Origin of the sequence: Reyranella sp. (assembly GCF_965279465.1) — a bacterium.
Classification (GTDB): domain Bacteria; phylum Pseudomonadota; class Alphaproteobacteria; order Reyranellales; family Reyranellaceae; genus Reyranella.
The window spans coordinates 7,711,523-7,826,865 of sequence record NZ_OZ257242.1 but is presented as its reverse complement, the minus strand read 5'-3'; the positions used below and the strand labels follow the sequence as shown (position 1 = coordinate 7,826,865).

Genomic DNA, 115,343 nt, shown 5'->3' with positions numbered 1-115,343 from the left:
TCGCGCAGCATCAGGCCGAGGTTCTTGCGCGCACGCCGCCACGGCGCGTCGGCCGGCTTGTAGATGATGTGGCGCAAGTCGTTGAGGCGGCCCGGGTTGGCTGGCTTGCCGGCGCCTAGCCACTGCTCGCGGCTTTGGCCGCCCTTCCAGGCGCGGGTGGTGAAGCCCAGGATCTCGACCTTGACGCCGCAGCGCTCGAGTGTGCGGGCCAGGATGTCGGCACTCATCGCCGCCACCGTGATCGGCCGGCCGCGCATCGAGCCCGAATTGTCGATCAGCAGCGACACGACCGTGTCGCGGAAGTTGGTGTCCTTCTCCTTCTTGAAGGACAGCGCATGCATCGGATTGGTGATGATGCGGGTGAGGCGCGCCGCATCGAGCGTGCCCTCGTCGAGGTCGAAGTCCCAGGAACGGTTCTGCTGCGCCATCAGGCGGCGCTGCAGGCGATTGGCGAGCTTGCCGATCACGCCCGACAGATGGCTCAGCTGCTGGTCGAGATGGTTGCGCAGCCGGCCGAGCTCTTCGGCATCGCACAGCTGGTCGGCGTCGACGATCTCGTCGAACTTCACCGTATAGGCGTGATACTGCTGGCCCAGCGGCTCGTTGCTGAGCGCGCCCGGCGGGAGCCAGGGACGCTCGGCGCGGCCCGGCTCCTCCTCGTCGCCCGAGCCCATCTGCATCTCGGTCTGGGCCTGGTCGGCGGTGGTCTCCGAGGCGTCGTCCTGCTCGGAGGAGTCCTCGGTCTCCTCGCCCTGGGCGCCGTAGCCCTGGCTCTCGCTCGAATCGCTCTGGTCGTCGCCGGTCTCGTTCGATTGGCCGTCGGCGTTCTCCTGGTCCTGGCTCTCTTCCTGGTCGTCGTCCTGCAGGTCCGACGATTCGTCGCCGAGCTTCAGGTCGCGGATCAGCTGCCGGGCGGCGCGCGCGAAGGCGTCCTGGTTGCCGAGCGTGTCTTTCAGCTTCTGGAAGTCGCGGCCGGCGGCGGCTTCGACGTCGGCGCGCCACATGTCGACCATCGCCTTGGCCGACTCGGGCGGTGCGGTGCCGAGCAGCTGCTCGCGGGCGATCAGGCCGATCACGTCGGCGATCGGCGCGTCGTCCTTGTGCTTGATCCGGGCGTGGCCCTTCTGGTCCGAGCGCTGGCGATAGAGGGCCGTGAGATTGTCGGCGACGCCTGCCATGCGACGGGCGCCCAGCGCCTCGACCCTGACCTGTTCCACAGCCTCGAAGATCGCTCGGGCGCTCTCGCCGCGCGGCACCCGGCGCAGATGCGTCTTGCGGTCGTGGTGACGCATCTTCAGCGCCATCGAGTCCGCCTCGCCGCGCACGCGGCTCACGTCTTCCACCGGAAGGTCGCGGGCCGGCACGGTGATCCGCGCTTCCTGCCCGAGCAGCGAGCCACCGTCCGGCACGAAGGACACGTTGATGTCCTTCTTGGAGATCGCCCGCATCGTGGTCGCCGTGACCCGGCGGAACTCCTCGATCGGCGTAGTGTCCTTGGCCATCAGGCCCTCTTAATGCAGCTTGCCGCCCTTGCCGCTCGATGCCGGCAATTCCTTGCCGAAGCAGCGCTGATAGTACTCGGCGAGCGTGGAGCGCTCGACCTCGTCGCACTTGTTGAGGAACGTCAGCCGGAAGGCGAAGCCGATGTCGCCGCCGAAGATGCGGGCGTTCTCGGCCCAGGTGATCACGGTGCGCGGGGACATGACGGTCGAGATGTCGCCGGCGATGAAGCCCGCGCGCGTGAGGTCGGCCAGTGCCACCATCGCCGAGATGATCTTGCGACCGTCGTCGGTGTCGTACTGCGGCGTCTTGGCGGCGACGATGTTCACTTCCTGGTCGTGCGGCAGGTAGTTCAGGGTCGTCACGATCGACCAGCGGTCCATCTGGCCCTGGTTGATCTGCTGCGTGCCGTGGTAGAGGCCGGTCGTGTCGCCGAGGCCGACCGTGTTGGCGGTCGAGAACAGGCGGAACGACGGATGCGGATGGATGACCTTGTTCTGGTCGAGCAACGTGAGCTTGCCGTCGACCTCGAGCACGCGCTGGATCACGAACATGACGTCGGCGCGGCCTGCATCGTATTCGTCGAACACGAGCGCCGTCGGGTTCTGCAGCGCCCAGGGCAGGATGCCTTCACGGAACTCGGTGACCTGCTTTCCGTCGCGCAGCACGATCGCGTCCTTGCCGATCAGGTCGATACGGGAGATGTGGCTGTCGAGGTTGACGCGCAGGCAGGGCCAGTTGAGGCGCGCTGCAACCTGCTCGATGTGGGTCGACTTGCCGGTGCCGTGATAGCCCTGAACCATGACCCGTCGGTTGAAGGCGAAGCCGGCGAGGATCGCCATCGTCGTGTCGTGGTCGAAGAGATAAGCGTCATCCACCGGCGGCACATGCTCCGTCGTCGTGCTGAACGCCGGCACTTCCATGTCGGTGTCGATGCCAAACAGCTGGCGGGCGGAAACCTTGATATCCGGCATGCCTGAAACGTTCTGACGGGCAGCGGTCGTCGTGGAGGCCATCACGTGTCCTACAATACAAAGCCCGCCAAATTGCGGGCTGACTATCCATACTCGCAGGCAGAATTGTGTGCTGCAAGCGACCAATTGCCATGGCTGCCCTGAGGAAGGCTAATTACTCGCCGGGAAGATGTTCAGAGGCTCGCAGGGTGGAATAGGCGACGTTGATTTCCTTGAGCTTTTCTTCGGCTTCCCGCGCGCCGCCGTTGGCATCGGGATGGTGGATCTTGACCAACTCCTTGTAACGGGATTTCACATCCGCCAGCGTTGTCGGCCATGATAGTTCAAGAACGCCCATGGCGTTCCGCTCGGCCGGGGTCAGTTGCTCACTGCCATCCATTCGCGGCGGCGGTTTTTCGTCCAGGCCGGCCTCTTCCCGGAGGCCGAGCGGATCGTGGATTTGCGGTCCGCCGTTGCGCCGGCCGCCTAGTGGCCAGACCGGCCGGCGCCAGGTGGTATCGGCCCGAATGTGCCGCTCGATCTCACTGGCGTCGAGGCCGGCGAAATAGTCCCACTTCTTGTTGTAGTCGCGCACATGCTCAAGGCAGAACCAGCGGTGCTGGTCGAGCCGGTCGCGCGCGAACGGCGCGCGGTACTCGCCTTGCAGTCGACAGCCCGGCGCTTCGCATACCCGCTGGAATGCATGGGCGCCGTCGGTTGCTGCAAGAGGTTTGGCTCGCCGTCGGGACATTCGGCTAATATGTGTTCAACGCATTTGGCGGGCAAGAGAGGCTAGCGATGGGCGCGGTGGCGAACGCGATTGACAAAAAGCTCCGGACGCGATTCGCGCCGGCGCGCCTCACCATCGAGGATGAATCGTCGAAGCATCGCGGCCATGCGGGCCATCGCGAAGGCGGCGAATCGCACTTTCGAGTCGAGATCGTGTCGGCGGAGTTCGAAGGCAAGAACAGGGTTGCCCGTCAGCGCCTGGTCTACGAGACCTTGAAGGGCGAGTTCGACGCTGGCCTGCACGCGCTTGCACTTACGACGCTGACACCTGCAGAAGACCGATAGTCATGTTCCTCTTCCTCGCCAGGGAGGAGAGGCTGGGAGAGGGAGCGGAGGGAGAAGGTAGGCGTCAGCCGTCCATCTCGATTTCCTTGTTCTTCGCCGCCTCGCGCACCGCTTCGGCACCGGGGCCGGTATAGAACTGCGGCACCCAGCGCCTGGTGATCTCGCTGTCAGATGCCCAGGTGTGGCAGTTGTCGAGCATGTGGGGCTTGCGCTGCGGCTTGGACGGATCGTGCGGCTTCGGCGGCTTGCCGATCTTGATCCGATACGCCGTTTCGAGGTCGCGCGCCTTGCGCGAGCCCGCGGTCTGGAACGCCGTCGTGGCGACCGGTCCGAGCAGCTCGACGATGTGGGTGCAGCCCTCGGTGCCGCCCAGCCGCTCGCGGACGGCGCGCGTGAAGCCGCCGCCGATGCGCAGCCCGATCAGCTTCTTGAAGTTGGGCGTGATGTCGCCGCACATCCTGTACGGCGACTTGTCGGTCACCGCTTCGACGTCCACGATGGTGAACCGATGGTCGATCGTGAGGCGGATCGACATGTCATGCACGAAATCTCCGGGCTGCAGCGGCCCGCGCCATTCGTTGGCATGCTCGTAGGTCTTCTCGTCGGTGATCCGGCCCTCGATGTCGTAGAGGCCATCGTCGCGATAGAAGCCCTGGCAGGTAACCTTACGCGTATGCAGATGCTGTCGCCCAACCGGCGGCGAAAGCGGCATGGAATGACCCTTTCGGAAGGTGGTTTCGGCGGGGTCTGTTTGACAGACCCTTAGTTGGCGGCCTGTATGGCGGCCGGCGGTATGATGCGCAACTCGGCGATGCGCGTGCCCTCGCGCTTCAGAATTTCAAACCTGAAGCCATGGAATGCATAAACCTGGCCAACTTCGGGGATGCGCCGCGCTTCGTGCAGCACCAGCCCGGCGATCGTGATCGCGATGTCCTCCGGCAGGCTCCAGCCAAATTCACGGTTGAGGTCGTGGATCGGCACGTCGCCCTGGCTGATCAGGCTGCCGTCCTCGCGCGTGATGACGCCGCGCTTGATGGCGTCGTGCTCGTCCTCGATGTCGCCGACGATCTCCTCGATGATGTCCTCGAGGGTCACGATGCCGCGCAGCGCGCCGTATTCGTCGACCACGATGGCGAAGTGCTCGTGGCGTGCGCGAAATGCCTGGAGCTGGTTGAACAGGATGGTGGATTCGGGAATGAACCACGGCGGGGTCATGACATCGTCGACCTTGACGTCGGTTGGCCCGCCGGCCGCCCGCACCGCGCGGAACATGTCCTTGGCGTGCAGGACGCCGACGACGTTGTCGGGCTGGCCGCGATAGAGCGGGACGCGTGTGTAGGGCGCCGCCAGCATGTGGGCCACGATCTCATCGGGCGGGTCGTCGGCATCGATCAGCACGACGTTGCCGCGATGGGTCATGACGTCGCTCACGGTGCGGTCGCCGAGATCGAGAACCGAGCGCAGCATCGCCTTCTCGGTCGGCGCATCGTGGTCACTCTGCCCGATCCCGTGCAGCTCGATGGCGCCACGCAGGACGTCGGCCTGCTCTTCCGCGTCGTGCGCGAGCGTCGTGCGCACGCCGAGCAGACGGAGAAAGATCCGCGAGATCCAGGCGACGGCGCGCGCCATGGGCCCCAGGATCGCCAGGGTGACTACGATCGAGGGGGCGAGGGTCAGTGCGACCCGGTCGGCGCGCAGCAAGGCCCAGGTCTTCGGCATCACCTCGGCGAAGATCACCACCAGCACGCCGACGATGATCGTGGCGTAGACCACGCCGGCGGCGCCGAACAGCGAGGTCAGCACCGCCGTGGTGAGCGACGCCGAAAGGATGTTGACCACGCTGTTGCCGAGCAATACGGCCCCCACCGCCTCGTCCTTGCGGTCGAGCAGCTGGTTGACCACAGCCGCGCGCTTGCTGCCCTGCTGGGCCAGCCGATGCATACGCGGACGCGAGGTGCCGGTGATCGCCGTCTCGGCCGCCGACATGTAGGCACCCAGGGCGAGGCAGAGCACGACCGCCGGGACTGCGATATAGAGCGGCAAGTGAAGCGAGATTTCGGCGTCCATGGGCCGTCAGGCGGCGATCGCCGTGTCGAGCAGGCCGCGCAGCACGGCTTCGTCGACCTCACGGGTGACGAAGGCTTGGCCGATGCCGCGGGCGAGAATGAAAGTGAGCTTGCCGGCCTCGGCCTTCTTGTCGCCGCGCATATGCTCGATCAACCGGGCGGCGTCCCAACTACGGTGATTGTCGCCGCCGATCGTGCGCAGCCGGACCGGAAGTCCGACCGCGCCGAGGTGCCGGCGCACACGCACCGCGTCGGCCGCTGGGCAGAGTCCGATCTTCGCCGACAGGTCAAAGGCCATGACCATGCCGGCGCCGACCGCTTCGCCGTGCAGCAACTCCGGCCCGAAGCCTGTCTCGGCCTCGAGCGCATGGCCGAAGGTGTGGCCGAGATTGAGCAGCGCGCGCAGGTCGGTGGTCTCGCGCTCGTCGGCGGCCACGATGCGCGCCTTGGAGAGGCAGCTCTGCTCGATGGCGTAGGTGCGCTTGGCCGCGTCGCCGGCCAGCACCGCATCGCCGTTCGCCTCGCACCAGTCCCAGAACGCCGGATCGTCGATCAGCCCGTATTTCGCGACTTCGGCATAGCCCGCCAGCAGCTCGCGCCTGGGCAGGGTGTCGAGCACATCGGTGTCGGCCAGCACCAGCCGCGGCTGGTAAAAGGCACCGATCAGGTTCTTGCCGTGACGTGTGTTGATGCCGGTCTTGCCGCCGACGGACGAATCGACCTGGGCGAGCAGCGTGGTCGGCACCTGGATGAAGTCGACGCCGCGCAGCAGGCTTGCCGCGGCAAAGCCGGTGAGGTCGCCGACGACGCCGCCGCCCAGCGCCACCAGCGTCACCTTGCGGTCCGGCCGCTGGTCGAGCAACGCGTTCATCAGCCGGCCGAACGCCGCGAACTCCTTGCTGCTCTCACCCGCAGGCACCGTGACCGTTGTTGCCGCGATACCAGCCCTCTCGAACGAGCCGACAAGGCGCGCCCCGTAGAGCGGCGCCACCGTTTGGTCGGTCACAACGATGACTCGCCGCGACGCCAACAGGCCTGCGCTAAGTTCTCCCGCACGATCGATCAGGGCAGGGCCGATCAGGATGTCGTAGCTGCGGCCGGCGAGGCTGACGGGGACGGTGCGCGCGGTCATCCGGCTGCCCTGGTCGCCTGCGGCGCGAGGTGGCCGCGCAGCGCCTCGAGGACCTGCTCGGTCGTCATGTCGGCGGGCTGGGCCGTCGAATCGACCACGAGATCGGCTTCGGCATAGACGGGGTAACGCTGGTTCATCAGGCGCGCGAGAATTTCCCTGGGATCGCCCTGGCGCAGCAGCGGCCGGTGAGTGCGCTTGCGCACGCGGTCATACAGCACCTCGAGGTCGGCCCGCAGCCAGACGGTGATCGCATGTCTCCGCATCAGGGCGCGCGTCTCGGCATCCATATAGGCGCCGCCGCCGGTCGAGAGAACGTGCGGCGGACCCTCGAGCAGGCGCTGGATGACCCTCCGCTCGCCATTGCGGAACTCGGCTTCGCCGAACCGTTCGAAAAATTCCGAGATCGAGCACCCCGCCGCGCGTTCTACCTCGTCGTCGGCATCGACGAAGGGCAGACCGAGCCGGAGCGCCAGCCGTTTGCCGATCGCGCTTTTGCCGGCACCCATCAGCCCGACGAGGGCCACGGTGCGCGGCAGCGAAAGAGGAGAAGAGGCGTGCATGATCCGTTCGAGCCCTTGCATGTCGCCCATTCCGCCGCTTGATTCAAGCGAGGGAGCCGGCGGCCCGTCGCTGACCTGCGACCAACGGGCCGCCGTCATTGCCGCTTTGCGGGAGGACAGGTAGGTTGCGCCGCGTGCCCCTTTTCCGTTCCAAGAGCCGTTTGCAGCTCCCGGCCGTCCGGCTCGGACCGCTGGTGGTTATCGTCGTGTTGTGCCTCGTGTTGGGTGGTTTGGTCGCACTTGCGGTGTTCGAACCCGGTCCGCCGCTGAAACATTTCGAAGTGCCCGTGCCGAATGAACGTCTCGCTCGTTAGCCTGCTCCTTCTGACGGCTCTTGCGGTGGGCAGCCCCTCGGTCTTGGCGGACAGCATCGACGACGTGCCGACCGGCTTCCTGAAGCCCAGCACGGGAGGCCTGCCGACGAACGCCTGGGGCGGAACGAGCCTGGGCACGGCCAAGAGGCTGGTGGCGGCCCTTCCGGCTGCCCCGCGGAGCCGGGCGTTACGCGATCTGCAATTCCGCGTGATGGTGAGCGAGCTTACGCCGCCGGCGCGGGATGGCAGCCCCGAGCCGACGATGTTGCGGCGCAAGGTGGAGCGCCTGGCGGCGATGGGGGAGGGCGAGAGCCTGAACGAGATGGTGCGCTCGGCCGGCGCCTACGTCGATCCGGGCATCGCCACCATGACGTCGAATGCGCTGATGATGTCGGGCGAACCTGCGAGCGCTTGCGCCGTGGTGACTCGCCATGACCTGATCCAGACTTTTGCCGCCCGAGCCTTGGCCGCGTGCCAGGCCTTCGCCGGCGACAGCGCAGGCGCGCTGGCCGCGGCACCGGACTTGCGCGCCAGCGATCCGCAGCTTGCGGTGCTGCTGCAGAGCGCAGCCAGCGGGAAGCCGACGGCCGGGGTGCCGGCGGGGCCGCTCGACGGGCCCGCAATGGTGATGTTCGCTCTCGCCCGTGTCCGCCCGCCGGCCGCGGCGCTGCAGTCGAACGACCCGCCGATGATCCGCGCCGTGGTCGCCGACCGTTCGCTGCCGATCGTGACCCGGGTCGAGGCGGGTGAGCGCGGCGAGGCGTCGGCGATCATCGAGGCGACGCGACTGAGCGATCTCTACGTCCTGGCGGTGCGTGACGGTGCCGCCATGCCCGCGGCGATGGCGCGGCGTGCGCGGCTCGTGGCGGCGGCGCGCAACGCCAGCAATGCGGAAGAGATCATGCAGTCGCTGGTCGCGGTCTATGGGGAAGCGCGCGGCAGCCCGTTGTTTGCCACCATTGCGCGGGCAAGCGCGTCCAGTCTGCTCACCCTGCCGGCCAAACCGGAGTACGCCAACGTCGCCCAGGAAGCGATCCGTGGCCTGCTGCTGCTCGGCGACAGGAGCCTGACGCAGACTTGGGTGAAGCTCGCTTTGAGCTCCGTCGCCAACAACGCACGCGCCATCCTTGCGTTGGATCGCATGCTGCCCCTGATCGCCATCGCCGGTGTCGACAATGCGCGCCTCCCGTCGGTCGGCGAGGTCAACCGCTGGTATGATCTGATGCAGCAGGACGATCCCGCCCGCGCGCCGCGGCGCGGATATCTGCTGGTCGAGCTCCTGCGCGCGACCGGCGCCATGCCCGCGGGCGCCACGGCGCTGCCCGAAACGCCGCCCGGTGGCGTGCGGGGAATCCCCCCGCCGGCCGCGACCCTGCAGGCGCTGCAGGCCGCGGCGGCCGGGCACCGCCGCGCCGAGACCGCGCTGCTCGGCTCGATCGCGATCGGCGAGACGGCGCTGGCCGATCTCCACCCCGCCGCCGTCGGCACCATCGTACGCGCCGTGCGCGACGCGGGCGAGGACCAGGCGGCGCGCCTGTTCGCGATCGAAGTCGCGATCGCACAAGGCTTGTGAAGGCGCCTGTGAAGAAGAAGCCCGTGCCCGACCGGACGCGCGAGGTCGAGGCCTTTCTCGAGATGCTGCAGGCCGAGCGCGGCGCCTCGCGCAACACGTTGGCGGCCTACGGTGCCGATCTCGACAATCTCCAGACTTTTCTCGCACGGCGCCAGCAAAAGCCCGCCGGCGCCGATACCGAGGCGCTGCGCGCTTACCTCAAATCGCTCGATTATGTCGGCATGACACCGCGCACCGTGGCGCGCCGGCTGTCGGTAATCCGACAATTCTACCGCTTTTTGCTCGCGGAAAGGATGCGCGACGACGATCCGGCGAGCACGCTCGATTCGCCGAAGCTCGGTCGGCCCTTGCCCAAGGTCCTGTCGCGCGGCGAGGTCGACCGGTTGATCGAGGCGACTCGCGACAAGGAAGGCGATGGCGGGCGCATGGCGACCCTGTTGGAGATCCTCTACGGCACCGGCCTGCGCGTGTCGGAGCTGGTGACCCTGCCGCTGTCGGCGGTCGAGCGCGATCCGACCGTTCTGATCGTCCGCGGCAAGGGCGAGAAGGACCGCATGGTGCCGCTGTCCGATCCTGCCCGCGCCGCAATCGCATCATGGCTGCATGTCCGGGCGGCAACGCTCGATGACGACGAAACGTCGCGCTATCTCTTCCCTTCACGTGGGCGTACCGGCCATTTGACACGGCAGCGGTTTGCCCAACTCCTCAAGGAAGCGGCGCTGACGGCCGGCATCGATCCGGCGCGCGTTTCGCCGCACGTCCTGCGCCATGCTTTCGCCAGCCACTTGCTCGAAGGCGGAGCGGACTTGCGCAGCGTGCAGCTCATGCTTGGCCATGCCGATATCGCCACCACGCAAATCTACACGCATGTGCTGGACGATAAGTTGCGCGCCCTGGTGCAGGATAAGCATCCGCTGGCGCGGCGGCGCCGCCGGCCTGCCGGTTGACAGGTACAGGGAGCCGGGCGACATCTGATCTCATATGACGACGTATCTCGATTTCGAGAAGCCTGTCGCGGAGCTGGAAAGCAAGATTGCCGAGCTCCGGCACTTGCCCAACTCCGGCGATGTAGACATCGCCGACGAAGTCATGCGCCTGCAGGACAGGGTGCAGAGGCTGTTGCGGACGATCTACGCCAAGCTGACGCCCTGGCAGCGGGTGCAGGTGGCGCGCCATGTCGAACGTCCACATGCCCAGCGCTACATCGACCGACTGATCACCGACTACCAGCCGCTCGCCGGCGACCGCGCCTTCGGCGAGGACTTCGCCGTGGTCGGCGGAATCGGCCGCCTCAACGGCCGAAGCGTCGTGATCGTGGGCCAGGAGAAGGGCGACGACACCGACTCGCGCATCAAGCACAATTTCGGCATGCCGCGGCCGGAGGGTTACCGCAAGGCGCAGCGTCTGATGAGGCTCGCCGACCGCTTCAGGCTGCCGGTGGTGACCCTGGTCGACACGCCCGGCGCCTATCCCGGCCTCGATGCCGAGGCGCGCGGCCAGGCCGAGGCGATCGCCAGCTCGATAGATACCTGCCTCGGGATCGGCGTGCCGCTGGTCAGCGTGGTGATCGGCGAGGGCGGCTCGGGCGGCGCGCTCGCCATCGCCTCGGCCGACAAGGTCTTCATGCTGGAGAACGCGGTCTATTCGGTGATCACGCCGGAGGGCTGCGCCTCGATCCTGTGGCGCTCCAACGCCAATGCCCAGGACGCGGCCGAGGCGATGAAGGTCACCGCTCAGGACCTCAAGAAGCTCGAAGTGATCGACGACGTCATCCCCGAGCCGATGGGCGGCGCCCATCGCGCGCCCGACGAGGCGATCGACACCGTGGGCAAGGTCGTGTCCGAGGCGCTGGGCCAGCTCGCCGAGCTCGATCCCGACACGCTGCGCCGCCAGCGCCAGGACAAATTCCTCGCCATGGGCAAGAAGGGGCTTTAACGCTGCTCATGCTCTTCCGGACCGCGAGCCTCTGGCTCGCTCATGCGCCCGAGCGAGCGAGACGCTCGCGGTCCGGAAGACGATGACGCTCCGTCTCTCCGTCCTCGACCAGTCGCCGATCCGAAAGGGCGGCACGGCGGCCGATGCGGTGCGCGAGACGCTCGAGCTGGCGCAGCTCTGCGACCGGCTGGGCTATCACCGCTACTGGCTCGCCGAGCACCACAGCAGCCAGGCGCTGGCCGGCTCGACGCCCGAGGTGCTGATCGCCCGCGTCGCGAGCCTGACCGGGCGCATGAAGATCGGCTCGGGCGGTGTGATGCTGCCGCACTACAGCTCGTTCAAGGTGGCCGAGAACTTCCGCATGCTGGAGACGCTGTTCCCCGGCCGCATCGATGTCGGCATCGGCCGCGCGCCGGGCAGCGACCAGCGCACCATGCGCGTGCTGGCCGACGGCAAGCCCAAGTGGAGCGATCCCGCCGAGTATCCCCTGCAGGTGCGCGACCTGGTGGCCTGGCTGCACGATGCGCTGCCCGACACGCACAGTGCGCACGGCGTGATGGCCCAACCGGCCGGCGCGACGGCGCCCGATGTCTGGCTACTCGGCTCGAGCGAGGACAGTGCGTCGCTCGCGGCGTACTTCGGCCTGCCGTTCTGCTTTGCGCATTTCATCAATCCCGATGGCGGCGATGGCGTGACGCGCTCCTACATCGAGAACTTCCGGCCGTCCGCTCTCCATCCCGAGCCGAAGGCGATGATGGCGATGGGCGTTATGTGCGCCGAGACCGACGCGGAGGCTGACCTCCTGTCGAAGAGCCGCGAGCTGTGGGCGATGCGGCTGCGCACCCAGAATGAGCCCGGCCCGTTCCCGCCGGTCGAGGAGGCGCTGCAGGCCGAGAAGGATGCAAGAACGAGAGCCTTCATGGCGTCGATGCGCCGCCGCGGCGTCACCGGCTCGTCAAAGACGGTGCGCGCCGGCATCGAGGAGCATGCAGCGCGCTATGGCGTCGAGGAGATCATGCTGGTGACGATCAGCTTCGACTTCGAAAAGCGCAAACGCTCGTACAAGCTGATCGCGGAGGAGTTCGGGCTCAAGAGGTCATGATCTTCCGGACCGCGAGCCTCCGGCTCGCTCATGAGCATGAGCGAGCCAGCGGCTCGCGGTCCGGAAGAGCATGAGAGGCGCCTCGGCCTACAGACCCGCCAGCGGGAAGCCGCCGCTCCTTGCATTGTGCGGGCGGCGCGCTTCGATGTGGCGGCGGGCCTCGTCGCGCTGGCCGGTGTGCAGCTTGGCCGTCGTCACGACGTACTCCAGAAGGTCGCGCTGGGCGCGGCTGCCGCCGAGGCGCTCGTGGGTGGCGAGCAGCGGCTCGATCTCCTCGATAGCGGTCTTGTAGTCGCCCCGCGCGAAAGCCGTGAACCCGCGCGCCATCGGCGGCACCATGTCGCCGGCCGCGCCGCGTGGGCTGTCGCCGAAGGCCGCGAGCTTCTCGTCGTCACCGGCCATGGCGTAGGCCAGCACGGTGTGCATGTCGACGAAGCTGAGGCCGGGCCGGCCGAACCACCGGGCCGAGTATTCGGCGAGCTCGCGCCAGAGCTCGGGCTTGCGCTCCTGGCCCGCCATCTCGGCGCGCAGCAGGAAGGCCGGGCAATCGGTCGCGACATTGACCTGCGGGCCCCAGGCCGCGCCGGGCCGCAGCGCCTCGTCGTAGATGCGCCAGGCGTCGGCGTGGCGCCCGGTTTCCATCGACCACAGCGCCAAGTGCCAGTTGTTGTGGCAATGCATGAGGCCATCGCGCGGATAGTCCTTCATCCAGTCGGCGAGGAAGGCGAGGCCCGCCTCGCGCTCGCCCAGCTCGTAGAACAGATGACCACGGATATGGGCGCCATGCGCGCTCTGCGGAAAGGCCGCGAGCGCCGCGTCGATGTTGCGCGCGCCCTCGTCGAGCCGGCCGAGCTCGATCTGCGCGAAGGCGAGCTGGGTGCGGTACCACCAATCGTCGCCGTAATGCTGCTCGAACGGCTCCAGCAGGGCGAGCTGCTCGACCTCGCGGCCGACCTTGCCGGAGAAGCCGATCAGGCCGAACACGCTGGTCGCCGGCGCGAGCGCCATGGCGTCGCGCGGCCAGCTCCTGCAGTGCTCGCGGATCGCTTCGAGCGCGGCCTCGCCTTGCCCCGTCAGGATCTTGTCGAAGATGGCGATATGGCTCTGCTCGCGCGGCGTGGTGCCGGCAGCGAGCTCGAGCGCCCGCGCGCGCGGCGCCTTGGCCTCGTGACCGCGGCCCAGCAGCTGCTTGGCCCTGGCGAGCGAGATGTGGGCGAGGGCGAAGCCTTCGTCGGCCGCGATCGCGTCGGCGAACGCGGTGTCAGTGCCGGCGGTGGCGGCCATCAGGCTGTCGACGCCCCGGACATAGGCATCGCGCGCCGCCGTCGAGGCCGTACTCAGCTCGTTGCCGTAGCGATCCTTCAACATCATGCCTTCTCCTTGCCGGCCGTTGCGTCCCAAAGCGGCGAGGCCATCGTCTCCGTGAAGTTGCTGAACATCAAGTTGAAGGAGATGCTGATGCGCTCGCTCTGCCCGTCATTGGCCGGCACGGTGTGCTTCACCCAGGAGGGGAAGATCAGCAGCCGACCGTCCTTGCTCTGCGCGTCGGCGCCGTTGGCGGTCAGCCGCGTGTATTGCCGCGGCTTGGGCATGATCATCGACGGTCGCGGGTCCTGGAACTGGATGCGCGAGCCGACCGGCGGCACGGCGACATAGTAGACGCCGCTGAGATAATTGTTCGGATGGTGATGCGTCGGATGATAGGCGCCGGGCGGATTGACGTTGGCCCAGCAGCCGGTGATCGCCATCGGATACTGGTCGACCTGCAGGAAGCGCGCGACGCCTCGCGCCGCCGTCTCGACCAGCTTCACGAAGTCGGCGAAGGCCGGCCGCTTGTGCAGGTCCTGCGGCGTCTGCCAGTTGCTGCCGGCTGGCACCTTGGGCCGCGGTGCGATCAGCCGCTCGATCTCGGCTTTCAGCTTCGCATTGAGCATGGCGGCCTCGGCCGGGCTGAGGTCGACGATCCAGAGGGGGGTCGGAAAGAGTTCCTGGACTTCCTGCTTTTCGATCATGGCGGCGAGTATAAGACGGAATCGGTCGTCCGGCTTTCCTCTCCATAAGAATGGGGAGGAAAGAGTGAAGTGCTGCCTACTTTTGCAGAGAGCGCTGCAGCCGGTCGAGCTGGGCCGGAATCGCCGCTGCGTCGGTCACCGGCAGCGAGCAGAAACTGCGCGTGCAGGCGAAGGCCGCCGGACCCTCGGGATAATCCGGATAATCGACATCCGGATTGGTCAGCTTGCCTTCGGCCTTGTCCCACCATTCCGCGCGCTTGTAGGCGAGCGGATAAGCCAGCGCGCCGGCATAGAGCGCGGCGCTGCGGGGATCGCCCCTGGCGCCGACCACCGTTACATGCACCGGCTCGTTGCGCAGCTCCTCCTCCGCAAGCAACACGTCGGGCAGGAAGGCATAGGCCTCGAGCACGGCCGGGGAGCCGAGGTAGCCCATCCCGGCCTCGGCGATCTCGCGGTAGCGCACCTCGCCGGAATAGGAGGCGAGCAAGGTGAAGAAGCGCGTCGTCGTGACATTGTCCTCGCGCTGCTTGATCGGCTTGGGCAGGTGTTTCGCATCGGGCGAGGCCGAGGCGAAGAACCCACCGGTCTTCGGATCGATGAAGGTGGCGGCGACGAAGTTGCCCGCCGCCATCGCCATCACCAGCCACTTGCGCTCGCCGGTCGAGCGATGCAGCGCCAGCAGTGCGGCGCCCATCTCGACCGTGTCGGCGAGATAGGGGCCGCCTTTGTCATGGTCGCCGTGACGGAAGCCGCCGCCGGTCATGGCCCGCTCGCGCAGCGTCCAGTCCGCTGCCGCGATTGCAAGCGAGAGCGCGTCCTTGCTGCCCGTCGCGTCATGGTAGGCCGCGATGCCCTGGATCGCCTGGCCGGTCTCGCGCGCGTATTGCCGCTTGTCGACACCGGGTCGACCCTCGGCCATGCCCATCGAGGCGTAGAAGCCGCCGCCCGGCCCTTCGAGCTTCGATTCGAGGAAGCCGTAGATCCGGTCCGCCGCAGCGCGATAGGCAGGATCGTTGAACAGCACGGCGGCGCGCGCATAGGCCGTCAGAGCCGCCTGCTGCGCGAACATCGGGAACTCGAGCGAGGGCTTCGACCAGTCGGGCGCCAGGGTGACCTGGCTGATGCCGCCGGTGTCCCTGTCGATCAGCGCGGTCATCGACGTCAGCGTGCGCTTGATGCGCCCAGCCGCCTCCGCGTCGCCGGCCTTGGCGCGGTCGAGGAACCAGCCGAGAGTCGGCCCGTCGACCAGCTTGCTCTTGCTCCAGCCGCCGTTGGCCTGGTCGTAGGCCTTGTCCATGAAGGCGATGATGTCGTTGCGCTGTCCGTCCGTCAGACCGGTCGCGAAGATACGTTCACGCTCTGCGCCGCCTGGCTCGCCATAAACCACCGGCGAGGGGTCCCTCACGGTCTCCTTGAGCACCGGAAGGAAGAACTTCGGCGAATAGAAGCCTCGCAGCTTCACGATCTCGGTGCCGTCCGGCCCGAAGATGATGGTGGCGGGCCAGCCCCAGCGCTCGTAGCGCTGCGAGATGTCGGGTCGGCTGTCCTGGTCGACCTGGACCGGAATGAAATGATCCTTCAGCTCGGCTCGCACCTCGGGATCGGCCCAGGTCTCCTTGTTCATGGCCAGGCACCACGGGCACCACCAGCTCTGCAGCGATACGATCACGAACTTCTTCTCGTGCGCGGCGCGCTCGAACGTCGCCTCGCTCCAGTCGCTCCAGAAGCCGTCCTTGTTGTCGACCGGCGCGGGATGGGCGTTGCCGGCAGTGCCGAGCAGAAATGCGGCGAACAATCCGAGAATGCGTATCATGAAAGCCATTTGCGGTCGCGCGCCATCGGTGGTCCAATCACGCTCAAACACAGGATCGGGAGGAAACCTTGGCCATCGCCGTGCACGCTGTCACTCCGGATTTCGTCGCCGAAATCGGTGATGTCGATCTCGCGCGCCCGCTCGGCGCCGACGACCTCGGCGCGATCCGCGCTGCCTTCACGAAATATGCGGTTCTGGTCTTCCCGGATCAGGCCTTCACCGATGACAGCCAGCTCGACTTCGCCCGCCACTTCGGCCCGCTCGAGACCACGGTGTTCAAGGCCCGCAAGGATCACAAGCTGCGCCTGCATGAAAATCTCGCCGACGTGAGCAACCTCGACACCGAGAACCGGGTGCTCGAAACGAACGACCGCCAGCGGCTCTACAATCTCGGCAATCGGCTCTGGCATACCGACTCCTCGTTCAAGCGCCTGCCGGCCTATTGCTCGATGCTGCATGCCCGGTCGATCCCGCCGATCGGCGGCCAGACCGAGTTCGCCGACATGCGCGCCGCCTACGATGCGCTGCCGGAGGCGATGAAGCGCAAGCTCGACGGGCTGGTCGCCTATCACTCGCTGATGACCTCGCGCGCACGGCTGGGCTTCAGCGACTTCGACGAGAACGAGCGCAAGGCGTTCGAGCCGGTGCCGCAGGTGCTGGTGCGCCGCCTGCCGGACTCCGGCCGCATGAGCCTCTATGTCGCGAGCCACGCCGGCGCGATTCGCGGCATGCCCGACGCCGAGGCGCGTCAACTGATCGACGAGCTGATCGCGCATGGCTCGCAGCGGCAGTTCGTCCATAGCCATCGCTGGCGGGTCAACGACCTGGTGATCTGGGACGACCGCTGCACCATGCATCGCGGCATGGATTTCGACGACCAGCGCTACAAGCGCGACATGCGTCGCGCCACGGTGTCCGACGTGGCGCCGACCTGCGAGCAGATGGGCCTGGCTGTCGCTGCCGAATGACGCCCGCCGCGTTCGCGAAGCTGGCTCTCGGGTTCGACGGCGCGACGCAAGGCGCGCACGGCGGCCATCCCGACTTCCGCGCCGGCGGCAAGGTCTTCGCGTCGATGGGCTTCAAGGGCCCGGACTCGGCGACGGTCAAGCTGACGCCGGAGCAGCAGGAGATGCTGGTCGCCGCCGAGCCCGCGATCTTCACGCCAGTCACCGGCACATGGGGACAGCGCGGCTACACGATGATCCATCTGCCGGCCGCCGACGCCACGACGATGAAGAGCGCGCTGGCCATGGCATGGACGAACGTCACCGCGTCATCACCGCGCGCCGCCAAACCGGGTGGCCGTGCCGTACTTCCAAAAGCAGCACCCCGCGCAAGGTGCGGTCCAGCGCGCCGCGCGGCACCTCGGTGAATCCGCGGCGCTGGTAGAACGGCTTGTTCCAGGCGACGTCGCGATAGGTCGTCAGATAGAGCGGCTCATGGCCGAGCGCGCGTGCGGTCGCGGCGCACCGCTCGATCAGCGCGGTGCCGCGCTTGATCTCGATCAGCGCGAAGCCGACGACGTGGCCGCGCGGCTCGATCGCGACCCAGAGCAGGCCGTGGCGGCGGCCGTGTTCCAGCGCCGCGATCGAGTGCCCCGGCATATCGACCACGCGCTGCAGCCCGACCCGCGCGAAGCGTTGGTCGGCGGCGTTTTCGATCTGCGGCAGCAGGCGAATTTCATGAGGATGGGCCGCGCGGATCATCGCCGGACGATTGACGCTGAAATGACGTATGGCGGACGCCGTTCGACGCGGATCTCCTGGCCGGCGGCTACGGGCCGGCCGCCGGCGTAGACCGGGCCGATTTGCGGTCGACATGGACCCCGACGAAGTCGTTGACGTTGAGGCGCACCGGCCGCGTGGTGCCGTCGTCGTAGTAACGCTTGAAGTAGATGGTTTCCCGGTCCCGGATGATCTTGCGTGCCTCGTCGACCATGAAGCGATGCACCCGGAAATTGTTGGCCGACCAGGCGTTGAAGATGAGGCACTCGCCCTGGACGCAGTCGTCATAGGACAGTCCGCGCCGCCCTTCCACCCAGGCCTCGGCGTTCTCCCGGCTCACCAGGGCCCAGCCGGCGAAGCCCTGCACCGCCTTGCCGTCGACCGCGAAGCAGTAGTGCTTGCGATTGATCTGCCCGACAAGAATGCGCGCCCAATCGCCGAAAGCCTGACGCGCGAAGGCGGGCTTGGTCATCATGTGATTGACGGCCAGGCCGAGTGCGACGGCCGCGCTGTCCGGCCGAAACACCCGAAGGCCTGGAGTCTGCGGATTGGAGCCGGTGATCTCGTTCATGACGTCCGGATGTTGCCTGTGCAGGCGGAGGTTTGTCCACTCGCCTGCACAGGGCTGAATGCGGTCGCCAGCGATCAAGCCACCACGGTGAAGTTGGTGTTGCTGATGGCGGGTGTGCCGCTGAGAAGAGCGAACTGCACGGCGGCGTTCGCTCCGGTACCGTCGCTGTCGTAGGACAGGAAGCCGGTGGCCGAGTTGTAGATGATACGATCATCCGCATCGTGTGCACCCGCCCCCGCGAAGAACGCCGAGGCGGAGAGCGTGCCGAGCGTCGCGATGGCGCCGAAGATGCTCTGATCGAGCCGTATCGTGTCGTTCGCCACGCTGAAGTCCGCGACCGTGTCAATGGCGCCGCCCAGTGCGGAGTCGAACACGAACGTGTCCAGGCCGCTGCCGCCTGTCAGCACATCCGCACCAGCCCCGCCGTTCAGCACATCGTTGCCGGACCCGCCGTCCAGAGCATTGTTGCCCGAATTGCCGGTCAGGGCGTTGGCCAGCGAGTTGCCGGTGCCGTTGATGTTGCCGCTGCCGGTCAGGGTCAGATGCTCGATATACTGACCGGACAGGTTGTAGCTGATCGAGCTGAAGACCAGATCGGTCCCCCCACTGCTCGCCTCGATCACGGAGTCGCCGGCACCGTTGACATAGTAGGTGTCGTTGCCTGCGCCGCCCACCATCGTGTCCGCGCCAGTCCCGCCGTCCAGCACGTTCTTGCCCGAATTGCCGGTCAACGTGTTGGCTTGGCCGTTGCCGGTGGCGTTGATGTTGCCGCTGCCGGTCAGGGTCAGGTTCTCGACAAACTGGCCGGCCAAGCTGAAGCTGACCGAGCTCTGCACCAGGTCCGTGCCGCCACCCGAGGCCTCCACCACCGTGTCGCCGGCATTGTCCACCACGTAGGTGTCGTCGCCTGCGCCGCCCGTCATCGTGTCCGCGCCGGTCGATCCGTTCAGGACGTTGTTGCCCGAATTGCCGGTCAACGCGTTGGCCAGCGAGTTGCCGGTGCCGTTGATGTTGCCGCTACCGGTCAAGGTCAGGTTCTCGATATGCTGGCCCGACAGGCTGTAGTTGACCGAGCTGAAAACCAGATCGGTCCCCGAGTCGACCGCCTCGATCACGGAGTCGCTGGTGGCATTGACATAGTAGGTGTCGTCGCCCGCGCCGCCGGCCATCGTATCCGCGCCGGTCCCGCCGTTCAGGACATTGTTGCCCGAATTGCCGGTCAGCGTGTTGGCTAATGAGTTTCCGGTGGCGTTGATGTTCGCGCCGCCGGTCAAGGTCAGGTTCTCGGCATACTGGCCGGCCAGGCTGTACGTGAAGCCGGAATAGACGGTGTCTGTGCCAGCGCCCGAGGCTTCGACAACCGCATCGCCCGCATTGGCCAGATAATAGATATCGTCGCCGGTGCCGCCCGCGAGGGTCGACCCGCCGCCGACCGACGTCACGACCGCGCTGTTGAGCGAGACGTTGAGCGTATAGGTCGAGCCGATGGCCAGTGGCGTGGTGCTGGGATAGCTGTCGACGCGCAGGTAGTACACGCCTCCCGTGGCAAAAACATAGGTGAGGGACGAGTCGTGCCCGTCGTCGCTTCCGGGATCGAGCGCCGCGTCGTCGTTTACGGCCAGCTGCGTGCTTCCGTCCGTGCTGTAGAGCCTGATGATGGTATCGACGCCGCCGATCGTGTGGTCGATGTCGAAGGTCGCCGTGGCGCCGGATGCCACGGAAAAGCTGTAGTACTCGTAATTGCCGCTGGCGGTCGCCGTCACCGTGGCGTGCGGGATCGTCGTCGCATTCGCGATGATGGCGCTGTCCTGCAGCCCGAAGTGACCGTCGAGGTTCACCGCGGTTCCGATGCTCGAGTTGTTCTGGCCCTGCGGCTTGTTGATGGTGGCGTTGGTCGCTCCCGAATAGAGCGTGTCGTTACCGGCGCCGCCGTTGAGGTTGTCGGTGCCGCCGCCGCCCCGGATCACGTTGTCGCCCGAGTTGCCGGTCAGCGTGTCGTTGAAGTAGGAGCCGGTCAGGTTCTCGAAATTCGATACTTTGTCGGTACCGGAGCCCCCGGTGTTCTGGTTGCCGGTGGTGGCAAGGCTCACTGTGACGCCCAGATCCAGGGCATAGCTCAAGGTGTCGACGCCAGTGCCGCCATCCAACGTGTCGTTGCCCAGGAAGCCGTCGATGACGTCGTCGCTGGCGCCCCCGTTCAGGACATTGGCGAGGCTGTTGCCGATGATGGTTTCGCCGCCCTGGCTGCCCTCGACGTTTTCGAAGTTGTAAAGGGTCTCGGAGGTGCCGCCTGTCCAGGTGCTGCGGTTCTGCGACAGGTCGATGGTGACGGAGTTGGCACCAACAAAAAACACCGGGCTGAAGTCGATCCAATCGGTGCCAGAACCGGCATTGAAGATGTCGGAGCTGACGCCATCATCGTCAATGAAACGGTCGTCTCCGCTGGATCCGTAGACCGTATCGGCCCCGCTTCCGCCGTTCAGGACGGAACCGACCGTCGAGGTCGCCAGCGTCGCGCCGCCCAGCGAAACATTGAGGGTGAACTCCGCGCCGGCAGCAGGCCCGGCGCCTCCGGGGTAGCTGTCGACGCGAATATAGTAGGTGCCTGCCGTCGCGAACGTGTAGCTGAGATAGGAGTCGCGGGCGGATGTGCCGCCGGCGAGGGGCGCGCTGCCAGGGTCGAATACTCCGTCGTCCTGCGCCGCCAGCAGCGTGGTCCCGTCGGTGCCGAACAACTGGAGGTAAGTGTCGACACCCACCGTCTGGTCGATGTCGAATACAGCCTGGGCCCCCGCAGTCACGGTGAACTTGAAGTACTCGTACCCGCCACCGGCCGTGGCGACCACCGTGGCATGCGGCGTCGACGTCGAATTCTGGATGATGGACGAGTAGGTCTGGACGAAGTGGTTGTCCAGGGTGATCGCGGTGGCGACCGACGAGTTGTTCCGGGTCTGGGCCTCGACGTAATACTTGTTTGGCTCGCCAGCATAGATCGTGTCGTTGCCGCCGAGGCCGTTGATCGTGTCGCTGCCGCCGTTGCCCTGGATGACGTTGGCGTTGACATCGCCGGTGAGCGTATCGTCGAAGTACGAGCCGATCAGGTTCTCGAAGTTCGACACGGTGTCGGTTCCGGAACCACCGGTATCCTGGGCGGCCGTCGTGGCCAGGCTGACGGTCACCGCCCGGTCCAGGTCGTAGCTCAGCGTGTCGACGCCGTTGCCGCCGTTGAGCACGTCGTTGCCCAGGAAGCCCTGGATCAGGTCGTCGCCGTCGTTGCCGGTCAGGGTGTTGGCATCCGAGTTGCCGATCAGCGTATCGTTGCCGCTCGTGCCGAGCACGTTCTCGATGCTGTAATATGTATCGCCGGCAGCGTCGCCGCCAGAACCGACGCCTGTCGACAGGTTTGCGTTGATGGCCACCGTCGACCCGTCGTAGGTGGCGGTATCCGAGCCCGCCCCACCGTTGAGATAGTCGGCGCCGCCCACACCCTTCAGGGAGTCGTTGCCGTCGCCGCCGTACAGGGAGTCGTTGCCGTCGCCGCCGTTCAGCGAATCGTCGCCGGCATCGCCCGACAGGACGTCGGCGCCGCCCGCGCCCTTCAGGGTGTCGGCGCCGCCGTTGCCGTACAGAGTGTTGTTCGCGTCGTTGCCGAAGATGGTGTCGGCACCCGAGCCGCCGAACGCATTCTCGATGGTGGTCGTCAGGTAGATGCCGATATTGTTGGTTTCACCGCCGATCGAGGACCAGTTGCCCGGAGTCAGATCGATCGTCTGGCTGCTCGAATAGCCCGATGCATCGAGCGTATCGGTGCCGCCCGAGTCGTAGAGCGTGAAGGCCGGCGTGCCCGAATAGCTCGAGAAGTCGTAGAAGCTGCCGGCGTTGCTGTTGAAGCCATAGGTTGTGTTGCCCGTGCGCGTCGTCGTCCGGGCGCCGTAGATGCTCTGAATGGCGAATATGTCCGCCATCTGGGGCGTCAGGACATAGTCGTAGGTGTCGCTGCCGTAGTTGTTCTGCGCGAAGTACGACATCACGGACCAGCGCCATGTGTCGTTGGTCCAGAGAGCGTCGGTATTATAGACGGCGCTGCCGTTGTAGGGACCCTGGTGGCCGAGGCCGAGCGCGTGGCCCGTCTCATGGACATAGGTCTGGAAGAAATAGCTGTAGTTCCCGGTCGCTGCGCCGCCGCTCCAGTCCGAGCTGATATGGATCGTCGAGCTTGCGATCGTCGTGCCCGACACGCTGCTGTACGAGGTGACGGCCGAGCCGCTGCCGTCATTGATGTACGTGATGTCGGCGGCGCCGGTGGTGTACGAGAAGGTGACGTTGGCGACGTCCTGCCACGTCAGGAGGGCGGCTTGGGCAATCGTCCGCTCGGCCGTCGTCAGATCCTGGATATTGACCGTGATGGTGCTGTGATCGAAATGCCGCGGACCGGTGCCCCAGTATCCCGACCAAGCCCAGTAGCCGTTGATCAGGTGGTCGGCGAGCGTTGCAATCGAACCAAAGACCGTGGGCGCTCCCGGCGGGTCGCCCGCTCCGGCCGGCGCGCTGATTGCCGTCGAAGCAAAGCCGTCATCCGCATTCCACAATCCGTTGTTGAATGCGTCGTTTTCGCCGACGCCGCTGCCCGAGGAACGCACCGTGTCATCGTCGTCAAATGGGCCGTTATTGCGCGTATTCTTATTCGTCGTCGGCATATCGTGCTCTCCTGTATAATCGACAATTAATATTCCGAAAATTGACCATGAAGCTTCGGCAGCTGTCAAAATCCCATGTTATCTCGCGAAACATGAATTTTAACGCAGCATTTTCAATGGCCTTTCTCCAGAAGTCTGGATGCGGCGCGCGATGATGTTTCGTGCTCGATACTCAATACAGCCGGTGGGATATGTTCCTGACATTCTAACATCCTGTCGCTTGCGTGATCCGCATGGTCCCGGTGTTCGACGAAAAGCCCCTGGCGGACAGGTAGTAAGTCCCGCGCGACGTCGGCAAATATTTAATTCGCGACTCAGCACCGACGCCACCGTCGTCGTCAGAGGTGATTACGATACCCGCCGAATTGCGCAGGTCCAGAAACGTATCCGCGAGGGTGCCGTGGCCGGTGGGGCTGCCCTGCAAGTCGAACTCGTACCACTGCCCGGCTGTCAAGCTTGCTCGGAACCAGTCCCGATCTCCGCTGGCCTCGATATTGCCGGTTGTAGATCCGCCGACGCTGAGCGCGCCGGTTGTCGTCACATTGGAGGCATACTGGTCGATGGTGACGTGGACCGTATACGTGCCGGTATTCGAGCCGAAACCTCCGGCCGACAGGTAGTAGGTTCCCGATGACACCGGCGTAAAGAAGAACTGAGAATCGTGAACGAACGTCGGAGTGTCCGAGTTGACCGTGTAGGAGTCGTCGTTGGACGTCACCAGGGTTGTCGCTGAACTGTAGAGACGCAGCAGGGTGTCAGTCATGGTCCCGCCGCCGCTCGGCGAGCCGTTCTGGTTGAATCGGTAGTGCGTCCCGGCAGTGAGCGTTACGCGGAACCAGTCCTCTTCGCCGGCCGGATTGATCGTGCCGGTCGACGAACCATTGACAGCCACCGTTCCGGTAGTGGTCGGGTTCTGGACGGAATCGTCGATCCGGTTGAAGCCGATCACGTCCAGTTCACGAAGGTCGACCGTGGTGAGCGAGTGCAGCGTGCTGCTGCTGTAAAACTCGTTGAACGGGTCGACGCTACCCTGCACGCCGCCGTTCAGAAAGTCGCTGTAATCGGAGGTGCGGCCAAAATCGGCCAGGTTCGTTGTGCCACGGAACGAGGCATACCCATAGCGAAGGTTGATCGTGACCGGATCGCTGAAATTCTGCTCGATGATGTCGGCTGCCTGCCGAATCGCCGCAGCCCATCCCGCCGGCGCATTGACGTTGTTGTCGTCGGCGATCAGGTTGATGTGGAGCCCGGCTGAAGTGGGTGCAGGGATGACCCCATGATCCTTGGCGGCGCCAGGGTCGACTGCCGCCGTAGCAGGAACCGATCCGCTCGCGGATGCGTCCGAACCTTTAGCCGCGACAGCAGCGGTTGCGCTCGTATCGGGCGCCTGGTGGGCGGACGGTGCCGTACCGCTGTTGAGCGTTGGAATCGAAGCAAAAGAAGCCGCAGATGGCGGGTCGCCCGCTCCGCTCGGCGGGTTTATCGCCGCCGAGAAAAGGCCATTGTCGGCGTTCCACAATCCGGTGTTGATTGCCTCGTCGTCGCCGGCGTCGTTGCCAACTGTATTCGAGTTGCTGTCGTCGCCGAATCGACCATGAATGCGCGCGCTTTTATTCGTCGCCGGCATATCGTGGCTCTCTAAATAGAATATAAATACATACCAACTGTTCTGAAATTTTACCACTCCACTGTAGCGATTGTCAAAATTTCTCGTTCTCGTCGCGAAACATTAAATTTGCCGCAGTGATTTCCACCTTTCTTTCAATTCTCCTGCTTGCGGCTTGCGACAATGTTTCGAACTCGTTACGTAGTACAATCTGAAGGATATGTATCAATAATTGCACATCCTATCCCTTGCACAACAAGATATGTATTTCAGTTGTTCTGAACCATTTGCAAAAAAGTGCGCCCAGTCGCCGAAAGCCTGACGCGCAAAGGCGGGCTTGGTCATCAGGTGATTGACGGCCAGGCCGAGTGGGACGACCTCGCTGTCCGGCAGAAACACCCGAAGGCCTGGAGTCTGCGGACTGGAGCCGGTGATCTCGTTCGTGACGCCCGGATGTTGCCTGTGCAGGCGGAGGTTTGTCCACTCGCCTGCACAGGGTTGAAAGCGGTCGCCAGCGATCAAGCCACCACGGTGAAGTTGGTGTTGCTCACGGTGGGTGTGCCGGCGAGCTGGGCGAACTGCACGGCGGCGTTCGCTCCTGTGCCATCGCTGTCGTAGGACAGGAAGCCGGTGGCCGAGTTGTAGATGATACGATCGTCCGCATCGTGTGCACCCGCGCCCGCGAAGAACGCCGAGGCGGACAGCGTGCCGAGCGTCGTGATGGCGCCGAAGATGCTCTGGTCGAGCTGTATCGTGTCGTTCGCCACGCTGAAGTCCGCGACCGTGTCGATATTGCCGGCCAGCGCGGAGTCGAACACGAACGTGTCGTCTCCACTGCCGCCCGTCAGCACATCCGCACCAGCCCCGCCGTTCAGAGCATTGTTGCCCGAATTGCCGGTCAGGGTGTTGGCCAGCGAGTTTCCGGTGCCGTTGATGTTGCCGCTGCCGATCAGGGTCAGGTTCTCGAGATACTGACCGGACAGGCTGTAGCTGGCCGAGCTGAAGACCAGATCGGTCCCCGCGCCGCTCGCCTCGATCACGGAGTCGCCGGCACCGTTGACATAGTAGGTGTCGTTGCCTGCGCCGCCCGCCATCGTGTCCGCGCCAGTCCCGCCGTCCAGCACGTTCTTGCCCGAGTTGCCGGTCAACGTGTTGGCCAGGCCGTTGCCGGTGGCGTTGATGTTGCCGCTGCCGGTCAGGGTCAGGTTCTCGATGTACTGGCCGGACAGGCTGAAGCTGACCGAGCTCTGGACCAGGTCCGTCCCGCCGCCCGAGGCCTCCACCACCGTGTCGCCAGCATTGTCCACCACGTAGGTGTCGTCGCCCGCACCGCCTGCCATCGTGTCCGCGCCGGTCCCGCCGTTCAGGACGTTGTTGCCCGAATTGCCGGTCAGCGTGTTGGCCAGCGAGTTGCCGGTGCCGTTGATGTTCCCGCTGCCCGTCAAGGTCAGGTTCTCGATATGCTGGCCCGACAGGCTGTACTTGACTGAGCTGAAAACCAGATCGGTCCCCGAGTTGGCCGCCTCGATCACGGAGTCGCTGGTGGCATTGACATAGTAGGTGTCGTCGCCCGCGCCGCCGGCCATCGTATCCGCGCCGGTCCCGCCGTTCAGGACATTGTTGCCCGAATTGCCGGTCAGCGTGTTGGCTAATGAGTTTCCGGTGGCATTGGTGTTCCCGCTGCCGGTCAAGGTCAGGTTCTCGATATACTGACCGGCCAGGCTGTAGCTGACAGAGCTGAAGACCTGATCGGTTCCCGCGTTCTTCGACTCGACCGTGGTGTCGGCGGCGTCATCGACATAGTAGGTGTCGTTGCCGGCCCCGCCGAACATCGTGTCGATGCCGGCGCCGCCATCCAGCGTGTCGTCGCCCAGGAAGCCGTAGATCGTGTCGTTTCCGCCGTTGCCGTACAGAGTGTTATTCGCGTCGTTGCCATAGATGGTGTCGGTGCCCGAGCCGCCGAACGCATTCTCGATGATGGTCGTCAGGTAGATGCCGATATTGTTGGTTTCACCGCCGATCGAGGACCAGTTGCCCGGAGTCAGATCGATCGTCTGAGTGTTCGAGTAGCCCGATGCATCGAGCGTATCGGTGCCGCCCGAATCGTAAAGCGTGAAGGCCGGCGTGCCCGAATAGCTCGAGAAGTCATAGAAGCTGCCGGCGTTGCTGTTGAAGCCGTATGTTGTATCGCCCGTGCGCGTCGTCGTCTGGGCGCCGTAGATGCTCTGAATGGCGAATATGTCCGCCATCTGGGGCGTCAGGACATAGTCGTAGGTGTCGCTGCCGTAGTCGTTCTGCGCGAAGTACGACATCACGGACCAGCGCCATGTGTCGTTGGTCCAGAGAGCGTCGGTATCATAGACGGCGCTGCCGTTGTAGGGACCCTGGTGGCCGAGGCCGAGCGCGTGGCCCGTCTCATGGACATAGGTCTGGAAGAAATAGCTGTAGTTCCCGGTCGCTGCGCCGCCAGTCCAGTCCGAGCTGATATGGACCGTCGAGCTTGCGATCGTCGTGCCCGACACGCTGCTGTACGAGGTGACGGCCGAGCCGCTGCCGTCATTGATGTACGTGATGTCGGCGGCGCCGGTGGTGTAAGTGAAGGTGACGTTGGCGACGTCCTCCCATGTCTGGAGGGCTGCTTGGGCGATCGTCTGCTCGGCCGTCGTCAGATCCTGGATATTGACCGTGATGGTGCTGTGATCGAAGTGCCGCGGACCGGTGCCCCAGTATCCCGACCAACCCCAGTAGCCGCTGACCAGGTAGTCGGCGAGCGTTGCAATCGAACCAAAGACCGTGGGCGCTCCCGGCGGGTCGCCCGCTCCGGCCGGCGCGCTGATTGCCGTCGAAGCAAAGCCGTCATCCGCATTCCACAATCCGTTGTTGAATGCGTCATTGTCGCCGACGCCGCTGCCCGAGGAACGCACCGTGTCATCGTCGTCAAATAGGCCGTTATTGCGCGTATTCATATTCGTCGTCGGCATATCGTACTCTCCTGCATAATCGACAATTAATATGCCGAAAATTGACCGAGAAGCTTCGGCAGTTGTCAAAAGTCCATGTTATCTCGCGAAACATGAATTTTAACGCAGCATTTTCAATGCCCTTTCCGCAGAAGCCTGCATGCGGCGCGCGATGATGATTCGTGCCCGATACTGAATACAGCCGGCGGGATATGTTCCTGACATTCTCGCATCCTAACGCTTGCGTGAATCGCAATAACCGAAAGTTGGATCTTCATGTGTTTTGAATCATTGGTTAAAAGGAATATGGCGCAGGGATTTGGGATTACCCCCAATGACATGCGAGCTTATTCGAGTTCCTGGCCTCATGGACGTCGCGGCCGGCACCGTAAAGTTCATGCAGGGTTATTAGAATTTTTTTTGGCTGCAGGGTGCAAAGCGACTGGTTGCATAGCCCATGCAGGGACAACGTCGCTCGTCCGTGCGCGAAGGTGTCGACCGGCTCTGAACGTCGGCGGGTGGCCTTTTCGATCTGCGGCAGCGGGCGAGTTTCGTGAGGATGGGGAGCGCGGATCGTCGCCGGATTGTTTACGCTGTCGGTCAACGTGGGAGGAAGCGCCAATGACCATCGACATCGAACCGCTCCGGAAACAGCTCGGCCGCAAGATCGAGGACGAGGACGTCGTCACCCGGGCGCCGCTCGAGGCGATGCTCGCCACCTTCGACCGGCAGGAGAAGGCGCCGGAAGAAGGCCAGCCGATCGCGCCGGGCTGGCACCTCTGCTTCCTGCACTCCTACGCCCGGCCGGCGCAGCTCGGGCGCGACGGTGCGGCCGTCACCGGCGGCGTGCTGCCCGAAATCCCGATGCCGCGGCGCATGTATGCGGGCTCGACCTTCACCTTCGACGGCGAGATCCGGGTCGGCGACAAGCTCAAGCGTGAGACCGAGTTCAGCGACATCCAGCTCCGCCAGGGCAGCACCGGCACGCTGATCGTCACCACCCAGACGCGGCGCATCTTCACGCCGCGCGGGCTGGCCCTCACCGAGGCGGCGAGCACGGTGTTTCGGGAGGATCCCAAGCCCGGCGAGAAAAGCGCCACGCCGGTGCGCGAGCAGGCTCCGACCGACGTGCCGTGGCGGCGGACCATCACGCCCGGGCCGGTGATGCTGTTCCGCTACTCGGCGATCACCTTCAACCCGCACCGCATTCACTACGACCGCACCTACTGCATGGAGACCGAGGGCTATCCCGGTCTGGTCGTGCACGGGCCGTTCGCACAGCAATGCATCTTCGACCTGCTGCGCGATTCGACGCCCGGCCGGGCGATCAAGACGCTCGCCGTGCGCGCCCGCGCGCCGCTCTTCGACACCGCGCCGTTCGACGTGATCGGCCGGCCGACGGCGGATGGCAAGGGTGCCGAGCTGTGGACGGTGACACCCAAGGGCACCATCGCGGCGCAGGCGACGGCGACCCTGGCCTGAGTCCGCGTCAGCCTCAGGCCGTCCCTCCCGCCATCTGGGTCAATCCCAGCGCAACGGACAGAAGGTCCGAGCCTCCGGCGAGACGCGCCGATGGAGCTGCGCGCGCGATCGCGGCGCGCACGGCCGGCACGCGGCTCGATCCGCCCGTGAGGAATATCGTATCGATGCCAGCGGGGCCGAGGCCCGCCGCTGCGATGCAATCGCGTGCCGTCGCGTAGAGCCGATCGGTCCTCGCTTCGATGGCGTGGTCGAAATCGGGGCGCGTCGCCGTCACGACGAGGCCCGCCTCGAGGAAGGCCAGGGGCACGGCCACGCTGTCCCGGGCGCTCAACGCGATCTTGCCGTCTTCCACCGCAAACGCCAGACGATGGCCGAGTCGGTGGTGCACCAGCTTCAGCAGGCGTTTCACTTTCTCGGGCTCGCAGGCCAGCGGGACCAGTTCGGCAAGCGAACGCTCGTTCTTGTAGGTATAGGCGAAGTTGATCGTCGCCCAGGTTGCCAGCTCGTGATAGGGGGCGCTCGGCACCGGCAGGTTCTTTTCGACGAGCTGCGTGCCGAGGCCCAGGAGCGGCATCGCCGCGGCAAGGCTGAGTGCGGCGTCGAAGTCGGTGCCGCCGACACGTACGCCGGCGTTCGCGAGCACGTCCTGGATGCGATCGGCACGCTTGCGGCGCCGCGGGCCGACGCGAATGACGGAGAAGTCGCTCGTGCCGCCGCCGATGTCGGCGATGAGCGCCAGCTCCTCGCTTTGGACGGTCTGCTCATAGTGATGGGCCGCGGCGATGGGCTCGTACACGAACGCGACGTCGCGAAAGCCCACCCGGTGGGCAATGGATTCGAGCACCGCCTGGGCTCGCGCGTCCGCCCTGTCGTCATCGTCGACGAAGCGCACCGGCCGGCCGTGCACGACGCTGGTGATCTCATGGCCGGCGAAGGCTTCGGCCTTGTGCTTCAGGTGCCGCACGAAGAGTTCGACGACGTCCCGGAGCGGCACCTTGCGACCGCCCAGGCTGGTCTCCTCGTCGATCAGGGGAGAGCCCAGGATCGACTTGAGCGCGCGCATCAGCCGGCCTTCGGTCTGCCCGACATAGGCCGAGACGGCCTCGTTGCCGAACAGCACCCGGCCCTTGACCTCATAGTCGAAGAACACGGCGCTCGGCAGCAGCGTGTCGTTCGCCTCGACCGGCGCGAGTGCCGCCGTCCCGTCGCGCGCCACGCCGATCGCCGAGTTCGACGTTCCGAAATCCAAGCCGCACGCGATCATTGCAGTCCCTCTTGCCGTGAAGGGGACCTCATCTATTGAGAACCGCCCGACGTTGCCAGACTGTTTCTTTTTTTTTATTCGGGGCGCGCTCGCGAGCTGCCGAAAAACTAATCGTTTGCGGCGCCAAATCTCAGCGGTCGGAAGAAATTGCGGATGTCCTCGACCAGCAGGTCGGGCTCTTCCAGAGCGGCGAAATGGCCGCCCCTCGGCATGACGGTGTGGCGACGCAGGTCGTACGCGCGCTCTATCCATTCTCTCGGTGGGGCCGGGGCGAGATCGGCGGGGAAGGCGGCGAACGCTGTCGGCGTCGTTACCCGCGCTCCGGGGGGCAGGGCACGAGGGTTCTGCTCCGTGGCGCCACGATAGAGCCAGGTCGCCGTGCCTGCGGTGCCGGTCAGCCAGTAGACCATGATGTTGTCGAGCAGCGTGTCCATCGAGAAGCTGTTGATCGGATCGCCGCCGCAGTCGCTCCAGTCGCGGAACTTCTCGACGATCCAGGCGGCCAGGCCGACGGGCGAGTCGCTGAGCGCGACGCCCAGCGTCTGCGGCCGTGTTGCCTGGATGCGTTGATATGCGGTTTTTTCGTCGAGCGCGGCACCCATTTTGCCGAGCCATGCGGTCTCGGCGGGGCTTAATGCGGTGGTTTTCAGGTCGATACCGGGCCGCAGCCCGATCATGTTGAGGTGCAGGCCCGCCACGCCCGACTTCCATTCGTCCTTCTCCTCGGTCACCGGATGATCGAACGCGAGCCACGAGGACACGACGGCGCCCCAGTCGCCGCCCTGCGCGCCGTAGGGCCGGCGGTAGTTGAGCTTGTCGTGCACGAGCTTGTGCCACAGGCCGGCGATGGCGCGTGGGCCGATCGGGCCGGTGCTGCCGTCCGCGCGGATCGGCGGGCCGGAGAAGCCGTAACCGGGCAGCGACGGCGCGATCACGTCGAAGGCGTCGAGCGGATCGCCGCCATGCCGCTCGGGATGGGCGAGCGTGTCGATAACGTCGAGGAACTCGACGATCGAGCCCGGCCAGCCATGGGTGATGACCAGCGGCATCGGGCGCGGCGCATCCTCGACCTCGGTGCCCGGCTCGCGGATGAAGTGGATGCGCTGTGGGCCGATATCGACCAGGTAATTCGGCCAGCGGTTGATCGCCTCCTGGCAGCGCTGCCAGTCGTAGCCGTGGCGCCAGTAGTCGACCACGCCGTCGAGGAACTCGGGATCGGTGCCGGAAGCCCACGTTCCCTTGTCGGCGATCGCCGTCGTCGGCCGCCAGCGGCGCAGCCGCTCGTCGAGATCGATCAGCGCGCGTTCGGGGATATCGACCTTGAAAGGCTCGGGCGTGTCGTAGGGCATGAGCCCATCATAAACTACTCCAGCAGATCTGCCCTCAGCCGCTCGCGGGCCACGGCGTCGAGCCCGAGCGCTTTCTCGGCGAAGGCTTCGGGACTGCCGAAATCGTCGCGCACCACGGCGAAGGCCGCCTCGAGGTAAGGGGTACGCGCCTCTATGATCGCTGCCCGGGTATCGACATCCAGTTCGGGGTAGCGGCCGATATGACCGAGCCACAGCTCGTTGGTGCGGAGATAGTCGGATATCACGTCGTCCCAGTGCACGCCGAGCAAGGTGAGCAGCAGGGCCGAGGCGAAACCGGTGCGGTCCTTGCCGGCGGTGCAGTGGAATACCAGCGGACGGTGCGTGCCGTCGCTCAGGGTTGCGAACAGTGTGCGGAAACCCGGGGCGCAGCGGCGTGGATAGTCGCGATAGTGATCGGTCAGGAACTGCATCATCACGAACGGGTTGGCGCTGCCGTCGGCAACTGCGCCCCGTATCTTGTCGCCGACACCGGGCTCGATGTGCGCGCCGACGACCTTGCAGACGAGGCCCTCGATCAGGTGCGGTGTCTCGGCCGCTTCGGCGACGCCGCGAAGATCGACGATGGTCTTGACGCCGAGCTTGCCCAGCGCGGCGCGGTCCGTGTCGGTCAGGCCGCCGAGATGGGCCGAGCGGAAGACCGTGCCGCGGCGCACGCTGCGGCCGTCGGCCGTGCGGTGCCCGCCGAGATCGCGGAAGTTGGAGCCGCCCTGCAGCGGCACGACGTAGGGGAACTCGGGCGTTGAATTGGGCGTCTCCATGCTGACAAGTCTAGCATGGTTCGAAGTCAGAATTTTTGCGTCAAACTGACCAGAGCAAAACAATTATCGGTGTGCCGGTCGCTCATCACCTCCGCGCTTGGGTTTCAAGGGCGGCATCGAAGAAGGGTGGGCGTTTGCGCAATTGCCGGAAGCTGCATCGGTGCGATACGTCGAGCGGGTGTCGGCACAGCCTTCGGTGCAATCGCTCGTTACGCTCTCACGGGCTCTTCTTCTGCCGATTGCGCCACTCGCTCGGGGGCATGCTCGTCCATCGCCGAAACGCGCGCGTGAAGGTGCCGGCATCGGCGTAACTGAGGGTGGACGCGATTTCGATTATCGACATGGTGGTGTCGGCCAGCAGTTGGCGCGCGATATGGGATTTCACGTCTTCCAGCTGGTCCGATAGCGAGGTGCCGAGGGCCGCGAGGCGCCGGTTGAGGGTCCGGCGATGCATGCCCATCAGGTTGGCCACGCTGGCCATGGACCCCTTTCCCTGCATCACGAGGACATAGAGAGCGCGGCGCGTGCGCATGATCAGGTCGTCGGCGGAGCGAGCGGCCACGGCGTCGACTCGTTCCTGCAGCGGGCCACGCAGCGACGGATCGGCGCCCGTCACGCGATGCGACAACCAGCGCGTCGGAAAGGCCACGCCAGTCCATTCCGCGTCGAACCTGATCGGCGCCCTGAAGTACCGGTCGTACGGTCGCCGATCTCGCGGTGTCGAATGAGGAAGCATCACTTCGGTCGGCGTCCACGCCGGGCCGCAGAGGTCACGCATCAGGTTGAAGCCAATGGCTGCGCTCAGATCCTGCACCTGCAAGGCCCCGAGCCCGAGAAAGCCTTCCAGGGTGAGGCTGTAGATCGCGACGTCGTCCTTCACGACGAAGGCTGGAACGCCGGCGCGGCCATGCAGATGCTGGGTCCGGGCGAGCCCGCGCAGTGCCGTTCCGACATTCGTCTGATTGAGCGCCAGCCTGCCGATCAGCCCAAAGGAGGTGAGCGACGCCCGCCGGCCGAGAAGCAGGCCGAAGTGAGGGCAGCGCGTATGCTCGGCGCAAAGCGCGAGCAGTTCGGCACCGGAGGCGACCGCGATCGTATTCTCCGGATTATCCATCAGGTCGGGCGGGAGGCCCAGTCCTGCGAGCAGCGGCTCGAGCGGAACGCCGAAACCCCGCAGAACCTCGGGCAGGTGACGCAGCACGGCGACACGGACGTGTCCATCTGTAACATGGGCCACGTCAGATTGGTCAGGGCTCATCGTCCACTCTTCGCGTATCGGATCGCCTGCCGGATTTTGTCGCAAAGTGCCAAGCCTTCAATGCTTGCCCTATCGTAAAGGGCTCGGGCGTTGGAGCATCGCCTGATGGGCTCGCTCTGCAGCTGCGGCTTGGGAAGGCGGCATTGGGTGATACGTCTCCAGGGAGAAGGGCTTGGGTCGGACCGACTTGGGCGCGTCGTGATGGGTTCGAACTTGGCACCCGTGGCCGCCGTGGGCCGTGCTTGCACGCCGCGACAGTCCGAGTCCCGGACGATCGCCGAAACGGTACAGTGGGTGCAAGGACACAGAACGGCGAGCCCATCGACGCGCTCGCTGCGTGCCCCCGCCAAGAGCGCGGCATCATAGGCGACAGGCCCTACGCGTCGGCCCTCAACCTTCTTGTCCATGCCCCACTCTTGGGCATCACCGTAAGATAATGAACGTCGTGCATACAACCGATCCCTATCCGAGACGAGGAGACCTCGAATGACCATCACACGTCGTGCCGCCGCTGGTGGCGGCCTGGCGCTTGCGGCTGCCGCGGGCTTGAGTTCCAACGCGAAGGCGCAAGGCGGGCTGTTCGCGGATCTCACCGAGGGCACCGACGAGTTCGCGATCGCGATCGAGGCCTACACCTACGGCTATCCGCTGGTGACCATGGAGATGACGCGCCGCGTCTTCACCAACGTCGCCAAGCCCGAGGGCACGCGCGGTCCGATGGGCCAGTTCATCCGCCTGCGCGAATATCCCAACGCTTCCTTCCGGGATGTCACGGCGCCGAATGCCGACACGCTGTACACGACTGCGTTCGTCGACGTCGGCAAGGAGCCGTGGGTGGTCAGCGTCCCCGACATGAAGGGACGCTATTACCTTCTGCCGATGCTCGACGGCTGGACCAACGTGTTCAGCGTCCCCGGCACGCGCACGACCGGCACCGGCGCGCAGACCTACGCCATCACCGGCCCCGGCTGGACGGGCGACCTGCCGGCGGGAGTCAAGCGGGTGAAGTCGCCGACCGCCATGGTCTGGATCCTCGGCCGCATCTACTGCACGGGCACGCCGGAAGACTACAAGGAAGTCCATGCGCTCCAGGATGCGTGCCAGCTCGTTCCGCTCAGCGCCTACGGCAAGAGCTATACGCCGCCCGCGGGCACCGTCGATCCGTCGATCGACATGAAGACGGCGGTGCGCACCCAGGTCAATGCGCTCGATATCAAGGCCTACTTCACGCTGCTTGCCCAGCTGATGCAGACCAACCCGCCCGCCGCCGCAGACGCGCCGATGGTCGCGCGCATGGCGCAGATCGGCCTGGTGCCGGGCCAGGATTTCGACCCTTCCAAGTTCGACGCGATCGCGGCCAAGCGCATCCCGCAGCTCGCCTTCGACCGCATCATGCTGCATTTCAAGTTCAGCGGCGGAGACATTCAGGACGTCAACGGATGGGCCTTCACCACCAAGACGGGGATCTACGGGACCAACTACCTGCAGCGTGCGCTGGTCACGGCAATCGGCCTGGGCGCCAACCGCCCGCAGGATGCGGTCTATCCGACCTCGCAGAAGGACGGCAGCGGGCTATTCGCGCGAGCCTACAGCGGCACCGAGAAGTACGTGATGCATTTCGACAAGGGACATCTTCCGCCCGTCCGTGGCTTCTGGTCGCTGACGATGTACGATGGCGACTACTTCTTCGTCGCCAATCCGCTCAATCGCTATTCGATCAGCGCGCGGCAGGCCCTCAAGGCCAATGCCGACGGATCGGTCGACCTCTACCTGCAGAAGGATTCGCCCGGTGCCGACAAGGAATCGAACTGGCTGCCGGCGCCGGCTGGCAAGTTCATCCTCATGCTGCGGCTCTACTGGCCCGACGAGGACGCCCCCTCGATTCTCGACGGGTCGTGGGTCATTCCGCCGGTCAAGCGTGTGAGCTGAGGAGAAAAGGTGATGAGACGTATTCTGGCCGCTGCGGCGGCCATCGTGGCGATGCAGGCCGTCGGCGGCGTGGCACAGGCGCAGCAGTTCCTGACCAAGACGAAATATTACATCGGCACGCTGAACTGCAACGTGAGCGGCAGCGTCGGCCTGATCTTCGGCTCGTCGAAAGACCTGAGCTGTGTGTTCGTGACCACGTCCGGCGCGACCGAGACGTACCAGGGATCGATCACGAAGTTCGGCATCGATATCGGCTTCACCAAGGCCGCGCATGTCATGTGGAACGTCTATTCGCTGGGCACCGACCGGGGCGCCGGCGCCCTCAGCGGCCAGTTCGCCGGCGGCCAGCAATCGGTGTCGGCGGGCGCATCGGCGGGGACCGCCGGCCTGTTCGGCGGCCGCAACAACGAGATCATCCTCGAGTCGCTTGCCTTCGCCCAGAAGGATGCCGGCCTGAACTTCGCCGACGGCGTGGCGGAGCTGACGCTGCGGCCGTCACCATAACGCGCAGCAGCAACGCCGCTCATGCCTCTTCCGTCCGCGAGGTGCAGTACATCCCGGCATGATCTGGTCGAGCGCCTGGCGGTAACGCGAGAGCTTTTCACAGATATGGTCGACGGTGGGCCCGCGCGAAAGGCCGTGGATTGTCATTCCAGGTCTGAGGAACTCTTCGATGGCGTTCTTGGGATCCGAAATGCTGGCAAAGCTTTGTCGGTGCATGGCCCTGGTGCCGAGAAGCCCGCCATCGTCTGCGCGGGCTACTTGGTTGCTTACAGCTTGCCCACTATGCGAGCGGCTATCGCGATTCCGCCTTGGCGGTCTCCCGAAAGCCCTGCAGCACCAGCCGCGCCCATTCAATTCTCGCTTCAAAGTGTTTGAACGCACCCGAGCGCGTATATTCGACTTCAAATTTGACAGTTGCGTCCTCTAAGGAAGCGGCCATCTTAACACGGGCTAGCGCTTTTGCCTCTGTAGTCTGCAACTCTTGCTTCACGAACTGGTAATTGGCAGTTGCTGACATTGGGTCCAGGCTATTAGTTTGCACAAAATTCAAAAAGGCGACTCGCCTACTCGCATCCCACTGGGCATAACCAATTCCGCCCTGACCGTCTGGCATACCGACCTGCTTTAGAGATCGAAAGCCATTGGTTTCTTGAGCGAAGTTACCTACGACCGCTGCAGCTTGAAAGTCCGCTAGCCCGAAATCGGCGATAAGCGAACGCATAGTCGGCAAGACGTGCGTCTCAAGGGCCCGCCTGTCGAACTCCTTCGGGGCAACACCAGCTACCGGCGAAGGGCTGGACGGCAATTTGTCTAGTGGTAGTTTGGATATCTTTCCGTCCTTGTCAGCAATAAAGCCCGCCGCGACAAAGAACTGAAGGTTGCGTATCGAATCCTCGCGCGAGGGTTGCTTGATTGCTTCGAAAATTAGGTTGGTTTCGAACTTCTTCTGCTCCAGGGCGAGGGTTGCTTCTTGCCGGATTTGTTCGAGCTTTAGCGTACCTTGCACCTTCGATTGCTCGATTGCTTGTGACGCTAGCGCCTTGCCCCCCTCAATGTCTCTTGTTGACCACGCGCTGATTAGGGCACCAGCAAGACCACTGATCAGCGCCAGTGTTGCGCCAGCTACGGTCGCCTGCGCTGTGCTCAGCCCCGTCTTTTTGGCGATCTCTGCTTCCTTTATGGCTAGCTCTCGTCTTTTGATCTCAGCATCAAGCTCAAAACGGCGCTCTTCAAGTTCATCAGCCATGGCAGCCCCCGCGGCACCTTGAGACTTCGACGCTAGTTCAGCTCTGCCACCTCACAACACACGGTAGTACTATATTTGCATAATTCGGCCGGTGAGGGTAGGTGCTGCCTGGCGTTTCTGGTCCGTTGTTGTGTTCGCCAATCCCACGCGGTAAGGAGTCATGCTCTTGGACACGGCAGTTGGCGGCGCGGGCCTCTTGCTGCTGGTCGACATAGTCGACGCTGAACCAAGTGAACGCCCCAGGCTAATCCTTCGCAGACCATGATGGGTCCTAGATCCTCGCCTGATGCTCCGCAGATCGCGACTGTTCGGCCGAACCTGTCCCGCTCCTGTCTCCCGACAGACGATCAAGCGGCCTGCCGTCAGCGCCTACAGCTGGTCGCCCCTATGCGACCCGCCGTTCACCAGGGCACGTCTGCGCAGCTCCGGCGCGTCGATTCCACATATCGCCGATTACCGATAGCGAGGCGGGCCTAAGTCTTTGCAAAATCTGAAATTTATACCCGCCCGTGGCAGTGCTTGAATTTCTTGCCCGAGCCGCAGGGGCAGGAGGCATTGCGCGAGACCTTGCCCCAGGTCGAGGGATCGTTGGGATCGACCTTGGGGTTGGCGCGCGGCCGCTGAAGGGTGGTCACGCCGCCGCCTGACGGATCGGCGGGATCGAACGCCGGGTCGTCGGCCTGTGCCAGGGCGAGCGCCGGATCCTCATGGACCTCGTGCATCTCCTGAGGCTGCGGCTCCATCGGCGGCGGCTCCATCCGCAGCTGAAGGTTGGCGAGCACGTTGACCACCTGCTCGCGCAGGCCGGTCAGCAGGTCGCTGAACAGATTGAAGGCCTCGCGCTTGTATTCGTTCAGCGGGTCCTTCTGACCATAGGCGCGCAGTCCGATGCCCTGTCGCAGATGGTCGAGATGCAGCAGATGGTCTTTCCAGCTCTGGTCGAACAGCTGCATCAGGACGCTCTTCTCGACCTGGCGCCAGACCTCCGGCCCGTACTGCGCCACCTTCTGGGCAAACAGCCGGTCGGCGGCGTCGTTCAGACGGGCCTTGATACCGTCCTCGGCGATGCCTTCTTCCTTGGCCCATTCGTCGACCGGCAGGTCGAGGCCGAAGATGCGCCGGACCTCATCCTTGAGCTCGGCCACCTTCCACTGCTCGGCGTAGACGCCTTCGGGAATGGCGCGCGCCACCATCGCGTCGACCACATCGCGGCGCATGCCGGACACGGTGTCCGAGACGTCCTCGGTCGCCATCAGCTCGACGCGCTCCTTGTAGATCTCCTTGCGCTGGCTGTTCATGACGTCGTCGAACCGCAGCAGGTTCTTGCGGATCTCGAAGTTGCGCGCCTCGACCTTGCCCTGCGCTGTCTCGAGTGCCTTGTTGAGCCAGCGATGGGTCAGCGCCTCGTCGTCGGCCATGCCCTTCTTCTGCACCCAGTCGAGCACCTTGTTGTTGCCGAAGATGCGCATCAGGTCGTCTTCCAGCGACAGGAAGAAGCGCGACGCGCCCGGATCGCCCTGGCGGCCGGAGCGGCCGCGCAGCTGGTTGTCGATGCGGCGGCTCTCGTGGCGCTCGGTGCCGACCACGAACAGGCCGCCGGCCTTGAGGACGATCTCGCGGTCGCGCTCGACGCCGGCGCGGATCTCGGCCTCGACCCGCGCGATCTCCGCCTTGCGCTCGGCCTCGTCGGCAATCCTCGCGGTAATTTCCGGCTCGCTCTGGCGCACCAGCATCTCGACGTTGCCGCCAAGCTGGATGTCGGTGCCGCGGCCAGCCATGTTTGTGGCGATCGTCACCGTGCCCGGCCGGCCGGCCTGGGCGACGATCTGCGCCTCCTGCTCGTGGAAGCGGGCGTTCAGTACGCTGTGCGTGATGCCGGCCTGCTTCAACGCCTCCGACAATTCCTCGGACTTCTCGATCGAGACGGTGCCGACCAGCATCGGCTGGTTGCGTGCCTGGCACTCCTTGATCAGCTTGACGATAGCGCGCGTCTTGTCGCCCAAGGTGCGGTAGATTTCGTCATCTGCGTCCTTCCGCGCGACCGGCACGTTGGTCGGGATCTCGACTACCTCGAGCCGGTAGATCTCGCCGAACTCGGCCGCCTCGGTCATCGCCGTGCCGGTCATGCCCGCAAGCTTCGGGTACATGCGGAACAGGTTCTGGAAGGTGATCGAGGCAAGCGTCTGGTTCTCGCGCTGGATCTCGACATGTTCCTTGGCTTCGAGCGCCTGGTGCAGGCCTTCGGAATAGCGCCGGCCGCTCATCGCGCGACCGGTGAACTCGTCGATGATCACGACCTGACCGTCGCGCACCATGTAGTCGACGTCGCGCGTGAACAGCTTGTGGGCGCGCAGCGCCTGCGTCACGTGGTGGAGCACCGTCACCTGGGTCGGCGCGTACAGGCTGATTCCCTCGGGCAGCAGCCCGTCGGTGCGCAGCAGCTCCTCGACCGATTCGACGCCGATCTCGGTGAATGTCACCTGGCGTTGCTTCTCGTCCTTCTCGTAGTCGGTGGCGGCGAGCCGCGGGATCACCGTATCGACGCGGCGGTAGAGCTCGGACGAATCCTCGGCCGGACCGGAAATGATCAGCGGCGTGCGCGCCTCGTCGATCAGGATCGAATCGACCTCGTCGACGATCGCATAGTTGAAGGGCCTCTGGACCATGGCGTCCACGTGGTACTTCATGTTGTCGCGCAGATAGTCGAAGCCGATCTCGTTATTGGTGCCATAGGTGACGTCGCAGCGATACGCGTGGGCGCGCTGCTCGTCGCTCATGTCGTGCACGATCACGCCGGTGGTGAGGCCGAGGAAGCCGTAGATCTGGCTCATCCACTCGGAGTCGCGCTTGGCGAGATAGTCGTTCACCGTGACGACATGCACGCCCTTGCCTTCGAGGGCGTTGAGATAGACCGGCAGGGTGGCGACCAGGGTCTTGCCCTCGCCGGTCTTCATCTCGGCGATCTTGCCCTGGTGCAGGACCATGCCGCCCTTGAGCTGGACGTCGAACGGGCGCTGGCCAAGCGTCCGTTTGGCCGCCTCGCGCACGGTGGCAAAGGCCTCGACCAGCAGGTCGTCGAGCGTCTCGCCCTTGGCGAGCCGTTCCCGGAACTCGACTGTCTTGCCGCGTAGCGCTTCGTCGGAGAGCTTGGAGAACTCCGGCTCCAGCGCGTTGATTTTCGCCACCGGCTTGCCGAAGCCTCTGACGATCCTGTCATTGGCTGTCCCGAACAAGCTTCGGGCGAGTGCGCCGAGCATGAAAACCTCGATATTATAAAGACTTAGGAGGGCACGCAGCCCGCCATGCCCCACGAGAGATAGAGAGCGGGTCCGGCAGTGTCAACGCAAGCGGCCCCAGATCGGCGCGCGAGACAAGTGGTCTCACGAAAAATTGGCACAATTCATCGTCATGCGAGGCGCGGCCCCGCCGGCAATGCTTGCTTGACCCGATCGGGGCTGTGTAAACGGAGGCCCCGCGCGCCCCCGCCCCTCGAGACGTCTTCCGGAGTCATCCATGAGCCTGTGTTTGCGCACGCTGCGCATCGTCGTTCCCTTGTGCGCCGCTGTCGCGTTCTCGGGCCTTGCCGCCGCCCAGCAGCCCGCGCAATCCCAGCCGGCTCAGGCTCCGCCGCCGGCCGCCAAGCCGCCGGCCCCCGCTGCGCCGCCGGTCTCGGCCCAGAAGCCGGCGCCGCCCCAGGTCAGCGCCCCGGCGACCAAGGATCCGGTGGTCGCCACGGTGAACGGCCAGCCGATCTATCTGTCGGAGCTCGAAATCGCTCAGCAGGCCCTGCCGCCGCAGTACCGCACCATGCCGCTCGCCAGCGTCTTTCCGGCCCTGCTCGACCGCATTGCCGACAGCAAGCTGGTGGTGGGCGACGCGAAGAAGAGCAAGATCGAGGCCGACCCTACCTTCAAGCGGCGGATGGCCTTCGTCGAGGATCAGGTGATCCAGGACTACTGGCTGCAGCGCGAGATCGCCAAGCGCATCACACCGGAAAAGATGCAGCAGCGGTTCCAGGAGAAGCTGAAGTCGATGCCGCCCGAGGAGGAGGTGCATGCGCGCCACATCCTGGTCGCGACCGAAGCGGAGGCCAAGGATCTGCTGGCCGAGCTCAAGAAGGGCACGCCAATCGAGAAGCTCGCCAAGGAGAAGTCGACCGACAAGGCATCGGGCGCCGAGGGGGGCGATCTCGGCTGGTTCAAGCGCAACGACATGGTCAAGGAATTCTCCGATGCCGCCTTTGCGCTGAAGAAGGGCGAACTGAGCGAGACCCCGATCAAGACCCAGTTCGGCTACCACATCATCAAGGTCGAGGACCGCCGCCAGGCGCCGCCGCCGGCGTTCGAGGAGATGGCCGAGCAGATCCGCGAGGACCTCGCTCGGGAGACCGTGACCGCCTTCATCGACCAGCTGCGCGCAGGTGCCAAGATCGAGAAATTCAACATCGACGGGAGCAAGCCCGATCCGGCGGCGGCAAAGCCGGCGGGGCCGGCTGCTCCCGCGCCGACGGCCCCTCCCAAGTAAAACTCACGTTTTGCGATGTTTCTGGTGTAGTCTGCGGCGTCGGCCGCCGACTCAGAGACACGGCGGGCCGCAAGGGGAAATGAATGTCCATGAAGCCTGCCGTATCGCCGCTTGCGCCCAAGACGACGCCGACGCTGCCGCGCATTGCCGGCGTCAAGCTCGCGGCGGCGGCTTCCGGTGTCCGATATCAGGGTCGCGACGACGTCATGTTGGCCTTGGTGCCGGCCGGTGCCACCATCGCCGGCGTGCTGACCAAATCCAAAACCTCGTCGGCCCCTGTCGACTGGTGCAAGAAGAACCTGGCGCGCGGCAAGGTGCGGGCGATCATCGTCAATGCCGGCAACGCCAATGCCTTCACCGGCAAGCTGGGCGACAAGGCGGTCGAGGAAAGCACCCGCGCTGTGGCTCAGGCGCTGGGCTGCCCGCGTAACGAGGTCTTCATGGCCTCCACCGGCGTGATCGGCCAGCCGCTCGAGTGGGAGAAGATCGCGGCCGTGGTTCCGGCGATGATCAAGGGCGCGCGCGAGGACGGCTGGGCCGCCGCGGCCGCCTCGATCATGACGACCGACACCTTTCCCAAATTGTCGACCCGGCAGGCCAAGATCGGCGAGCGGACGGTTACCCTGAACGGCTTCCTCAAGGGCTCCGGCATGATCGCGCCCGACATGGCGACCATGCTGGGTTTCGTCTTCACCGACGCCAAGGTGCCGGGCGGAGTGCTGCAGAAGCTGCTCGCCGACGCCACCGACAAGTCGCTCAACTGCGTGACCGTCGACGGCGACACCTCGACCAGCGACACGCTGCTGCTGACGGCGACGGGCACGGCCCGCCATGCGCCGATCGAGGAAGCCGACGACCCCGTGCTGGTCGACTTCAAGCGCGCGCTCGACGAAGTGCTGATCGACCTGGCGCAGATGCTGGCGCGCGACGGCGAGGGCGCCACCAAGTTCGTCACCATCAATGTCGGCGGTGCCTCCTCGAACGGTGCTGCGCGCAAGATCGGGCTGGCGGTCGCCAACTCACCGCTGGTCAAGACGGCGATCGCGGGCGAGGACGCCAACTGGGGCCGCATCGTCATGGCGGTCGGCAAGTCGGGCGAGCGCGCCGACCGCGACAAGCTCAGAATCTCGATCGGCGGCGTGCGGATCACCGATGGCGGCCAGGTCGTGCCCAACTACGACGAGACTCCGGTCGCGAGGCACATCAAGGGCACGGACATCGTGATCGACATCGATCTTGGCATCGGTCGCGGCCGCGCCACCGTCTGGACGTGCGACCTGACGCACGGCTACATCGACATCAACGGCAGCTATCGTTCTTGAGCACTGTATTCGAGGAGGACTGCCCGGGCGGCCCGCCGCCGCTGGGTGACCGGCCGCTCGTGCTGGTCGCGGCGGTGGCGCTGGTCGATCCCGACGGCCGTGTGCTGATCGCGCAGCGGCCGGAGGGCAAGTCGATGGCCGGCCTGTGGGAATTCCCCGGCGGCAAGGTCGACGCCGGCGAGACCCCGGAGCAGGCGCTGGTGCGCGAGCTGCACGAGGAGCTCGGCATCGAGACGGCGACCAGCTGCCTGGCCCCGATCGCCTTTGCCAGCCACGGCTATGAAAAGTTCCATCTGTTGATGCCGGTCTTCGCCTGCCGCAAATGGGCCGGCACGCCACGGCCGCGCGAGGGCCAGGTCCTCAAGTGGGTGATGCCCGTGGACTTCACCCGCTACCCGATGCCGCCGGCCGACGTGCCGCTGGTCGCGCTCTTGCGCGACCTTCTCTGACGCTCGGGCCCATCGCAGCGCGATCAAGCCAGCGGCACGCCTTCGCGCCACGCGGTGAGGCGTCGCCAGATCACCGCTTGCGTCGTCGCGACCAGCGCGGCGCTGCCGTAGGAGACGAGGATCGCGATCGTCCAGGTGACGACCGCGGCGGCGGTGTCGGCTCCGAGGTTGCGCATCAGGGCAAGCGGCACGATGACGGCGACGCTGGTCCCCACGGCACCGGCGAACAGGACGACGAACAGGCTGCCGATGATCGTCCAGCTGTTGCCGCGGCCATAGGCCCAGGAGCGGCGCGGCGACCAGGGCAGGTCGACGGTAGTCGCCGCCAACCCGAAGCTCACCCGCAGCGCCAGCAGGGCGGAGACGATGAAGCCGGTGCCGAGCGGGGCAGCCATCGCCTCTCGCCGCATCAGGTCGGGATTGGCCGCCGCGTCGCCCAGCATCGTGGGGTCGATGGTCCCGACCGTGAGGGTGAAGGCCACGATCAACGCGAAGGTGACGCCGGCGACCTTGAGCAGATGGAGCAGGAAGGCGGTCTCGCGCCGCGACCAGCCGAGACCCGGCAGCCGTTCGACGCGCTCCGGCCCCAGCAGCACCAGGCGCATCCAGGCGACCTGGAACATGATGGTCGGAATCACGTCGATGGCCTTCTCGGCGAGCACCGTGAGCAGGGTCTGTTCCGTCACCGCAGACGTGAAAATGCGCAGCGCGAGCGAGAGGATCCAGGGAATCGTCACGAGATGAAAGAACAGGCCGAGGCGAGCAAAGAAGAAGCCGAAGCTCTCGGACAGGATCGCGCCGAAGGAAAGTTTCATGCCGATCGCATCCTATCGCCGCTCCGCCTTCTCACCCGCATTGAATTCGGTGGTCTCGAGCGCTTCCGCGAGGCGATGCGCCGCGCTGCCGGGCCTGAGCGGCTTGGGCTGCGAGGCGTGCGGCGCCCAGCCGTGAAGGAACAGCACCTCGAAGCTGGCCTCGACGCGCCCAGACGGTCGCGCAAAGCGCTCGTCGTAGAGTTGCGCCGCCCGCAGCAGGGTGCTGCGCCGGCTGAAGCCGCGGCGGCGCTCGGCCACCAGATTGCTCTCGCCCATGGTGCCCAGGTCGCGCATCAGGGCGAGGGCGCCTGGATATTCGACATCGATCGTCTCGCTATCGGCGACCGGCAGGGCAAAGCCGGCCCGCTGCAGCAGGCCGGCGGCATCGCGCAGGTCCGCGAAGGGCGAGACGCGCGGGCTGAGCCCGCCCTCGATCTCGCTCTCGGCGGCCGTGAGCGCCTCGCGAAGCTGCCACAGCGTGCCGCCGCCCAGCATGCCGGCGAGGAAGAGTCCGTCCGGTTTGAGGATGCGCCCGATCTGGATCAGCGTGCCCGGCAGGTCGTTCACCCAGTGCAGGCTCATCGCGCTCAGAACCAGGTCGAAGGAGCGCGGCGCGAACGGCAGAGCTTCCTCGTCGGCGACGACGGTGGGTCCTTGCGCCGCCTGCGCGAACCCCAAGCCGATGTCTGCGCGCACCAGGGCGTCGACTGGGCTATCGGGGCCCAGGGTCGCCGCGATCTCGTCGCCATGGCAGCCGAGATCGAGCGCCAGCGGAAAGGTGCGGCGCACGTCGTCGAGCCGCTCGACGACACGGCTGGCGATCTCGCGCTTGAGGAAAGCCTGATCGCCCCAACGGCGCGCCGCACGTTCGCGCCGCCGGCGCAAGGTCGTGCGATCGAAGACCAGGAGGGGATCGGTTGTCACCGGCTGTATGTAGGGCGAAAGCAGGATCGCGGGTAGGGGTTGCCCTTTTGCCAACGTATTTGCCCGGCTCAATCGGCGGATGATGCTGGGGCAATGGTGCGCGACGGCGGGGCGACGGCTGCTCGATTCTGTCCTGCCGCCGCTTTGTCTCGGCTGTAACGAAATCGTCGCCGAGCCCGGTGCGCTCTGCGCCACCTGCTGGCCGGGCTTCAGCTTCATCGCCGCACCCCATTGCGCGTGCTGCGGCGTGCCCTTCGCCGAGGATCTCGGGCCGGGTGCGCTGTGCGGCGCCTGCCTCAAGCGGCCGCCGCGCTTTCGCCGGGCGCGGTCGGCGCTGGTCTACGACGACAAGAGCAGGAGCCTCGTGCTGCCGTTCAAGCACGGCGACCGCACCGACATGGCACGCGCCTGCGGGCGCTGGATGGCGAGCGCCGGCAGCGAACTGCTCGCCGAAGCAGAGCTGATTGCGCCGGTGCCGCTGCATTGGCGGCGGTTGTTCACCCGCCGTTACAACCAGGCCCTGCTGCTGGCGCGATCGGTGTCACGGGCTAGTTCCGCGCGGCTGGCTCCCGACCTGCTGCGCCGCGCGCGCTGGACCGGCTCGCAGGCCGGTCTCAAGGCGCAGGAGCGGCGGACCAACGTGCGGCGGGCCTTCGAGCTGCATCCGCGCTGGGCCGCGGCGGTCAAGGACAAGACTGTCCTGCTGGTCGACGACGTGCTGACCACGGGCGCGACGGTCGAGGCCTGCACCCAGGCCCTGCAGCGCGGCGGGGCCCGGCACGTTGATGTCCTGACGCTGGCGCGGGTCGTGCGGGCGGCGTAATAATTCGTGCAAGGAGTTCCCGATGGCCAAGATCGAAATCTACACGACGATGTGGTGCGGCTACTGCGCCCGCGCCAAGAGCCTGCTCGAGAAGAAGGGCGCAGCCTATCAGGAGATGGACGTGATGGAAGACGCCGCCAAGCGCGCCGAGATGCGCGAGCGCTCCAGGCGCACGACCGTGCCGCAGATCTTCATCAACGGTCAGCATATTGGCGGGTCCGACGAGCTTGCAGCGCTCGAGCAGGCCGGCAAGCTCGACGCTTTGCTCGCCCAGCCAGGCTAAAGGAGGGCTTCGATGACGACCGCGTTCAAGGCTGGCCTGATCCAGACCAACGTCAGCAACGAGATGGCCGAGAACGTGGCCTTCGTACGGGAGCAGGTGCGCCTCGCGCGCGATGCGGGCGCAGACTTCGTCATGACACCCGAGAACACCGGCTTGATCGGCGCCAACCGCACCGAGACCCTGCAGAAGGCACAAACCGAGGACGAGCACGCGATGCTCGCGGCCTGCCGCGCTTCGGCGCGCGAGACCGGCGCGTGGTTCCTGGTCGGCTCTATCCATGTCCGCGTGCCGGGGGAGGAGCAGATCCGCAACCGTTCCTACCTGATCGATTCGGACGGCGGCATCGTCGCCAGCTACGACAAGATCCACATGTTCGATGTCCAGCTTGCCGGCGGTGAGAGCTACCGCGAGTCCTCGACCTTCAGGCCGGGCGAGCGCTCGGTGCTGGCCGAGACGCCATGGGGCGTGCTCGGGATGACGATCTGCTATGACCTGCGCTTCCCCTATCTCTATCGCGATCTCGCCCATGCCGGCGCGACACTCCTGTCGATCCCGTCGTCCTTCACCGTGCCGACGGGCCAGGCGCACTGGCACACGCTGATGCGGTCGCGCGCGATCGAGACGGGCTGCTTCGTCTTCGCGCCAGCCCAGGTCGGAACGCACAAGGGCTCAAACCGCAAGACCTACGGCCATTCGATCGCCGTCGCGCCATGGGGGGAGGTGCTGGCCGATGCAGGTGGTGAGAAGGCCGGCTTCGTGATCGCCGACGTTGATCTCGCCAGGATTGCCGAGGCGCGCAAGATGGTGCCGTCATTGCAGCACGACCGGAAATACTCGGCTCCCGCACTGGTCAAGCCGGCGGTCGCCGAGGCGGCGGAATAGCCTTCACGGCAGGCGGCGTGCCGCAATCCGCTGCACCATTGCCATCGGGTCGCTGATCAGGCGCGCCTCGTAGGCCGTCACCGAGAAGGCGCCGCGTACCAGCTCGAGCAGCTCGCCGTCGTTCAGGAGGAACTCCGGCCGACTCGGCTTTCCGAAGCGTTCGTTGCCCACCATGAAGGTCTGGTAAAGCAGCACGCCGCCCGGCGCGATCGCCTCGATCAGCGCGGGCATCAGCGGGCGGTGCAGGTAGTTGGTCACGACGACCGCGCCAAACCGCCGTTCCGGCAGGGGCCATGGGCTTCCGTCCTCGAGATCGGCGGCAAGAGGCTCGATGTTCGAATGGGCCGGCAGCCGGCTGATATCGCGATCGATCGCCACGACCTTGTGGCCGCGCCCGGCTAGGAACAGCGCGTGGCGCCCGCGGCCGGCGGCGAGGTCGAGCACCGTAGCGTGGGATGATACCAGACCTGCCCATTGCACGATCCAGGGAAGTGGCGTCCCTCTTGCATCGTCAGCCATCACACCCCATCATCCTTGGCACTCCCCGTTTGGGAGTGCCAACACCGGAATTCGTTGTCATTTCATGATCCTATACCGACTGCGCTGCTCCAAGGGCCATGAGTTCGAAAGCTGGTTCAAGGACAGCAAGACCTACGAACGCCAGGAAAAGAAGTCGCTGGTCGGCTGTGCCGTATGCGGCGACAGCAAGGTCGCGCGCGCGATCATGGCCCCGCGGATCGGCAAGAAGGGTAACGCAGTCGAGGTCGAGGCGCCGCCCGCGGCGCCCGCCCCCACAGCCGAACATCAGCAGGCCCAGCAGCAGATGGCGGCGCTTGCCCGCCATATGCCCAAGGAGCTGCGCGAAGCGCTCATGAAGGTCCGCGCCGAAGTCGAGAAGAACTGTGAGCACGTCGGCGACAAGTTCGCCGAGGAAGCCCGCAAGATTCACTACGGGGAGAGCGACAAGCGCGGCATCTACGGCGAGACCTCCGATGAGGAGGCCGAGGCGCTGGCCGAGGAAGGCATCGAGTTCGGCCGCCTGCCCTGGATTCCCCGCGGGAACTAGAAAGACCCCCTACATCGGCATTGGCTGCCCGCAGCTATGCTTCAGCCGATGCGCTTGCTGCCATACAGCATATAGTTGACATCGAGATCGCGTCTGTTGAGTGACCAGGCACGGCTGAGCGGACTGTAGACCACGCCCACGATCTCCTGCGCCTCGACGCCTCCGTTGCGCAGGCCGCGCACCGCTTCCGACGGTTTCAGGAATTTGCGCCAATCGTGCGTGCCGCGGGGCAGCCAATGCAGCACGTATTCGGCGCCGGCGATCGCCAGCACCCAGGCCTTGGCCGTGCGGTTCAAGGTCGAGAGGAAGACCAGTCCGCCCGGCTTGGCGAGCCGGCCGACGGACCTCAGGAACAAATCGACATCGGCCACGTGCTCGACGATCTCTAACGCCAGCACGACGTCGAACTGCGCGCCGCTCGCTGCCATCGTTTCGGCGGTGGTCTCGCGATAGTCGATCGCGAGATCCTGGCCGCCAGCGTGCAGGCGGGCGGTTGCGACGTTGCGCTCCGCGGCATCGATGCCGGTGACCTGCCCGCCGAGCCGGGCCATCGGTTCGCACAGCAATCCGCCGCCGCAGCCGATATCGAGCACCGACAGGCCGTGCAGCGGGCTGCCCGACAAGGCGTCGCGCTGCCAGTGGGACGCGATGCGGTCGCGGATGAAACCGATGCGGACCGGGTTCAGCTGGTGAAGCGGTGCGAACTTGCCGCGCGGATCCCACCATTCGTCGGCGATGCGCGCAAAGCGCTCGACCTCGGCCGGATCGACCGTCGAAGCGTGCTGATTATGCGCTGACTCGGCCATTGCTGCCCTTGACCCATATGGTGCACCCGGTGTCTATACCCCGCTTTCGAGCAGGTCCATGGCGCGCATCGTTCTCAAATTCGGCGGCACTTCGGTAGGCGACACCGATCGCATCAAGAATGTTGCGCGCAAGGTCAAAGCGGAGGTCGCTCGCGGCAACGAGGTCGCTGTCGTGGTGTCCGCCATGTCCGGCGCGACCAATCAGCTCGTCAAATGGGTCAACGAGATCGCGCCGCTGCACGATGCGCGCGAGTACGACGTGGTGGTCGCGACCGGTGAGCAGGTGACGATCGGCCTGCTGGCGATGGCACTGCACCAGGAAGGCGTGAAGTCGCGCTCCTGGGCATCGTGGCAGATCCCGATCCGCACCGACTCTGCCTTTGCCAAGGCGCGCATCCAGGAGATCGACACGACCGAGATGGCCAGGACCATGGTGGCCGGCGAAGTGCCGATCGTGCCGGGCTTCCAGGGTGTCTCGCCCGACGGGCGCATCACGACGCTCGGCCGCGGCGGCTCGGATACGTCGGCCGTCGCGCTGGCTGCGGCGCTCAAGGCCGATCGCTGCGACATCTATACCGACGTCGACGGCGTCTACACGACCGACCCTAGGATCGTCGAGAAGGCGCGCAAGATCGACCAGGTGACCTACGAGGAGATGCTCGAGATGGCGTCGCAGGGCTCCAAGGTCCTGCAGACGCGTTCGGTCGAGCTGGCAATGAACCATCACGTGCGGGTGCAGGTGCTGTCGTCGTTCGACGAGGCGCTGGGCAGCGACCTGCCGGGCACGATGGTCGTGGATGAGGAAGAGATCATGGCCCAGGGGCTCGAGAAGTCAGTCGTGAGCGGGATCGCCTTCGCCAAGGACGAGGCCAAGATCACCGTTACCCGCGTGCCCGACCGCCCGGGCGTGGCGGCCGGCATATTCGGCCCGCTGGCCGAGGCCAACATCAATGTCGACATGATCGTGCAGAACGTCTCGCTGGACGGCAGCTCGACCGACATCACCTTCACCGTCCCGCGCGCCGACCTCGCCCGCGCTGTCGAGCGGCTGGAGAAGGCCAAGGGCGAGCTCAAGTTCGCCGAGGCCAAAGCCGACACCAACGTCGCCAAGATCTCGGTGATCGGCGTCGGCATGCGCAGCCACGCCGGCGTCGCACTCAAGATGTTCGAGACCCTGGCGGCCAAGGGCATAAACATCCAGGTGATCTCGACCTCGGAGATCAAGGTGAGCGTGCTGGTGGCCGCCGAATATACCGAGCTCGCGGTACGAGCCTTGCATACGGCTTACGAGCTGGATGCGGATTAGGCCCACCGTCGTCTTGAGCGAAGGGAAGGACCTCGCGTCTATTTCAAAGACCTTCGCTGTTCGTGGCGCGAGATCCATCGCTTCGCTCGGGCGGATTGAAGTCCTTGTGGCATCCTGGTGAAAAAGCATGAGCTTCCCTCATGCTGGCACCGAATAAGCGGGTAGGCAGTTCGGCGTACATCTTGCTATAAGCGGGCCATGCACGGCACCCGCAACCATCTGGCTGCCACCGGCGCCCGCCAATCGGCGGTATGGCGCGTCTGTGCCTGCATCATTGACCGCAGCTTCGTCGTTATCCGACTCAAGCATCTCGCGGTCTGACCATGGAGAGAGGGACTCCCCTGGCCGGACCGCGAATGCTCCTCAAGCGGCTCCGGGACACGATGGCGCGTGGCGCCACGCCCGAGGAAACCTTGGGCGAAGTCGTGCGTCTGGTCGCCAACGAGATGGTGGCCGAGGTCTGTTCGATCTACCTGCTGCGCGCTGGCGAAGTTCTCGAGTTGTTCGCTACCCAAGGGCTCAATCCCTCGGCCGTGCATCGCACGCGCCTGCGGGTCGGCGAGGGTCTGGTCGGCGATATCGCCGCCCATGCCCGTCCGCTGGCGCTCGACGATGCGCAGAGGCATCCGCAATACGCCTATCGCCCTGAAACTGGTGAGGAGATCTATCATTCGCTGGCCGGCGTGCCGATCGTGCGCGCAGGGCGGGTGCTTGGCGTGCTGGTTGTGCAGAACCGGACGCGGCGCCTCTACGACGAGGAAGAGATCGAGACGCTGCAGACCATCGCCATGGTGCTGGCGGAAATGGTCGCGGCGGGACACATCGTCAGTCCCAACGAAGTGCAGCAGGTCGATGGCCTGGGCCTGCTGCCGCTGCGCATCGACGGCGTGCAGCTCACGCCCGGCATCGCGATCGGCCACGCCGTGCTGCACGAGCCGCGCATCGTCATCCAGCGCGTGGTCGCCGAGGATGTCGGTCTCGAGCACAAGCGTTTCGAGGAAGCGCTGGGCGGCGTGCGCGACGATGTCGACCGCCTGCTCGAAGCCGACGACATGCAGTCGGGCGAGCACCGCGAGATCCTCGAGACCTTCCGCATGTTCGCAGACGACCGCGGCTGGATCGAGCGGGTGCGCGAGGCGATCGCTTCGGGTCTCACCGGTGAAGCGAGTGTGCAGCGCGCCTTCGACGACGTGCGCACGCGGCTCGGCCAATCGACCGATCCCTACATCCGCGAGCGACTGAGCGACCTGCAGGATCTCACCAATCGCCTGCTGCTGCGCCTGACCGGCCGCGTCGCCGTCGATCCCAGCGGCCTGCCGGAAGACATGATCGTCGTTGCCCGCGACATGGGGCCGGCCGAACTGCTCGACTACGACCGCGCGCGCCTGCGCGGCCTGGTGCTCGAGGAAGGCTCTGCGCTCAGCCACGTCGCGATCGTGGCGCGTGCCCTGGATATCCCGGTCGTCGGCCGCGCGGCCGACGTGCTGTCGCGCATCGAGCCTGGCGATCCGATCGTGGTCGATGGCGACCATGCCCAGGTGCTGGTGCGGCCGGCCGAGGACATCCTGCAGAACGTCCATGCCGCGATCGAGGCGCGCGTCGAACGGCTGCGCAAGTATGCCGCGCTGCGCGACCTGCCGTCGGCGACGCGCGATCAGGCGCGCGTTGGCTTGTTCATGAACGCCGGCTTGTTGATCGACATGCAGCATCTCGACGAGACGGGGGCGGACGGCGTCGGCCTCTATCGCACCGAGATCCCGTTCATGGTGCGTTCGGAATTTCCCGACGTCGATGCACAGGCTTGGCTCTACAGCCGTGTTCTTGATGTGGCCGACGGCCGGCCCGTGACGTTTCGCACGCTCGATGTCGGCGGCGACAAGGTGCTGCCTTATGTTGGTGCGTTCGGTGATGAAAACCCCGCAATGGGTTGGCGCGCCATTAGAATCGGGCTCGACCGTCCAGCGATGCTGCGTCGCCAGTTGCGCGCGCTTCTGCAGGCCGCAAACGGCCGACCGTTGTCGGTGATGTTTCCGATGATTGCCGAAGTCGCGGAATTGCTCAGCGCGCGGAAGCTGCTCGACCTCGAGCTCGACCGTGCAAAGCGCCGTGGATTGGCGCTTCCCGAGCGGTTGCGCGTCGGCGTGATGTTCGAGGTTCCCGCGCTTGCGTGGCAACTCGATAGTCTGCTGCCGCATGTGGATTTCATTTCGGTCGGTACGAACGATCTGCTGCAGTTTCTCTATGCCGCTGATCGCGGCAACAGCCGCTTGGCCGGCCGATACGACAACTTGTCTCCAGCTTTGCTGCGGCTCCTACATTTTGTGGTCGAGAAGGTGCGCCCCGCGGGAGTCGATCTGGCAGTGTGCGGCGAGATGGCGGGACGGCCGGTCGAAGCGCTTGCCTTGCTCGCAATCGGGGTGCGGACTCTTTCGATGTCGCCGGGCGCGATCGGACCGGTGAAAGCAATGGTTCGCTCGGTCGATTTGAACGAGGCCACAAATTTTCTCTCGTCGGTGCTGACGCGGCCAGATCGCCCACTGCGCGAGACTTTGCGGCTCTTCGCTGCCGATCACGCAGTCGAAATTTAGAGTCAAAACTCGAATCGCTTTTGCCCTGCCAAATGCCCTCTGGTAGAACGGCCACGAGGGGGCAATAGAGGGGCTCATGCCGGACCAAGTCGATTGGCGGAGCATGGAGCGTGAGGCATCTCCTGGCCATGCTGTTGGCCGGCTGTTGAGAGATCAGCGTGAAGCACGCGCGCTCTCGATCGAGGATGTTGCCAAGCGCCTACGCATTCGTCGTCCTTACCTCGAAGCGATTGAGCAGGGTCGATTCGACCAGCTGCCGGGTGCTGCCTACATCCCCGCTTTTCTGCGAGCGTATGCGGCTCATCTCGATCTCGATCCCGAGAAGGTGCTCACTGCCTATCAGGCTTCCGGCCCGGTCCCGATCGCGCGGCCGGTCGCCTTGCCTGCCGATTTTCCGATGCTCGAGAAGCGCGCGCCGATCGGACTTGCCGTGCTGACGGTGCTGCTCGTGGTCGGCGCCGGCTATGCCGTGTGGCACTACCTGCCGAGGCAGGAGAGCATAGTGGCGCAAAAGGTTCCGCCGGTGCCCGATCGTCTGCTCGCCTCGCGTCCGTCGCCGGAGCCCGCGCCCGCGCCCGCTGTCCAGCAGGCGATTGCGCCCGCGCCTGAGCGCAACCCGATGCCGACGACCGTATGGCCAGCGCCCAAGCAGGAAACCGCGGCGGCGCCGGTCCCTCCGCCGGCCGTCGCCGTGCCGGCCCCTCCGCCGCTGGTCGTGATGTCGGTGCCGTCGGTCGGACAGGCGCAGGCGGCGCAGCCTCCCGCGAATGAGCGTGCGGCTGGTCCCGATTCGCAGGAAGCCGTTGCGCGTGGCACTACCGAACAGAGCAATGTCGCCACCATCGCGACACTGCCGGTGAAATCCGACACGCAGATCACGGCGCGAACCAATAGCTGGATCGAGCTGCGCTCCCCGGGGGGCGACGTCCTGGCGCAGTCTTACGTCCGCGCGGGCGAAAGCTATACGGTGCCGGCGGGTATTTCCTATCGGCTCACAGAGGCGCACTGACGTCCTTCGTCGTCACCCTGCGTTAATCTTTCGGCGGTAGATAAGAAGCGAACCCGCGAGTACATTCAGGGCCATGAGCATTCGTCCCTATCGCGACATCGTGCGCCGCAAGTCACGGCAGGTCATGGTCGGGCCCGTGCCGGTGGGCGGCGACGCGCCGATCACCGTGCAGACGATGACCAACACGCTGACTGCCGACGCCGACGCGACGATCGAGCAGATCCGCCGCTGCGAGGAGGCGGGCGTCGACATCATCCGGGTTTCCTGCCCGGACGAGGATTCGACGAAGGCGTTGCACAAGATCGTCAAGGCGAGCCGCGTGCCGATCGTTGCCGACATCCACTTCCACTATAAGCGCGCCATCGAGGCGGCCGATGCGGGCGCGGCCTGTCTGCGCATCAATCCCGGCAATATCGGCAGCGCCGATCGGGTGCGCGAGGTCGTGAAGGCGGCCAGGGATCACGGCGTGTCGATGCGCATCGGCGTCAACGCCGGCTCGCTCGAAAAGGACCTGCTGGAAAAATACGGCGAGCCCTGTCCCGAGGCGATGGTCGAGTCGGCGCTCGATCATGCGCGCATCCTGCAGGACCACGACTTCCACGAATTCAAGATCAGCGTGAAGGCGTCTGACGTCTTCCTCGCTGTCGCGGCCTACCAGCAGCTTGCCGATGCCTGTGACTACCCGCTGCATGTCGGCGTTACCGAGGCAGGTGGTACGCGCACCGGCACGGTGAAGTCTTCGATCGGCATGGGCTCGCTGTTGTGGGCGGGGATCGGTGACACGATCCGCGTCTCGCTTTCGGCCGAGCCCGAGGAAGAGGTGCGCGTCGGCTTCGAGATGCTGAAGGCGCTCAACCTGCGCCATCGCGGTGTGAACATCATCTCCTGCCCGTCCTGCGCCCGTCAGCAATACGACGTGATCCGCACCGTCGAGGCCCTGGAGAAGAGGGTCGCGCACATCACCACGCCGATGACGGTATCGGTGATCGGCTGCGTCGTGAACGGCCCGGGCGAGGCGCGCGAGACCGACATCGGCTTCACCGGCGGCGGCAACAACACGCACCAGGTCTATATCGCCGGCGTACCGCATCATCGCCTGAAGGACGCCAGCGTCGTCGATCATCTGGTCGAGCTGATCGAGAAGAAGGCTGCCGAGATCGAGGCCGAGCGACATAAGCTCGCCGCGGAATAGCGGTTCCTGGCCTTCTCTGCCCGATCTCTCTTCAAGGCGATTTCTCGTGAGCAAGATGCAACCCGTGCGTGGTACGCACGACCTCCTCCCCGACGAGTACCGGCGCTTTGCGCACGTCATCGACACCGCGCGCGACGTGGCACGCCTCTACGGCTATCGCGAGATGGCGACGCCGATCTTCGAGTTCACCGAGCTGTTCGCCCGCGGCATCGGCGAGACGACCGACGTGGTTTCCAAGGAGATGTACACGTTCCAGGACCGCGGCGGCGAATCGCTGACGCTGCGGCCGGAATACACCGCCGGCATCTGCCGCGCCTTCGTGTCCAATGGTGAACTGATGCAGCAGCTGCCTCTCAAGCTGTTCGCCGCCGGACCGATGTTTCGTTACGAGCGGCCGCAGAAGGGCCGGCAGCGGCAGTTCCACCAGATCGACCTCGAGGTGCTGGGTGCGCCCGAGCCGGGCGCCGACATCGAGGTGATCTCCGTCGCGGCCGACATCCTCGACCGGCTGGCCATCCTCGATCGCTGCGTGCTCAAGATCAATTCGCTGGGCGACCCCGAAAGCCGTACCGCCTATCGCAAGGTGCTGGTCGGCTACTATTCGGGCCATGCCGACGAGCTCTCGCCCGACTCGCGCGACAGGCTGCAGCGCAACCCGTTGCGCATCCTCGACAGCAAGGACGACGGCGACAAGGCGATCAATGCCGGCGCGCCGTCCTTCGCCGATCACCTGAACCAGGCGAGCCGGGATTTCTTCAAGTCCGTCCAGGATGGCCTGGCCTCGGCCGGCGTGCCGTTCGAGGTCGATCCCGCGCTGGTGCGTGGCCTCGACTACTACACGCATACGGCCTTCGAGTTCGTCACCACGCACATCGGTGCGCAGGGCACCGTGCTGGGTGGCGGTCGCTACGACGGGCTGATCGCCGAGCTGGGCGGGCCGCCGACCGCGGGCATCGGCTGGGCGGGCGGCATCGAGCGGCTGATGATGCTGTGCAACGAGCCGGCGCCATTGCCGCGCCCCGTGGTGATCGCGCCTCTGGGGCCGGCCGCCGAGAGCAAGGCGCTCGCCATCGCCCGCGCGCTGCGTCGCGCCGGGATCACCGTCGAGCAGGACTATCGCGGCAACATGAAGCGCCGCATGCAGCGCGCCAACAAGGCCAACGCCCGCGCTGCCATCATCCTGGGCGACGACGAGCTGGCCAAGGGCGTGGTCCAGCTCAAGGACCTCGACAGCGGCGAGCAGCGCGAGGTGGCGCTCGATAGGCTGGTCGAGGCTCTACAGTCGTGATCAGCCGTTGATCCTCGCCCGAAGCGTACGGCAGTAGGCGATGAAGGCCCGTGCTTGGTCTCGGGCTTCCATTGCTTGGTTTCTGGTCAGCTGGATGACGACCGAGTAGTCAGCGGTCGAACGCCGATCGAAGGCTTCGTTCAGGGCGGTCCCGAATGAACGGTCTTAGAGATCGAGGTCTCGGACGATGAGACCAAATTGGCCGATCAATGACGCGTGAGTCTTTGGGCAAGCGGCCATGTCGCTGGAGAACGACAGCACAAGCGGCATGAAACATCGCATAGTACGCAGTCGAAACAACCGCGTCCGGGTCGTCTTCCGCAGCGCGCCGTTCGACGGATTTCAGCAGACGGCGGGCCTTCCGCATGTGTTGCTGCAGCTCGTCGATCATAGTGCGATGCCGTCTGCCCGGACATTTCTATAGAAGCTGTAGTCCAGTTTCTCGTGCCGGATTGGAAAAGGAAATGCCTGCACATGCTGGCCGGTTTCCATGAGCAGATCGAAGCTGATGCCAGACAGGGTGGATCGGTCCTTTGATGTCGGGCGCCCTTTGATGAACACTGCGAGATCCCAGTCCGAATCCTCGCGCGCATCACCGCGCGCGCGAGATCCATAAAGCACGATCTTCGCAATGCGTCGGGGCATCGCCTCCAAGGCCCGGCGCTTGAACTCCCGAACGATGGAGAGGTCGCTGGCCATGGCAGATCATATCATATTTGCCTGTTGCGGCGCTTTTGTGTAACGAGCGGCCCGTCCCATGTCCCTGCTTCATAAACTCGACCAGATCGTTTCGCGGCATGCCGAGCTGCAGGCCAGCCTGTCGGCGGGCAATCTCGACTCCCAGAAGTTCGTCGCGGCGTCGAAGGAATATGCCGATCTCGGCCCGCTGGTCGAGGCAGTCAACGAGCTGCGCAAGGCCGAGCGGGAGCTGAAGGATACCGAGGCGATGGTCGCCGATCCCGACATGAAGGCGATGGCGGAGGAAGAGGCCGAGGCGCTCCGGAAGCGGCTGCCTGAGCTCGAGAAGACGGTGAAGAAGATGCTGCTGCCGAAGGATGCAGCGGACGAAAAAAATGCCATCCTTGAAATCCGCGCCGGAACCGGCGGCGACGAGGCGGCTCTCTTCGCGGCGGACCTGTTCCGGATGTACCAGCGCTACGCCGCCGAGCACGGCTGGAAGTTCGAGATCATGGAGCTCTCGGACACCGGCATCGGCGGTTACAAGGAAGCGGTCGCCACGGTGAGCGGCAAGGGTGTGTTCGCCCGGCTGAAGTTCGAGTCGGGCGTGCATCGCGTGCAGAGGGTGCCGGCGACCGAGGGTTCGGGCCGTATCCATACCTCGGCGGCGACGGTGGCGGTGCTGCCGGAAGCCGAGGAGTTCGACGTCAAGATCGACGAGAAGGACCTGCGCATCGACGTCTTCCGCGCGTCCGGGCCGGGCGGGCAGTCGGTAAACACGACCGACTCGGCGGTGCGCATCACCCATATCCCGACCGGCGTGGTGGTGAGCCAGCAGGACGAGAAGAGCCAGCACAAGAACAAGGCCAAGGCGATGAAGATTCTGCGCGCCCGGCTGTACGACGCCGAACGGCAGCGCCGCGACGATGCACGTGCCGCCGACCGCAAGGGCCAGGTCGGCTCGGGCGACCGCAGCGAGCGCATCCGCACCTACAATTTCCCGCAGAGCCGGATTACGGACCATCGCATCAACCTCACGCTCTACAATCTCGCCGAGGTGCTCGAGGGCCGTGGACTCGACGAGATCATCGATGCGCTGACCGCCGACGACGAGGCATCGCGGCTGGCGGAGCTCGCCAACTGAGCGTTTCCTACGACGCGCTGTTGCGCGATACCGCCGTCGCGTTGACCGCGGCCGGCATCGACAATGCCCGCTTCGAAGCGCGCCTGTTGCTCGCCCATGCCGCCGGCCTCTCGATCGAACAGTTGATCGCCCATGGCCGCGACGCGACGCCGGATGGTTTCGCGGCCGCGCTACGGTCCCTGACGGCAAGGCGCATCGCGCGCGAGCCGATGGCCTATATCCTGGGCGAACGCGAGTTCTGGGGCCTGCCGTTCAAGGTCTCGCCGGCCGTGCTGGTGCCACGGCCCGACAGCGAGACGGTGATCGAGGCGGTTCTCAGCCTGATGCCGGACCGGGGCCGCGCGTGGCGCATCCTCGACCTTGGTGTCGGCTCGGGCTGCCTGCTGCTGACCTTGCTTCGGGAATATCCACAGGCAAGCGGCGTCGGCCTCGACGTCTCGAACGAGGCGCTGGCGGTGGCGCGGCAGAATGCCCGGGCACTCGGCGTATCGGGCCGCGCGCGGCTCGTCTCAGGCGACTGGCGCCAGGCTGGGTGGAGCGAGCGGCTCGATGGCCCGTTCGATCTCGTGGTGTCCAATCCGCCCTATATCGACAGCGCCGCGATAGAGGGGCTGATGCCGGAGGTCGCCCGTTTCGAGCCGAGGCTGGCGCTCGATGGCGGCAGGGACGGTCTCGACGCCTATCGCCTGATCGCCGCGGCAGGACCGGAACTGGTTGCCGCCGACGGCCATCTCGTGGTCGAGGTTGGAGAGGGGCAAGCCGTTGACGTTAAAGGCCTTTTCGACATGGCCGGCTTGACGCCGCTCGCTCCCTGGAAAGATCTTGGCGGAATCGAAAGAGTGGTGCCCGCCAAGCAATAAAAGGTTGGCAACTCAAAGGATTAAGACTAGGTTTGCCTTAGCCCCTTAGGGGGTATGGCCGGTGCCGGCGCTTCGCCGACGGCCAGACATCCCTCGCACCATTGAGCTGTGACGGCGCCCGAGGAAGGGCAGAGGGTAGCGAAATCAAAACCGTCCGGCGTGTAACTGGCCCAGGTTAATGAGACCAAACAATCGGCAGCGGTCGCGTGGCGGCCGCAGTGGCGGAAGCGGCGGTGGCGGTGGCCACAATCAGCATAAGCAGCAGCACAATCACAATCCGAACCGCCCGCCCAATCGAAATCAGATTTTCGATAGCAGCGGTCCCGATGTGCGGGTGCGCGGCAATGCCCATCAGGTTTTCGACAAGTACCAGGCGCTGGCACGTGAGGCGGCCGCCTCGGGTGATCGGATCGCGGCCGAGGCCTACTGGCAATACGCCGACCACTACTTCCGCGTGATCCAGACCATGGGTGGCTTTGTCCCCCGCGGCGGCAATCAGGGCTGGGGCGACGGCGCCGGCGAGGATGGTCAGCAGCAGGGCCAGTTCAACGGGACACAGCAGGGCAACAACGGCGGCGGGAACGGCTACGACGAGGGCGAACCGCAGCAGAACCGTCAGCAGCGCGAGCCACAGCAAAGCCGCCAGCAAGGCGAGCCGCAGCAGAACCCTCAGCAAGGGGAGCCGCAGCAACATCGCCAGCCGGGTGAGCCGCAGCAGGGCCGCCAGCAGGGCGAACCTCAGCAAAATCGCCAGCAGGGTGAGCCGCAGCAGGGCCGCAAGCAGGGTGAGCTTCAGCAAGATCGCCAAGGCGAGGCTCAGCAGAATCGCCAGCAAGGCGAGTACCAGCAGCGCCGCCAGAGTGGAGGGCGCAGCGAGGATCAGGCTGAGAGCGAGCCGGGTCTCGGCGGTGTTGCCTTCCTGCAGACCGGACGCAGTGCGCCGATGAACCAGGATCCGGCCGATGACGAGCAGCCGGAGGTTCCGGAATTCGTTCCGGCAGGGGCCGGCCGGCGGCGCTAAGGCGCCGTCAGAGGTGGATCAGGGTCGGCGCGAGGAAGCCCAAAGCGGCGAAGGCGACCCCGAGCGTCCCCAAGCGAATCGACATGAACATCAGCCACGTCACCGTGGTCAGGGCGGATGCGCCCGCGAGCACGATGGCGAGCTGTAGCGCCGCCGAGCCGTATTCGAACATGTGGTAGGCGGCCAGCGCCTTGTCACGGGACTCCTCCTTGGCCTTGGCGCGGGCGGCCAGTTCTTTTCGCCCTTCCTTCGTCTCGGGCTCCGATTCATAGCGCTGCGCCGTCTTGCGCCAGGTGTCGACCTGAGTCTTGAGCCCGGCCGGCATGGGCTGCGCGCCGTCCTTGAACTGCGCTTCCACCGTGTCGGCAGCCGTCCGCATCGTCGTCTGGCGGATCGTCTTGGCCTGGAAGAACGACCATAGGTTCGAGGCGGTGATCTGCTCGGACAACGCATGGGTCTGGTTGCTCTTGCCGGCCGTCTCCGACACCGCCAGCAGGGCCGCCAGGACGGCGACCAGCAAGGCTATCTTCTTGTTTCCGCCTTCGACATGGCCATGGCCGCCGGACATGAAATTCTCCTGCTTGATTGACCGAGATCATTCGGCAGCGGTCTTTAGCCTGGCATCGTTACAACGAAAAGCCGTATCGCCTGTCCGGTCTTGCGCCTGCCTTTGGCCACACCATATCGAGCGCAGGATGCCCGGATAGGGGTCCGCTCTTTCGCCTGCCGCTGGACGGGGGCGTGAAAAGAAAGGGTAGAGCGATGAATCAAGAGAAATACACCGAACGGATGCGCGGGTTCCTGCAGAGCGCCCAGATGCTGGCGCTGCGGGAGGGACATCAGCGTTTCATTCCAGACCATCTTCTGAAGATCCTGCTGGACGATCCGGAGGGTCTCGCGGCCAACCTGATCACCGCTGCCGGCGGCGATTCGCGCGCCGTTCACCGTGCCGTCGAAGCCAATCTCGCCAAGCAGCCCAAGGTCGAAGGCCAAGGCGCGGGCCAGATCTACATGGCGCCCGAGACGGCGCGCATCTTCGAGCAGGCCGAGGCCATCGCCCAGAAGGCGGGCGACTCGTTCGTCACCGTCGAGCGCATGCTGATGGCGCTGGTGCTCGCCAAGGGCACCGAGGCCGCCGACGCGCTCGCCAAGGCGGGCGTCAAGCCGCAGCCGCTGGAGAAGGCGATCGCCGAACTGCGCAAGGGCCGCACCGCCGACTCCGCGTCGGCCGAGGGTAGCTACGATGCGCTCAAGAAATACGCCCGAGATCTCACCCAGGCGGCGCGCGACGGCAAGCTCGATCCGGTGATCGGCCGCGACGAGGAGATTCGGCGCACCATCCAGGTGCTGAGCCGCCGGACCAAGAACAATCCCGTGCTGATCGGCGAGCCCGGCGTCGGCAAGACCGCCATCGCCGAGGGGCTGGCGCTGCGCATCGTCAATGACGACGTGCCGGAATCGCTCAAGGGCAAGAAGCTGATGGCGCTCGACCTCGGCGCCATGGTCGCGGGCGCGAAGTTCCGCGGCGAGTTCGAGGAGCGCCTGAAGGCCGTGCTCTCCGAGATCTCCTCGGCCGAAGGTGACATCATCGTCTTCATCGACGAGTTGCATACGCTGATCGGCGCCGGCAAGGCCGATGGCGCGATGGACGCATCCAACATGCTGAAGCCCGCGCTCGCGCGCGGCGAGCTGCATTGCGTCGGCGCCACTACGCTCGACGAGTATCGCAAGCACATCGAGAAGGATGCGGCTCTCGCCCGTCGCTTCCAGCCGGTGTTCGTCGCCGAACCGACGGTCGAGGACACGATCTCGATCCTGCGCGGTCTCAAGGAGAAGTACGAGCTGCACCATGGCGTGCGTATCGCCGACGGCGCGATCGTGGCCGCGGCAACGCTGTCGAACCGCTACATCGCCGACCGGTTCCTGCCGGACAAGGCGATCGACTTGATGGACGAGGCGGCCAGCCGCATCCGCATGCAGGTCGACAGCAAGCCCGAGGAGCTCGACGAGCTCGACCGGCGCATCATCATGCTGAAGATCGAGCGTGAGGCGCTGAAGAAGGAGACCGACCAGGCGTCGCGCGACCGGCTCGAGCGGCTCGAGAAGGAGCTGAGCGAGCTCGAGCAGAAGTCTGCGTCGCTTACAGCGGCGTGGAAATCGGCCAAGGACAAGCTGGCGGACTCGCAGAAGATCAAGGAGCAGCTCGACAAGGCGCGTTCCGAGCTCGAGATCGCCCAGCGCCGGGGCGAGCTCGGCCGCGCGGGCGAGCTGGCTTACGGCGTGATTCCGGACCTCGAGCGCAAGCTCAAGGATGCCGAGGGCCACGAGGTCGCCGGCGGCAAGGGTGTGAAGGAAGAGGTCACGCCCGAGGACATCGCGGCCGTCGTGTCGCGTTGGACCGGCGTGCCGGTCGACAAGATGCTGGAGGGCGAGCGCTCGAAGCTTCTCCGCATGGAGGAGCAGGTCGGCAAGCGGGTCATCGGGCAGGACGAAGCCGTCCGTGCCGTGGCCAATGCCGTGCGGCGCGCGCGCGCCGGGCTGCAGGACCCGAACCGGCCGATCGGTTCGTTCCTGTTCCTGGGCCCGACCGGCGTCGGCAAGACCGAGCTGACCAAGGCGATCGCCGAGTTCCTGTTCGACGACGACCAGGCGATGGTGCGCATCGACATGAGCGAGTTCATGGAGAAGCATTCCGTCAGCCGCCTGATCGGGGCGCCGCCGGGCTATGTCGGCTACGACGAGGGCGGTGTGCTCACCGAGGCGGTGCGCCGGCGGCCCTACCAGGTGATCCTGTTCGACGAGGTCGAGAAGGCGCATCCGGACGTGTTCAACGTGCTGTTGCAGGTGCTGGACGACGGCCGGCTGACCGACGGCCAGGGCCGCACGGTCGACTTCAAGAACACGCTGATCGTGCTGACCTCGAACCTCGGCAGCGCGCACCTGGCCGCGCTCAAGGACGGTGAATCGACCGAGACCGTGCGTGCGCAGGTGATGGAGGATGTGCGCCGCGCCTTCCGGCCGGAGTTCCTCAATCGCCTCGACGAGATCCTGCTGTTCAGCCGGTTGAGCCGGGCGAACATGACGGACATCGTCGAAGTCCAGCTGCGCAAGCTGAGCAAGCTTCTGGCCGATCGCAAGATCGAGCTGAAGTTCGATGGCAAGGCGCTGCAGTGGCTGGCCAATCGCGGCTACGATCCGGTCTACGGCGCGCGGCCGTTGAAGCGGGTGATCCAGCGCAGCCTGCAGAACCCGCTGGCGACGCTGCTGCTCGAGGGCCGCATCCACGACGGCGACACCGTCGAGGTCGGGGTGGAGAACGGCGAGCTGACGGTCGGCGGCGAGCGTGTGCTGAGCGAAGCCGCGGACTGACGCTAGCTACAACCAGAAAGAGAAAGGGCCGCTTCGCGCGGCCCTTTTTTTGCTCAGTCACCGCCCGCGATCTGTGGGACGGTTCCGCCCCTCTTTGCCTCGGGCTTGCTGACCGGGATCTTGGGCGCGTTCTTGAGCTGAGCCAGATACTGGCTGGCCAGAGCTTTGAAGCGGGTCAGATCCTTGCCGCCGACCGACGCCTGCATGGCGAACTTTTGTGCCAGCGGATTGACCGCCCGCCCGCCCCGGTAGAACTCGTAATGGAGATGGGGTCCGGTCGACATGCCGGTAGAGCCGACGAAACCGATCACTTGTCCCTGGCGGACGGTAATGCCCGGCTTGATGCCGGGACCGAGCCGCGACATGTGCCCGTAGCCGGTGCCGATCTCGCGCGTGTGCGCCAGCTTTACGAAGAGGCCATATCCGCCATTGTACCCTGCCATCACTACCTTGCCCGCGCCGGCGGCCAGGATCGGGGTGCCCGACGGTGCGCCGAAATCGACGCCGGTATGCATGGCGCTGTAGCCCAGGATCGGATGCTCGCGCATGCCGAACCGCGATGTGACTTTCGACGCATCCATCGGTGTGCGCAGGAAAGACCGGACCACGCTCTCGCCTCTGGCGTTGTAGAACTGCTCCGCGCCGCCCTGGGGCCGGAAGCGGATCACCGTCACCGTGCGCTTGCCGAGAGCGAGTTCGCCGGCCAGGAGGTGTCCGGGGTGGGTGACCTTGCCGTCGCTGGTCACAAGCTGCTCCAGCAGCACGGTGAATTTCATGCCGACCTTCAACTCGCGCTGGAAGTCGACGTCATAGGCGAGGGCGCGGATGAACTCGGTCATCGCGGCGGAAGGGGCGCCGGCGGCGACCCCGCTCTGCTCGAGGGAGCCGCTGCGCTCGCCCTGGACGCGTACGATGCGCGGGCTCACGCGATAGATCTTTTCCTCGCCACCATATTTGCCGTCGTCCTGACGCTTCACGATGAACTCGCGCTCGGGCTGGGGCCGGATCGACAGCGACAGCACTGTCGGCGTGTCCGAGGGGCCGGTCGGCGTCTGGATCTCGAGGCGGATTTCCTCGCCGCGTGCGATCCGGCGTTTCTTCAGGATCGCCTGCAACGCCCGGTCTATTTGCTTGCGATCGGCTTCTCCGACGTCGATGTCGGCCAGGATCTTGTCGATCGTGTCGCCCTTCTCGATCCGCAGGGTCAGGTCGTAGCGGTCGCTCGCGGGCGGCTCCGGGTCGGCCGGTGGGGGCTCGGGCTGGCTGGGCCTGGCCTGGAAACCCTGAAAGCCTTTGAAGTCTGCCGCGGTGATGGGAGGTGGTGGTTCCGCATTGGCCAGGACGATGGGTTTAACGGCAACCTGGGATGCCGGTTGGGGAGCGGGCGGGTTCTGCTGATCGAGCACGACCAGTATCCCGAGCGTTAGCCCGATGGTGGCCGCGGCGAAAAGGACAGGTCGGAACAGCCCTAGCAGTGCCATCTGGCACTTTCCGACCGGCCCGACGGAGGGGGGAAACCCGTCATGACCGTTGACCTATGCGGATCCGGTGGTCCGGACCTCGGCTTGGGGTGGCGCCGTTGGCGAGATTCATACCGATCGGCAGGCGACTCTACATATTGATGCCGGAAAGGCCCGGCAGGCACAACGATACAATAGATTTGGTGGGCATTTTCAGAGTCTTACGAACCCTTCAAAGATTCGTAATTTTTGCGTTTGACACCCCGGAAGGTCACCCATATAAGCGCGGCTCCCGAGACGAACGGGGTCACCGAAAGGCGCCACGGACTATGAGTGGCGCGGGGTCTGAGGACCTGGAAGTGATCCTGTGGGCTCGAGGTCTCGACCTTTTGGTCGTGTGTTCTATGCATCGTTTGTTGGGAAAGGGATACGCCGGCGGCGGCGATCATCAGTCTGGCCTTCGGGTTGGGCGATGTTTTCGTCGTCGCTAGTTCGAGAGCCTGACCTTCGGGTTGGGTGATAAAATCTAGTGACGGGATCTATGGCTTCCGCTTCTCTTCGGAGGGGTTGGAGGCACGTTAAACTTGAGAGTTTGATCCTGGCTCAGAACGAACGCTGGCGGCAGGCTTAACACATGCAAGTCGAACGAACGTAGCAATACGTTAGTGGCGCACGGGTGAGTAACGCGTGGATATCTGCCTTTTGGTTCGGGATAACCTTGGGAAACTAGGGCTAATACCGAATGGTTCCTACGGGATAAAGATTTATCGCCAAAAGATGAGTCCGCGTCCGATTAGCTAGTTGGTGTGGTAACGGCGCACCAAGGCGACGATCGGTAGCTGGTCTGAGAGGACGATCAGCCACACTGGGACTGAGACACGGCCCAGACTCCTACGGGAGGCAGCAGTGGGGAATATTGGACAATGGGGGCAACCCTGATCCAGCCATGCCGCGTGAGTGATGAAGGCCTTCGGGTTGTAAAGCTCTTTTGGCGGGGACGATGATGACGGTACCCGCAGAATAAGCCCCGGCTAACTTCGTGCCAGCAGCCGCGGTAAGACGAAGGGGGCTAGCGTTGTTCGGAATTACTGGGCGTAAAGCGAGTGTAGGTGGTTGTCGTAGTCAGGCGTGAAAGCCTTGAGCTCAACTCAAGAAATGCGCTTGATACTGGGCAGCTAGAGGACCGGAGAGGATAGTGGAATTCCCAGTGTAGTGGTGAAATACGTAGAGATTGGGAAGAACACCAGTGGCGAAGGCGGCTATCTGGACGGTTTCTGACACTAAGACTCGAAAGCGTGGGGAGCAAACAGGATTAGATACCCTGGTAGTCCACGCCGTAAACGATGGGTGCTAGACGTTGGCGGGCTTGCCCGTCAGTGTCGCAGCTAACGCGTTAAGCACCCCGCCTGGGGAGTACGGCCGCAAGGTTGAAACTCAAAGGAATTGACGGGGGCCCGCACAAGCGGTGGAGCATGTGGTTCAATTCGACGCAACGCGAAGAACCTTACCAGCCCTTGACTTGTGACTCGCCGGCTCCAGAGACGGAGCCTTCGGTTCGGCCGGAGTCAACACAGGTGCTGCATGGCTGTCGTCAGCTCGTGTCGTGAGATGTTGGGTTAAGTCCCGCAACGAGCGCAACCCTCGTCTCCAGTTGCCATCAGGTTATGCTGGGCACTTTGGAGAAACTGCCGGTGACAAGCCGGAGGAAGGTGGGGATGACGTCAAGTCCTCATGGCCCTTACGGGCTGGGCTACACACGTGCTACAATGGCGGTGACAGTGGGATGCGAAGGGGCGACCCGGAGCCGATCCTAAAAAGCCGTCTCAGTTCGGATTGCACTCTGCAACTCGAGTGCATGAAGGTGGAATCGCTAGTAATCGAGGATCAGCATGCCTCGGTGAATACGTTCCCGGGCCTTGTACACACCGCCCGTCACGCCATGGGAGTTGGTTCTACCCGAAGATGGTGCGCTAACCGCAAGGAGGCAGCCAGCCACGGTAGGATCAATGACTGGGGCGAAGTCGTAACAAGGTAGCCGTAGGGGAACCTGCGGCTGGATCACCTCCTTTCTAAGGAAGATTGGAAGCAATTCCGGTCTTTACTAGACACTAAATCGAAGTCTGGTTTCTCAAGCCGGACCGCCGCCGTCGACGCATCCCTTTCCTGTGATGGTAATTGGCGCGACAGATCCGTCTCGGGACGAAGTTCCGTGGGTCTGCCGCTTCGTCTGCCCGAACCGGGCTAGTAGCTCAGCTGGTTAGAGCGCGCGCTTGATAAGCGTGAGGTCGGAGGTTCAAATCCTCCCTGGCCCACCAAGTTGCGCGGTCGGCTCGACTTTTGGTCGAGGGGCCGGCCCGCGTTGGGGACGAAGCGAGATCGCGATCGAGACCGGAGTTCTCAAAACGGGGGCATAGCTCAGTTGGGAGAGCGCCTGCTTTGCAAGCAGGAGGTCGTCGGTTCGATCCCGTCTGCCTCCACCATCACTCGTGCGCGAAAGCGCGCGGCATAGAACACGAGGCACCGCTGGTGCCGAGTTCGTTCTTTGACATCGTTCATCGGAAGTATGAGGTCTTTAAAGTCTAGATTATTCCGCGCTTCATCGCCTAGGTGAAGTGGCAGGAATGGGTATGAGGCCGTTATCGTTGTGGGGGTCGTCCCCTGCACGGAACGAGCCGTGATGACGATGAAAGTCGTCATTTCGCTGACAAAACGTGAGATCAAGCACAATAAGGGCGTTTGGCGGATGCCTTGGCACTGAGAGGCGATGAAGGACGTGATAGGCTGCGATAAGCTTCGGGGAGTTGCCAATACACTTTGATCCGAAGATTTCCGAATGGGGAAACCCCATCCATCAGGATGATCGCCGACTGAATTCATAGGTCGGCGAGGCGAACCCAGGGAACTGAAACATCTCAGTACCTGGAGGAAAGGACATCAACAGAGACTCCGCTAGTAGTGGCGAGCGAACGCGGACCAGGCCAGTGATGCGATTGTAAGAACCGGAACACTCTGGAAAGGGTGGCCATAGCGGGTGATAGCCCCGTACGGGTAGAAAGCAGTTGCATCCTCGAGTAGGGCGGGACACGTGCAATCCTGTCTGAACACGGGGGGATCACCCTCCAAGCCTAAGTACTCCTCAGTGACCGATAGTGAACAAGTACCGTGAGGGAAAGGTGAAAAGCACCCCGACAAGGGGAGTGAAACAGACCTGAAACCGAACGCCTACAAACAGTCGGAGGCCGCAAGGCTAACGGCGTACCTTTTGTATAATGGGTCAGCGACTTACTCTGTGCAGCAAGCTTAAGCCGATAGGCGTAGGCGTAGCGAAAGCGAGTCTGAATAGGGCGCTTAGTTGCACGGAGTAGACCCGAAACCGGGTGATCTAGTCATGGGCAGGTTGAAGGCGCGGTAACGCGCGCTGGAGGACCGAACCGGTTACCGTTGCAAAGGTATCGGATGACCTGTGATTAGGGGTGAAAGGCCAACCAAACTCGGAAATAGCTGGTTCTCCGCGAAAACTATTTAGGTAGTGCGTCGTGTGATTGCCATCGGGGGTAGAGCACTGGATGGGCTAGGGGGATCCAAAGTCTTACCAAACCTAACCAAACTCCGAATACCGATGAGTACAGCACGGCAGACAGACGGCGGGTGCTAAGGTCCGTCGTCGAGAGGGAAACAGCCCAGACCGCCAGCTAAGGTCCCCAAGTCATGGCTAAGTGGAAAAGGATGTGGGAAGGCCATAACAACCAGGAGGTTGGCTTAGAAGCAGCCATCCTTTAAAGAAAGCGTAATAGCTCACTGGTCTAAACAAGCAATCCTGCGCCGAAGATGTACCGGGGCTAAAGCCATGCACCGAAGCTGCGGACTCGAAAGAGTGGTAGCGGAGCGTTCCGTAAGCCTGTGAAGGGAGACCCGTGAGGGCTCCTGGAGGTATCGGAAGTGAGAATGCTGACATGAGTAGCGACAAGAAGCGTGAGAGACGCTTCCGCCGTAAGTCCAAGGGTTCCTGCGCAAGGTCAATCCGCGCAGGGTTAGCCGGCCCCTAAGGTGAGGGCGACAGCCGTAGCCGATGGGAACCACGTCAATATTCGTGGGCCTGCTGGAAGTGACGGATCCGAAAGGTGGCCCGAGCTCGTTGGCGAATGCTCGGGCGGCTCCAGGGTTCCAGGAAATAACTCCAGCGTATAGACCGTACCCTAAACCGACACAGGTGGACTGGTAGAGTATACCAAGGCGCTTGAGGGAACCATGTTGAAGGAACTAGGCAATTTACCCCCGTAACTTCGGGATAAGGGGGCCTCTGGCGGTCTCGCCAGAGGGGCACAGACCAGGGGGTGGCGACTGTTTAACAAAAACACAGGGCTCTGCTAAGCCGTGAGGCGAAGTATAGGGTCTGACGCCTGCCCGGTGCCGGAAGGTTAAGAGGAGAGGTTCACGCCTTGAATTGAAGCCCCGGTAAACGGCGGCCGTAACTATAACGGTCCTAAGGTAGCGAAATTCCTTGTCGGGTAAGTTCCGACCTGCACGAATGGCGTAACGACTTCCCCGCTGTCTCCAACATGGGCTCGGCGAAATTGAATTCCCCGTGAAGATGCGGGGTACCCGCAGTTAGACGGAAAGACCCCGTGCACCTTTACTACAACTTTGCAGTGGCATTAGAGATTGGATGTGTAGGATAGGCGGGAGCCTTTGAAGCCCGGGCGCTAGCTCGGGTGGAGGCACCCTTGAAATACCGCCCTTTTGATCTTTGATGTCTAACCGCGGTCCGTTATCCGGATCCGGGACCCTGCATGGTGGGTAGTTTGACTGGGGCGGTCGCCTCCCAAAGAGTAACGGAGGCGCGCGATGGTGGGCTCAGGCTGGTCGGAAATCAGCCGCTGAGTGCAATGGCACAAGCCCGCCTGACTGCGAGACTGACAAGTCGAGCAGGGACGAAAGTCGGCCATAGTGATCCGGTGGTTCCGCGTGAGTGGGCCATCGCTCAACGGATAAAAGGTACGCCGGGGATAACAGGCTGATACCACCCAAGCGTCCACAGCGACGGTGGTGTTTGGCACCTCGATGTCGACTCATCACATCCTGGGGCTGGAGCAGGTCCCAAGGGTTCGGCTGTTCGCCGATTAAAGTGGTACGTGAGTTGGGTTCAAAACGTCGTGAGACAGTTTGGTCCCTATCTGCTGTGGGTGTTCGAGACTTGAGAGGAGCCGTCCTTAGTACGAGAGGACCGGGATGGACTTACCTCTGGTGTACCGGTTATGGCGCCAGCCGTAGCGCCGGGTAGCTATGTAGTGAAGGGATAAACGCTGAAAGCATCTAAGCGTGAAACCCGCCTCAAAACCAGGTCTCGCTGAGAGTCGTGGTAGACCACCACGTTGATAGGCCGCATGTGCAAGTGCAGCGATGCATTCAGCTTAGCGGTACTAATAGCTCGATCGGCTTGATCTCAATCGTTCCGTGCAGCGGTCGACATCCGCTGCCGGCTTCTTGCTCTGGACTGCACGAGACCTCATGCTTGCGCTTCGACGACCTGGTGGCACTAGCGAGGGGTGAACACCCGATCCCATTCCGAACTCGGCCGTGAAAACCCTCAGCGCCGATGGTACTGTGTCTCAAGGCACGGGAGAGTAGGTCGCTGCCAGGTCTTCCAAGCGCACGCCCTTCCGATAAACGACAACGCGCACCCAGGACCCAACGCGGGGTGGAGCAGCCCGGTAGCTCGTCAGGCTCATAACCTGAAGGTCGTAGGTTCAAATCCTGCCCCCGCAACCACTTTGACCGAACGTACGTCGGTCGCTGACAAAGCCGCTCCAAGTGGGGCGGCTTTCTTGCGTTCAGCGCCGTGCGCCAACTGCACCATGGCGGCGATATCGCCAATCAGCTCGATCTCCGTCTCGGTACCCGTGGTTACCACGACCCGCTCGACCAAGGAGCGGATGAGCTCGAAGGCCTCTGCCTGGAGAAGGGGATCGGCAAGCGCGGCCTGCAGGCCCGCGACGCGCTTGCGATAGACCTCTCCCAGATTGGGGTGCATGCGGACAGCCGGGACCTCTCCATCGGCCAGCAACTTCTCCAGCTCGGCCTTCCGGGCTTCAAGCCGGTCGAGGCCGGCGAGCAGGCTCGAATTGCGGACCCCGGAGGCGATGGCCTCGACCAGGCGGTCGATGCGAGTATCGATAGTCTTTAACTCCTGCTGGGCCTGCGACCGTGCTGCGACGGCTGCCGCACGATCACGATTGACCTCTCGATTGAAGGCGTCGACGAACTCCTTGATATTCTCAGGCGCCATCAGCTGGTGATGCAGCCCGTCGAGGATCACGCGCTCAATGTGCCCCCGACGGACGGCTCGCTTGTTCGCGCACTCTCCCCGGCGCCTGGCGCGATTGCACCCGAGATACTCCTTGCCGATCGCCGCGAGGACGGAACCACAGGCGCCGCAGAAGACGAGACCGCTGAGCAGGGACTTGGGCCGGCGATGTTCCCAGAAGCGGGACTCGCGCAGCTTTGTTACTGTTGGGGAGTTCCGGATGGTCCCCAGGCGTTCGGCGACCCGCTGCCAGAGGTGTTCGTCCACAATCCGCAGCTCGGGCACTTCACGGACAACCCACTCGGAACGGTCGTTGGGGCGGGATACCCGTCGACCTGTATCCGGGTCCTTACTGTAGCGCTGCCGGTTCCAGACAAGGCTTCCGGCATAGAGTTCGTTACGAAGTATCCCAGTGCCGCGTTCCGCGTGGCCCCTGATCGTGGTGTCAATCCAGCTGCGGCCGCCTGGTCCTGGCACGCCATCCGCGTTGAGCTGGCGGGCAATGGCAATTGGGCTCGAGCCGGTAGAGAACTCCTCGAAAATCCGGCGAACCACCCGGGCCTCGGCCTCGTTGATCGAACGTCTTCCCCGGATCGGCTCGCCGGCGACGTTGTGCTGTCGGAGCACGGTGTAGCCGTAAGCGATGCCGCCGCCCGACAGTCCTTCCCGAACCCGCCCCTCCAGGCCACGGTGGGTCTTCGCGGCCAGGTCCTTCAGGAAGAGCGCATTCATCGTGCCCTTCAGCCCCACATGAAGCTCGTTAATCTCCCCCTCGCTACGGGTGATCAGGCGAACGCCGAAGTGCGTCAGGCGCTTGTAGAGCCCCGCCACGCCCTCCTGATCCCGGGAGATCCGGTCCAGCGCCTCGGCCACGACGACATCGACCCCACCTAGCCGGCAGTCGTCGATCAGCCGCTGGATCTCAGGCCGGAACAGGGATGCCCCGCTCATGGCGTGATCGGCATAGACGGTAAGTACGGACCATCCTTCGCGTTCGGCCATCTCGCGACAAACGCGGACCTGGTCATCAATGGAGTGTTCGCTTTGGACGTCGCTCGAATAGCGAGCGTAGATTGCCGCGCGCACGCATCCGGTGGTGTCGTGTTTCGGCTTCACTCTGACCTCCCTGTACTGATTGGCGGGACGACGGGTTGCAGCTGCCGGAGCATGTCCCCGGATGAAGGAAGAACGAAGCACCTTCGAGCGTTTGCTCTCCCTGCTGATCTGGCCGACAGCTGATGGAGGGCATCGTTCAGTCAATGTCGTTGGCCACTGGAGGAAGCTCTCCGTCGAATTCAGTGCAGATAGTGACCAGTTCATCCGGAGCGTCGCTGCTTGCATGCGTGCCCCACTGGCGAACAAAGTCGTTTGCCGCGGCTCGGGCGAGCAGGGCGGCAAGTCTGCCAACAGGGGTCTTGTCTACAGGACGGCGGCTGGGAGTGCTGTCTACGATTTTGCAGGTCTTCATGAGGGCTTCCAGTTTCGAGGCCCACTTACAGCTAGCCGAAATTCAGATTAACGCAATACCCTTTTGCAGTTGGCGCAATCATAAGTTGTACCAACATTAACGAGATGGAAGCCCGGATTTTTGGCCAATGCGCACCTATAGAACTGCCTTACCTCGGCGGAAGCGGCGCCGGTTCAAGGTTTCGCCGAACTTGCGGCTGGCCGCGATCTTGTCGGCCAGCACGTACAGGTCGCGGCTGGTTTCCGCCTGATGCTGGAGGAGGGGAGTGGCTAGCTTGATCAGGTCCGGTCGCTCCAGGGCGAGCGAAGTCGCCGCGCTGTGACGAAACGAGTGAGGAAATACGGGCTCATCGAACTCCTCGTTTGTGCGCTTCCTGATTATGCCGTAAATGCCCTTGCAGGATAGTTGGCCGCCATCACGCGCTATCCACAGCGCGACGGTCTTGTCTATTGCATCATCCCTCGCGAGCAGGATCGGGCGGAACTCGTCGACATACCTTCGAAACAGGTGGGATAGCTCGCGGTCGAGCTGCGCCTCATAGGCGTTGCCCTCTTTCATCTCCTGCGCCGACCACTTGATCTGGTACACATCGCCGCGTGCGATGAGGTGTTGGTCCAAGGCCATCGCGTGGAGCGGTGACAGCCTCGGCACGGCCAAGGCCAGGAAGACAATTATCAGACCATCGCGATATGAGATCGCCCTGGTCACCCCATTCTGTTTCGAGTCCGAGTGGCAGGCATTATTCATGAGAGACATGCCTAACGCCACCAGGTCGGCGGTATGTCGGGATCTCTGAGAGGTACGGCGCCGATCTGAGCGCTCCAAACGCAACCGGTTGATGCCCCGCATCAGCCAATCGGTTCGGTACTCAGGTGATATTGCCGCGAGTGCCGCACGCACCCCGTCTACGCGGTTGGCGATCGTGCGGGTCGACAGATCGTGGCTGCGCATGTCGTCGACGTAGGCACCGATGATCTCAGAAGTCGCGTATTCTCGCAGTTCTCCAACATCCCGAAGTCGCTTTGTACAAGCGAGCCAGCCAGCGAAGTAGCCGACGTTCCCGATGTGAAATTCGTACGTCGTGGCACGCCAGCCCGCAGCCACGCTGGGCATTTCCAGTGGGTTAGTTGGTGTATTGCGAAGGTCGAGGAGGCGACGGAACTCCGGCGGCCAAGCCTCGGGCTTGACCACCGAATACGGCACGAGCTTTGCCATGGTGAATGTTCTCAGGCGAGCTTGAGCTTGGTGATCTTGTCGTTACGTGATCCGAGCACTGCTGCGGTGAAATGCTTGATCGCTTTGGTGGCTTGAAGATGAGCGTAGAACTTCTGCGTCGTCTTGTCGGAGGTGTGACCCAGCATCACTTGGGGGACGCCGAAGTTACCGGGGTGTGCGTCGAGGTAGAGCATCGTGCCGATGTGCCGGAACAAATGGACGTTGATGTTCAAGTCCAGGCATTTCCGGATAAGGTTGGACACCAGGTTGGCAACCATTGTGCGGCGGTTCTGGAACTTCCCGCTGACGGGCAGGAACAGCAGGTCGGAGTGATGCTGGCCGCCCGTGGATGCCTTGAGCAGCAAGGGGCGGCATCTCTTCAGATAGAATTGGATCATGCCGATCGTCTGCTTCGTCAGCTCGAAGCGAAGTGGCTGCTTGTTCTTGACATCCCTTGGGTCGACCACCAGTGACCACACGCCTCCGGCCGTCGGCTGGGCAGGCCAGAAGCTAGTCTTGAGGTCGATGTCGGCGAGGTTCTTTCGGCGAACCATGGTTGTCAGAAGGAGTTCCATCGCGAGGGCGGCCATCATCTGGGTGGCGTCGTTGATCGTGATGACTTTCTTCTTCTTGATCTCGGCCATGATCCGGTAGGGCAGGAACAGGAAGTCCTCGACGATGGCCGGGTTGGAAAACTGCTCGAGCTTCTCGATGTTCTTCTTGCTGAAACCCGGAGTGCCGAGCTTCTTCTCGATGACTTTGAATATGCCATTGCGGATCTGGTTGATCCTTTCGGCCGGGGGGTGGACATAGTTGTCGGCAAACGACACCCAAGTCGCGGCCATGTTCAGGTGGTCCTTCAAGAAGGTGTCGCCAGCGTGCTGGTGGAACCAGCTCATCGCCTTCTGCAGCCATCCCACTTCGAGGAGAGCGTCCAAGCTGGTGATTTCAGACGGCGCGCGGCCCTGATGCACCTGGGCTGATGCCGTTCGCCAGGCCACGTCGCGGTAGCGTTGCAGAGTGTCCGGCGAAAGCTGGGTGGGCCAGGTAATGTCGAAAATATTCTTCGGCGGCGTACTCGACATGTTCACGTACGTGTCGATGTCCTTCCAGAGCGTCGTGGGCAGGTCGCCCTTGGGGACGCTCACCAACCGCGGATTGATGAGTTTCGGGAATTCTGGCAGCGGCCAATTGGAAATCGTTGCGCGAGCCCTATTGCAGGCCCTGAGCGTCTTCTGCAAGGTTGCTCGAGGCTTCTTGAAGGACGACTTGTACAGCGTCTCCTCTGCGAACTCGTCCCACACGGCCAGGGTGACGCCGCTCGGGGGGATGTTCCGACTGGAGCAGAACTTGCCCAAGGTGCTCAAGCTGACGCGCGCGTCCTTGTCGCAAATGGAATTGATCAGCACGGTCCAGTCATGGCTAGTGATCCCGCCGCGACGGGAGCCGACTTTCAAGATGCCGGCGCGGCAGAGCACTTGGTTCAGAAGGGTGACAATGTTGGAACGGCGGACCTTCTTGAGGGGCTTGTGCTGGCGGATGCGTTTGACTCGGTCGTCGACGAGGTAACGTACCTCGAGCGGGATGCTCGCAAGCGGGATACCGTCGACCTTTCCGAGCCATTTGATTGCTGCGGCTTCGTTGCTCTTCTGGTTCTTGTTGCGCTGCGGATCGCCAAGCACCCATTCCAGCAGGTCCTGGGCTGTGTTGAGGGGCGGGGGCGAAGCCCTGATGTCGGAGGCCAGCGAGACGATCGGTTCGTCGGGCAGGAATTCCATGGCGTTTTCGAGCGCTTCTTTGTCGATGGACATAATTGGACCTGAGAGGACACGAGGGGAAGGGGATGCCGATTAACGGGAGTGATACACGAAAATGTTCACTTAAGTGCTTAATCACACAACCGTTAACGGCCTCTGCGCATAGGACCCGAGAGGACTGAATTGGACAGCGCTTACAGGCACTTGGACGAAGCGAGGAACAGCGCCAAATCGTTCTCAGCGATGCGCCATGAGCGGCCATACTGGTGGGCCTTGAGCGCCCCAGAAGCGATCCAACGGCGGACCTGACGGGTTGAAAATTGGATGTAATCGGCGACCTGCTTGATCGTCAGCAGCTTGGGCAGGGAGATCGGTGGATTGGTTGGTTTCGACATAGCGCGTTGCTCCATCGACGCAGGGTGATGCGGCCGGACCTGTCCGGACGCGTCTGCGCTTCGATGGAGACGCTAGGGCTGCACTTGGTGAATCGATACGTTTACCAGCCGGAGTGGCGGCAACCAGCTACCGGCGGAGATGTCCAACGCATAAAGTCTATCACCAACAGGCGAAACATGGGGAACGACCATGCCAGTGCGCAGGCGGGGAAATAGGCTCGAACGCTGGGAAATCTCTCTCATCAAGGCCATGGTCGCGGACGGACGATGGCCGAACGATCAGGACATACTTGCCTATTTCACTCGTCCAACTCGCTCGATCAATCACCGCGCCATTGCTGAAATTCGGACCGGCGCCAAGCATACGGCACTAAAGGCCACTGATGCGGATGAACTCGACAGCTTCATTGCTTCTTGGCCGGAGGTAGACTCTGAAACAGGGCTGTCGGTTCGGGGTGACGAGCTTCTGATCAAGGCGCGTGAAGCAATGATCGCCGCCGTTCACACCTTTAACAGTGCGGGACTGACCTTCCGGGCCGAATTATTTGTTGTCACGGCCGTCATCGCCTGGACCTATCTGCTTCATGCTTGGTTCAAGCGGGAAGGCATCGATTATCGCCACACCCGGAACCACAACGGGGAGAGAGCAGTCGTCAAGACGACCGGAGGAGCGGACAAGTATTGGGATCTGGCGCAGTGCCTAAAGCACCTGAAATGCCCGATCGACCAGGGCGCTCAAACGAACTTGGCCTTCCTGCTAGGCATACGGCATGAGATCGAGCACCGATCAACCAGTCGGATCGACGATGCCATCAGCGCTAAGCTCCAAGCGTGTTGTATAAACTTCAATGACTCCATCAAGGGGCTGTTTGGCGCTCAATATGCTCTCGAACGCCGCCTACCGATTGCCCTCCAGTTCGTAACCTTTAATCTTGATCAGCGCACCCTGCTAAAGAAGGCCGGTACAATGCCGCGCCATGTCGAGACGATGATGGACGCGTTTGAGCAGCAGCTGACGCCGGAGCAAAGAGCTGATCCGCGCTTCGCCTTCCGCGTGTTCATGGTTCACAAGACCGCCAATCGCGCGCCGGGCGCAGACCTCGCCGTGGAACTCGTACCGCCTGGCTCGGATATCGCGGAAAAGTTCAACTTGGCGCTGAAGGAGGTGGAAAAGCGAAAGTACCTGCCGAATGAGATCGTGAAGATCATGGTCGCAGAAGGCTGTAGCCGCTTCACCATGGATAGCCACACGAGACTATGGAAGCGATTGGTGGCGAAAGAGGCCGCCAAGGGCTACGGCGCGGTCGCCGTCGGCAAGCAGTGGTGTTGGTACGAGACTTGGCTAAATCGTGTACGCGAGGAGTGTCAGGAGCATCCAGCACAATACCGGCCATTGCCACCGAGCGTCAGTCAATCGGAGTAGGCGGCGGCCTCTGACGTTCAGCACCCATCCGTGCTTCGTGGGCAGTTTGCCATGGAAGCCCGAGCGAGTCGGGTGTCGGATTCCAGAGCGGAAATGCGTCTGGCCAAGTTCGGCGGCCGCGCCAAGGGGCACTATCTACGGTGCTAACCAGCGAGCTCGCAGCCGAAGGGCACGATCAACGCCCGTACGAGCGTGCCCGGCTGTAGGGAGTTAACGCCATAAGTGCTCCGCTCTATCCGGCGCGGGCCAACGAGACCCGGAGGCGGCGCGCTCGTTCCTGAAAGGCCTTGTCGCCGCCTTCCAGAATGTCGCACACCGCCTTGCGGATACCGGCCTCCTCGAGGCCACCGGACATATAGGAGATGCGCGGCAAGCTGTGAGCCTCCCTTGGCTCGGCATGCGCGATGATGATCTGATCCGCGTCGGTGTTCACGACCAGGTTGGCATTGTGGGTGACCATTATCACCTGACGCTTGGTCTTCGCCATGAGGAACAGGCCGACCAACTCGTCGAAGACGGACTTGGGATCGAGGTTTTCCTCGGGTTGGTCAATGATCAATGGGCGATCGTCATGGTCGTCGAGCGCGAGGTAAAGAAGCAAGAGTATGATGCCACGGGTGCCGGGTGACAGCTTCCGGATGTCCACGCCATTGTAGTCGATGCTGTACTGAAGACGGATGTGATCGGTGCCGTATAGCCACTTGGCGAAGCGCTTAAGCCAATCGCGGTAGTTTGCCTGTTCGGACTTCGGGACCGGGGCGTTGTCGAGCAGTTCCTTTTGGTTCTTCTCCCGGAACGTTGCCATAGCCGCAGAGACTGCTTTGGCGTCTCCTGCTTCCCAAGCAGCGACGAGTCGATCTTTGGCAAGCTGTTCGAGTGTCCCTTTGCCACGAAAGGCACCCTGTTTACGCAGATCGAGGAGAGCTTCACCGGCTGCGGCCCAGTCGTTCGTCTCGGAACGTCGCGTCACAGCGAAGGACAGACGCGACAAAGTGCTTCCCGCTTCGGAGAGGCGCTGCATGAGGGGGCCATAAAGGTCCCTGAGAGCCGCCTCTTCCGCGAGGATGGCTTCGAAGACACGCTGGTACGTCGTCTCGCGTTCTTGGATCAGTGCTTTAACGCGCTCAAGCGCGCCTTCGCAGTCTTTGTGCTGCTCCTTCAAGCGATCGAGCTGCGAGGATTCTTCGGTGATCCTCTTGGTGATGGCCGCGAAGCGGTCCGCGGTCTGCTTGTCGATGCTGATGATCTTCTGAAGGCGTCCGATCTCGGCTTCGAGCACGGCCAAGGGCAGCCGCTTAAGGTCGGCATCGTCGGCGATGTAAGCGACATTCACGTCCTGATTGACGGGCGGGGGTGTGCCCTTCCAAGAAGTCGTGCTGGTCTGTGCCTCGCCCAAATGCTTGGCGATGGCGGCATTTACATCTCCCTTGTAGTCGCGAAGGAAGGGCGTCCAGTCCTCCGCCGCGAACGCGCTGCTCTGGTGCCTGAGCTTCATCTGCCGAAGGTCTTCAAGTGCCCCTGCGGTGCGGTAGCTCAACACCTCGCCTTGGATGGACTTCACGGATGCCTGTTTGGTCGTGAAGAAGCGGATGTAGCCTTGCACCGTCGAGGAGGCCGCCGTCAGCTCGTTGAGCCGTTCGACGCGCTTCTCACTGCCTTTGGCGACAAGCTTCGCGCGGTCCTTCGTGTAGCCGTCGACGAGTTTGGTCTTTTCCTCGATCTGCTTCTTCAGGCCAGGGACGAGCTTGATCTTCTCTAGCTCTGTCCCGATGTGCTCGGAGATGTTCGCCAGAGTCTCTTCGTCGCGCTCGCGGGCTTCGCGGAAGCCAGCTGTACGGATGTCACGGAGTTCATCGAAGCTCAGGGCACCATTCCGGTCTGCCACCGAATGCGCCTCGAAAATGACGCGCTCGATCTCCGATAGCAGTTCATCGGTCACGCCATCTGCGGAGCAAAGCTCCTCCACGAACTTTTGCGAAAGGTACCGCGCCCGCGGATACTCCGACGGGTCGCACTGGTCAGACCCGTCCAAGGAACGCGCGACGGGTTCGCCTTCGGCCCAGTTGAGCGTCACGCTCGCATTGCCGAGTAGCTCTTGAGCGCGGACCAAGAACGACGCATCCGTGAGATGATCGTCGGTCGCATCGCATCCTTTGGCGATCACATCAGCCAGCGCGGTCTTTCCGGAACCCCTTGGGCCGACGATCGCCACAAGCCCAGAATTCAGGACGATTCTGGGCGTTGCGATCCACGGCGCGTCATCGATGGTCAGACTGGAGATGATCTGCGAGGGCGTGCTGAATGACGGTGGGGTTTCGCCTACGTAGGCACGGCTGGCCGGGTCGATGCAGGCTTGGCGCAACGTGTCGAAGGTCGGCTTGCCTTTGATCCACGAAAAGCGATTGGCCGCCGGCTGCCCGACGCTCGCAGTGTCATGGGCGTCGCTGCCATGCATGCAAGGTTTCAACGCTCCGTAGCGGTTTCGAATGTCGTCGGGTGACGCCGAAGGCCGCATGCCAAGCCAGTACTCCCGCTGCGCGACGCTACTGGCGAAGATCACGTGTGCGAAGCGCTCGACCTCCTGTCTTAGTGTGGCATCTGCTCCCGCGCGAACACCGGACGTGCCATCCGTCTCGCCGCCAGCGATTGCGATGAGGACGTTATCTTTGGCCCAATCGCTCTCGATGAAGACCCTCCGCAATTCGTCGAATGACACCTTGAACTGTTGGGCGCCGAAGGCATGCGCGGGCTTGTCATCCTTGAGGGCCGGATTGGCTTTGCGGCCGAGCCGGATGAGATCGTCGCGATTGCAGTGGTACGTGTCGCCGTGGGCTCGGAAGGTGAGGTTCTGCAGGAACCGCTTGAGCTCGTTCAGAGCGTCGGGAGCCGAGGGATCGACAAGCAAGTGAATGTTGACCCACCTGTCCTTGACTGTGGCCTTGTCGAGGCGCATCTCGATGTTCGGGAAAATGAGCTCGCAGCCGCGCAGTCGACCGGCCTGCTTCTCCGCGACCACTCGTTCATAGAGCTCGGTGCCATAGTAGTCGGTTACGCCGATCGCGCGAATAGAAGGATCTGCACTCTCGAGCCGCTGCAGGTAACCGTTCCAGTCGCCCTTGAACTGGTCATTCAGGGTCGTCCCGGGGCCATGGACATGCGGGTCCCAGCGTTGCCACTGAGAGCCAGAATTACTTGATGATGATTGATCCGGCATCGGCCGCGTCTTAAATTTGGGTGCGCAGATTCGATGTGCGCACCGGCGCGAACGATCGAACTGAAGGCAGGACAATACTTCGCTTGTCGGCCAAAGCCAAGAGGCCGGGGAGACGGGCGTCGCCCGGTTGATGGGCGGTAGATCGATTCAACGCAGAGCGGCAATGTCCGGCGTGTTGGCCGTGGCGCGCGCTCCCTGCCGCCTGTCTTCATGTAGGGAAAGCGCCGTGTCAGCGGCTTTTTTTCGTTGGCCGACGAACCGAAACAAGCGGCGCGATCTTCTTGAGCCTGCCCCTCACGGTCGACATGGGCGGCAATGACTGACCTCGCGAAGTTATCCGGTGCGATCCCCGGCTCAAGCGATGACCCGGCGACGCCGACGAAGCGGCTATAGCCGGTTTCACTGAGGAGGCCTACGCAACGAGCGAAAAGTCGAGCCTAGGCCACGCTGTCAGGTCGAAACCGGGTGCCGGGCCTCGAATTAAAAGTGTTCGGGGCACAGCGTCTTGCAATCGATTGCACAAAAGTTCGTTCGGCAGACCCGTCCTACGACCTGGCCGCCAACGTTGACCACGTGGGTGGGCGGATGAGGACCCCAACTTAGCTTGTCTTGGCGGGCATTGCAGCGCCGCTCTCTAGTTTCGGCCAAACGCGGGCTCGGTAGCTCAGTCGTTGGTACTGCGCTGCCCGTGGGGTCGATTTCCAAAGGGGCCACGCGGGACGCCAGTCCTTGCGCCAATAGGAAATGATGGCCTTGTTGCCTGAGCGGCCACCACCCGCCTTGACGTATCGGCGATGTGCCTCTTCTTCTGCACGTGCATACGACTTGGCGGCCGGGTGCACGTGGAGATGCCCACCATGCTTCGGTGGTTTCCGCACTACACGGTATCCCAAAAAGACAAATCCTGCTTCGATGTGACGGATGTCGCTTTGTCCGATGGCGAGCGGCCCGGCTGGGGTAGACGACAGGGTCGTCTTAAGGGCTTCTAGAACCGCGTTTGCTTCCCCTTTGGTCTTCACCGCCACAGCGACATCGTCCTGGTAGAGTACGAGGTCGGCTGCGAAGGGAAGTTGCGCGAGTACGGGTCCGAGTACGGCGCGCCGCATGATGAGTGAGGAAGCTGCGGAGCCCTGTGGCAAACCCAGCCGGGCCGCTTCATCGGTTACAGGCACGGCACCAGCATTGAGTGAGAGAGCCGGAGCCGTTCTGTGGGGCCTTACCTCCACCTCCACCCCGTTTTCGATGAGCAGGACGTGCCTAGTCACCGGGGCTGGGATGGGGAGCAGGTTGGCCACCATCTTCTTGATTGCGGACCCAAAACAGTTCTTGATATCGGCGGTTACAACATACTGGTAGTCCTCGCTGTCGATCATGAGCTTGAGGTAGGTGATTGCGTTGTCGCGCCCCTTGCCACTCTCCAAGTAATCAAAGTCGAACCTTGGAAGGATGGTATCCAGAACGCAGGCGGCGACGTTGATGAGCGCCCTGCGCTTCCAGTTGAAATCGAGAGTGATCCTCCAGTTGCCGTCGTGCTTTTGTCGCAGCCGCGCCATAACTGCCTCCTTGATCGGACGGAAAGGGTTCAGTGCCGCCGCCCGCTCCTCCACTGCCAATAGGGTAACGGGCTTCAGGCCTTGGAGCCCGTCGCGCATGACGCCGCAAACCTTGAAAGCGTAAGATCTCAAGGCCGCCTTCGCCAACGACCGTACTTTCTTGCCGTCCCCCTTGGCCGCCGCGGATCGCAGTTGCTTGATCCAGGTCGCAGCCTGCTCTGCGTATTCCTTTAATTTCTGGGCCTCTTCGTGAGGCAGACCGTGATAGACGGCCAACTGTGCAATCGAGGCTTTCATGTTCATGGGACGAGTACCTTGCAATCAATTGCAAGGAGAGTCTGGCGCATCGTCCACCGATACGTATTCGGCCTGCGTTTCGTACCAGTACTCCGGCGATTGCTGCCAGAATGGAAGAAATTCTCGCCCGCTGACAATGCCGCTGCAGTTCTGATGCCATAGACCGGTCCAGACCGTCACGAAACAGACATGCGTGGTTCGAACCTCGTATGTCACAAGCAGGTGCTCAACGGAGTAGCCGTGTCCCTTGGGGTTGGGGTACTCGTCCGCGCCGAATTTGACATCCGCGAATGTACCGTTCTCATTGAAGTAGCAGGTGAAATCCGTTTTCCAGCCGTGCGAGATTTGAAGAAAGACCGCTCTCATAGCCGATTCGGTCATGCTCTCAATTGTCATCGCATCGGGCTGGCACTGCTGCTCGGCGATTTCCCATAAGGTCATCTTCTTCTTCATGACTTGCTCCTCCATGAGCGACGAAGTTTGGACAGCGGCCAGCTTCTGCCGGGGCTGGGCTCAAACTAGCGTTGGCGTCTCAGGAAGCGAGGGAAGGATCTACGCCAGATCCTTACTTCTTGGACCCTTTGGCGTAGTTGGGTTGAAGCACCTTGAGGCGCTCGCCGTCTTTTCTAGCCTTCGCGATGATCTGCTCTTTCGAAGGTCCGTGTCCCACCCTGTGATAGAATTTGTCTATCGACACCAGACTAGCGAGGTCGACCTGACGACCTGGTCGTCCGTCAGTGGTGCGCGCGCTCTTCAGCGCGTCGCGCCTCCATTTGGTGACAGCGTCCTCTGAAAGCTGGAAGCACACGGCAACGGTGGCTATTGCCTCAGGCAGGGGCATGCCCCGCACCTTCAGTGCTGAGACGTATGAGACGGCTCGTAACCGCAGTCTCGCTACTTCGGCAGGCTTCACGGACTTGTGTGCTTTTTTCGACGGCCTGAACGCCAACGGGACTTCCCCGTCGTCAAGGTCGTCAAGCCCGTCAAGGAGCGCGCCGAGAATCGGATGTACAGCCTGAGCCAGCTTGCTCGGCCTGTCGAAGAAGGCCGACGACAGCAACGTCAAGACCTGCTCGCGAAGCTGCTGGCGCGCCGACGCAATCGCTTTCTCTGTCGCCATAGATGACATCCTGCTATTAATTGCGCAGGATTGGCCATAGCGAGTTCCGTTAGCTGGTGGTTGGGTTTATGAGGACCAGCTATCGGTCGCGCGGCACAACAGTCGTTACCGGCACGTCAGCGCTCCCGTCTGCCGGGGGACTTGCGCAATTGATTGCAAAGCGGCGGGCGGCTCGGGAGGTCGTCGTCGATGTCCTCGACACGTATGGCGGGCCAAACTTTGCAATCGGTTGCAAGGGCAAGGAGCCGACACTTGGAGTCCAAGCCCTCGAGAGGGGCCGCAACCTGCCTATCTGCCTGGCTTTCCTGCGGTTCCAATTGCTAGTAGACCACTTGATGCTGACGCGTCCGTCCGGCCTAAGAGGACTCCGTCAGTTCGCCCGCATCACGATCAGGAGCGCCTCGGGCGGCGCTCCTGCAATACTGCACCGTCGACGGATTCGCCACGTATGAATGCGGCCAGAACTTGCAATTGATTGCAAAGTAGCACCCCAAGCAGCGAGGCGAGGGGCAGGAGGCTAGAAATGCGCCACGATTCGAAGTGGCGCATCCCTGCTGTTCTGGATGGGTGCGAGCAGTCGCCTAGCGCGTTAGGTTTTGGGCGCGGTATTCGTCGATTGCGGCGTCGTACTCCGCTCTGTCATCAGCTGACAGATTCTTGTATCCGGCCTCGTCCAGCAGGAAACCCGTTCGCTCGTATGCATAGATGAGTTCTGGCGATATGCCGACAGAGCGCATAAGCGCGACCATATCGCGCTTAATTTTCTTGGACCTGCTCATGGTCCGACCTGCCCGTCGGACCGCCGCCTGATTGCCAGCTCCCGGGGAGCGTCCAAGAGCAGTCGCAGCTTCCTTGTCGCTGGGTCCGGGCCGAGTCCCACCCAGATGTCGGGCGCCACCTCCGTTAGGTCCTTGCTGGTTATCGGGATTTTCGTGCCGTCGTTGCGTATGAGTGTCGCACGGGTGCGGCTGTCAACGGACAGCACGGCTATCCAATAAGCGGCAATGTCCACGACATCGCCAATTTTCACGCCAAGGGCAAGGGCCACGTCGCCCTCCATTTGTTGATTGTTGAGGGGCTAGATCTGTTCGGGAAGTGGCGGCACCGGCAGCCCGGCGGAGACCCGGCTGCTGCGATCCAGGCTCAGCGCTTCCGCGTCGATGCGGGCGCGAATCTGGTCATAGACTTGAGAACGCAGGACGCCAACGGTCAGGAGTTGGCCCACCGGAACCCAGTACGGCTGGTTGGTTGGCAGAGCAAAGGAACGGTTCTTATCGGACCGAGGCACAGCCAATAGCGACAGGCCGAAGTCGAGACAGGGGCTGCCGGCTCGCTCCGCGTGAGACCGCGCATCATAGTATGGCCAAGACGGGGTATAGGTGTAGTCGACCCGGGCTGTACGAATCACCCGTTCGTCAAACGCTCGGATGGTAAGTTTGAATTCGATTGATTCGGAGAATGGTGGCGTAGACATTTCAACCTCCTAAGTGGTTGAAACAACGATGACTTTAACCGCAGGAGATGCAATAGGGAGTTGCTTAGCGCTGCGATTATTACGATTTCTTACGTATGCGTCCGGCGGAGGCCGCGGTATCAACAGTTGATGGCGTGAGCCGGATCTGACGGGGGATTCAGGCGGCCGCTCGTCGCTGCTGCTGCTGTTGCAGCAGTTTCCAGTTCCAGGGCAGCAGCCCGGCGATGCGCCTGGCCGAGTGATCCTGCAGCCGCGCCAGCACATCGGTCAGCCAGGGCTGCGGGTCGACGCCGTTGAGCTTGGCGGTCTCGATCAGCGTATAGATGGCCGCGGTGCGCCGGCCGCCGGCGTCGGAGCCGGCGAAGGTTCGGTTGTTGCGGCCGACGGCGATGCAGCGCAGTGCCCGCTCGGCGGCGTTGTTGGTCATGCACAGACAGCCATCGTCGAGGAAGCGAATGAGAGCGTTCCGGACGTTGAGGCTGTAGGCGATTGCCTTGGCAACCTGGTTGTTGGGCGAGAGCTTGGGGTGCTGCTCTCGCAGCCAGGCGCCCAGCGCCCAGCGCCTCGACGCGCGGCTGGCTGCGTTCGTGGCGGACGTCGCGATGCTCGTCGGGCGGCAGGCCGTTGATCTCTCGTTCGAGAGCGAACAGGGCATCGATGCGGGCCTCCGCCTCGATGGCGATCGGCGCCTTGTTGAGCCGGGCCAGGTCGAAGAACTTGCGCCGCGCAGGGGCCCAGCACGCCGCCTCGACGATCTCGAACATACGATCCACGACAGAACGATCCTTTGTGGCGTCGAGGCACGTATACGATGGCGCCCGTTGTGCATCAGATTTCTGCTTGATCGTAACGATGAACTGAGAAAGGCGCGAACCAGATCGACCGACGAAGCACCAGCTCCGGGAATGCGATGTACGTCCCCCACGAGCCGCGTCTCGCGGTCAAATGCGTAGCTCACGACCGCCGGCATGCCCGCGTAATCGATCGAGAGCGCCGGGTCGAGCGCCGCGATCACGCACTGCACGTTGGCCAGGCGAATGATTGAAGTGATACCGCGCGGTTCAGACGGTAAGGAAGACGGCGTCTACATAATTGTTCGTCCTCTTGGTGACCTGCTCCTGCACGCTGTCGTACTCTGTCCTATTGAAAGCGAAGTTCTCGGGCAGCAGTGCCGCACGTAGCAGATCCGGGTCGAACATGCTCGTTGCAGGTGCCGAGAACTCTGCCAAGTACTCGCGGGCGCTTGCTGCGGCGCTTAATGCTCCGCCGCGGAGGCCGGCGTTACTCTATGCCGCGAGCCGGTGTCCCTTTCCAAGCCAGACCTGGCCCGCCGGGAACGCCGTTGGTGCAGGCTTCACCCTAGTTGTCGACCTTGAACATCTCCGCCGAGCATACTCAACCGCCCGCCCAGTCTGCCATAGACGGGCGGCGCACGCGCAAGCCACCGGAGCCGCCGCAACACCGTCAGAATCGCGGAGCCGGCGAAAAATGCACGGCAGCGCACGGCAATCCCCGCGACCGGGTAGCCACCGACATCGACAGTACCGAAGGGTCCTTTGTCTACTGATACCAGACGTCGCGGAGCTTACCCTAATCGTCTACCACCAATAGTAGTGGGCGATCCAACCGCCAGTTTTAGTCGAAGAACCAAAAATAGGATTGACACATTCTCCACGCTAAACTCTACTGACGGTTGATTAAACCTACGTACTACTTTTCACATACTTATTTAGGGCGATGATTTGGTCATTCGCTCTTTGCAGGACTTCATCGAAGCCGGGGGGCCGATGACCGACCAAACTGCAACTCAGGCAAGCGCGACGGCTGAACTGCGGTCCGTCCCGGTGGTGGCCTTTGCACCCGATCTTATCGACAAGTTGCTGGAGCAACGTTGTCGTGACGTCATCGCGAGGCTTCGCGGTCGCACGTCCGGGCTGCGATCCGCCGTACAGCCGCTTCTCGATGTACAGCAGCGGTTCCTGGAAGACGGCCGGGCCGGTACTATGAACCCCGAAGACGTGCAGGCGGCACTGCTGACGATCCAAGACCGGCTGCTCGCGACCTTGGCTGTCCGCTACGACGCCCTTGATGGCGCGGCCAGGGAAAGCGAGCTGCCCTTTGCCGAAATCGATCACACGGGCCGTATCGTCTATGCCAACGAGGCGATGGCCAAGCACATACCGCAGCCATTCGGTCGTAACTTCATCTCACTTTTCGGCCCGCGCGCGCCGGACATCGCCGGCGCCATTAAACGCGAAGAATGCGCGAGCCTGCGTGTCGAATTGGACTGCGATGGCCTTCCGCATCAGTTCCGAGCGGAGATCGGCCCGCTGCGCGACCAGGACGGAGAGCCGGGCGCCTATGCTTTGCTACTCGGGTTGCGTGCAGAGGAACTCAGGCTGGATGCGGCACTCGACGGGATCATACGGGCCGACATGATCGGCAAGATCACCTTTGCCAACAGCAAGGCCCTGGACTTGCTGCAACTGATGCGCGAAGAGGTGTTGGGGACCGACCTCGGCCGATGGCTCGCACCACGCGCCGTAAGCCACGGAGAACCGATCACGCGGCGGATCGCCCGCTGGCTGCGCGCCAAGGAGGCGACTGCCGACAGTGACCTCGTTCTGAAGGGCGTGGGACCGTCCCATCCGATCAATCTGGCCGTGGTGCCTTCCTACGACGGGCCGGAGCAGCGGTCCGGCATACTGATGACGTTCCGCGACGCCACTGAGGATTTAGCCCGGGAGGCGCTGCGACGGCTCTTGGTCTGCGAAAAGGATCCTTACACGGTGATCCGCGAGGCCATCCGCATCATTGGTCGCGTCATCCCTTGCGACATGGCAACATTCGCGACGTACTCGGATGACGGTAAGCTTTGTCGGGCGCAACTGGTCGAACCGCCGCCCAGCTGGCATTGGGGCACGCGCTGGTTCGACGTTACATCTGAGGGACAGAATTGGCTAAATGGGGATCAGACTTGGAGCGACGATCTCCCCGCCATGGTCCGTGTATTGGCGCCCGACCAGGCGAGCGATCCCGTCGTGCGGTCAGTCAATGAAGACGGTCTCAACAAGCTGGTGCTCCTGCCGATTCGCGGCGCCGGTGGTGCCGTCCGCTGCACGCTCAGCCTGCTCTCCAGGGAGCGAACATACGGGGCCGAGGACTTGCGCATCCTCCGCGACCTCGGGCTTGAGGAACTCTTTCTGGCAGCCCAGGCCTCGATGGAGCGGCAGCGGGACACGTGCATCCAGGAACTAAAGAAGGAACTGAACGAAGCCCAGACGACACGCGCCCTGGCAAAGAAGCTGGCCAGGGGCGTCGTCAGATGCTTCGGCTGGGAGTATGCGGGGGTGTTCCGAATCGACCGCAAGGCCGGCGAATTCGAGCTGCTTGAGCAGATCGACAGCTCGACCGACCATAAATTGAACGTCGAGAATAAATACCGGCAGAAACTGAGCGATGGCATGCTCGGTCACTGCTATCGTCAAGAAAAGGTCTTGGTGTTGTCGCGCGTCGCCGCCGATGGTCACAAGTTGAACTTCATGAAGACAGCCGAGGCCCAGGAGTCGGCAATGACGGTGCCGCTCCGTGTCAACGGTCGCATCGAACTGATTCTAGATCTGGAAGCAACCCAGGAAAATGCCTTCGCCGGACCCGACAAACAGCTAGCCGAAGCGCTTGTTGCGGAGTGCGAACGGATCTTAGAGAACCGCTGGCACGAAGCGATTGGAACCTCCCTTATGGAGGCGATCGACCAGGCTGCGATCATCGTCGACGGTGTAGGCACCATTCGGAGCATGAACGGGACCGCGCGGCGACTTGTTGACGAGGCAAGAGGCGTCCCTCTCAAAAAGTTCGGCGCCGCGGAGCAAGACCAGCGCGTCCTCGCCGACGGCGTCGTAGGCGGCCCGACGCGCATCGTGCTGAGCCCCGGCGCCGGCGTCCGCGTTCCGACGTTAGCTACCCAGCAACCGCTGCACGACGACTACGGGCACCGGCTGTGGCTGTTCAGCAATCTCAATGAGCTGCAACTGGAACGTGACCAGCACTATCTCGAACAGACGGTCAGCGAGGTTGCCCGGCAAACGCGTGCTCCGCTGATGATCGCCGACGGATTGTTGCGGGGCGCTGCCGGTTTGTTGCGCAATCGAGGCCTCGTCGAAAACTGCGCTGATCTTCTGGACAGGGCGGCGAACCAGCTCCTCAAGGCCGACCTGACGTACGACCGGCTTTCAGATTCGCTCACCGCGCGCACCGAACCGGCGGAGGCGCCCAAACCCTTCGAGGTCATCGGACTGTTGCGACAGACGATTGAGCGACTGCCACACGACGACGCCGCGATCATCGATCCAGACCTGCCCGAGGGCCGCGGATTCGTCGTCGAAGGCTGGCCAGAGCGGCTTGGTTACGCCCTGCGTTCGCTGCTCGGTTTCCTGCTGCTTTCCGGCGCAAATGGGCGCATTGCCGTCAAAGCAGCCATCGTCGAGGGCGTCGGCCTTCGTATAGAGATGAGGAGCCATCGCACCGAAGCGACGTCGGCCCTGACGCCGTCAGGCGACGTTGATCCGATCGCCAAGAGCCAGGAACATGCGAGACGGACGGCCGCCGTCGCTCCCGACGCTGTAGAAGGCGCAATTCGCCTACATGGCGGCACCCTTGAGATGCCGGATCCGGAGCAAGCGGAAGCGCTATTCGTCGTCAGGCTACCCTCGACATCGGAGTCTATTCGATGACCGCGCAAATACGTATTGCTACTGCCAGCAAGGACCTGTTCGACTCTCTGCGTCTGGGGTTGGCTCGGGCCGGGATCGGTATCGAAATAAGTGCCGAGCGCTTGCCGAATGCGCAGGCGGCGCTTGAATGGCTTGAGGATGGAATGCAGAGTCTGCTGGTACTGGACAGCTGGCTGCCCGCGGCGAACGGCGGCGATGAAGATCGGAGCAGCGCGATGCATGCCACGCGCCTGCTGCACGAACTGCGTCGCAGAGGTGTCAAGACTCCGATCCTAGTGATCATGCAGAGCTTTGACGAGGATCTGGAACGAGAGTGCAATCCAGACAACCGCGCCATCGCGCTCCCGCTCGACAAGCTGCAGACCTATCAGGCCAAGGTCCTAAAGCCATTCATGGCAATGCTCATGGGGCGCCAGGACAATGGCGCGGAAGGCAGTTCGGCAATATCTGGCACGTTCCGCGTTATCGAAGTCGACTTCCGCCAAGATCGTTCGGTCTGCTCGCTCGGGTTCGACGACAAGCCGGACGACCTGATCGAATGGAAACACACTAGGTCTCTGCACGAGATCAAGATGGCCGCTAATATATTCTCGCCGCCGAACGCCTATGACGAGCGCGGCTGGATCGGAAAGGTCCGGCTGGGCGGCGAAGCGGTGTTCGGTCGCCACGTCATACGCGCGATCGGAACGGGTCTGTTTCAGCATATAGAACAGGCCGGAGGCCTCAGTCAGTTGTCCTTCCGCTACGTCATCACGGATCCAACGCTCTATCCTGCGCCGTTCGAGGGCAGCGTGCGCGGCCGCGACGACGGCCAAGACGGCCTCTTCGTGTTGTTGAATGCGCCCTTGGTGCGGCGACTGCCTCGCCCTCAGGTTATCCGTGTCTCGCGCCATCGCACGGCGCAGCTGCCGCCCAAGGTGCGCGTCTTGTTCATCCGTTCTCAGATGTCCGAGCATCCCGACGGCTCGACCGTGTCAGACGAACTCGTCGTTCAGGATGGGACACAGACCAATGGTCTCGCGTTCAGCCGTCTCGACAGCATCGACCACGAGCTCAAGGACATGGAGACTTTAGCGGCCGAGGTGGGACCGGAGCGCATGGTACTCGAGCCGCTCAACCTTTCGGACTTCCAGACGGAAGACGGGGGCGTGCGCGCGTGCCTGCGGAGCAAGCTTACCAGCGAGAAATACGATCTGGTGCACTATGCCGGTCATGCCTGGAGCAGTGGATTCGGTGGTCGCGAGGCAAACTTGCTCGTATTGCCGGGTGCCACGCTGGGCAAGGCTGTCGGTTTTCCGATCGACGAGTTGGCCGAGCTGGCAGCGGAGGCGGAGGCGAGGTTCGTCTACCTATCGGCCTGCCGCGGAACCACGACGCGCAGCATGCAAAGCTTCGTGGCGCAGGGCATCCCACATGCGCTGGGCTTCCGTTGCAATGTCGAGGATGTTCGCGCTGCGGCCTTCGCCAAGGCGTTTTACCGCAGCCTGTTCAAGACGAAGTCGCTCTGCCAGTCTTTTCGTGAGGCTTGCGCCTCGGCTCGAAGGGAGCTTGAGACGGAAGAAGATAGCCCGATCTGGGTCACCCCCATCATGCTCGCACAGTCATCGGATTGGGCGATGCGGCACTGACGCAATAGGGAAGCGCCAATGACGACATGGCAGCGGTTTAAGCAGACGGTCGACAACTGGATCAGCCATCCCAATCAACGGCCGTACGTCGGCTCGGTGCAAGCTCAGCCGGGTGACAAGACCGTTGCGATTGGCAAGACTTTCGCGCCGGAGGCGAGCTATTTCAGCGTTCGCCTGGTCGAGATGGGACTAGCCGAGGGCGGCAAGTTCTTCACCTCGTTCTTGCCGTTGGGTGTCTGCCTGACCGAGTATACGGTCGGCGATGAGAGACAGCGCCGGCCCCTGGTCCTTAGCAACGACCTCATAGCGGGCCAGCTCAAAGACAGCGGCACCAAGCCAGGCTACATAGAATACACGAACATGTATGCCGTGCGCTGCGCGCCGGTGAAGGCTGACAACTTATCGCTTTTTGTCGGCCTGTTCCGCATGCCATACGATGACTTGGCCAAGCAGGTGCTGCAAATCGCATCTGACCTGACTCACCAGGTCGGGGGGGAAGGCAATCCAGCGACTGCGGCAGTGGGTGCCGGGATGCGGATCGCCGAGAAGGTATATGACGGCGTCTCTGGATTGTTTGGGTTGAAGGGCATTACACCACTCTTCGGCTTCGCCGACGGTAGCGCGCTCGTCGACAGCCGCTACCTACTGGTGTCAGGCCCGCCCGCCAATGCCATTGACAGCAAGCGGCTGCTTGTCGTCGACAACCAGCTTCATCTGGATGGAAAGCGTGCAACGGGCTTCGATTACTGCCTGGTGGCGATAGAGCACACCGCCAGCCGCTTGCCGCAAGGCGCCGACACAATCAATCCACTGACCGGTCTCGCCTTCCATCGCCGCTGGCGCGAAATCGGCCAATTACTCGCCGCTAAGAATGTCGGCGAAGCGGAAGCGCGGCTCGCGCAACTGCGCGCCGAGGTGATTGTTTCGCCCGAACTGACAGAGGATGACCGGCTGATTGCCATCGCGGCCTATGATACCGGATTCGAAAAGCTTCGCCGGGTCCTGATACCGGTTAATAGTGGATCTACGTCACGAGGCGACCGCGGCACAACGTCGTCCGCCTCCTTGCTGAGCACAGAAGCAAGACAGCGAACGAAAGCCGGGCAGCAGATCACTGGGGATGTACTGTCGCAGATGGCGACGCGACTGTTGCTCACGAGCGATACAACAACCAACAACGACCCAATACAGGCAGCTGAGGCGGTATTCGCGACTGAAGCTATCGCCTTGCGCAAGGGCTTGGGTCGGATCGACCATCGGGGCAAAGCCCATGTCGCAGCCGCGGTGGCCGAAGCAATTTCCGGTGCAGTTGGCCGCCACGGCTAATCCTGCCTTAGGGAAGGTCTGAACAAGTCATCATGGCAAGGATTGGGTTTTGAGGGCACTCGACCGACGAAGACATAAACCGCAATTTCCTTGGGTTTTCCGTCGGCGAAAACCGCTCGAACGGCATGGGAACACGCATGTGACGGCGGGCTGGTGACTTATTCAGACCATCCCTAGCGTGCTCGTTCTCTATTGGATTGATTAAATTATTCAATCTTGATGCCGGCAGCGGTGATGATCTCGCGCCGCTTGGCTATATCAGCCGGTATGATCGCAGCGAATTCATCCGGCCTATCACCGACACGTCGACCCCCTGTTCCTTGAGTTGGTTGGGCACTTCACACTTACACAGAATACGCACGATCTCGCCATTCAACTTTTCGATCACCGGCTTAAGTGTGCCAACCGGTGCGAGCAACCCATTCCAGCCCAGCACGCTGCGTCCTTGGCCCAGTTCGAGCGCGAGGTGATCGGCGAGCGCATCCGCGATAAGGTCGCGGCCTCGCGCAGGCGCGGCATGTGGATGGGTGGCTTCGTGCCGATGGGCTACCGGGTCCAGGACCGCAAGCTGGTCATTCATGAACCGGAGGCCGCGGTCATTCGCATGATCTTCGAGCGCTTCCTGAAGATTGGCTCGGCGACCACGCTTGCTCGACAGCTCAGGGTCGAAAACGGTCTGCAGTCACCGTGGCCGCGTCATCGACAAGGGCGGGCTCTACCGAATCCTGCGCAATCGCGCGTACATCGGCCTCGCCGTCCACAAGGGCGTCGCATATCCCGGCGAGCACGCGCCGATCATCAATCAGTCCCTCTGGGACAAGGCGCAGTCAATCCTGCGCGAGAGCCCGAGGACGCGGGCGTGCCGCACGCGGGCTTCCACGCCAGCTTTGCTGAAAGGCCTCCTGTTCGGTCCGAGTGGCCGCGCCATGAGCCCGACCCACGCCCGCCGCGGCGGCAAGCTCTACCGTTATTACGTCTGTCAGGCAGCGCTGAAGGGCGAGATCTCTGACGCTGAGATACGGCGCGTATCGGCCGGGGCCGTCGAGGCCGCGGTCATTCATCAGCTGAGAGCGCTGCTCAAGTCGCCAGAGATTGTCATGGCCACGTGGCGCGGGGCGAACGCACAAGGTGTCGAACTGCCGGAAGCGACGGTACGCGAAGCGCTGGAGCACCTCGACCCACTGTGGAACGAGCTGTTCCCCGCCGAGCAAGCCCGCATCGTACAGCTGTTGGTCCAGAGAGTAGACCTCAAGCCTGATGGGCTGGAGCTGCGTCTCCGGACGCAAGAAGGTCTGGGACATGTCGTCCAAGAGCTCGGCGCCATCGGTGACGGGCTCCGAAGGGCTGCGTGAGGCCCGCCCGCGATTCCGGCGTCGTCACCATCAAGGTGCCGTTCGCCGTCCGCAAGCGCGGCGGTCGCAAGCTGGTCCTGGCGCCCGACGGCGCGCCCGTTCCGCCCGCCGCACCGCACGTTGACAGCACATTGGTGAAGGCCATCGCTCGCGCGTTTCGGTGGCAGAAGATGCTCGAGACTGGGCGGTTCGCCACGATCAACGAGATCGCCAGAGCGGAGAAGATCAATTCATCCTATTGAAGTGGACCCCGTGGCGAGGACCACTGGAAGGGCTTCGTTAGTTGGAGGTGAGGCTGCTCAGGTTTCTTTCTCTTGAGCCCTTCAAGCTATCATCTTCTTCGGTTGTTGTGGCTGTGGGCATGTGGGCAACGCGCCAGCGTTGTCCAAGCGCAGCGTCATGTCCACAGCCTTGCCGTCGAGGCCGCCAGTAACGCCGGCCCGCCATACCGCCATCGGCGTGCGATGGCCCAGCGCCATGTGCGGACGTTGCGTGTTGTAAAAGGCGATCCAGGATGCGATCCCGGCCTTGGCCTCGCGCCCGTCGGCGTAGCCCTTGAGATAGACATCCTCATACTTCAGCGACCGCCACAGCCGCTCGATGAAGACGTTGTCCATCCACCTTCCGCGGCCATCCATCGAGATGAGCACACCAGCCCCGATCAACACTTCCGTGAAGGCCGCCGAGGTGAACTGACTGCCTTGGTCTGTGTTGAAGAGCTCCGGCCCGCCGAAACGCGCCAGCGCCTCCTTGAGCGCCTCGATGCAGAAGCGGCTGTCCATGGTATTGCTCAGCCGCCAACTCAGCACCGCCCGGCTCGCCCAGTCGATGACCGCCACCAGATACAGGTAGCCCCGGCCGATCGGCAGGTACGTGATGTCGGTTGCCCAGACCTGGTTCGGCCGGTCGACCGTCAACCCGCGTAGCAGGTAGGGGTAGATCTTGTGCCCCGGTGACGGACGCGTCGTACGCGGGCGCGGACCCAGGGCGGCGATCCCCATGCGCCGCATCAGCCGCTGGGCCCGCTTGCGATTGATCGAGTGACCTTCGTCGCGCAGCATTCGGGCCAGCCGACGTGAACCCAGGAACGGCCACTGCGTGAACAGCTCGTCCAGCCGGCGCATCATGCCGAGATCGTTGTCGTTGGCCGGCTGGCGCTGTCGATAGACGCCCGAGCGCGCCAGCCCGAGCAACTGGCACTGCCGGCGGACCGACAGATCCTCGTGGTCTCGGTCGAGCCGGGCTCGGCGGTCCGGGACGCTCATCTTCCGGACCTCCGTGCTAAAAAATCCCGCTCCACGATCAGCTCGCCGATTCGCGTGGGGTCACCCCCGCGCTGTGGCATGCAACCGCTCGATCTCGCGCTCGTGTTCGGCCGGCGCGGACCCGCCACCGTCGAAGGCACGCGCCGCCTGGTCCTGCAGCTGCTTCTTCAACGCGTAGATCTGGTTCGGGTGGACCTGGTAGCGCTGCGCCAGGTCGGCGACCGTCGCTTGCTCTCGCAACGCTTCCAGCGCGATCTTCGCCTTCAGCGCCCCATCAAGCTTACGTCTCGTTCTCTTCGTCATCGTCTGCTCCGTCTATACGGAACAGCCCAGAGCTCCAACTAGCACTCTGGTCCCCAAAACTGGGTCCACTTCACCGTGGGCGTTCGAGACAGTGTCGCCAGCCGGATCGCACCGCCAAGTGTTTTTTGGCTGCGGAAGTAGCGCAGTTCGTAATTGGCATTCTCGCGAAACCGAGCAATATAGTCGTCGGCGATTCCACGAAGGCTCATTTACACCACGCCCTCATCAGTCTGCGGAATATTAGGGCCTGTCCTCAATTAGGAGAGGAATGCGTGTAATAATAGAATCTTCACGTTGCGGAATTTGAATCGATCTTGCGTTGTTGGCGTCGATGCTGCTTTTCCGCAGGGCCGACCTACCCAAGACCTGTGGAAACTGATTGCTGACAGTTGGCTGCCGGGAGCTGACTGATGCGTCGTTACGCCCTTCGCGATGACCAATGGGACAGGATCAAGGACATCCTGCCGGGACGGGCGGGTCATGTCGGGGTGACCGCCAAGGACAATCGCCTGTTCGTCGATGCCGTGATCTATCGCTATCGAGCTGGCGTTCCATGGCGCGACCTGCCGGAGCGCTTCGGCCCTTGGAAGGCGGTTCATACGCGGTTCAGCCGATGGGCCAGGAGCGGCGTGTGGCGCAGGATGTTCGAGCTTCTGGCGGCCGACGCGGACAACGAATACGCCATGATCGACAGCACCATCGTGCGCGCTCATCAGCATAGTGCCGGCGCCCAAAAAAAGACGGCGAAGATCAAGCGATCGGCCGAAGCAAAGGCGGATTGAGCACCAAGATCCACACCTTGGTCGATGCGCTGGGCAATCCCATCGGCTTCTTCCTGACCCCAGGCCAAGCCCATGATCTACAGGGCGCGGACGCCCTGCTGCCTCACATGCAAGCCGATACCCTGCTCGCCGACAAAGCCTTCGATGCCGACCAGCGCGTCATCGAGCCTCTCGAGGCAGCCGGCAAGACCTGCGTCATCCCGTCAAAAAGCAACCGCAGAAAACCTCGCCCCTTCGACAAAGAGATCTACAAGGCACGACATCTCATCGAAAACTTCTACTGCAGCCTCAAGCGCTTCCGCGCCATCGCTACTCGATACGACAAGACTGCCGTCAATTTTCTCGCCGCAATCCACCTCGCTGCCGCCATCACTTGGCTCAATTGAGGACACGCCCTATATAAATACACTAAACGTGCAGTTCCCGCGGGTCCAGGTGCAATAGTCGTCCCGCATGCGCGGCGGACGAAAGCTGGTCTCGGCACCCGACGGTCCGCCATCCCCGGCCGCACCGTACGTTGGCAGCACCCCGCTCAAGGACATCGCTGGAACTTTCCGTCGGCAGACGATGATCGAGAGTGGCGGACATGCGACGATCAAGGATATCGCCCATTCGGAGAAGATCAACCCCTCCTGTGTCAGCAGGGTGCACAGGTTGACGCTGCTGGCCAGCGACAGTGGAGGCGATCCTGGACGGGCGTGCAGATGCTGGACCGACACGCGCGGGAGGCAATGAAGGTGTTTCCCGTGAGTGGGCGCTTCAGCGGCGCCGCGGCGTCGGCCTTTGATGGCGGTTGTCCCGCCAACCAGGTTGAGTTGGCGTCGCAGCGCCCTGTTTAGCTTCCGCCTAGAGGGCGGCTGCACGCGACGAGGTTGCCTGCCATAGTAGCCGACGGTATCAATTGAGCCATGAGTCGCGTGGCATCACCCGAAAGGATGATGACAGGGCAGAGTTGACGAGGTTAAGAAAAAGCGCGTTCACGCGCTCCGCATCTGCTTACAAGCCTGCCTTCCTAAAGGAATTGCCGATGACCGGCGACTTCGAAGCGCTTGTCGATCGAATCTACGATACGGCAGCCAGTCCAGCCTCGTGGGGCTCGACCCTGACCGAGATTTCCGACGCGCTATCCAGCGCCAGCAGCGTCCTTTGCGGCATCTCCGTTCCAGAGCAAAGAGTCACGTGGAGCCATCTTGGACGCTACGATCCGGCTTCCGCGCGAATTTTTTGCGACCATCACTTCAACAATCCCTTGATGAAAGTGGTTCCTCAGCGGCCTGTGGGCGAGATCGTCATTCCAGATGAAGTCTTATCCGTCGATCATCTAAGAAAGAGCGCCTTCTGGGGCGAGGTGCTGCAGCCGTACGACATCGCGCACCTTGCCGTGATCCCGGTATCGAGGCGGTCCGATAGCTTTGCCGCCTTCAATATTTTCCGTACGCCTGCGCAGGGGCCGTTCACTGCGCATGATCGTTCGGCGTTTGAGCGGCTGACGCCGCATCTGCGGCGCGCCATGCAGCTTCAGTTGCGAGTCGAAGGCTATCAACACCTTGTGGAGGGCACCTTGTCCGCGCTCGACCAGTTGGCCGTCGGCATCCTTATTCTTACAAATTCTGCCAGCGTCGCGTACGCAAACCGTAAGGCACGGGAGATGCACGCCGAGGGCGGCCCGATCCTCCTGCACGACGGCACAGTGGTCGCGCGATCGGCTGGGCGTTCGGCGCAGTTGCGTCGTTTGATTTCCGATTCTCTGTGCGGAGGCGCCGGCGGCGCCGTGCCGCTCAGCGAGAGCGACACACGGAAATCGGCTGTCGCGGTCGTTGCCCCTTTGCGGGGCCGCTCGGTCCACGCCTTGCGCGCCGAGGGGATGCCAACCGTCGGCGCGGTCATCTTCGTGAGTGCCGGCAGCGCTTCCGATGTGGCGCCGACTATACTGACGCAACTCTACGGCTTTACGCCTGCGGAAACCCGGGTCGCCCTGCACATCGCGCGCGGAGAGTCCGTTGCGGCAATCGCCAGCGCGCTCGGCCTCAGCGTCAATACGGTCAAGACCCACACTCGCCGGATATTCGACAAGGCCGGCGTCAGGCGTCAGGCGGAATTCTGCCGAACATTGTCGGGGCTTCAGCTCCTGGACGTTCGAAGCACAGCCTGACGCCATAGGAGTGAAGCGAATTTCAATTGAAGAAGCGGACAAGCCGTCTTCGTCGGATTCCTCGCAAGCTCTCTCCATCGAATCGCGGCATATCCCAAAGAAAGCCGGCGTTATCACCCATTGGGATGACGCCATCGGCAACCGCCGGACGTACCCTCGGGCCGTCGCTCAGGCACTACGAGCGACCTCTATGATGGACACGTGCGGAGGACAGTATGACGCTTGCCGCAATCGCCTATTTTTTGTTTACTTTTTTCAACAGTGTTCGGGTTGTCTCCTATCTGCCGCAGATTCACCGCGTCGCTCGCGATACTCAAGGGGCGTCGTGCATCTCCTATCTGACTTGGATGATGTGGAGTGCGGCAAACGCATCGACAAGCCTTTACGCCTTTGTCGGTGTGGGCGATATCATGCTAGGCCTCGTCAATCTTCTGAACACGGTTTGCTGTCTGACGGTCATTGGGCTCGCAACGTTCAAGCGCCACCAGTTCCGACGATCCTGCGAGCGATGGCCTAAAGTCGATCCATGCCTTTCAGCTCCCCAGATGCCAAATCTCAAGCTTGAGGTCGGGCCGTCGCGTCGATCATTGTAATTCTCGGAGTTGTTTTTGAACCCGTTAGCGAAGCCTGGACATGCCCCGTTTTCGTGGAGGGGTTGGATCTTGGGATCAGGTTATCTGATTTGACGTCGTGTTGTCCTCCATTGTGCTGTTCCTTTGTTCGGCTTGCGCGGCGCCCGTTCCTTCGTCCCGGCCCGCGCGCTGCATCGGCCGTCGCGCGCAGTGGCTGTCAAGGACGCGCCGCTTGGCGCGCCCGCAGGGCTTGTCCTTGACGGCCGCGAGCACGGCGGCAGGCTCACTCGCGCCGGGAGACGCCGTTCTGTTGTTGTGCTGCCGCTCGAAGTCGTTGGGCGACAGGTAGCCGAGCGCCGAGTGGCGGCGCCGCGGGTTGTAGAATCCTTCGATGAAGCCGAAGACCGCGAGGCGGGCCTCGGCCTGCGTCGTGAAGCGGCTGCGGGCGATCAGCTCGCATTCCAGCGTGGCGAAGAAGCTCTCCGCCATCGCGTTGTCGCGGACGCGTCATCGACGGCCTCTCATGGATCTTGCGCAACCGCGTGTACAGCGGGCTCGCCGTTCACAAGGGTGTCGCCTAAGGCACGGAGCGATTTCGCCGATGTACCGAATGCCTTCACCTTGACAGCATTTGCCATGTTGCGGTTCGATGGTGGGCTTGAGGTTTATTGCGACGACCAACTCGTTAACTCTTGTGGAGCATTTCGTGATGAGGACATATGCATGCCTATCGATTGCTTTCGGCGCAATTGGCATTGCGACCGCCGTCCTTGCGCAGACCGCGCCGGCCACCTTCCAGGGTGATCCCGACGTCTATAAAGTGATCTACGAGGACCAAAACTTCCGCATCATTGAGTCAACACGTAGGGTGGGCGTGCGAGACAAGCCGCACGGGCATCCGTTGCCCTCGGTTGTTTACAATTTGACGGATTGCCAATCTAGGCAGTACGCAGCTGACGGCAAAACTAGGGACAACGCGGCTAAAGCTGGCTCCGTAACCGCTATCCCTATTATTGGGTCGCATGCAGCGGAGAATACCGGCGGTATTGACTGCCGCCAACTGTTCATAGAACGCAAATAACGCGCATCCGTAAAACTGCCGCGCCGCCTTTGCGTCGCGCCCGATCTAACACCTAGGGAAACTCTGAACAAGTAGCGTCGATCGACCATTGGCGGTATACGAATTGGTGTACGAACCAGAGGTTGATGACGTGAAGCAGCAGAGCTTTTCGGACGTCGAATACGTCGGCAAGAAGAAGCAGACCCGCCGCGAGGTGTTTCTGGCGGAGATGGACCGCGCGGTGCCGTGGGCGAAGCTGGAGGCATTGATCGCGCCGCACTACCCGAAGGCGGGCAGCGGCCGCCGGCCGTACCCGCTGTCGGCGATGCTGCGCATTCACTGCCTGCAGCAATGGTACGCTCTGAGCGATCCTGCTGTGGAGGAGGAGCTGTACGAGATCGCCTCGATGCGGCGCTTCGCGGGTCTGTCGCTGTCGCACGGCTCGGTGCCGGACGAGACGACGATCCTGAACTTCCGTCACCTTCTTGAGCGGCACGATCTGTCGGCTGCCATCTTCGAGGCTGTGAACAAGCACCTGCAGGGCGCCGGCCTGCTGCTGCGGCAGGGCACGATCGTGGACGCCACGATCATCGCGGCGCCGAGCTCGACGAAGAACAGCACGGGCAAGCGCGATCCGGAGATGCATCAGACGAAGAAGGGCAATCAGTGGTACTTCGGCATGTAAGCCCACATCGGCGCGGACGCCGACAGCGGGCTGGTGCACAGCGTGATCGGGACGGCGGTCAACGTCGGCGACGTGACACAGGCCGATGCCCTGCTCCACGGCCAGGAAGAAGAAGCGTTCGGCGATGCCGGCTACACCGGCGTCGAGAACCGTCCCGAGGCCCGGCCCGGCGTGGTCTGGCGGGTGGCGATGAAGGCCGGCAAGCGAGGCGCGCTCGGCAGCTCGGTTCTGGGCCGGATACTGGAAAGGCTCGAGCACTTGAAGGCCTCTGTCCGGGCCCGCGTCGAGCATCCCTTCCGGGTGCTCAAGCGCCAGTTCGGTTACGTCAAGGTGCGCTACCGTGGCCTGGCCAAGAACACTGCCCAACTGCACTTGCTGTTTGCCTTGACCAACATCTGGATGGCGCGTCGCAAGCTGCTGCCTGCAGGATAGCTGCGTCCGAACGGCGCCAGGGCGCCGTCATTCCCGGCGGCCCCAGCCCCCGCCAAGGCGCTGGCGACGCTTCAACGTATGATTCCGACAATGATTCCGACAATTCTTGACGAATATCCTCATGCAACGGACGATCATCATCGCTGCCGCGACTTATTCAGACCTTCCTTAACCCCCCTGCCAGTGGATAGCCCGTAAGTAGTACCACTACATCAAAGCTGTGCTTATCATTTTCAAAACCAACGCAATTCGGCATTGTCTTTGGAAATGGGCTGAAGGATCTCAGCAAGACTTCATGTGTTCTTTCGGCATTCCTGCGAGATTAGACCAAGGAAAACGGTAGCGCTGCCTTATTGGGGGGAACTTTGTCATGGCTACGATCGAATTCGCGAGCAGCAGTGTAGATGTTCCTAAGGAAGCTCTAAAGAACGCGTTTTATAATCTGACGGACTCGCAAGGTTTCTACATTGTGCTTGAGAGAATTTCGACATTGCAGCGCCAACGAGGATCCACATTCTCAGTGGAGATTGTCGATGACATTCCGGGAACAGATGCACACGGAGTTGTTACTCGCTATTATCGGAGTACCGGCAATGCTGAAATTCTCATCGAAAAGAACGCATTCGATGGAGACTTTTACTACTATGGTAACGGCGCCGGTACGCATGCAATGTCTTTAGAGCGTTACCTGGCTGAAGAAGTTTTTCATGTCTACCAGGGTTTGACTAGCTCGCACCTGTCCGACACCGAAGCTGAAATTGAAGCTCAAGATTTCGCAAATAAAGTTATGGCAGAAATACATGGAGTGACTAACGAGCCGGTGGCCGACATCCCGGCAGATCCTATGATCAATCCTAATACACATCCCGGTTCTGGGCTTAGTCCCGTTGTCAAAAACGTTTCCCCCTACGATCCTGCAGTTCTTGACTGGCTCGAGCCGCACGCTGGTGGAGACGACAATGACGGAGAAACGACCGAGACCTATGCTGATGAAACGGAAGCCAAGGTCGGGGAGGCAGAAAACAATGGTTCTCCGCTAGTGCTTGACTTGGACGATGACGGCGTCGAATTGCTTAACCTTAATAGCGGCGACGCAATATACTGGGATATTGATAATGATGGTTTCGCGGAGGCAAGCGGGTGGGTTAGTTCAGATGATGGTTTGCTAGCCATCGATCTCAACCAGGACGGAGTTGTAAACAACTCGAGTGAGGTATTTGGCGACCAGACAGGATACGCAAATGGATTTCTTGCCTTAGCCGCTTATGACTCCAATGAAGACGGAAAGATTAGTGAGCAAGATGCGGTCTGGGATAATTTGCGTGTTTGGACAGATGATAACGGAGACGGAAACTCACAAGGCGCCGAACTTCACACTCTAGATGGTCTGTTAATTACAGAGATCGGTCTGGCGTATACCAATGTTAATACCACAATCGCAGGCAACTCTATAAAGCAAAAAAGCACCTTTGTAATTGACGGTAACGTTCATGATATCGTAGATGCATACTTCAATTACAGCGACTTAAATACAGTTTATAGCGGCGATCAATCTGTGGGTCTTAATGCAGCCTTCCTGCCAACGCTGCGTGGTTACGGACGTTTAGCTTCACTTCACATTGCGATGTCTGACGACAATAATAACCAGAATCCGCAGAGTCTAATATCGTTGATCTCCAATCTTGACGCACGGGTCTTTAGTGACGTTTTTTCGGACGATGCATCGATATTTAGCACTAGCAAAGCCATTATGTTGCGCTGGGCGAAGGTTGACAGCGTGTCTTCCACTTCTCGCGGAAATTATATCGACGCGCAGGAGTTAGAGTTTCTCGAAAAGTTCACAGGGCGGGATTTTCTGCAACGAGGCTGGATGACCGATCCTGGCAGTCTTGCTGCCGAGCAATTGAAAGAGGCGTTTCACATCGCGCAGAGCAACATCGCGGCTCGTCTCATGGCCCAGGGTGCGGGCGGGGATTTATTCACAGGCAGTTTTCGTTACGATCTCTCTACGGACAAGTTCTTGGGCGTGACCGGCATCGATGCCGGCGCGCTAGCCGATCTCGTCACGCTCGCTGGGAGCGCCAGCGATCTTGAAGCTTTCTGGCAAAATGTGGTGCGTATGATTGAATTCACGGTCGGCGTTTCTAGCCTATCGGCAGAAGATCAGGCCGATCTGGAAGATGCGATAAACGGCAGCAATCCAACCTTGCATCTGAATGACGTGGTCGATTCTTTAGACTACGACGCTCCGACAGGTATGAATTTGAGCGGTACCGCTTCCGGCGATACATTAACCGGTGACTCCGGTAACGATCGCATAGTCTCCGGCTACGGCAATGATGTGTTGAACGGCGGCATTGGGGACGACTATCTTGCTGGCCAAGGGGATAGCGACATACTGAACGGCGGCACGGGCGGGGACTATCTGCTCGGCGGCTTCGGGGTTGATGTCTACGAGTATAACCTCGGCGATGGCGGAGACACTATCGTTGAAGACGGTACTGGGACCGGGAATACGAGCGACAGGATACTGTTCGGCGTCGGGATCGATCTGGGAGATCTGACCTTTACACGGGCCGCCAACAACAGAGATCTTGTTATCGATATAGACACGGGCTCTCAAACCGGCAGCATTATCATTGAGGACCAATTCAACTACTCGGCCGGCGGTGGGTCGGTTGAACTATTGGACTTCAACGGCGCTTCGACCTACGCGCTTACCACCCGAGCGTGGACGATGCATGGGACGGTCGGCGCTGACGATCTCAGAGGTGTAACATCCGGCGGGCTCGATACCGACACCATCTACGGTGAAGGCGGCGACGATGAAATCGGCGGCGGCAACGGAGCGGACACGCTCCTCGGCGGAGACGGCAACGACGATATCACTGGCGATGCCGGCAACGACATTCTGTACGGCGATGAGGGCGACGATACGCTTGATGGCGGCGCCAGCGACGACGCGATGTACGGAGGTTCCGGCAACGACCATATGAGGGGCGGACCTGGAAACGACACCTACTATTTTGTCGGCGGAAAGGATTCGATCGACGACAGCAGCGGCGCGGATACAATTCGCCTCGATGCTGCGTGGAACGGTATCGCGCCTCAATACCTGCGTATCGGCTCCAGCCTGCGTGTGTACTTCGATGCCGAAAACTGCATTGATATTGACAATTACTACAGCGCATCTCGCGCGGTTGAAACCTTGGCGTACGCCGACGCAACGACCGTAAACCTGACCACTGTCAGCTATGTCGCCCAAGGAACGAGCGGCAATGATACGCTCACAGGCAACGCCTTCGCGAACGCCATGTACGGCGAGGCCGGTGACGACTCGATGTACGGCGGTGACGGGACCGATACCATGTATGGCGGTGACGGCAATGACTCCATGCAAGGCCAAAATCAAAACGACTTCGTATACGGCGGTGCCGGTAGCGATACTCTCTACGGTAACGCTGGAGATGACTATCTTGAAGGCGGTGCCGGTGACGACTACATGCAAGGTGGTACGAACAATGACACCTTTAAGTATGCAAGCGGCATAGACCGCATTTACGATCAGTCTGGCACCGATGTGCTGCAGATCGTGGCAGGATATGATCTTTCGGACGCAGCAATTGTCCGCAGGATAGATGGTCCGACTGGCGCCTACGATTTACGCGTCGAGTTCAGCTCCACCAACTATGTCTGGATTGAGGAATACTTCACCGGGACGACTTATAACGTTGAAAGCCTCGTCTTTGCAGATGCCACTGCCGTCACGCTAAATGCGCTTGCCTATACCTTATACGGGTCCGCCGCGGCAGATACGGCTTACGGTGTCTCGGCTGGCGGGATCTCCAATGATACAATGTATGGCCTAGGCGGTAACGATAACCTCGACGGAGGTACGGGCGACGATTACCTGTATGGCGGTGAGGGTGATGACAAGCTATTGGGCGGAGCGGGTAACGATACCATTAATGGAGGCGCTGGAAGCGACACACTCAATGGCGGCACCAACATCGACACTTTGACCTATTCCGATGCGGCAGCGGCTATCACCGTCAGCCTGGGTGTAACGATCGCCCAGAACACCGGCGGCGCCGGAACCGACACCGTATCGGCCTTTGAGAATTTGACGGGCTCAGCATTCAACGATGCCCTCACGGGCGATGGCAATGCGAACGTCATCCAGGGCGGCAGTAGCGACGACACGATCGAGGGCGGGGCTGGTAACGACACGTTGGATGGCGGAGCTGGCACGGGCGATACCCTCAAATGTGCAAGTGCGACTTCTGCCATTACTGTCAGTCTTGCGGTGGCCACCGCTCAAGTAACCGGCGGCGCCGGGACCGATACGGTATCGAACTTCGAGAACGTCACCGGTTCCGCCTACAACGACGTACTGACGGGTAATGTCAGCAACAATGTCATGGACGGCGGAACTGGCGCGGACACGATGACGGGCGGCGCCGGGAACGATACCTACTATGTCGATAACGCGAGCGATACCGTCATCGAGACGAGCGGTGCAGGCACCGATCTTGTCTACAGCTCGGGCAGCTTCAACCTCTCCGGCCAGTACATCGAGAACCTGACCCTGACCGGCAGCGGCAACACCGACGCCACCGGGAACTCGCTGGACAATGTTCTGACCGGCAATTCGGGGAACAATGTCTTGAACGGCGGCACCGGCGCGGACACGATGACAGGCGGCGCTGGCGACGACACCTACTATGTAAACAGCGCAGCCGATACCGTCATCGAGACGAGCGGCGCAGGAACCGATCTTGTCCACAGCTCGGTCAGCTTCAATCTGTCGGGCCAGTACATCGAGAATCTGACCTTGACCGGCAGCGGGAACACCAATGCCACCGGAAACTCATTAGCCAACACGCTGACCGGCAATTCGGGCAACAATGTCCTGAACGGCGGGACCGGCGCGGATACGATGGCCGGCGGCGCGGGCGACGACACCTACTATGTCAATGCCACCAGCGACTCCGTGATCGAGGTGGCCAACTCGGGAACCGACCAGATCTTCAGCTCGGTCAGTTACAGCCTGTCGGGCCAGCATATCGAGAACCTGACCTTGACCGGCAGCGGGAACACCAACGTCGCGGGCAACTCGCTGGCCAACATCCTCGTCGGCAATTCGGGCAACAACGTCCTGAACGGATCGACCGGCGCGGACACGATGACGGGCGGCGCGGGCAACGACACCTACGTGGTGGACAACGCTGGCGACACGGTGGTGGAGGCCTCGGGCAGCGCGGGCGGGACGGACCTGGTGCAGAGCTCGGTCAGCTTCAGCCTGTCCGGTCATTACATCGAGAACCTGACCCTGACCGCCAGCGGGAACACCAACGCCACCGGCAACTCGCTGGCAAACACGTTGACCGGCAGTTCGGGCAACAATGCCCTGAATGGCGGAACCGGCAACGATGTCCTGAACGGCGGGGCTGGTGCGGACGTGCTGACGGGCGGCAGTGGCCAGGACACATTCGTGTTCGACTCCGCGCTGACCGGCAACATCGATACGGTCGCGGACTTCAGCGCGGCGAACGATACGATCCGGCTCGACCAGAGCATCTTCACCGCCATCACCACGCTCGGCACGCTCTCCGCCGCGGCGTTCTTCGCGGGCCCGGCCGCGCACGACGCGGACGATCGCATCGTCTACAACGCGGTGACCGGGAACCTCTTCTACGACAGCGACGGCACTGGAGCGAACGCCGCTGTGCAGTTCGCCCAGCTCAACGGCACGCCGACCATCAGCAACGCCGACTTCCACGTGATGGCCTGATAGCCGCCGGCGGCTCTTGCGTGGGCAAGCATTGATACTCTGTCCGCGCAAGCAAGGCACTCAGTGTCGACGGACAGCACTCGGTTGCAGGCTCACCGGTCGTCGACGAAGGCACTCTGCGCTTGCCATAGTCGGGCCAGATTGAAGGTCAAGCAATGCTCCGCGCAGCCGCTTGGCAGCAGGAGAGGAAAGAGACTGGCTGGCGTGGCGGAAGCGGCGCCGAAGTAGCGGTCGCGGATGGTGGCGTTGACCTTGCCCAGCGCCATGCGCTAGGCGATCTCCAGCGCGGCGAACATCCTGCCGAGTTGATAGGCGGCGTCGGGATACTCGGGATCGAGGCTCACGGGCGTTTGCTCCTTCTCGTGTTTCAGGCGATAGTCTCGCGCGAGCACAGCGCGAATGGCCGTCGCGTGCCAGCCGGTAGCGGGATCGTCCCCGGCGCGCAGGCGTATAAGCGCGGCGACCAACAGGGTTCGCGGATATCGACCGCCGCCCAGCACCGCGCGCATGATCTCTCCCGCCAGCAGCGGCGGGATGTTGTGGAACTTCTCCTGCAGAGCGGTTGTCTTCACCAGGAGGCGGGAAACAGATGGCGGACTGGCCCGCCAGGGCTTCGGGGGCGTGGATCGAAACAAGGTAAAGATGGGACCGACGACGTGCGCGGCAGGTCGCCCCTTCACGGGGGCGTGGATCGAAACATCACGGGCTTTTCAGGTGCGCGTTTCTCCGGCGATCCGCACGGCGCTCTCCGTGCGTGGAGCACTCACCAGTCCACTGCGTCGCGAGTCCGCAATCGCATAATCTGAATGCGGCCCCGTGTAATGAATCGTGCTATCAAGAGCGTATGCTCGGCGCTGCTGGAGGTAGCCGCCAGGCTGAAGCCGCGAGACATGCTACGCGGGCCGCTTGGCGGTGCCGACGCGAGCGGCAGCCCCGTAGAGGCGCCACCGTGGGCGACATAGCGTCAGGCGAGGCCTGCAGCCCGGCTGCCGGCGTCGCTCAAGGCCTAGCTGCCGGCCGGTGCCGGCTACCCCTGGGTACGGCTCGAACGTCGAGCTCAAATCGCCGTAACCAGCCCAAACAATTTTGCGCCACACTGGAAGTTCGGGACATCAGCCACTTTCGCTGCATGTTCCTCGCGCACGACGTGCCCGCCAGCCCTCTGGGCTTTGCTGACGGCACGTTCGGCCAGCGCAGCCATTCGCAGGCGAGGCGTGTCAGGAGCGGCCAATGAGGGTAACTCCAACGGGTCATGTCAGAGCACGTCAAACCCCCACTATAGGGTGTCTGGCGCTGAGCGGAACCACCTATGCTCGAGGACGAAATTGTTGCCCTTCAAAACGACCGCATTGCAGCCCTTGATATGGTCGTCGGGGTCATGGCGAAGGTAATCGACGCGACCGGCAATAACGTCTTGAATGTGCTCACGCGGTCGACCGTCGATTGACCGATCTCGAGGTTGCTGCTCAGTTATTCGGCGCCGCTGGCGGTGCTTCGCAGCGGTCATTGCTGTTGGCCAGGGAGATTCTCGACGAGGCGCCGCGCCACTCAAAACCGGCAGTTCCGAGCGGCATCTAATCGCCAGGGCGGCAGAGACGGCACTACCACGTGCGAGGTATTGAAACCCTGTCGACCGCGCAGAGAGCGCAAGATCAGACTCTTCCCGCAGCTAGGCCGCGAACCGACACCGCGTTCCGCGCGAACCCGATACACGGCCTCCGTCCGCACCGTCAGCCGGCGGACTCAAAAATATCACAAATTGTTGAGTAGTTAACTCATGTTAATTTCCCGCCGGTAGTACCCTTCTATGTTCGCCCTGCAAATTGTTGGGGTGTGGGATGAAACAGGGTAGCACTACGGTTGTCATTGAGCCGCGCTCGCTGGTTCGCGAGGCGTTGATTTCGCTGCTGACCGGCCATTCATATCAGGTAGTTGGCAACTTCGGCTCAACAGCCGGTATGGACAAGTCGTTGCCGGCACCCGGGCTTGTCGTCCTTGGTGCGCTGCCAGTCGAAGAGGCAGCCAGCGCCGCAGGCAGCATCCGCGCGCGGTGGGCGAAAGCCAAGATCGTCCTGCTCTTTGAGCGCGCGTCGGCGGCCGATATACAGAAACTCCTGGCGTCAGAGATTGACGGATGCATTCCGCTCTCTGCATCGCCCGATGCGCTCATCGGCACTCTCCAGCAAATTACTCAGTCGGGACACAGGATTGTGGTTCTGCAGACCGGGCCCCTGGCGATCGCGCGCTCGACCGGAGGACAAGAAAAGTTCGACGAGCCCGCTGTGGCCCACAACTATGCGGCACCGGCCGACGTCGCGCAGAACGGCCCTATCGACCGTAAGACTTCCGTTTCAATCGTTCACGGCCTATCCCAGCGCGAGGAACAAGTTCTCAAGAGCGTTGTGAGGGGTCATTCAAACAAGATGATCGCGCGTACGTGCGGCGTTACCGACTCGACGATCAAGGTCCACATGAAGTCGATCCTGCGGAAGATCCGAGTGGAGAATCGGACGCAGGCCGCCATCTGGGCTCTCGAGCGCGGTTACGGAGTGGAATCCACGCAGCAAGTGAAGGCGGCAGCCTGAACGAGTTGGGACTTTACCCTGGGCATTACGCTTGATACCGAGGCGCCGCTTTATTGAACGGGAATCGAAGAAGGTGCTACTCGACCCTGGTCGCTCCCTGACCTCGATCAGCAGTTGGGCGGACGACGTGCGCGACGATCGGCGGGAAACGTACAATTGGCACTTCGTGGACCTGGTGCTGGCGGAGGACCGATACGATGCCGCAAAGCACTGCTCCGCCTCAGAGAGGGGCGACTGCATCGTCGCAGAGCTGGAGCAGCTGAAGACCGAGCTGCGGTGCGCGCCGACAGATGACCGCAAGCGTGACGTGCTACGCCATGCCGTCCACTTCGTCGGCGACATTCACCTGCCGCTGCACACGGTGGGCAAGGGCAGGGGTGGCAATGATATCGCGGTCGAGGTTCGGCTTGCTGTCGCCAAGACGTGCCGCGGCGGGCCGTGCCCGATCATGGCCTATCGGTCGACCTTCCATCGACGTTGATCAAGGCCACGACCTGGAGCAGGTGCGCATACGTTGACCGGCTTGAGGATGGATGGCTGGCGTCCCCGGAGGCGAAGGGCGTCGATGGTGGCAGGCCGACCGAATGGGCGGAGGAGACGCACCGAGCGGCGCGCTCCGTGTGGGAGCTGCTGCCGGAAAGCCGAGTCGTCGACGAAGGCTTTCACGCCAAGGTCCTGCCGACTCTCGACCGGCAGCTCGGGCTTGCGGGGCTGCGGCTAGCGCGGTTTCTGAATAACGTACAAGCGCCGGGGCAGTGCCAACCCCGTTGATGCCTCTGGCAAGGCTAACACCAAGGGAAAGTCGACAGCGGCGGCCAAGCAGAAAGGCCGGTCGCTTGGGGAACGACCGGCCTTCCTTGGGAGCCCGACCGGATGTTGAAGCCTTGGGGTGTGGGAAGGAGGCTTCGACGAAGCGGCTTGGGGAGCCGCCGGCAGGACCATCTACTGTCGATTGTAGCGACGCCGATCGAGCAGCGCCTATGACAAAACTGAGGCATTCCACGGGCCGCGAGCGCGACGTACAGGTGCCGGGCAGTGCACGGCGCGATTGTGACAAATAATCAACGAGCCGGAAAAGGCAGGTCAATCGTTAAAGGCCCAATAATAGGTGTCTCGGGACCAGAGTTGCGCGGACTCTGACTGCGTGCGCATCAACAAGAACGGAGAATGCAATGGTCTCGTGGTATTGGCTGCTTGCCGCTTTCATGTTGGGCGGCAGCTTCGGCTTTCTCACTCTCGGGGTGGCGATCGGGAGTGGCCGACGCGGTCATTTCAACCATGCTTACTCTCGTGCGGCCGATTTGAAGACGGCCGCGCTAGTCGGCGCCGCCGTCGCGGCGCTCGCATCCCGCGCGATGATCCGCCCTCCGGTCAATCGGCTGCCCGCGTCTACGCGGCCTTCTTCTCAGGCGGCCGCATCACGACGGCCTTATTCGGCGCTGGCCGCTGCATTGCCAGCGCGTCCTCGAGGGAGCTGCCGCTTAGCCACTGGCTGATGGCCTCCGGCGTCATCAGCATGACCGGCATTGCCTTCTCGTGGACGGGGTGAACGATGCCGTTCGGCTCCGTCGTCATGATCGAATAGAGCATGTGATCGCCGACGTTCGGCGCCTTCTTCGTCCCTCGATCGCCGGTCCACGGCCGCCAGATCCCAGCGAAGAAGAAGGGCGGCTTGTCGGCGCGTTCGAACCACCGCCACTCGACGGCGCCCTTGGGCGTGTTCTTGTCGGGCTCTGAGAAGGCTGTGGCCGGCACGATGCAGCGGCGCTCGCGGTCGAGCCGCTTGCGCCACTGGCTAGCCTTGAGGGTGCGGAAGTTCGTGCCGTAGCCGGCGCCTGGCTTGAAGGGCGGGAAGCCCCACAACATATCCTTGCGCACGACGTGCTGGCCGTCCTGGCGGACGACTACCGGCGCGCGCCGGTTGGGGTAGACGTCCTTAATCGGCTCGTTCTGCCCGCGCTGGCGCTCTTCCCATTCGGTCCACGTCGTGCCGATGAGCTGGAAATGCAGCTTGAGCGCGCGCATTTCAGCGCCGGTCATCTTCCATGTGTAGAGATTGCACATGGCCGGAGCGTAGCGCGCCGTGCGGTCGTGGCGCCATATGATCAGACGGCCGGCGACAGCGGAGGGAACTTACCCCACATCTTGCGGACACTACCGCGCCCGAGGCCCGATTGGAGCCAAAATGCGCCTCTTCAATGTTCTTGTATTGTTCTTATGCCCATACTCGGTCTAGGAATCGCGCTTCCCGACTAAAGAGGAAAACATGAGCAAGCCCGAAACCGACGCCACCGTCGCTGCCTCGGACTGGAGGTCGGCGTTGGCCTATCCCGAGCTGCAGGAGGTTACCTATCTCCGGCGAGCCCTGGAGATTGCCGAGCAAGATGGCTTCGGCCTCAACCGCGCGGACATGCAGCGTGTCGAGGCGATGTGGTCGATCGAAAGTGGAGACTGGATCGCGCTGGGCTTCGTGCTGGCGCTGCAAGATGGCCGACGGGCCTACCTGGATTACCACTACGACTTCGCAGAAGACGAGGAGGAGGTCGACGTGCAGCCTATGGGAGGCGAGCGCCGTCCCGCGATCAAGAGCGGCGGCATCGAATGGAGTGACGAGGTCGGCGAGCTGAATCGATTGCTGATGTCCTGACCCTGCCTCGCAGGAAGCCGGATCGATGGATTACGCCGAACTTCACGTTACGACTAACTACAGCTTCCTGCGCGGCGGCTCGCATCCGGGCGAGCTGGTCTACCAGGCGGCGAACCTTGCCCACTACGCCATCGGCATCGCCGACCGCAATACGCTGGCCGGCGTCGTGCGCGCCTACGCGGCGGTCGGTGATTATTACGAAGAGACAGGCATCCCGAAGGAACGCTGGATCAAGCTGCTGGTCGGCGCACGGCTCGAAACCCGCGACGGCTACTCGCTGCTCGCCTACCCGATGAACGTTGAGGGCTACAAGCGGCTGTCCCTTCTCCTGAGCCAGGGCAATCGCGAGGCGGCGAAGGGCGAGTGCGATCTGACCTTCAAGGACCTTGCCGAATACACGGAAGACTTGCTGGCCATCGTCCTGCCGCCGCGGCAGATCCACGACCCGGCCTTCCACGACAGGCTGCACCGGCTCGCCGCCTTATACCCTGGCGGCTGCTATCTCGCCGGCACCATGCTGTTCCGCGGCGACGACGCACGACGACTCAACGCCCTCGACGCGCTCGCGGCGCAAACCGGCATACGTCTAGTTGCTACGAACGACGTGCACTACCACACGCCTGAGCGCCGGGCGCTGCAGGACGTAGTCACTGCCGTCCGCCTCAGATGCACGGTCGAGGAGCTGGGCTTCGCATCGGCAGAGAGGCATTTGAAGCCTGCCGACGAGATGCATCGGCCGTTCCGCGAGCATCCGCAGGCGATCGAGCGCATCCGGGAGGTCGTCGACCGCTGCCAATTCAGTCTCGACCAGCTGCGCTACCAGTATCCCGTCGAATACGAGGGCGGCGAGACGCCGATGCAGAAGCTCGAGCGTCTGACCTGGAGAGGGGCGGGAAAGCGCTACCCGGGAGGCGTGCCCGACACGGTCGCCGGCACGATCCGGCATGAGTTCGACCTGATCGAGCGCAAGAAAATCGCGCCCTACTTCCTGACAGTCCACGAGATTGTCGCGCAGGCGCGCGAGATGGGCATCCTCTGCCAAGGGCGCGGCTCGGCGGCCAATTCTGCCGTCTGCTACTGCCTCGGCATTACCGAGGTCGACCCCGACAAGAACGACGTGCTTTTCGAGCGCTTCCTGTCGAACGAACGGGACGAGCCGCCCGACATTGACGTCGATTTCGAGCACGAACGGCGCGAGGACATCATTCAGTGGATTTACCGGACCAAAGGGCGGACCCGCGCCGCCCTGGCCGCCACAGTGATTGCCTATCGCAGCCGGAGTGCCATCCGCGACGTAGGCAAGGCGCTCGGCCTGTCGCCCGACACGTTGAGCGTGATGGCCAACACCGTTTGGGGCAGCGGCGGAAGCGGCATCAACCTGGAGCACGTCGGCGAGGCCGGAATGGATGCCACCGATCCGCGGCTTGCCCTCGCGCTCGAATTGTCGGCCGCGCTGATCGGCTTTCCGCGCCACCTGTCGCAGCACGTCGGCGGCTTCGTGCTGACCGCCGGCCGACTCGACGAACTGGTGCCAATCCAAAACGCTGCCATGCCAGATCGCACCGTCATCGAATGGGACAAGGACGACCTCGACGCGCTCAATATCTACAAGGTCGACGTGCTGGCGCTCGGCATGCTGACGGCACTGCGCAGAAGCTTTGAGTTGATCAAGCATCACTACGGCGAAGACCGCGGGCTCGACATGCCGACGGACGACGACAAGGTCTACGAGATGCTGTGCAATGCCGACTCGGTCGGCGTGTTCCAGGTCGAGAGCCGGGCGCAGATGTCGATGCTGCCGCGTCTCAAGCCGCGCCGGTACTACGACCTGGTCGTCGAGGTAGCGATTGTCCGGCCGGGACCAATCCAGGGCGGCATGGTGCATCCCTACCTTCGCAACCGGGAGATCCCGGAGGACAAGCTCGTCTATCCCAGCCCCAAGCTGGAGAAGATCCTGCGACGGACGCGCGGCGTGCCGTTATTCCAGGAACAGGCCATGCAGATCGCGATCGAACTCGCCGGCTTCCTTCCAGCCAAGGCCGACAAGCTGCGGCGCGCCATGGCGACCTTTCGGCGATCGGGCACCATCCACAAGCTGCGGGACGACTTCATCAACGGCATGCTGGGCAACCACTATGAGCGGGAGTTCGCCGAGCGATGCTTCCGGCAGATCGAGGGCTTCGGCGAGTACGGCTTCCCCGAGAGCCACGCCGCCAGCTTCGCCATCCTCGTCTACGCCTCGTCCTGGGTTAAATGGTACCACCCCGAGGTTTTTGCCGCGGCGCTGCTCAACTCTCAGCCGATGGGCTTCTATGCGCCGGCGCAGCTCGTGCGCGACGCACGGGAGCACGGCGTCGAGGTCCGACCGCCCGACGTGAATGCGAGCGATTGGGATTGCACGCTGGAGAAGCGTGAGGACTATCGCTGCGCGCTGCGTCTCGGCTTCCGACAGGTGACCGGCCTGCGGGAAGCCGACCTCAAGCGCATGGTCGAGAGGCGCACCACGCCCTATCGCGATTCGGCGGACCTGTGGCGGCGCGGCGGGCTGAACAGGCGTCAGATCCTCGCGCTGGCGCGCGCTGACGCCTTCGCCTC

83 protein-coding genes, 3 tRNA genes, 3 rRNA genes and 6 pseudogenes (2 of these 95 running past the window's edge) are annotated in these 115,343 nt (G+C 63.2%); 49 read left to right on the top strand and 46 right to left on the bottom strand.

The window, feature by feature from the left end; genetic code table 11:
* The 3 genes from cobT to ACQY8M_RS38120 all read right to left on the bottom strand — a co-directional run.
* A protein-coding gene (gene cobT / locus ACQY8M_RS38130; RefSeq protein WP_428667747.1) for a cobaltochelatase subunit CobT crosses the window boundary here: on the bottom strand, positions 1-1,502 show its 5' portion. Its footprint begins 424 nt before the window's first position; only the first 1,502 of its 1,926 coding nucleotides appear in the window; the start codon lies at positions 1,500-1,502; its stop codon lies off the left edge, out of view.
* A gap of 9 nt (positions 1,503-1,511) precedes the next feature.
* Entirely contained in the window at positions 1,512-2,516 is a 1,005-nt protein-coding gene (cobS, locus tag ACQY8M_RS38125) for a cobaltochelatase subunit CobS (RefSeq protein ID WP_428667745.1), read from the bottom strand.
* Between the two features lie 112 nt (positions 2,517-2,628).
* Positions 2,629-3,204, bottom strand: coding sequence for a J domain-containing protein (locus ACQY8M_RS38120; RefSeq protein ID WP_428667743.1), 576 nt, complete (start codon positions 3,202-3,204; stop codon positions 2,629-2,631).
* Positions 3,205-3,251: 47 nt separating this feature from the next.
* On the opposite strand from ACQY8M_RS38120, the gene ACQY8M_RS38115 reads away from it, so the two are divergent.
* Entirely contained in the window at positions 3,252-3,527 is a 276-nt protein-coding gene (locus ACQY8M_RS38115; RefSeq protein ID WP_428667741.1) for a BolA family protein, read from the top strand.
* Positions 3,528-3,591: 64 nt separating this feature from the next.
* On the opposite strand, the gene ACQY8M_RS38110 is transcribed toward ACQY8M_RS38115, so the two are convergent.
* Genes ACQY8M_RS38110 through ACQY8M_RS38095 form a run of 4 tightly spaced genes read right to left on the bottom strand, consistent with a single transcriptional unit; the run spans position 3,592 to position 7,306 of the window.
* A complete protein-coding gene (locus ACQY8M_RS38110) occupies positions 3,592-4,239 on the bottom strand; it encodes a DUF2889 domain-containing protein (protein ID WP_428667739.1) in 648 nt (215 codons plus the stop codon).
* Between the two features lie 50 nt (positions 4,240-4,289).
* Positions 4,290-5,594, bottom strand: coding sequence for an HlyC/CorC family transporter (locus ACQY8M_RS38105; RefSeq protein WP_428667737.1), 1,305 nt, complete (start codon positions 5,592-5,594; stop codon positions 4,290-4,292).
* Positions 5,595-5,600: 6 nt separating this feature from the next.
* Positions 5,601-6,725 carry a 3-dehydroquinate synthase gene (gene aroB, locus ACQY8M_RS38100; RefSeq protein WP_428667735.1) on the bottom strand — a complete coding sequence of 375 codons (1,125 nt, stop codon included), beginning with the start codon at positions 6,723-6,725 and terminating at the stop codon, positions 5,601-5,603.
* Entirely contained in the window at positions 6,722-7,306 is a 585-nt protein-coding gene (locus tag ACQY8M_RS38095) for a shikimate kinase (RefSeq protein ID WP_428667733.1), read from the bottom strand. The genes aroB and ACQY8M_RS38095 overlap by 4 nt, the downstream gene beginning before the upstream one ends.
* A 273-nt stretch (positions 7,307-7,579) precedes the next feature.
* Between ACQY8M_RS38095 and ACQY8M_RS38090 the strand changes: the two genes are divergently transcribed.
* The 4 genes from ACQY8M_RS38090 (at position 7,580) to ACQY8M_RS38075 (ending at position 12,209) form a co-directional block, all read left to right on the top strand.
* Positions 7,580-9,172 (top strand): hypothetical protein, encoded by a 1,593-nt coding sequence (locus ACQY8M_RS38090; protein WP_428667731.1) that lies wholly within the window; start codon positions 7,580-7,582, stop codon positions 9,170-9,172.
* Positions 9,173-9,180: 8 nt separating this feature from the next.
* Positions 9,181-10,119, top strand: a complete 939-nt coding sequence (gene xerD, locus ACQY8M_RS38085; RefSeq protein ID WP_428667729.1) for a site-specific tyrosine recombinase XerD — start codon at positions 9,181-9,183, stop codon at positions 10,117-10,119.
* Positions 10,120-10,153: 34 nt separating this feature from the next.
* Positions 10,154-11,107: an acetyl-CoA carboxylase carboxyltransferase subunit alpha gene (locus ACQY8M_RS38080; protein ID WP_428667727.1), complete on the top strand. Its 954-nt coding sequence runs from the start codon at positions 10,154-10,156 to the stop codon at positions 11,105-11,107.
* 82 nt (positions 11,108-11,189) lie between these two features.
* Entirely contained in the window at positions 11,190-12,209 is a 1,020-nt protein-coding gene (locus ACQY8M_RS38075; RefSeq protein WP_428667725.1) for an LLM class flavin-dependent oxidoreductase, read from the top strand.
* 87 nt (positions 12,210-12,296) lie between these two features.
* On the opposite strand, the gene ACQY8M_RS38070 is transcribed toward ACQY8M_RS38075, so the two are convergent.
* The 3 genes from ACQY8M_RS38070 to ACQY8M_RS38060 all read right to left on the bottom strand — a co-directional run bounded on the left by ACQY8M_RS38070 (position 12,297) and on the right by ACQY8M_RS38060 (position 16,034).
* On the bottom strand, positions 12,297-13,580 hold the full coding sequence (locus ACQY8M_RS38070) for a tetratricopeptide repeat protein (protein WP_428667723.1): 1,284 nt from the start codon (positions 13,578-13,580) through the stop codon (positions 12,297-12,299).
* Positions 13,577-14,221 (bottom strand): TIGR02466 family protein, encoded by a 645-nt coding sequence (locus ACQY8M_RS38065; protein WP_428667721.1) that lies wholly within the window; start codon positions 14,219-14,221, stop codon positions 13,577-13,579. Before ACQY8M_RS38065 ends, ACQY8M_RS38070 begins: the two co-directional genes overlap by 4 nt.
* A gap of 76 nt (positions 14,222-14,297) precedes the next feature.
* On the bottom strand, positions 14,298-16,034 hold the full coding sequence (locus tag ACQY8M_RS38060) for a DUF255 domain-containing protein (RefSeq protein WP_428667719.1): 1,737 nt from the start codon (positions 16,032-16,034) through the stop codon (positions 14,298-14,300).
* 68 nt (positions 16,035-16,102) lie between these two features.
* Here ACQY8M_RS38060 and ACQY8M_RS38055 point away from each other — a divergent pair, with 68 nt between their 5' ends.
* Together ACQY8M_RS38055 and ACQY8M_RS38050 are read left to right on the top strand one after the other, a co-directional pair.
* Entirely contained in the window at positions 16,103-17,002 is a 900-nt protein-coding gene (locus ACQY8M_RS38055) for a TauD/TfdA dioxygenase family protein (RefSeq protein WP_428667717.1), read from the top strand.
* Positions 16,999-17,406, top strand: a complete 408-nt coding sequence (locus ACQY8M_RS38050; protein ID WP_428667715.1) for an MmcQ/YjbR family DNA-binding protein — start codon at positions 16,999-17,001, stop codon at positions 17,404-17,406. The genes ACQY8M_RS38055 and ACQY8M_RS38050 overlap by 4 nt, the downstream gene beginning before the upstream one ends.
* Here ACQY8M_RS38050 and ACQY8M_RS38045 read toward each other — a convergent pair.
* From ACQY8M_RS38045 to ACQY8M_RS38025, 5 genes are all read right to left on the bottom strand, one after another.
* Entirely contained in the window at positions 17,300-17,740 is a 441-nt protein-coding gene (locus ACQY8M_RS38045; RefSeq protein ID WP_428667713.1) for a hypothetical protein, read from the bottom strand. The genes ACQY8M_RS38050 and ACQY8M_RS38045 overlap by 107 nt on opposite strands.
* Positions 17,741-17,807: 67 nt before the next feature.
* Entirely contained in the window at positions 17,808-18,329 is a 522-nt protein-coding gene (locus ACQY8M_RS38040; protein WP_428667711.1) for a toxin-activating lysine-acyltransferase, read from the bottom strand.
* Positions 18,330-18,403: 74 nt separating this feature from the next.
* Positions 18,404-23,026, bottom strand: a complete 4,623-nt coding sequence (locus ACQY8M_RS38035) for a beta strand repeat-containing protein (RefSeq protein WP_428667709.1) — start codon at positions 23,024-23,026, stop codon at positions 18,404-18,406.
* Between the two features lie 205 nt (positions 23,027-23,231).
* Positions 23,232-24,653 carry a hypothetical protein gene (locus tag ACQY8M_RS38030; protein WP_428667707.1) on the bottom strand — a complete coding sequence of 474 codons (1,422 nt, stop codon included), beginning with the start codon at positions 24,651-24,653 and terminating at the stop codon, positions 23,232-23,234.
* A 497-nt stretch (positions 24,654-25,150) separates the two neighbouring features.
* Positions 25,151-27,613, bottom strand: a complete 2,463-nt coding sequence (locus ACQY8M_RS38025; protein ID WP_428667705.1) for a M10 family metallopeptidase C-terminal domain-containing protein — start codon at positions 27,611-27,613, stop codon at positions 25,151-25,153.
* A 600-nt stretch (positions 27,614-28,213) separates the two neighbouring features.
* Here ACQY8M_RS38025 and ACQY8M_RS38020 point away from each other — a divergent pair.
* Positions 28,214-29,074 (top strand): FAS1-like dehydratase domain-containing protein, encoded by an 861-nt coding sequence (locus ACQY8M_RS38020; RefSeq protein ID WP_428667703.1) that lies wholly within the window; start codon positions 28,214-28,216, stop codon positions 29,072-29,074.
* Between the two features lie 13 nt (positions 29,075-29,087).
* Here ACQY8M_RS38020 and ACQY8M_RS38015 read toward each other — a convergent pair whose 3' ends face one another.
* The 4 genes from ACQY8M_RS38015 to ACQY8M_RS38000 form a co-directional block, all read right to left on the bottom strand.
* Entirely contained in the window at positions 29,088-30,338 is a 1,251-nt protein-coding gene (locus tag ACQY8M_RS38015; RefSeq protein WP_428667701.1) for an Hsp70 family protein, read from the bottom strand.
* 107 nt (positions 30,339-30,445) lie between these two features.
* On the bottom strand, positions 30,446-31,687 hold the full coding sequence (locus ACQY8M_RS38010; RefSeq protein ID WP_428667699.1) for an epoxide hydrolase family protein: 1,242 nt from the start codon (positions 31,685-31,687) through the stop codon (positions 30,446-30,448).
* A gap of 14 nt (positions 31,688-31,701) precedes the next feature.
* A complete protein-coding gene (locus ACQY8M_RS38005; RefSeq protein WP_428667697.1) occupies positions 31,702-32,466 on the bottom strand; it encodes a tyrosine-protein phosphatase in 765 nt (254 codons plus the stop codon).
* A gap of 217 nt (positions 32,467-32,683) precedes the next feature.
* A complete protein-coding gene (locus tag ACQY8M_RS38000; protein ID WP_428667695.1) occupies positions 32,684-33,667 on the bottom strand; it encodes an AraC family transcriptional regulator in 984 nt (327 codons plus the stop codon).
* Between the two features lie 543 nt (positions 33,668-34,210).
* On the opposite strand from ACQY8M_RS38000, the gene ACQY8M_RS37995 reads away from it, so the two are divergent.
* Both ACQY8M_RS37995 and ACQY8M_RS37990 read left to right on the top strand, forming a co-directional pair.
* Positions 34,211-35,653 (top strand): DUF1254 domain-containing protein, encoded by a 1,443-nt coding sequence (locus ACQY8M_RS37995; RefSeq protein WP_428667693.1) that lies wholly within the window; start codon positions 34,211-34,213, stop codon positions 35,651-35,653.
* A gap of 12 nt (positions 35,654-35,665) precedes the next feature.
* Positions 35,666-36,157, top strand: coding sequence for a DUF992 domain-containing protein (locus ACQY8M_RS37990; RefSeq protein ID WP_428667691.1), 492 nt, complete (start codon positions 35,666-35,668; stop codon positions 36,155-36,157).
* Positions 36,158-36,449: 292 nt separating this feature from the next.
* On the opposite strand, the gene ACQY8M_RS37985 is transcribed toward ACQY8M_RS37990, so the two are convergent.
* A complete protein-coding gene (locus tag ACQY8M_RS37985; RefSeq protein WP_428667689.1) occupies positions 36,450-37,403 on the bottom strand; it encodes a phage tail tip lysozyme in 954 nt (317 codons plus the stop codon).
* Positions 37,404-37,900: 497 nt separating this feature from the next.
* Positions 37,901-40,660, bottom strand: a complete 2,760-nt coding sequence (secA, locus tag ACQY8M_RS37980; protein WP_428667687.1) for a preprotein translocase subunit SecA — start codon at positions 40,658-40,660, stop codon at positions 37,901-37,903.
* A gap of 256 nt (positions 40,661-40,916) precedes the next feature.
* Between secA and ACQY8M_RS37975 the strand changes: the two genes are divergently transcribed.
* The 3 genes from ACQY8M_RS37975 to mutT all read left to right on the top strand — a co-directional run bounded on the left by ACQY8M_RS37975 (position 40,917) and on the right by mutT (position 43,698).
* Positions 40,917-41,927, top strand: coding sequence for a peptidylprolyl isomerase (locus ACQY8M_RS37975; RefSeq protein WP_428667685.1), 1,011 nt, complete (start codon positions 40,917-40,919; stop codon positions 41,925-41,927).
* A gap of 83 nt (positions 41,928-42,010) precedes the next feature.
* Complete coding sequence (gene argJ, locus ACQY8M_RS37970) at positions 42,011-43,249, top strand: bifunctional glutamate N-acetyltransferase/amino-acid acetyltransferase ArgJ (protein ID WP_428667683.1); 1,239 nt, start codon at positions 42,011-42,013, stop codon at positions 43,247-43,249.
* Positions 43,246-43,698: an 8-oxo-dGTP diphosphatase MutT gene (gene mutT, locus ACQY8M_RS37965; protein WP_428667681.1), complete on the top strand. Its 453-nt coding sequence runs from the start codon at positions 43,246-43,248 to the stop codon at positions 43,696-43,698. Before argJ ends, mutT begins: the two co-directional genes overlap by 4 nt.
* A 23-nt stretch (positions 43,699-43,721) precedes the next feature.
* Here mutT and ACQY8M_RS37960 read toward each other — a convergent pair whose 3' ends face one another.
* Together ACQY8M_RS37960 and ACQY8M_RS37955 are read right to left on the bottom strand one after the other, a co-directional pair.
* Entirely contained in the window at positions 43,722-44,513 is a 792-nt protein-coding gene (locus tag ACQY8M_RS37960; RefSeq protein ID WP_428667679.1) for a hypothetical protein, read from the bottom strand.
* 12 nt (positions 44,514-44,525) lie between these two features.
* A complete protein-coding gene (locus ACQY8M_RS37955) occupies positions 44,526-45,437 on the bottom strand; it encodes a methyltransferase domain-containing protein (protein WP_428667677.1) in 912 nt (303 codons plus the stop codon).
* A gap of 79 nt (positions 45,438-45,516) precedes the next feature.
* On the opposite strand from ACQY8M_RS37955, the gene ACQY8M_RS37950 reads away from it, so the two are divergent.
* The 3 genes from ACQY8M_RS37950 to ACQY8M_RS37940 are packed head-to-tail and all read left to right on the top strand — an operon-like array spanning position 45,517 to position 47,425.
* Positions 45,517-46,260 (top strand): ComF family protein, encoded by a 744-nt coding sequence (locus ACQY8M_RS37950; RefSeq protein WP_428667675.1) that lies wholly within the window; start codon positions 45,517-45,519, stop codon positions 46,258-46,260.
* 22 nt (positions 46,261-46,282) lie between these two features.
* A complete protein-coding gene (grxC, locus tag ACQY8M_RS37945; RefSeq protein WP_428667673.1) occupies positions 46,283-46,543 on the top strand; it encodes a glutaredoxin 3 in 261 nt (86 codons plus the stop codon).
* A gap of 12 nt (positions 46,544-46,555) precedes the next feature.
* Entirely contained in the window at positions 46,556-47,425 is an 870-nt protein-coding gene (locus ACQY8M_RS37940) for a carbon-nitrogen hydrolase family protein (RefSeq protein ID WP_428667671.1), read from the top strand.
* A 3-nt stretch (positions 47,426-47,428) separates the two neighbouring features.
* Here ACQY8M_RS37940 and ACQY8M_RS37935 read toward each other — a convergent pair whose 3' ends face one another.
* A complete protein-coding gene (locus ACQY8M_RS37935) occupies positions 47,429-47,944 on the bottom strand; it encodes a class I SAM-dependent methyltransferase (protein WP_428667669.1) in 516 nt (171 codons plus the stop codon).
* 64 nt (positions 47,945-48,008) lie between these two features.
* Between ACQY8M_RS37935 and ACQY8M_RS37930 the strand changes: the two genes are divergently transcribed.
* A complete protein-coding gene (locus tag ACQY8M_RS37930; RefSeq protein ID WP_428667667.1) occupies positions 48,009-48,491 on the top strand; it encodes a DUF1178 family protein in 483 nt (160 codons plus the stop codon).
* Between the two features lie 41 nt (positions 48,492-48,532).
* Here ACQY8M_RS37930 and ubiG read toward each other — a convergent pair whose 3' ends face one another.
* A complete protein-coding gene (ubiG, locus tag ACQY8M_RS37925; RefSeq protein ID WP_428667665.1) occupies positions 48,533-49,297 on the bottom strand; it encodes a bifunctional 2-polyprenyl-6-hydroxyphenol methylase/3-demethylubiquinol 3-O-methyltransferase UbiG in 765 nt (254 codons plus the stop codon).
* Positions 49,298-49,355: 58 nt separating this feature from the next.
* Here ubiG and ACQY8M_RS37920 point away from each other — a divergent pair, with 58 nt between their 5' ends.
* The 5 genes from ACQY8M_RS37920 to hisS all read left to right on the top strand — a co-directional run bounded on the left by ACQY8M_RS37920 (position 49,356) and on the right by hisS (position 56,680).
* Entirely contained in the window at positions 49,356-50,603 is a 1,248-nt protein-coding gene (locus tag ACQY8M_RS37920; protein ID WP_428667663.1) for an aspartate kinase, read from the top strand.
* A 356-nt stretch (positions 50,604-50,959) separates the two neighbouring features.
* The gene (ptsP, locus tag ACQY8M_RS37915; protein ID WP_428667661.1) at positions 50,960-53,191 is read left to right on the top strand and encodes a phosphoenolpyruvate--protein phosphotransferase; all 2,232 of its coding nucleotides are present in this window, start codon (positions 50,960-50,962) and stop codon (positions 53,189-53,191) included.
* A 145-nt stretch (positions 53,192-53,336) separates the two neighbouring features.
* Positions 53,337-54,200, top strand: coding sequence for a helix-turn-helix domain-containing protein (locus ACQY8M_RS37910; RefSeq protein WP_428667660.1), 864 nt, complete (start codon positions 53,337-53,339; stop codon positions 54,198-54,200).
* A 73-nt stretch (positions 54,201-54,273) separates the two neighbouring features.
* On the top strand, positions 54,274-55,392 hold the full coding sequence (gene ispG, locus ACQY8M_RS37905) for a flavodoxin-dependent (E)-4-hydroxy-3-methylbut-2-enyl-diphosphate synthase (protein ID WP_428667658.1): 1,119 nt from the start codon (positions 54,274-54,276) through the stop codon (positions 55,390-55,392).
* 55 nt (positions 55,393-55,447) lie between these two features.
* Positions 55,448-56,680, top strand: coding sequence for a histidine--tRNA ligase (gene hisS / locus ACQY8M_RS37900; protein ID WP_428675598.1), 1,233 nt, complete (start codon positions 55,448-55,450; stop codon positions 56,678-56,680).
* Positions 56,681-56,789: 109 nt separating this feature from the next.
* On the opposite strand, the gene ACQY8M_RS37895 is transcribed toward hisS, so the two are convergent.
* Positions 56,790-57,047: a HEPN domain-containing protein gene (locus tag ACQY8M_RS37895; protein ID WP_428675597.1), complete on the bottom strand. Its 258-nt coding sequence runs from the start codon at positions 57,045-57,047 to the stop codon at positions 56,790-56,792.
* Between the two features lie 20 nt (positions 57,048-57,067).
* Positions 57,068-57,379, bottom strand: coding sequence for a nucleotidyltransferase domain-containing protein (locus ACQY8M_RS37890; protein ID WP_428667656.1), 312 nt, complete (start codon positions 57,377-57,379; stop codon positions 57,068-57,070).
* Positions 57,380-57,437: 58 nt separating this feature from the next.
* Between ACQY8M_RS37890 and prfA the strand changes: the two genes are divergently transcribed.
* The 3 genes from prfA to ACQY8M_RS37875 all read left to right on the top strand — a co-directional run bounded on the left by prfA (position 57,438) and on the right by ACQY8M_RS37875 (position 60,383).
* Entirely contained in the window at positions 57,438-58,502 is a 1,065-nt protein-coding gene (prfA, locus tag ACQY8M_RS37885) for a peptide chain release factor 1 (RefSeq protein WP_428667654.1), read from the top strand.
* 20 nt (positions 58,503-58,522) lie between these two features.
* Entirely contained in the window at positions 58,523-59,362 is an 840-nt protein-coding gene (prmC, locus tag ACQY8M_RS37880; protein WP_428667652.1) for a peptide chain release factor N(5)-glutamine methyltransferase, read from the top strand.
* Between the two features lie 178 nt (positions 59,363-59,540).
* Complete coding sequence (locus ACQY8M_RS37875) at positions 59,541-60,383, top strand: DUF4167 domain-containing protein (RefSeq protein ID WP_428667650.1); 843 nt, start codon at positions 59,541-59,543, stop codon at positions 60,381-60,383.
* A 7-nt stretch (positions 60,384-60,390) separates the two neighbouring features.
* On the opposite strand, the gene ACQY8M_RS37870 is transcribed toward ACQY8M_RS37875, so the two are convergent.
* A complete protein-coding gene (locus tag ACQY8M_RS37870) occupies positions 60,391-60,951 on the bottom strand; it encodes a DUF4337 domain-containing protein (protein WP_428667648.1) in 561 nt (186 codons plus the stop codon).
* A 194-nt stretch (positions 60,952-61,145) separates the two neighbouring features.
* On the opposite strand from ACQY8M_RS37870, the gene clpB reads away from it, so the two are divergent.
* Complete coding sequence (gene clpB / locus ACQY8M_RS37865; protein ID WP_428667646.1) at positions 61,146-63,752, top strand: ATP-dependent chaperone ClpB; 2,607 nt, start codon at positions 61,146-61,148, stop codon at positions 63,750-63,752.
* 53 nt (positions 63,753-63,805) lie between these two features.
* On the opposite strand, the gene ACQY8M_RS37860 is transcribed toward clpB, so the two are convergent.
* A complete protein-coding gene (locus ACQY8M_RS37860) occupies positions 63,806-65,233 on the bottom strand; it encodes a peptidoglycan DD-metalloendopeptidase family protein (protein WP_428667644.1) in 1,428 nt (475 codons plus the stop codon).
* Positions 65,234-65,792: 559 nt separating this feature from the next.
* Between ACQY8M_RS37860 and ACQY8M_RS37855 the strand changes: the two genes are divergently transcribed.
* The 7 genes from ACQY8M_RS37855 (at position 65,793) to ACQY8M_RS37825 (ending at position 71,396) form a co-directional block, all read left to right on the top strand.
* A 16S ribosomal RNA gene (locus ACQY8M_RS37855) occupies positions 65,793-67,281 on the top strand.
* 169 nt (positions 67,282-67,450) lie between these two features.
* A tRNA-Ile gene (locus tag ACQY8M_RS37850) sits at positions 67,451-67,527 on the top strand.
* Positions 67,528-67,616: 89 nt separating this feature from the next.
* Positions 67,617-67,692 (top strand) — tRNA-Ala (locus ACQY8M_RS37845).
* 235 nt (positions 67,693-67,927) lie between these two features.
* Positions 67,928-70,657 (top strand): 23S ribosomal RNA (locus ACQY8M_RS37840).
* An 81-nt stretch (positions 70,658-70,738) separates the two neighbouring features.
* Positions 70,739-70,853 (top strand): 5S ribosomal RNA (gene rrf / locus ACQY8M_RS37835).
* The 16S, 23S and 5S rRNA genes sit together here with 3 tRNA genes alongside, the layout of an rRNA operon.
* A 51-nt stretch (positions 70,854-70,904) precedes the next feature.
* A tRNA-Met gene (locus ACQY8M_RS37830) sits at positions 70,905-70,981 on the top strand.
* Between the two features lie 70 nt (positions 70,982-71,051).
* A complete protein-coding gene (locus tag ACQY8M_RS37825; RefSeq protein WP_428667642.1) occupies positions 71,052-71,396 on the top strand; it encodes a hypothetical protein in 345 nt (114 codons plus the stop codon).
* 174 nt (positions 71,397-71,570) lie between these two features.
* On the opposite strand, the pseudogene ACQY8M_RS37820 reads toward ACQY8M_RS37825, so the two are convergent.
* The 5 genes and pseudogenes from ACQY8M_RS37820 to ACQY8M_RS37800 all read right to left on the bottom strand — a co-directional run.
* Positions 71,571-72,836 (bottom strand): annotated as a pseudogene (locus ACQY8M_RS37820) (recombinase family protein); the annotation flags it as partial.
* Entirely contained in the window at positions 72,769-72,984 is a 216-nt protein-coding gene (locus ACQY8M_RS37815) for a hypothetical protein (RefSeq protein ID WP_428667640.1), read from the bottom strand. The pseudogene ACQY8M_RS37820 and the gene ACQY8M_RS37815, both read right to left, overlap by 68 nt.
* Before the next feature lie 135 nt (positions 72,985-73,119).
* On the bottom strand, positions 73,120-74,199 hold the full coding sequence (locus tag ACQY8M_RS37810) for a tyrosine-type recombinase/integrase (RefSeq protein WP_428667638.1): 1,080 nt from the start codon (positions 74,197-74,199) through the stop codon (positions 73,120-73,122).
* Between the two features lie 11 nt (positions 74,200-74,210).
* Positions 74,211-76,010: a tyrosine-type recombinase/integrase gene (locus ACQY8M_RS37805; RefSeq protein ID WP_428667636.1), complete on the bottom strand. Its 1,800-nt coding sequence runs from the start codon at positions 76,008-76,010 to the stop codon at positions 74,211-74,213.
* Positions 76,011-76,150: 140 nt separating this feature from the next.
* Positions 76,151-76,351 carry a helix-turn-helix domain-containing protein gene (locus ACQY8M_RS37800; protein ID WP_428667634.1) on the bottom strand — a complete coding sequence of 67 codons (201 nt, stop codon included), beginning with the start codon at positions 76,349-76,351 and terminating at the stop codon, positions 76,151-76,153.
* 190 nt (positions 76,352-76,541) lie between these two features.
* Here ACQY8M_RS37800 and ACQY8M_RS37795 point away from each other — a divergent pair, with 190 nt between their 5' ends.
* Positions 76,542-77,774 carry a DUF3644 domain-containing protein gene (locus ACQY8M_RS37795; protein ID WP_428667632.1) on the top strand — a complete coding sequence of 411 codons (1,233 nt, stop codon included), beginning with the start codon at positions 76,542-76,544 and terminating at the stop codon, positions 77,772-77,774.
* Positions 77,775-78,006: 232 nt separating this feature from the next.
* Here the strand turns inward: ACQY8M_RS37795 and ACQY8M_RS37790 are convergent, their stop codons facing one another.
* From ACQY8M_RS37790 to ACQY8M_RS37760, 7 genes and pseudogenes are all read right to left on the bottom strand, one after another.
* Positions 78,007-80,988, bottom strand: a complete 2,982-nt coding sequence (locus ACQY8M_RS37790; protein ID WP_428667630.1) for a TrlF family AAA-like ATPase — start codon at positions 80,986-80,988, stop codon at positions 78,007-78,009.
* A gap of 599 nt (positions 80,989-81,587) precedes the next feature.
* Positions 81,588-82,844, bottom strand: coding sequence for a reverse transcriptase domain-containing protein (locus tag ACQY8M_RS37785; protein WP_428667628.1), 1,257 nt, complete (start codon positions 82,842-82,844; stop codon positions 81,588-81,590).
* 18 nt (positions 82,845-82,862) lie between these two features.
* A complete protein-coding gene (locus ACQY8M_RS37780) occupies positions 82,863-83,291 on the bottom strand; it encodes a hypothetical protein (RefSeq protein ID WP_428667626.1) in 429 nt (142 codons plus the stop codon).
* A 112-nt stretch (positions 83,292-83,403) separates the two neighbouring features.
* Entirely contained in the window at positions 83,404-83,958 is a 555-nt protein-coding gene (locus ACQY8M_RS37775; RefSeq protein ID WP_428667624.1) for a hypothetical protein, read from the bottom strand.
* Positions 83,959-84,539: 581 nt separating this feature from the next.
* Positions 84,540-84,737, bottom strand: coding sequence for a hypothetical protein (locus tag ACQY8M_RS37770; protein ID WP_428667622.1), 198 nt, complete (start codon positions 84,735-84,737; stop codon positions 84,540-84,542).
* 299 nt (positions 84,738-85,036) lie between these two features.
* Positions 85,037-85,432 carry a hypothetical protein gene (locus tag ACQY8M_RS37765; RefSeq protein WP_428667621.1) on the bottom strand — a complete coding sequence of 132 codons (396 nt, stop codon included), beginning with the start codon at positions 85,430-85,432 and terminating at the stop codon, positions 85,037-85,039.
* Between the two features lie 157 nt (positions 85,433-85,589).
* Positions 85,590-86,187, bottom strand: a pseudogene (locus ACQY8M_RS37760) (IS66 family transposase); the annotation flags it as partial.
* 1,032 nt (positions 86,188-87,219) lie between these two features.
* On the opposite strand from ACQY8M_RS37760, the gene ACQY8M_RS37755 reads away from it, so the two are divergent.
* The 3 genes from ACQY8M_RS37755 to ACQY8M_RS37745 are packed head-to-tail and all read left to right on the top strand — an operon-like array spanning position 87,220 to position 93,119.
* Positions 87,220-90,165 carry a PAS domain-containing protein gene (locus ACQY8M_RS37755; RefSeq protein ID WP_428667619.1) on the top strand — a complete coding sequence of 982 codons (2,946 nt, stop codon included), beginning with the start codon at positions 87,220-87,222 and terminating at the stop codon, positions 90,163-90,165.
* Positions 90,162-91,793 (top strand): CHAT domain-containing protein, encoded by a 1,632-nt coding sequence (locus ACQY8M_RS37750; protein WP_428667617.1) that lies wholly within the window; start codon positions 90,162-90,164, stop codon positions 91,791-91,793. Before ACQY8M_RS37755 ends, ACQY8M_RS37750 begins: the two co-directional genes overlap by 4 nt.
* Before the next feature lie 18 nt (positions 91,794-91,811).
* Positions 91,812-93,119, top strand: coding sequence for a hypothetical protein (locus tag ACQY8M_RS37745; protein WP_428667615.1), 1,308 nt, complete (start codon positions 91,812-91,814; stop codon positions 93,117-93,119).
* A gap of 253 nt (positions 93,120-93,372) precedes the next feature.
* Here ACQY8M_RS37745 and ACQY8M_RS37740 read toward each other — a convergent pair whose 3' ends face one another.
* Positions 93,373-93,699: a hypothetical protein gene (locus ACQY8M_RS37740; RefSeq protein ID WP_428667613.1), complete on the bottom strand. Its 327-nt coding sequence runs from the start codon at positions 93,697-93,699 to the stop codon at positions 93,373-93,375.
* 67 nt (positions 93,700-93,766) lie between these two features.
* On the opposite strand from ACQY8M_RS37740, the gene ACQY8M_RS37735 reads away from it, so the two are divergent.
* Complete coding sequence (locus ACQY8M_RS37735) at positions 93,767-94,471, top strand: recombinase zinc beta ribbon domain-containing protein (RefSeq protein ID WP_428667611.1); 705 nt, start codon at positions 93,767-93,769, stop codon at positions 94,469-94,471.
* Positions 94,468-94,713, top strand: a complete 246-nt coding sequence (locus ACQY8M_RS37730; protein WP_428667609.1) for a hypothetical protein — start codon at positions 94,468-94,470, stop codon at positions 94,711-94,713. Before ACQY8M_RS37735 ends, ACQY8M_RS37730 begins: the two co-directional genes overlap by 4 nt.
* A gap of 81 nt (positions 94,714-94,794) precedes the next feature.
* Here the strand turns inward: ACQY8M_RS37730 and ACQY8M_RS37725 are convergent.
* Positions 94,795-96,039 (bottom strand): annotated as a pseudogene (locus ACQY8M_RS37725) (IS3 family transposase).
* Between the two features lie 410 nt (positions 96,040-96,449).
* Here ACQY8M_RS37725 and ACQY8M_RS37720 point away from each other — a divergent pair.
* From ACQY8M_RS37720 to ACQY8M_RS37710, 3 genes are all read left to right on the top strand, one after another.
* A protein-coding gene (locus ACQY8M_RS37720) for an IS5 family transposase (RefSeq protein ID WP_428667607.1) occupies positions 96,450-97,207 on the top strand; the annotation gives its coding sequence in 2 pieces (ribosomal slippage) (positions 96,450-96,780 and positions 96,780-97,207; 759 coding nt in all).
* A gap of 641 nt (positions 97,208-97,848) precedes the next feature.
* Positions 97,849-98,973, top strand: a complete 1,125-nt coding sequence (locus tag ACQY8M_RS37715) for a helix-turn-helix transcriptional regulator (RefSeq protein WP_428667605.1) — start codon at positions 97,849-97,851, stop codon at positions 98,971-98,973.
* A 215-nt stretch (positions 98,974-99,188) separates the two neighbouring features.
* On the top strand, positions 99,189-99,566 hold the full coding sequence (locus ACQY8M_RS37710; RefSeq protein WP_428667603.1) for a hypothetical protein: 378 nt from the start codon (positions 99,189-99,191) through the stop codon (positions 99,564-99,566).
* Between the two features lie 297 nt (positions 99,567-99,863).
* Here ACQY8M_RS37710 and ACQY8M_RS37705 read toward each other — a convergent pair.
* Positions 99,864-100,043: pseudogene (locus ACQY8M_RS37705) on the bottom strand (IS3 family transposase); the annotation flags it as partial.
* 713 nt (positions 100,044-100,756) lie between these two features.
* Here ACQY8M_RS37705 and ACQY8M_RS37700 point away from each other — a divergent pair.
* Together ACQY8M_RS37700 and ACQY8M_RS37695 are read left to right on the top strand one after the other, a co-directional pair.
* Positions 100,757-101,722 (top strand): annotated as a pseudogene (locus ACQY8M_RS37700) (IS5 family transposase).
* Between the two features lie 370 nt (positions 101,723-102,092).
* The gene (locus ACQY8M_RS37695; protein ID WP_428667601.1) at positions 102,093-107,516 is read left to right on the top strand and encodes a beta strand repeat-containing protein; all 5,424 of its coding nucleotides are present in this window, start codon (positions 102,093-102,095) and stop codon (positions 107,514-107,516) included.
* 92 nt (positions 107,517-107,608) lie between these two features.
* Here the strand turns inward: ACQY8M_RS37695 and ACQY8M_RS37690 are convergent.
* Positions 107,609-108,088 (bottom strand): annotated as a pseudogene (locus ACQY8M_RS37690) (type I-C CRISPR-associated protein Cas8c/Csd1).
* Positions 108,089-108,825: 737 nt separating this feature from the next.
* Here ACQY8M_RS37690 and ACQY8M_RS37685 point away from each other — a divergent pair.
* The 3 genes from ACQY8M_RS37685 (at position 108,826) to ACQY8M_RS37675 (ending at position 110,582) form a co-directional block, all read left to right on the top strand.
* A complete protein-coding gene (locus ACQY8M_RS37685) occupies positions 108,826-108,963 on the top strand; it encodes a hypothetical protein (RefSeq protein ID WP_428667599.1) in 138 nt (45 codons plus the stop codon).
* Positions 108,964-109,354: 391 nt separating this feature from the next.
* Entirely contained in the window at positions 109,355-110,101 is a 747-nt protein-coding gene (locus ACQY8M_RS37680) for a response regulator transcription factor (protein WP_428667597.1), read from the top strand.
* Positions 110,102-110,228: 127 nt separating this feature from the next.
* Positions 110,229-110,582 (top strand): S1/P1 nuclease, encoded by a 354-nt coding sequence (locus ACQY8M_RS37675; RefSeq protein ID WP_428667595.1) that lies wholly within the window; start codon positions 110,229-110,231, stop codon positions 110,580-110,582.
* Positions 110,583-111,490: 908 nt separating this feature from the next.
* On the opposite strand, the gene ACQY8M_RS37670 is transcribed toward ACQY8M_RS37675, so the two are convergent.
* Positions 111,491-112,126, bottom strand: coding sequence for an SOS response-associated peptidase family protein (locus ACQY8M_RS37670; protein WP_428667593.1), 636 nt, complete (start codon positions 112,124-112,126; stop codon positions 111,491-111,493).
* 241 nt (positions 112,127-112,367) lie between these two features.
* Between ACQY8M_RS37670 and ACQY8M_RS37665 the strand changes: the two genes are divergently transcribed.
* Together ACQY8M_RS37665 and ACQY8M_RS37660 are read left to right on the top strand one after the other, a co-directional pair.
* Complete coding sequence (locus ACQY8M_RS37665; protein WP_428667591.1) at positions 112,368-112,748, top strand: hypothetical protein; 381 nt, start codon at positions 112,368-112,370, stop codon at positions 112,746-112,748.
* A 25-nt stretch (positions 112,749-112,773) separates the two neighbouring features.
* On the top strand, positions 112,774-115,343 hold the 5' portion of the coding sequence (locus tag ACQY8M_RS37660) for an error-prone DNA polymerase (RefSeq protein ID WP_428667589.1). Its footprint extends 673 nt past the window's final position; the window shows 2,570 of its 3,243 coding nt (coding positions 1-2,570); it begins with the start codon at positions 112,774-112,776; the stop codon falls past the right edge of the window.

Excerpts from the sequence above, each read along its gene's own strand:
- ACQY8M_RS38090 (WP_428667731.1), top strand. The coding sequence starts at position 7,580 with ATGAACGTCTCGCTCGTTAGCCTGCTCCTTCTGACGGCTCTTGCGGTG.
- ACQY8M_RS37950 (WP_428667675.1), top strand. The coding sequence starts at position 45,517 with ATGATGCTGGGGCAATGGTGCGCGACGGCGGGGCGACGGCTGCTCGAT.
- ACQY8M_RS37685 (WP_428667599.1), top strand. The coding sequence starts at position 108,826 with ATGCTCGAGGACGAAATTGTTGCCCTTCAAAACGACCGCATTGCAGCC.
- ACQY8M_RS37670 (WP_428667593.1), bottom strand. The coding sequence starts at position 112,126 with ATGCGCGCGCTCAAGCTGCATTTCCAGCTCATCGGCACGACGTGGACC.
- ACQY8M_RS37875 (WP_428667650.1), top strand. The coding sequence starts at position 59,541 with ATGAGACCAAACAATCGGCAGCGGTCGCGTGGCGGCCGCAGTGGCGGA.
- grxC (WP_428667673.1), top strand. The coding sequence starts at position 46,283 with ATGGCCAAGATCGAAATCTACACGACGATGTGGTGCGGCTACTGCGCC.
- ACQY8M_RS38035 (WP_428667709.1), bottom strand. The coding sequence starts at position 23,026 with ATGCCGACGACGAATAAGAATACGCGCAATAACGGCCCATTTGACGAC.
- ACQY8M_RS37780 (WP_428667626.1), bottom strand. The coding sequence starts at position 83,291 with ATGAAGAAGAAGATGACCTTATGGGAAATCGCCGAGCAGCAGTGCCAG.
- ACQY8M_RS38005 (WP_428667697.1), bottom strand. The coding sequence starts at position 32,466 with ATGGAGACGCCCAATTCAACGCCCGAGTTCCCCTACGTCGTGCCGCTG.
- ACQY8M_RS38105 (WP_428667737.1), bottom strand. The coding sequence starts at position 5,594 with ATGGACGCCGAAATCTCGCTTCACTTGCCGCTCTATATCGCAGTCCCG.
- ispG (WP_428667658.1), top strand. The coding sequence starts at position 54,274 with ATGAGCATTCGTCCCTATCGCGACATCGTGCGCCGCAAGTCACGGCAG.
- ACQY8M_RS38080 (WP_428667727.1), top strand. The coding sequence starts at position 10,154 with ATGACGACGTATCTCGATTTCGAGAAGCCTGTCGCGGAGCTGGAAAGC.
- secA (WP_428667687.1), bottom strand. The coding sequence starts at position 40,660 with ATGCTCGGCGCACTCGCCCGAAGCTTGTTCGGGACAGCCAATGACAGG.
- ACQY8M_RS37860 (WP_428667644.1), bottom strand. The coding sequence starts at position 65,233 with ATGGCACTGCTAGGGCTGTTCCGACCTGTCCTTTTCGCCGCGGCCACC.
- ACQY8M_RS37895 (WP_428675597.1), bottom strand. The coding sequence starts at position 57,047 with ATGCGGAAGGCCCGCCGTCTGCTGAAATCCGTCGAACGGCGCGCTGCG.
- ACQY8M_RS38015 (WP_428667701.1), bottom strand. The coding sequence starts at position 30,338 with ATGATCGCGTGCGGCTTGGATTTCGGAACGTCGAACTCGGCGATCGGC.
- ACQY8M_RS38050 (WP_428667715.1), top strand. The coding sequence starts at position 16,999 with ATGACGCCCGCCGCGTTCGCGAAGCTGGCTCTCGGGTTCGACGGCGCG.
- ACQY8M_RS37870 (WP_428667648.1), bottom strand. The coding sequence starts at position 60,951 with ATGTCCGGCGGCCATGGCCATGTCGAAGGCGGAAACAAGAAGATAGCC.
- ACQY8M_RS38120 (WP_428667743.1), bottom strand. The coding sequence starts at position 3,204 with ATGTCCCGACGGCGAGCCAAACCTCTTGCAGCAACCGACGGCGCCCAT.
- prfA (WP_428667654.1), top strand. The coding sequence starts at position 57,438 with ATGTCCCTGCTTCATAAACTCGACCAGATCGTTTCGCGGCATGCCGAG.
- ACQY8M_RS38075 (WP_428667725.1), top strand. The coding sequence starts at position 11,190 with ATGACGCTCCGTCTCTCCGTCCTCGACCAGTCGCCGATCCGAAAGGGC.
- ACQY8M_RS37960 (WP_428667679.1), bottom strand. The coding sequence starts at position 44,513 with ATGAAACTTTCCTTCGGCGCGATCCTGTCCGAGAGCTTCGGCTTCTTC.
- ACQY8M_RS37745 (WP_428667615.1), top strand. The coding sequence starts at position 91,812 with ATGACGACATGGCAGCGGTTTAAGCAGACGGTCGACAACTGGATCAGC.
- hisS (WP_428675598.1), top strand. The coding sequence starts at position 55,448 with ATGCAACCCGTGCGTGGTACGCACGACCTCCTCCCCGACGAGTACCGG.
- ACQY8M_RS37775 (WP_428667624.1), bottom strand. The coding sequence starts at position 83,958 with ATGGCGACAGAGAAAGCGATTGCGTCGGCGCGCCAGCAGCTTCGCGAG.
- ACQY8M_RS37920 (WP_428667663.1), top strand. The coding sequence starts at position 49,356 with ATGGCGCGCATCGTTCTCAAATTCGGCGGCACTTCGGTAGGCGACACC.
- argJ (WP_428667683.1), top strand. The coding sequence starts at position 42,011 with ATGTCCATGAAGCCTGCCGTATCGCCGCTTGCGCCCAAGACGACGCCG.
- ptsP (WP_428667661.1), top strand. The coding sequence starts at position 50,960 with ATGCTCCTCAAGCGGCTCCGGGACACGATGGCGCGTGGCGCCACGCCC.
- ACQY8M_RS37795 (WP_428667632.1), top strand. The coding sequence starts at position 76,542 with ATGCCAGTGCGCAGGCGGGGAAATAGGCTCGAACGCTGGGAAATCTCT.
- ACQY8M_RS37930 (WP_428667667.1), top strand. The coding sequence starts at position 48,009 with ATGATCCTATACCGACTGCGCTGCTCCAAGGGCCATGAGTTCGAAAGC.
- ACQY8M_RS37890 (WP_428667656.1), bottom strand. The coding sequence starts at position 57,379 with ATGGCCAGCGACCTCTCCATCGTTCGGGAGTTCAAGCGCCGGGCCTTG.
- clpB (WP_428667646.1), top strand. The coding sequence starts at position 61,146 with ATGAATCAAGAGAAATACACCGAACGGATGCGCGGGTTCCTGCAGAGC.
- ACQY8M_RS38025 (WP_428667705.1), bottom strand. The coding sequence starts at position 27,613 with ATGCCGACGACGAATATGAATACGCGCAATAACGGCCTATTTGACGAC.
- ACQY8M_RS37770 (WP_428667622.1), bottom strand. The coding sequence starts at position 84,737 with ATGAGCAGGTCCAAGAAAATTAAGCGCGATATGGTCGCGCTTATGCGC.
- ACQY8M_RS37935 (WP_428667669.1), bottom strand. The coding sequence starts at position 47,944 with ATGGCTGACGATGCAAGAGGGACGCCACTTCCCTGGATCGTGCAATGG.
- ACQY8M_RS37985 (WP_428667689.1), bottom strand. The coding sequence starts at position 37,403 with ATGGCTGATGAACTTGAAGAGCGCCGTTTTGAGCTTGATGCTGAGATC.
- ACQY8M_RS38060 (WP_428667719.1), bottom strand. The coding sequence starts at position 16,034 with ATGATACGCATTCTCGGATTGTTCGCCGCATTTCTGCTCGGCACTGCC.
- ACQY8M_RS37800 (WP_428667634.1), bottom strand. The coding sequence starts at position 76,351 with ATGTCGAAACCAACCAATCCACCGATCTCCCTGCCCAAGCTGCTGACG.
- ACQY8M_RS38070 (WP_428667723.1), bottom strand. The coding sequence starts at position 13,580 with ATGATGTTGAAGGATCGCTACGGCAACGAGCTGAGTACGGCCTCGACG.
- ACQY8M_RS37695 (WP_428667601.1), top strand. The coding sequence starts at position 102,093 with ATGGCTACGATCGAATTCGCGAGCAGCAGTGTAGATGTTCCTAAGGAA.
- ACQY8M_RS38110 (WP_428667739.1), bottom strand. The coding sequence starts at position 4,239 with ATGCCGCTTTCGCCGCCGGTTGGGCGACAGCATCTGCATACGCGTAAG.
- ACQY8M_RS37990 (WP_428667691.1), top strand. The coding sequence starts at position 35,666 with ATGAGACGTATTCTGGCCGCTGCGGCGGCCATCGTGGCGATGCAGGCC.
- ACQY8M_RS38095 (WP_428667733.1), bottom strand. The coding sequence starts at position 7,306 with ATGCAAGGGCTCGAACGGATCATGCACGCCTCTTCTCCTCTTTCGCTG.
- ACQY8M_RS37680 (WP_428667597.1), top strand. The coding sequence starts at position 109,355 with ATGAAACAGGGTAGCACTACGGTTGTCATTGAGCCGCGCTCGCTGGTT.
- ACQY8M_RS37790 (WP_428667630.1), bottom strand. The coding sequence starts at position 80,988 with ATGCCGGATCAATCATCATCAAGTAATTCTGGCTCTCAGTGGCAACGC.
- ACQY8M_RS37715 (WP_428667605.1), top strand. The coding sequence starts at position 97,849 with ATGACCGGCGACTTCGAAGCGCTTGTCGATCGAATCTACGATACGGCA.
- ACQY8M_RS37805 (WP_428667636.1), bottom strand. The coding sequence starts at position 76,010 with ATGTCCATCGACAAAGAAGCGCTCGAAAACGCCATGGAATTCCTGCCC.
- ACQY8M_RS37940 (WP_428667671.1), top strand. The coding sequence starts at position 46,556 with ATGACGACCGCGTTCAAGGCTGGCCTGATCCAGACCAACGTCAGCAAC.
- ACQY8M_RS38065 (WP_428667721.1), bottom strand. The coding sequence starts at position 14,221 with ATGATCGAAAAGCAGGAAGTCCAGGAACTCTTTCCGACCCCCCTCTGG.
- ACQY8M_RS37665 (WP_428667591.1), top strand. The coding sequence starts at position 112,368 with ATGAGCAAGCCCGAAACCGACGCCACCGTCGCTGCCTCGGACTGGAGG.
- ACQY8M_RS37810 (WP_428667638.1), bottom strand. The coding sequence starts at position 74,199 with ATGGCAAAGCTCGTGCCGTATTCGGTGGTCAAGCCCGAGGCTTGGCCG.
- ACQY8M_RS38010 (WP_428667699.1), bottom strand. The coding sequence starts at position 31,687 with ATGCCCTACGACACGCCCGAGCCTTTCAAGGTCGATATCCCCGAACGC.
- ACQY8M_RS37815 (WP_428667640.1), bottom strand. The coding sequence starts at position 72,984 with ATGAAGACCTGCAAAATCGTAGACAGCACTCCCAGCCGCCGTCCTGTA.
- ACQY8M_RS37975 (WP_428667685.1), top strand. The coding sequence starts at position 40,917 with ATGAGCCTGTGTTTGCGCACGCTGCGCATCGTCGTTCCCTTGTGCGCC.
- ACQY8M_RS38115 (WP_428667741.1), top strand. The coding sequence starts at position 3,252 with ATGGGCGCGGTGGCGAACGCGATTGACAAAAAGCTCCGGACGCGATTC.
- ACQY8M_RS37740 (WP_428667613.1), bottom strand. The coding sequence starts at position 93,699 with ATGAATGACCAGCTTGCGGTCCTGGACCCGGTAGCCCATCGGCACGAA.
- ACQY8M_RS38030 (WP_428667707.1), bottom strand. The coding sequence starts at position 24,653 with ATGCCGGCGACGAATAAAAGCGCGCGCATTCATGGTCGATTCGGCGAC.
- ACQY8M_RS38045 (WP_428667713.1), bottom strand. The coding sequence starts at position 17,740 with ATGATCCGCGCGGCCCATCCTCATGAAATTCGCCTGCTGCCGCAGATC.
- aroB (WP_428667735.1), bottom strand. The coding sequence starts at position 6,725 with ATGACCGCGCGCACCGTCCCCGTCAGCCTCGCCGGCCGCAGCTACGAC.
- ACQY8M_RS37750 (WP_428667617.1), top strand. The coding sequence starts at position 90,162 with ATGACCGCGCAAATACGTATTGCTACTGCCAGCAAGGACCTGTTCGAC.
- ACQY8M_RS37785 (WP_428667628.1), bottom strand. The coding sequence starts at position 82,844 with ATGAACATGAAAGCCTCGATTGCACAGTTGGCCGTCTATCACGGTCTG.
- ACQY8M_RS38040 (WP_428667711.1), bottom strand. The coding sequence starts at position 18,329 with ATGAACGAGATCACCGGCTCCAATCCGCAGACTCCAGGCCTTCGGGTG.
- ACQY8M_RS38020 (WP_428667703.1), top strand. The coding sequence starts at position 28,214 with ATGACCATCGACATCGAACCGCTCCGGAAACAGCTCGGCCGCAAGATC.
- ACQY8M_RS37995 (WP_428667693.1), top strand. The coding sequence starts at position 34,211 with ATGACCATCACACGTCGTGCCGCCGCTGGTGGCGGCCTGGCGCTTGCG.
- ACQY8M_RS37710 (WP_428667603.1), top strand. The coding sequence starts at position 99,189 with ATGACGCTTGCCGCAATCGCCTATTTTTTGTTTACTTTTTTCAACAGT.
- ACQY8M_RS37765 (WP_428667621.1), bottom strand. The coding sequence starts at position 85,432 with ATGTCTACGCCACCATTCTCCGAATCAATCGAATTCAAACTTACCATC.
- cobS (WP_428667745.1), bottom strand. The coding sequence starts at position 2,516 with ATGGCCTCCACGACGACCGCTGCCCGTCAGAACGTTTCAGGCATGCCG.
- ubiG (WP_428667665.1), bottom strand. The coding sequence starts at position 49,297 with ATGGCCGAGTCAGCGCATAATCAGCACGCTTCGACGGTCGATCCGGCC.
- ACQY8M_RS37755 (WP_428667619.1), top strand. The coding sequence starts at position 87,220 with ATGACCGACCAAACTGCAACTCAGGCAAGCGCGACGGCTGAACTGCGG.